Origin of the sequence: Candidatus Synechococcus calcipolaris G9 (genome assembly GCF_029582805.1) — a bacterium.
Lineage (GTDB): Bacteria > Cyanobacteriota > Cyanobacteriia > Thermosynechococcales > Thermosynechococcaceae > Synechococcus_F > Synechococcus_F calcipolaris.
The window spans coordinates 115,344-230,686 of sequence record NZ_JAKKUT010000002.1; the positions used below are offsets into that span (position 1 = coordinate 115,344).

Sequence of the window (115,343 nt, forward strand, 5' to 3'; positions counted from 1 at the left end):
GGGCCATGCCCGAAACCCCTTGGGTCGTCGTTGGATTGGCTTTTGGAGTGATGGCAAAAACTGGATTGGTTTCCACGGCACACCCAATCCTGAATCCGTGGGCCATGCTGTTTCCCATGGTTGTGTGCGGATGCACAATCGCGATATTGAAGATTTGTTTGCAAGGATTACGATGGGAACGCCGGTGATTGTGGTGCGCTAAGTCTTAGTCCTTCCGGGCCCAGTTCGTAGCCCAACTCCCCCAGAAGTCGTCGCAGCAGGGGTAAGCTCAAGCCAATGACGTTACTGGGAGTACCGACAATTTTCTCAACGAATAACCCCCCTTGGCCATCCAGGGCAAAGCAACCGGCACAGTTCAGGGGTTCGCCGCTGGCCACATAGTCCTTAATTTGGCGATCGCTCAGCCAGGCAAAGGTGACATCGGTTTCCTCAACGTCTACTAGGGTGAGATTTTGCCGGGTATCCATCAGGGCATGGCCCGTCAGAAGTTGCCCCGTTTCACCACGCATCTGTTGCCAACGGGAGATCGCCTGGGCTGGACTTTCAGGCTTTCCGTAGATCTGTCCCTTCAAGACCAAAATAGAATCACAACCTAAGACTAGGGCATCCCCGGAGTATTGACTGGCAACGATTTCCGCCTTACAGCGGGCTAAAATTCGTACCATTTCCGCTGGGGTCGCCGCCTGAACCACCGATTCATCAAAATGACTGGGACAGATCTGCGGCTGAAGACCAACTTGTTCCAATAGTTGCCGGCGGGCCGGAGAAGCAGAGGCAAGGATAAACGGTAGCATCGGCAATAACTAAAAACGAAACATCCCCACCCTAGCGGATCTAGGCATCCCAACTCTCCCCATCGGGAAAGGAATTGTCACAGTCCAATTACTGATTAATTGAGCTATATTTAGGGAAATATTTAGGCTCATATATCTCATATATATAGATTATCAAACGTGAAGAATGGGCAGAATTAATCTGCATCAGCCCTACCTAAAAATCCGTGAATTAATCGGTTATTTCTTGGGAAAAACAACCCGCATCGAATATTTTTTGAGAAAATGATCTGTATTTCAGGTGATCTAAATCACTTAAACAGTCAGGAAATTGTAGAGAAACTCAAGAATTGATTATTTTTACTTATTGTTTACGAAGTCTTCACAATTCCCTGAATCATTAATCGGCCAAGGATTTGCCAGAATTAGAGTTTTTTTATATTTTCAGAATGTTTATTATGAACAATAATTCCACCGATGCCCAAGCCCTAGGGTTCGTGATACGTTAAAGCAGTTCAACTTGTTGAGAGCAAACACGGTACTACTACGGCTTAAGTTCAATTTTGCTGAAGTACCGATGCTTACCCCACTTGGATGACCTTTTTGACGGACGACTATGAAGAAACATTTGTACATTGGACTAGCCACAACAGCGTTAACGGTGTTTGGACTCCTCTCCTCTAGTCAAGCCAATGAAGAACTGCGTTCCCGCTCATCTCAATTGGTTGATGGCTCAGACAATCAAAGCCAACTCACAACAGCTAGTAAAGTTGGTGAACGGCAAACTCCGGTAACATCATCTCCTTCCCGGGCGATCGCCAAAATTCACAACCATGATTTATCCGGTCGGGATGCCGCTACGGTTTATCTGCGGGGAATTCCTGTCTTGACCTTTGTGGGCAACCTCACCACCACAACCAATTCGGTCAAAGTCGCCAATCTCACTGGTGTAACTCAGCAATCCACCACATCCAACCTATCCGAGACAGCCCAACAAGCTACGACCTTGGCGGCTCGTCTGAACCAGCTTCACCAAAAGGGCTTTGATGCCAATCTCATCCAGGTACGTTGGCAGCCGGAAGAAAAAGCCTATCTCATCTATGCCGATAAGGAGCATCTGCTCACCCTTGGGGATCACACGATTTTGCCCCAGGCCAATCAAGATAGCCAGGAAAATGCCCTGCGGATTACCAATCTGATTCGGCGACAGTTGGGGAATGCCCCTGCCTTGACTGCCGTTACCGGTGCGGAAAATAACACCACCACGGTGGCGGTGGGGCCGATTCGGATGCAGATGACGGGGGTTGCCTCCTGGTATGGCCCTGGCTTCCATGGGAATCGCACCGCCAATGGTGAGCGATTTGACCAGTACGCCATGACCGCTGCCCACCGAACCTTGCCCTTTGGAACCAGGGTGCGGGTCACTAACCTCAGTAATGGGCGATCTGTGGTGGTACGAATTAACGATCGCGGCCCCTTTAGTCCCGGACGCTCCCTTGATTTATCCAAGGGAGCCGCCTCTGCCATTGGCATGATTGGTGCCGGTGTGGGTACAGTGCGAATGGATATTCTTGAGTAATTTGAATCTAGATTGATGTCTAGGAAAAATCTAACTATAAATCGGGGGGTGTGATGACATCTCCCTTTTTTTCGGAGTCGGATATTTCCCTACCCACCTCGTCCCTACCAATATTTCCCTTACCGGTGTTGGTTGTCGCCAGTCACAATACAGGTAAGTTAGGAGAGTTTCAAACCTACTTGCAGCCCTTGGCCACCGAGGTTTTGGCGATGCCCCAGGACTTAGACATTCCTGAAACCGAATCTACGTTTCTGGGGAATGCAGCCCTTAAGGCGAAAACGGTGGCTCTAGCCACCCAACAGTGGGCGATCGCCGATGATTCCGGTTTAGAAGTCAGGGCATTGGCCGGGGCACCGGGTCTCTATTCAGCCCGTTATGGTTCAACAGATCAAGAACGAATTGAGCGACTACTGCGAGAATTGGCTGGCCAGGGCGATCGCTCAGCAAGGTTTGTTTGTGTTTTAGCCTTGGCAAATCCGGCGGGGGAGATCGTGGCCCACTGTGAAGGGGAGTGCCTGGGCGAAATTTTAGAGGCACCACGGGGAACGGCCGGCTTTGGCTACGATCCAATTTTCTTTGTGCCGAGTATGGGCCTCAGTTTTGCTGAAATGGAGCCAGAGATGAAGCAGCAGGTCAGCCACCGGGGTCAGGCCCTCCAGCATTTTTTAGCTCAGATGAATCCCTAGTTAGGCTTCTTAGCTCTTGGTTAGGGCAGTTCTTCAAAGCTTCTGACTCGTAGTATTTAGCGTGAAGAGCAACAGGCTAAAATAGAGTAGCCTTGCCGCGAGCAGTCGCATGGCAAGAGTATATTTAGATACCTGACCCTGACTGAAAAAAGTGGACAAACTCCAAGAGTCGCCAATGAAGGAGAATGTCCAAATGAGTCAAAAACCAAGACGAACATTTACTGCCGAACAAAAAGCTCAAGCTGTGGCAATTGTGAAACAGTCAGGCAAGCCGATCAGCCAAGTGGCCCAGGAAATGGGTTTGACAGAAAGTGCCCTACGCCAATGGGTCAAACAAGCAACCATTGACCAGGGTGGTGGCAACCAAGGAGCACAAAACTCATTCATCGTCGGTGTCAATTGCTTAAACCCAGCGTGCCCAGATGGGATGGGAAAGTCTGCCCAGCCTAAAGCATCTTTAGCTTGCTTGAGTCAGTATTCAACTCAAGCCCTAAAGCCGTAGTGGTTGCCAATCTCTTGAAGTTTGACCCTTGGAGCCGCGATATCGCGGTGCCCTTGAGGCACTCCATATATTTCATGCCTCGAACTGCTCCAGGTGGACGCTATAGCGTGTACCGTCTTTGAACAATATTGCGTACAGTGGAGGTATGGCAATCAATCCTTAGAATTGATCCACGAGGCCCGACGATGGAAAAACTCGCACCTGCTCACTATCCCATTCAAGACCTAATTCAAAGACGCTGGAGTCCGCTAGCCTTTAGAGATCGCCCAATCCCCATGACTGATTTAGCGCGACTGTTGGAAGCCGCCCGCTGGTCTCCCTCATCCTATAATGAACAACCCTGGGTCTTTTTGGTAGCAGAAAAATATATCAATCCAACGGGATTTAATAAGTTGCTAAGTTGTTTGGTAGAAGCGAATCAGGTTTGGGCCGCCCGTGCCCCCGTTTTGATGATCGGTCTAGCAAAAAATCATTTTGCCCACAACAATACCGTAAACCGCCATGCCTTCTATGACTTGGGCGCGGCAGTGGCCTATTTAACCCTGCAAGCCATGGATTTAGGGATTTACGTTCATCAAATGGCTGGCTTTGATCCCGTAAAAACCCGTGAGGTTGCCCAAGTTCCCAGTAGCCATGAACCGGTTGTGGCGATCGCCCTAGGATATTACGGTGAGTTATCCAGCTTACCCCCCAACTACCAAGAGCGAGAACGTGGCCCCCGAAATCGCAACCCCCTCAAAGACATTGCCTTTAGGGATACCTGGGGCGATTCCTTTCCCCTGCCCTAGAACCCAATCATCGACGCTAAATCAATTAAAAGCAACACATTCATCAATTCATCAATACTTAATTCATTAACACTTAGGAGGTCAACCATGCCCCAAACCCTACCCACAACTCACCTGTATCCTGCCCAGGATCGTGGTCAAGAACAACGGGATTGGCTGAACAGCTATCATACGTTTTCCTTTGGTCGTTTTTATGATCCCCAGCGCATGGGATTTGGCAGCCTACGGGTGATTAACCATGATTTTGTTGCTCCTAAGGGCGGGTTTCCCACCCACAGCCACCAGGATATGGAAATTCTCACCTATGTCCTGCGGGGCCAATTGGAGCACCGCGATAGTTTGGGGAATGGGGCGGTGATTCAACCAGGGGAAGTGCAAATTATGAGTGCGGGTACTGGCATTACCCACAGCGAATTTAATCCCTCGGCCACGGAACCGGTGGAACTCCTGCAAATTTGGGTTCTACCTGAGCGAGATCGCCTCAGCCCCCGCTACGATCAACAACCCGTGATGGTACGCCATCAACCCAATCAGTGGCATTTAATTGCGGCACCGGAGGGAGACAATGGGGCGGTGATTGTGTATCAAAAAATCCGAGTCTTGGCAACAATTTTGACGGCGGGACGTTCCTTAGACTACACCCTAGGGGCCAGCCATCGGGCCTGGTTACAAATTGCCCAGGGAACCGTAGAGATGAATGGTCAAGTCCTCCATCAGGGGGATGGGTTAGCCATCTATGGACCGGGGGATTTAACCTTGACGAATCCCAGTTCTGATCAAGACGCAGAGGTTTTACTTTTTGATCAGTTTGACTCGGCGAGCTAGGTACTCGGCGAAAAGGTAACTTGGATATATTGAAGACCCAAAGTTAGGCTACCCCGATGGCGATCGCCCCTGCCTCTGTTATTCATTACCCCAGCCGAGATGGCAAGCCCGTGGCGGAAACCTACGATCATCTCTATGCCCTGCTCACCACCCTAGAGGCTCTAAAGCAGTACCTCCAACATGAACGGGGAACCGTCCTCGCCAATCAGTTTCTCTACTATGCCCAGGGCTATCCTCGTTTACGGGTGGCTCCAGATGTGATGGTTATTTTTGGCGTTGAGCCGGGGGGGCGGGATAATTACAAAGTGTGGGAAGAAGGGCATGTTCCCCAGGTTATTTTTGAATTTACCTCCCCTAGTACCCGCAATGAAGACACCGGCTTTAAGTACCAACTCTATGAACAATTGGGGGTTCAGGAATACTGGCTCTTTGATCCCAAAGCTGAATGGCTCACGGAACAACTGCAAGGGTATCACCTCATCCATGATCTCTATCGCCCCGTTGAACCCCAGGCCGAATCCGGTCGGTTCTATAGCCCAAGACTCAAGCTCTTCCTCAGGGCTGAGGGGAAACTCCTGGGATTTTATAACAGTGTTACTGGCGAAAAGCTTTTAACCCCTGGGGAATTAGCGACGGAACTGGATGCCGAAGTGACGCGGCGTTTAGAAGCAGAGGCACGGGCAGAGGAATTGGCACGCCTGCTCAAACGCTATCAGGAAAAATTTGGAGACCTACCGGAGAATGGCCATGCTAACGGATGAACAACATCGTCAAAAAATGCAGCAGCGCAAGCAGGTTCAAACCCAACGGTTAGCGGAGCGCACCCTGGAAAAAGGTCTCGTCATTGTGCATATGGGAAATGGCAAGGGCAAAACCACGGCGGCCCTGGGTATGGTGCTGCGGTCCTTGGGTCATGGCTATCGGGTTGCCATTATTCAGTTTATTAAGGGAGCCTGGGAACCTGCGGAGAAAGCGGCCTTGAGTCATTGGCCCGATCAACTGGTGTTCCATGCCATGGGGGAAGGCTTTACCTGGGAAACCCAAGACCGGCAGCGGGATATTGCAAATGCTGAGGCTGCTTGGGAACGGGCCCTCGACTATCTTTCCCAGCCGGACTATCGCTTAATCCTCCTGGATGAAGTGAATGTTGCCCTGAAGTTGGCCTATCTCTCCCCGGAAAAGGTTTTAGCTGGACTCAGGACAAAGCCGGAACAGACCCACGTTATTTTGACGGGCCGGGGAGCACCACCGGAATTAGTTGACGCGGCTGATCTGGTGACGGAAATGACCCTGATCAAACATCCCTTTCGGGAACAGGGCGTTAAGGCCCAGGCAGGGATTGAATTTTAGTTTTGGTTGCTGGGGAGGTTCACGGAATATCAACAAAACCAGATAGACCCAGAAGAATTAATACACAGGCCGCAGAAAATTCAAGTTTATTCCCAACCATGGCTGGGCTGTAACTCATCAGTTGGCGGCCAAACCAAAAGCCACCGCCAATAAAAAGCAGACTGGATAAAAAACTAAAAATGGTTGCACCTAAAATATTTAAGCCTGCTAAACTCGCAGCAACACCAGTGCCCACATTGGTGAGGGTCAACGCAAGGCCAAGGGCGATCGCCTCTGGGATGGTGAGCGGATTCAACCCCTTGGCGGGAAGGGTGGCCTCATCACCCGTTTGCCCATGTTGATTATGCTGAGTATTCTGTTGGCATAAACTAAACAATCCGGTCGTTCCCAGATAGATCAAAAGACCATTCCCTAGGTGATGGGCTAGGGTAAGGGGTAAGACCTGACTGACAACGCCGCCCAAGTGCATTGATAGGTAGGTGCTGATGCCTGAGAGCAGGGCGATCGCCAAATTTGCCGAAAAACGAATGGTGAGTTGGCGAACCCCATAAGCAATTCCAAGGGTTAAATTATCTAGATTGGTTGCCATGGCAAACAGACTACAGGAGATCACCAGTTCCATTACCATGATGGGATCGCGGATCACGGCCCCCAGTCCATCTATAGTCATTCCCCAGTTGTCCTTGGGCGTTCTAGGCCGGAGTCAGGGCTGCCACGGAAACACGCGCTGCCACCTGTTGGGCGATCGCCCGTAGTGCTTTAGCGGAGGCAGAGTCAGGATAGTTCAAGAGAATGGGTAAACCGGAATCTCCCCCCTCGCGCACGGCCGGTTCTAAGGGAACTGACCCCAAGAGGGGAACCCCCAGTTCTTCAGCGAGGGATTCACCGCCGCCAGAGCCGAAAATATCGTAGCGGCGATCAGGTAAATCGGGGGGAATAAAGTAGCTCATGTTCTCAACCAGGCCGAGAACGGACACCCCTAGCTGCTGAAACATTCTCAGGCCCCGCCGCGCATCTAAGAGGGATACGGATTGGGGGGTGGTGACAATGACCACACCCGCCATGGGCACAGCTTGGGCAAGGGTGAGTTGGGCATCGCCCGTTCCGGGGGGAAGATCCACGATCAGATAGTCTAGGTTGCCCCAATCGGTTTGGTAGAGAAATTGGCGAATAATACCATTCAACATTGGCCCCCGCCAAATCACCGGCTGATCTCGATCAATTAAAAAGCCCATGGAAACCATTTTGATGCCGTGGTTTTCCGCTGGCTCTAGAATATCGCCCCCGGCTTCTTTGCGGACTTCGACGATCGCCCCCTCCAGACCCAGCATCGTCGGCACATTGGGGCCATAAATATCGGCATCGATCATGCCCACGGCTGCCCCCGCTTCCGCTAGGGCCACGGCAATATTGACCGCCACCGTACTTTTGCCCACGCCCCCTTTCCCACTGGAAACGGCAATAATATTTTTGACACCTTTTAGGTCGGTGCGATCGGGGACGCTTTTTTGCTGGGGTGTTTCGGCGGTGACATCCACGGAAATATGATTTACGCCGGGGAGGGTCTGGATTGCTTTTTTACAGTCTTCAACAATAAATTCCCGCAGGGGGCAGGCAGGGGTGGTGAGAACAAGGGTAAAGCTCACGTTCCCATCGGCGATCGCCACATTGCGGATCATATTGAGTTCGACGAGGGAGCGGCGCAGTTCCGGATCCTCCACCGGCCGCAAAACCTTTAGAACAGATTCAATACTTAAAACCTCTGCCATAGATTCCCCTTACGTCACCTTGGCGATCGTACCATTTAGCAGAAAACGCGGTGCTGTAGGCAGGGCATTTGTTGGCGAACTTGCTCTAAACGAGTGGGTTCAATGGCGGCAACGGCCACACCAGGGCGATCTCCGGCATCGGCCAGAATTGTCCCCCAGGGATCCACAATCAGGGCATGGCCATGGGTTTGCCGCCGGGCATAATGTTCTCCCGTTTGGGCTGGGGCCAAAACATAGCAGGTATTCTCGATCGCCCGAGCCTGTAATAACACCTGCCAATGATCCTTACCCGTGAAGGCGGTGAAGGCGGCGGGTACAAATAGTACCATTGCTCCGGCCTGGGCTAACCCCCGGTAGAGTTCAGGGAAGCGGACATCGTAACAAACGGAAAGGCCAATCCCGCCGAAGTCCTTAGATAGATAGACCTCAGGGAGTTGGTTGCCCGCAAGAACCGTACCTGATTCGTGGTAGATATTGCCGTCGGGTAAGTCTACGTCAAATAGATGTACCTTTTGGTAGCGGGCTAGATCTTCACCATTGGGGCCCACCAGCAGAGCCGTATTATAGACCTTATTGTCGGTGGCAGGAACCGGATAGCCGCCTCCCAATAGGGTGATTTGAAACCGCTGGGCCATGCGATGGAGAAATTTCTCACTTTTCTCGGCGATCGCCGCCGCCTGAGCCACCTTTACGCCATCATCCCCTAAAAATGGAAAATTTTCCGGCAGGCCAACTAACTCAGCCCCTCGCTGGACCGCTAGTTCAATAAACTCTTCTGCCTGGGCCAGATTTTGATCAACATCCGGCAAACTGGTCATCTGAATAACAGCAGCAAGGTAGGGCTTCATTGGAACGTGAATAATAGTAGCCCTTTATTTTAGTACGGTTGAATGCAAGCCATCAATACAGATCACCATTGATCCAATCGTGGGATGGGTTGATTTTTTACAAACTTGAGGGGCGATTATTTAGATTCTCCATCTGCCGGCGGAGAATAGGATTGCGGTGGCTGGGCAGTTCATTCTCACGAACCTGCCGGAAGGCTAAAAAGGCGACGGTTAATAAGCTAAGATTAATCATCAGGACAATCAATAGCTTGCCTGTACCACAAACGGGCTGACCTTTGGGCAAAATCTGCCTAGGACGGACAAAGGATTTAATTATTTGACTGTCCATGGAACAACTCCTTATATAATGAATAATTATTAATATAGTCATGGCCGCTTTTAGGCTAAAAACGTAACGTTTAGGCCTAAGGTTGCTTTTTCGGTTTAGGGTTACTTTTAGGTTTAGAGTTAAAAGTCTCATCCTATTCCTTATTGGCCGCAGTCTATCATTCACACCTAGGAACCCTAGAGTTCCTAAATATTTCTTAACTCAAATGTCAACAAACCTTGATTTACAGTTCGCCAATTCTTAACTCTGTGGAGAGGGATGTTTGTCTGCCCGCGGAATGGTATCCCCACCGCGCCTGTTGGTTAGCCTTTCCCAGTCACGAAGAACTATGGGGGGTAAGTTTAGGTGAGGCCCAGCGGGAGTTTATTGATCTGTGCCGGGCGATCGCCGATGTGGATCCCCAGACGGGCCATTGTCGGGGTGAGCAGTTAAAAATCTTAGTCCTAGATAATCAGGGTAAGTCCCGGGCCTCTCAGGCTTTGGCAGGCCTCAATGCCGAATTTTACATCTGTTCTTTTGGCGATATTTGGCTGCGGGATACGGCTCCCCTCATGGTCTTCAATCACCAGGGAGATCGGGAAACCCGCTGGTTTCAGTTCAATGGCTGGGGGGGAAAGTATTCGCTGCCTGGGGATGGGGATCTGGCGCAGCGGGTGACAAACATTCTGGGCTGGCCAGGGAAACAACTGACCCTTGTCTTAGAAGGCGGTGCGATCGAAGGGGATGGCCAGGGGACGTGCCTAACGACAGAGCAATGTTTACTCAATCCCAATCGCAACCCCCACCTGAGTCGTGGCGAGATTGAAGCAGAACTGAAAAACGGCTTGGGATTTAAGAAAATTCTTTGGCTTGAATCCGGCCTCCTCAATGATCACACCGATGGCCATATTGACACCCTGGTGCGCTTTGTCGGGCCAGGGAAGGTCGTCTGTATGGCCGCCCAAACCGAAGCAGACCCCAATGCCGCCGTTCTGAAACACATTTACCAAACCCTAAAAAACCTAAGGGATGCCCAGGGGCGATCGCTGGAGGTGGTTCAAATTCCCTCACCAGGCTTAGTCTGTGATGCCCAGGGAAACATTTTGCCCGCCAGCTACGTGAACTTTTATATTGGCAATACCACCGTCGTAGTTCCCACCTATGGCAGCGACTTTGATCAGCCGGCCGTTGCGGCGATCGCCCAGTTATTCCCCCAGCGACGTACCCTGGGATTGAGTGCCCGTACCATCCTGGAGGGGGGCGGTGCGTTCCATTGCATTAGTCAACAGGAGCCATGAGAAACTTAACGGTTGCGGCCATTCAAACTCGTCTGAGCGATGCAGCGGATCTGAATATCCAACGCATGGGGGATTGGATTCGCCAGGCCCATAGCCAAGGTGCCCAGGTGATTTTGCCCTCAGAGCTTTTTATGGGACATTATTTCTGTAAGGAAGAACGGGCGGATTTTTTTGCACGGGCCCATCCGGTAGATAACCATCCGGCGATCGCCCATTTTCAGGTCCTGGCCGATGAACTTCAGGTGGTTTTACCCATTTCCTTTTTTGAGAAAGCCGGCCCCACCTACTACAACAGTGTGGCGGTGATTGATGCTGACGGTGCGATCCTAGGAGTTTATCGTAAAAGTCATATTCCCGACGGCCCCGGCTATGAAGAGAAATTTTACTTTCGCCCTGGCAATACGGGCTTTCGCGCCTGGAAAACTCGCTATGGCTGCATAGGGGTGGGTATTTGTTGGGATCAATGGTTTCCTGAGGCGGCCCGGGCCATGGCTCTCTTGGGGGCAGAAATTTTGATGTATCCCACCGCCATTGGCAGTGAACCCCAGGAACCGGAACTCGACACCAAAGATCCCTGGCAACGGGTGATGATCGGCCATGCCGTCGCCAATAGTCTGCCCGTCGTTGCTGCCAATCGTACCGGAACGGAAGGCTCTCAGTCTTTCTATGGCAGTTCCTTCATTGCAGATCCCCGGGGAGATAAATTGGCCGAATTGGGCCCGGATCAGGAGGGAGTGATCCTCGCCACCTTTAACTTAGATGCCCTAGAATCCCGCCGTGCTAGTTTTGGCTTCTTTCGCGATCGCCGCCCAGATTTATACCAAATTCTCCTGACGGCTGAGGGCGCGGGCCAACAGTCCCCACCATCGTTTTTGTCATGATCGTTAATTGGACATGATCGTTAAATTGACCCTGGACGGCATAGCACAGTTGCGTAACTTTTAGTTAACTTTACCAATATCTACCTGTGACACTTGCTATTCTGGAATTATCGGCCTAGCGACGCGATCGCCAGCCAGGGACATCCATACTCAGGGAGTGAAGCCATGAAAGCCTATTTTCGTCAAGTTCAGACGGTAACATCTTCCCTGGTTTCTGTCCTAGCTATTTTGTCCCTGGGTTCGGCGGCCTTTGCCCGTCCCCTTACCCCGCCCTGGCGATCCGTATCTCGATCTCGCCCCGCCCCAGTTTCCCAGGTGTCCTCTCCTAGTTCTGCCCAGGAAACCCCCAGTGTGGTGGCCCTAGAGCCAAAGGATCCCCTATCCAGTCCCTTCCCCCTGCCGTGGAACTGGGTCGAGGAAGCCCACACAATGGCTTGTCACCATAATCAATCTTTTCAGCATACATTGGATTCCCAGCGATACCTATCACCGGATGGTACGTATGCGGCATCTGCTACCTTTGAACTCATTAGCCATCCAGAAGCCCATCGCCAACAGTTAACCAGTATCCTGGAAATTACCCACTTAGCCAGCGGTGAGCAGGAGCGATTTGAAAGTATTGCTACTGTTCCCCGCGACTATTTCAATGACTTACCCCAGCGTGGTAGTACCGAAGGTCTGATTGCGGTTCTCATGCCCATAGGTTGGTCGGAAGGGGGCGATCGCCTACTCGTGCGCCAGTTCCAAGGAATTTTCTCCTCAGATTTTGCCTCCGATGGTGCTTGGATTTGGGAACGGGACTTCGGCCACATTGCCACGGTCTATCCCACAGTCGATGACTATGATTTTGCGGTGCTGTTGGGCTGGAGTAGTGAACACCGCGATCAGGTACTATTTCACACCCAACTGATGGGAAATCCCCAGGGCCATACTTGGGCCGTGGATATTCACGGTGATACCTTAGCCGCCCAAGATGTACGTCCTCAACTAGAGGGCTATTCGTTCAATCTCGAGTGGTAGTGAACCTAAGCCCTAGCCCTAAATTCAACGTCAACCCTGAATTACTTCACCGCCCACCAAAGGGTAGGGCCAATTGATCCTTGGGATCGCTATTGGCTGCACCACGGTTAGAAAGTGTGCTAGGCTGGGAGCCTTGATTGGCGATCGTTTCCTGTAAGCTCAGGATGGCTTGACGGTAGGATAGATCCCCTGGAGTTGTCCAGAGTTGGGGATTTTTCTGTAGTTCCTGCTGTTGCTCCTTACTGAGGGGAACCAAAATATCTGGGACAATCCCTTTTTGGCTAATGTCCGTTCCCTTGGGTGTGTAGTAGTGGGCAACGGTGACGGCTAAACCAGAGCCATCGGTAAGGCTATGGATGGATTGGACAAAGGCCTTGCCGTAGGTGGTGTTGCCGACAATAATGGCCCGTTTATGATCCTGGAGTGCGCCAGTGAGAATTTCACTACTACTGGCAGATTGACCATCCACTAAAACCACTAGGGGTAAATCCGTTAGGGCTGATTGGGTGGCGGTGGACTGCTCACTATGGCCACCGCGATCGACCATGCGTACAATGACCCCCTGATCTAACCATAGTCGGGCAATATCAATCCCTGATTGCAACAGTCCCCCTGGATTTCCCCGGAGATCCATGACAAATCCATGGACATTTTCGGCTTCAAGGCGGCGAATCGCCATGCGAACTTGCTCCGTGGCATGGGAGGTAAATTCACTCAGGTAAATATAGCCAATTCGTTGCCCTCCCTCTTCTTTGACTTGATAGCGCACCGAGGGAATCTCAATCACGGCCCGAGTTACCACTAAACTAAATTGGCCCCGATTGGGTCGAAATAGTTGCAGTTTAATGGGAGTACCTGCCTGCCCCCGAATGCGGTTGGAGGCCTCTTCTAGGGACATTTTGCTCGTGGGTTGATCGTCAATGGCTAGGAGGCGATCGCCCGCTTGAATACCTGCCTGGATTGCCGGCGAGCCATCAATGGGTTCCACAATGGTCAGTTGCTTGGTGTTTTGATCTAACCCTAGGCGAATGCCAATGCCCGAGAGTTCCCCAGAGGTTTGGGTCGTTAAGGCATTAAATTCCTGGGGTGTCATAAACCGAGTATAGGGATCATTCAAGAGTTTGAGGCTGTGGCGAATGGCCCGGTAGGCCTCTTCCTGGGAGCTATAGTGACGATTAAGGAGTTGTCGGCGGACGACTTGCCAATCTACCTGATTAAAGGAACCATCGACGTAATGGCGATCCACCAGTTGCCAAACCTCGTCCACAATCTCCTTAGGACTACTGTGAAGGGAAGCAACGGCCACATCTCGTGGTGGCAGAATCATACTGGTCGAAGATAAGGCAAGAGTCCCTAAAACAGCCCAAGAGCGGGTCACAAGTGATTTAGAAAGCAGTGGCATGGTAGTCGGTGGGGGAGGGGAATGGGTGGAAAATGGGGCGGAGAAAGGACGGCGTAAACCCTGAAATGATGCAGATGGAATGAACTATAGCTTATTTATTCTGTCTGTGGCTGTGATCTGGGCAGGGCAAGGACAAGACTTAAGAAATATTTACTTTTTGCTACTCTGTAGATAGATCAGACCGATGGAGCAGGCAACATAGATCAGTACCTAGGAATTGCGATCGCCCAGAAAAATAGCTTACCCCAGGGTTTCTTGCCCGCCCGATCCCATGAGTGTGGGGATACACAAGGCGATCCTCAGCACTTTTTGTCGCTGAACTAAGAATCCTTTGACTTTAGTCGGTAGGAATGTCAAGTAACTTAATAGTTAGGTTAGCTCTCTTTCGGCTTTAATAGATACGATCTGTTTAGTAACCTTTTGGGGAGATCTAGCCCATTGCCCCCATGGTGCGTTTGTCATTCAGTTTAGGAGTCAAGGTTGTGGCTGAGTCCCGCCGCCCCCGCAAAAAATTTCGCCTTCCAGCCCAAGGGTGGCCATTAGCCGGGAACTATCAGGTGATTAGTTCAGCCTCCGTAGATTTAATCTGGAAAAAAATCGTGAATTTAGCGGATGTGTCCTGGCATCCTCTGATTGTGCGAACGGATATTCCCTACGGAATCATGCCGAAACCGGGGTTGATTTTCCAAGCGGTCAGTCGCCGCATTCCCTGGCCCATTCAAATCTTTGTTGAGCGGGTGTCCCCTGGGGAATTACTGAGCATTCGCATTTTACTGCTGCCTGGCGTAGAAGAACGAGTCACCTACCGGGTGGAGTCGAGTGTCTGTGGAACCCGCATTTCTTGCTCGGTGATGTTGCGGGGATGGTTAGCTCCCCTGATTTGGTCGTTGATTCAGGATTATGCCGCCGCAGTGGCCGCTCGATTGGCGATCGCCGCTGAAAAGGAACCACCTGGAGCAAAACCTCCTCCCGATACCTGTTTAGGATTTTAGAAAACTAAAATTATCCCTGAAAAATTTTCGGATCAAAGATCTGACGCAGGGCATTGTAGTAGGGAGCTAAAACACGGGTATCCAATTCCGGCGATCGCTCCTGAAACTCCTTACCCATCAGATGCACCATTTGATACACCAATTCCCAGTTGACATTTAGGGAAGGATAGAGCATCAAGCAAAGGGGAAACAGTTCGTCTTGCAGGGCATCCAGCTTTTGCTCCAGCAGACAGACCCATAGGTAGATCTGAAACATTTCCACATCCCGGATACTGGAGGTACGCACTGAAGGTTGGCTCAGCGGGCCACTATAGCAACGATGGCGTGGATATAACTCAATCACCCGCTGACAAATTGACCGAGCGATCTCCGTACTCTGGGGCAAAAGGTGGCGCACTAATTTTAGGGCTGGGGAATCATAATCTTGCTCTGCGGCCGCATCGTAGGCCCGATGGAGGGGCATATAGAGGTGATCGTCAATGACTTTGAAATAGTTGGCGACGATATCCTTCTGACTGGCGGGAGCACTCTGGAGCAGAAACAAGCCCGTGTGGTGAAACTGCATGCTCACAAAGCCAATCACCCGTGGATCCGTTGCCGTATATTTGCGGCGAATGTCACCGATTGCTGGCCCCAACTTCACCGCAAGGCGACGCACATCTTGACCATCTCGATACAAATGTAACGTTTTTTGATAGGTTGCGTGAATATCCTTAGAAATCTCCCAGGGATCCACTAACTCACTGGCAATGCCGTGGCGAATCATTTCCTGACTCAGAAATCCCTCTGTCCGTTGCCAGGCCTGCACGCTGGCATTCCGTAGCTCCGCTAGTAGGTTTTGACTGACGACCGTGGGATCGTCCTCTTTCTTAGTGGCTGAATCTAGATTTTGAATGTAACGTTTCGCCCAAGCCTGGGCCAGACTTCCCATGGAGACGGTATCTGGAGCCATCAGGTCAGGGGTACAAGAGGTATCTAAGAGCATAGTTGGGAATACTGAGTGAATTGTGTACTTATGTTAAGTATTGTATCGCATTAATAAAATCCATGCAAGCCAGCGCAATGTAGTAGCAGGGCAAACGCATACTAATTTTGACTATCCTGGCGATCGCTCTATGGTTTAATGAAGTTCAGTCAGAAGCATGGACTTTTCTTTTCATGAATTTATCCGATGCTCGCATACTCGTTATTGGTGGGGCAGGCTTTATTGGTTCCCATGTCGTGGCGGAACTGTTAAAAACAGATGTGAGGGAAGTCCTCATCTATGATAATTTTGCACGGGGAAAGTATAGTAATCTTTCTCCCTATTTAGATGATCCCCGCTGCAATATCTATGCCAATGGGGGGGATATTCGGGATTTAGACTTGCTCAATGACGCCATGGAGGGCATTGATGGGGTTTGTCATCTGGCGGCAATGTGGCTCCTACACTGTAAAGATTTTCCACGGACGGCGTTCCATGTCAATATTGAAGGCACATTTAATGTTCTGGAAGCCTGTGTCAAACATCAGGTTAAACGCCTAGTCTATTCGTCCTCAGCTTCAGTCTATGGCGACGCGGTGGATGTTCCCATGACTGAAACCCATCCCTTTAATAATCGCAATTTCTATGGAGCCACAAAGATTGCTGGTGAGGCAATGGCTCGCGCCTTTTACGATCGTTATGGCCTTAGCTATGTGGGCTTACGCTACATGAATGTCTATGGCCCCCACCAGGATCAGACGGCAGCCTATACAGGGGTGATTCCCATTATGCTGAATAAGATTGATGCCAATGAGGCTCCCATAATTAATGGAGATGGCAGCCAAGCCTACGATTTCATTGATGTGGAAGATGCAGCCCGCTGCAATGTGTTGGCCCTAGAGGCAGAGGTGAGTGATGAATTTTATAATGTGGGCACAGGGGTTCAGACCAGTATTCGGGAGCTATGTAATTTAATTCTCAAATTAAAGGAATCTCCCCTAGAAGTTACCTATAAGCCCTACAGTGCTGATGATGCACGGCGATTGGTGCAAAATCGGATTGGCTGCCCTAAAAAAGCGGCCCAAGAGTTAGGCTTTACCTATCGCTATTCCTTGGCTGAAGGCCTGCAAAAGTTGATTGACTGGCGTGATGCCCACCACGAGTAAGAGTTATGGAACATCCTCCTATTCCGATTGCCTTACCTAGTACGGGGGAAGAGGAATGGCGATCGCTGCGAGATCCCTTAATGAAGGGTTGGCTCACCCAGGGGCCACAGGTTGCGGCCTTTGAACAGGCTTTTGCTCAGCGGCATCAGACCAAACATGGGATTGCCACGACCAGTTGTACCACCGCTCTCCATCTGATTTTAGTCGCCCTAGGGATTGGCCCTGGCGATGAGGTAATTGTGCCTGCCTTTACCTGGGTCTCTACAGCTAATGTAGTGCGTTACTGTGGGGCTACGCCAGTACTTGTAGATGTAGATCGGCAAACCTTTAACTTAGATATTTCCCAGGTGCAGAACAAACTAACAGTACGAACTAAAGCAATTATGCCGGTGCATTTATTTGGTCGCTGTGTGGATATGGATTCCCTAGAAGCGGTGACACCAGGGATTCCCATAATTGAGGATGCGGCCTGTGGGGCGGGCAGCCTATATCGGGGGAGATCGGCGGGATCCCTTGGTTTAGCTGGGGCATTTTCATTTCACCCTCGCAAGACCATCACCACTGGCGAAGGGGGCATGATCACCACCAACAATGATGAGTTGGCAGAAACCCTCCGTATTTTACGGAATCATGGAGCCAGTATCTCAGAAGAGCAGCGGCATCTAGGCCCAAGACCCTATATTTTGCCTGATTTTAATTTACTCGGCTTTAATTATCGCATGACAGATCTACAGGGAGCGGTCGGGTTGGTGCAATTAGGTAAATTAGATCGATTGATTGCAGAACGGGAGGAATGGGCAGGCTTTTACCAACGGGAATTAGCAGAACTGGACTGGTTGCGTACTCCAGAGATTCCAGCGGCAGATCGATCTGGCTGGCAGGCCTATGTTTGCTATGTGGATGAAGCAAAAGCACCCATGGCCCGTAATCAGATAATGGAGGCTTTACAATCTCAGGGCATTAGTACCCGTCCTGGAACCCATGCCGTGCATTTATTAGGTATTTATAAAGATGAATTTGGCTTCAAACCGGAGGATTATCCTGCGGCTAGGGATTGTGATGCCTATTCAATAGCCCTTCCCCTCCATAATCGGATGGAATCTGCGGACTATCACCATATTGTCAAAACATTAAAAAAACTATGATGCAACTCAATTCCAAAATATCTTCTCATCAAGTAGATATGATGTACGATGAGAGCATTTCGATAGAAACACAACAATATTGGTGACAATATATTTATTTACTTTTTGCAATAAGAAAAAGATAATTTCTCTCTCTACCTACTACCTAAATCTTTATTGTGATTTGTTCATTAAGCATGATTATTGGAAATAAACAGATATTAATTTCTGCTCTTGTCGGTTTTTTCTTAGGATATGGTTCCCTAGCCCTTGGTATTATGTTCGATCGCCACCAGTGGCAGCAGTTAGAGCACGCCTCTAAAGAAATTAATGAACGTTCTAGTCATCTGGCTCTCAATGATCGGGAAATACAGGTGATTCCTGCCTACGAGGCTAATGCAGAAATTCTTCAATATGCTTTTACGGATGAAATCATTGATACAGAGATGCTTTATGCATCAATCATGACCTTTGATGATATTCAATCTTTTAATTCTAGTATTTTTATAAATGTGGATAATTTTGAAAGTGCCTATAAAAACCTAACTATTCTCAATATTAATCACCGCATGTTAGATCAGGGGAAAACCCCACTTTTAGAGATTAAGTTCTCATTAGAAAATCAAACTTATTATGCCTATGCCTATGGTGAAATATCTAAACATTGTGGCGATCGCCCTGTGGCCTCACTTATTATCCCAGGGAGTGGCTTAAATCAGTCCAGTGCTATTTACCACCAAGATCAAGAGAATTATCATTATGGCATTATCGAATCTCTTGACAGTATTGATGGAGATACGTTTGTTTTCATCAAGCCTAATGAAGATGGTTTAGCTTGGCATAATGGCGAATATAAACTGAATAATGATTTCATTATTAATTATCATTTAAATCGCGGTAGTTCCTATTCCGCTAGCTATATTGTTCAAAGTTTAGCAATAATGAAATACTTGAATGAATGTTATGAAACAACGATTGTTGCAGGCTTATCTCAGGGAGGAGGAGCAACGCTTCTGAATGCACTACAATCAAGACCAGATATTGCCATTGTCGCTTCTGGTCATAGTGTTTTAATGAACCAGTTTGAGTGGTCGGGCCATAATCAAATTATTATTCCTACAGGTGTTTATGGACGAGTGACCGATCCCGATCTCATTACTCAAAAATTAAGGGTATTACCAACTCAGTTTCTTTTCACCTACGGTAAAGATGAGATAGGTTTATTTAAGATTGAAGCAGAGGAAGAAGTCACGTGCCAGCTACTATACACCCTGGAGAATGTAACGTGCTTGATCCATGGAGATGGCCATATCTTTCCCCAAATAGAGATTAAAGAGTTTCTAAGTCAATTTTTTTAGGATGGACAAGGGAACAAAATGTGTGGGATCACGGGACTTCTGAATTTCAACCATGAACAGATTTACGCAGACGTATTGAAAAAAATGACCGATGCGATCGCCCGCCGTGGCCCAGGACTATACTTAAGAGGAGCGTAATGTACCCAAGGGGGTAATAATGCAAGCTCCTGCGCCTATCCTCTCACTATATGAGGTTGACTTTCATGCCTGGACAGAGCAACAAGCTGAGGCCCTAAGGTCTGGGCAGCTAAACCAACTGGATATTGAGAACCTGGCGGAGGAGATTGAATCCTTGGGAAAGCAGCAGCGGCAGGAACTTGAAAATCGTTTGGGGGTTTTATTAGGGCATCTCTTGAAATGGTACTATCAACCTGAACGACAATCCGTTAGTTGGTTTTGTACTATTTGCCATCAACGAGAAGAAATTGCATTGCTGATTAAAAGAAATCCTAGTCTCAAACCTTACCTAGAGGAAGCAATCGGCATTGGCTATCGTAAGGGTTTATATCTTTTTGCTAGTGAAACGGGTCTAAATCCGCAAACAGTCTTCCAAGCCTGTCCCTTCTCCATTCAGCAAATTTTTGAGGAGCCGATAGATTTTCCTGAACTCTCACCCACGAAAAATTATGACAAGTAAGAATATAAAAATCTAGAATACTGAACAAGTGGAGAACCATTCATAAATGTGTGGGATCACGGGCCTTTTAAATTTCAACCATGAACAGGTTTCCGCAGACGTATTGAAAAAAATGACCGATGCGATCGCCCACCGTGGCCCCGATAGTGAAGGTGTTTTTATCGATGGGTGTGTTGGTTTAGGCCATCGGCGTTTGGCTATTTTGGATCTTTCGGCGGCCGGCCAGCAGCCCATGGTGAGTGCCGATTATCGGTTTATTTTGAGCTATAACGGTGAGGTTTATAATTACCAAGAGTTGCGATCGCAGTTAGAAGAACGAGGCTACTGGTTTCGATCTCAAACAGATACAGAGGTAGTGTTATATGCCCTTGTGGAATGGGGAGTCACAGCCTTTGATTTCTTTAATGGCATGTTTGCCCTAGCTCTCTGGGATCGAAAGGAAAAAACGTTACTATTGGGGCGCGATCGCTATGGCATCAAACCCCTGTATTACACAACCCTGGGAACAACATTTCTCTTTGGCTCCGAACAAAAAGCAATTCTTGCCCACCCCACCGCTAAGCCTGAACTGGATAAAGAGGCACTCCTAGAATATTTTACATTTCAAAATATTTTTACTAATCGCACCCTGATCAAGGGGATCAAGTTATTACCAGCGGGCCATTATGGTCGTTTACACTTGGCTGAATCACCGGAATTGAAGCTCAGTCGCTATTGGGATTATCGTTTTCGGGAACCCGATGGCCATGTGGATCTGCGGGAGTACCGCGAAGAGTTGGATCGACTCCTTCAGCAAGCGGTGAATCGGCAGCTAGTGGCAGATGTGGAAATGGGAGCCTACTTGTCTGGGGGCATGGACTCAGGAACATTGACGGCCCTAGCTGCGCGGCAATTACCCTATATTAAAACCTTTACCTGTGGTTTTGATTTAAGTTCCGCGTCTGGAATTGAACTGGCCTTTGATGAGCGGGTAAAAGCGGAAGCTATGTCAGCCCGATTCAAAACTGAGCACTACGAAATGGTACTCAAGGCCGGGGACATGGAGCGGTGTCTACCCAAACTTGCCCGACATTTAGAGGAGCCACGGGTGGGACAGAGCTATCCCAATTATTACGTGGCCCAGTTAGCCAGTAAATTTGTTAAGGTAGTCTTATCCGGTAGTGGGGGTGATGAACTCTTTGGCGGCTACCCCTGGCGGTATTATCGGGCGGCTAAAAACCAAGATTTCGAGCATTATATTGATCAGTATTATCTCTATTGGCATCGCCTAGTGAGTAATTCTGATTTAAGACGCATATTTGCCCCAGTGTGGTCAGAGGTCAAAGATGTGTGGACGCGGGATATTTTCCGAGATGTGTTTGCCACCCATGATAATGCCCTGGATTGTCCCGAAGATTATATTAATCACTCCCTGTATTTTGAAGCTAAAACCTTTTTACATGGTTTGTTTGTCGTAGAAGATAAACTAAGTATGGCCCATGGTTTAGAGAGTCGAGTTCCTTTCATGGACAATGATTTGGTAGAGTTTGCCATGGGATGTCCTGTTGAGTTTAAACTCAATAATTTAGTTGAGGTCATCCGGATTAATGAGAATGAACCAGGGAATAAACCACAAAAATATTTTCAGAAAACCAATGATGGTAAACAAATTTTACGAGATGTGATGGAGCGATATATTCCCACTGAGATTACCCAGGCTGTGAAACAGGGGTTCTCATCCCCAGATGCAAGTTGGTTTAAGGGAGAAAGCATTGAATTTGTAAAACGCTGTTTGCTGGATTCCAACGCCCATATTTATCAGATTCTAGATCGTCAAGCGGTGAGTTTACTGATTGAAGAGCATTTAGAGGGAAAACAAAATCGGCGATTGTTAATTTGGTCGTTATTAAATATTGAGCAATGGTTACAGGAGTTTCTAGGAGGAGTTCTCTAAGTAGAGTTAGATATGAGTGATACGCCAATGCCATTATCCCTTTATCAAAAAGATTTTTATGCTTGGACTCAGGAGCAATCCCATGCGCTAGCAGGGCAAAATTCTGAAAATTTAGACTGGAAAAATTTAGCCGAAGAAATTGCAGATTTGGGAAATCGACATTATGATCAGTTAAGCTATCGTTTAAGCATTTTAATTGGTCACTTACTTAAATGGAAATATCAGCCTAATATTCAAAGTAATTCCTGGAAAGCAACTATCCGTGAGCAACGCCGTAAAATCATACGATTACTCCAGCGTAATCCAGGATTAAAGAACCGTTTGGAAGAAGCATTTGCAGAAGCCTGGTTGGATGGTCGGGATTTGGCTATTCGTGAAACTGGATTAGATGATGGAGCGTTTCCTGAAGACTGTCCGTTTTGTTTATCACAAATTCAAGATGACCATTACTGGCCCTAGGAAAATAAATGAATATTGTATTTATTGGAGCAAGTCAGTTTGGCCTTCGTTGCCTTAATAAGATTGTTGAATTAAATTGTTGCAATATTACTGGTGTTGTCACAGCACCTGAGACTTTTTCCATTTCCTATCGCCCTGAAGGTGTTACAAATGTTTTATACGCAAATTTTTACAACTACTGCCAAATTCATAAGACCAATTATATTCAAATTAAGAATGGAATGAACGACTCCACACTCTTTGAAGTTGTTCAATGCTGGAAGCCTCAGATGTTTATCGTTTCAGGCTGGTATCATAAAATTCCTAAGGTATGGCGTAAATTAGCACCTGCCTATGGACTTCATGGATCATTATTGCCTGACTACAGTGGTGGTGCTCCATTGGTATGGGCAATAATTAATGGAGAGAAAAAAACAGGCATTACATTTTTCCAACTAGAAGATGGTATTGATAATGGGCCTATTGTGGGGCAAAAAAGTGTAGAAATTGATGCCGAAGATACAATTAAAACTTTATATCAGCGTGTTGAAATTTTAGGTCTTCAGCTTATTGAAGAGTATATTCCAGAACTCATTCAAGGATCAGCAACTCTCATGCAGCAGGATGAAACAAAACGTAGAATTTTTCCACAACGCTCTCCAGAGGATGGACTTATTAACTGGGAGTGGACGGCAACTCAAATTTATAATTTCATTCGTGCTCAAACCCATCCTTATCCTGGAGCATTTACCATGTTTAATGGAAACAAATTAATTATTTGGAAGAGTCGCTTAGTAAATGATATTTATGAATCAGATGACTTAAAAACCGGTGAGGTTTTACAAGTAAATGGATCATTTTTTGTACAAACAGGAAGAGGAATTATTGAGCTGCTAGAAATTAATTATAATGGGAATGATATTTCTAAGAATGAAATTGACATAAATATTCCTAAAGAAACTATATTCTATAGTTAAAATAATGCTGTAATAATAAAAAACAAATGAAATTCAGTCAAATGAGTAAAATAAAACTAGAAATAGAAGTAACTTGGCAAAATCGTATTTTTCAACACTTCTTTATTAATACATCTCAGATAATTAGAAACTGAATACAATGAAGATAGGTTTTTATGGTGGTTTAGCCAACAACACATATGTGGCAGCAAAGTCATTTCATCGACAAGGTATAGATGTTGTATATATCAGAGATATTGTAGATACTTTTCCTTTTAGTCAGCCTGTTTGGGAAGATGTATCATTCACTCTGTCTTATGAAGATATATCTAATTGCCATTTTACACGACAAAAATGGACTGAAATAGAAGAAAAACTTGGCTGGCAATTACCAGAATATATGCTTGACCCAAGTAAAATAGATGGAAAACTAACAGAGTATTATCAAAATAACCTTATTCTAAATTTCTGGTATTTACGAAAATCTGAATATAGAAAAAAAATAATTTTAGCGATGCAGTCAGTTGACTGTTTAATTGTTTGTGGTATTGAAGCAACAATATTGGCATGGGCATCAGGTAGACCATATATAATATGGCCACATGGGGGAGATATTCGCTTCGCTTCTGATTTTGATCAAAAATGGACATCAACGTTAAATAATATTAAGAAAGAATTACAAAGATATGTTCTAAAAGAAGCATATAAAAAATGCTTGTGGATTGGTTCTCACGATCCAACAGGAATCGGTGGTCATGTTACTCCTATCAACTACTCCATTGAATATTTTCCTCTACCATTGAAAGGAAAGAAAAGATTACCTAAAAAAGAACGCTCAAATAAATTAAAACAGTGTCTAGAAAAACTGCAAATTAACGTGTCAGAAAACAGCTATTGTGTATTTATACCATCCCGTATAGACTACTATTGGAAGGGAACAGATCGTTTACTTGCTGCTATAGAACATATCCAGCCAAATAATATACATTTTCTTTTTAGTGGTTGGGGTAAAGATTATTACAAGGCTAAAAATAGAATGAAAGAATATAGTTGCTGCACATTTATGCCCTGTGCTATTTCCAAGCCCATTCTTTACGAATTATTTTCCTCCGTCGATTTGGTAATAGATCAATTTTGCTTGGGAACCTATGGAACATCTGCATTAGAGGCTATCAGCGTAGGAACACCAGTTATGATGTTTATTAAAAATGAAGCATTTGCTCACAAAGAATGGTTGCCACCACCTGTTTTAAATGTTAAATCCGCAGATGAAATTACTAAGTTCTTAATCAAGATTGATACGGGATGTCTTGATTTTGATTTCTATAGCTCTGAGATTACTCGGTGGTTTAATAAAACGCATAATGAAACTATTGCCGTTTCTAAAGTTTTTTCTAAGATTGAAGATTCCTTAGCTGCTCTATGAAAAGCTACCTTCATAAAATTGAACCTCTCTCTCCACTAATTAGATGCTGGCCCTATCCTTATCTTGCAGGACTATCATTATCTAATGATGCAGAATTTATGAGTTTTGATTTTTTTGATACATTAATGAAATTCTTGAATACTAAAACTTTAACTCCGTTAGGAAAAGGTTTAGGACTAGATATTTCTTCTAGTTTTTTCTTTTATTCTGCTCATCCGTATAATTTTTCTTACTTTGATGGACATAATATAAATGCTCCCTGTAAAGATTACTATTCTAGAATAAATGAATATTTACAATCAGGATGGTTGGATACTATTCACGCCTATGGTGACTTTGATACTGTTGGTGGTTTTTCTAGAGCACATGCTATTCGATGCTTTGACATACTTGCCAATATTGGGGTTTCTATACCCATTTTCACTAACCATGGTGGAGTTGAAAATATTCAAAATATTGGCCGAGATGCACTGTATCATCAAGGAGATATTAAGCACAGTCAAGCATATCATGCAGATTTGTTAGCTCAACATGGCATACGTTATGTTTGGACAGATTCAATGTTGACACAGCAAATAGAGAAACAGAGAATAAATTTACGTTTACGGTTGTCTTTGATAAAAAAAAGCATTTTGAAAAAAAAGATGCAAAAAAATACAGCTTACTTTATTGAGTCCAATGATATTTCCTGTCCTATTAAATTACAAGATGAATCTATTTTTATAGGCTTTCAGCGTTTTCGTTCAACTGGTAAAAACGCTCCCAATCTTTCCTCATTAGCTTATCAACTACATCAAATTCCCTGGTCGGATTTTTATAAATACCATATGGGAATTATATTTTATCAACACTTTGGTGTAATCTATCGCAATGCTGGCAAATGTTTTCCTGCAACAATTGATGCTATCAAGGAACATCCAGAAACCTATTTAACCCCATTTTATTTTTTGAAAAATGAGAAAATATCAGGTAAACTCTGGATAGCCTCACTAGAAAGCTTTCTTAATTACGTAAGCATGATCAGAACAACTACAGTAACTCAAGAAGTTGATGGAGTTTACTGCCTGCATAATGAAAATTTAAAAAATTGCTTTAATGTAATGGAAGCTCAAAAATATTACATGGGGCTAACAATTTATATCGATCCATCAAAGTCTATACAAATTAAATCGGAAAATAAAAAATTAAAAATTGATTATAATGGCCCTGATGAAATGGGACGTTATTCTTGTACAGTTTCCTTTTTAAGGAAAAATAATATATGGTTATAAATAGTCAACATTCTGGTTTTAAATTAATTAAAAGACTATTGATTCTTTCGATTCCTATAATATTTTTTTTTCTTGGGTTATTTATAGGTCATTATAGATTTGCTTCATTTATAGAACTCATAAACCTTCATAGATTGAAAGTAAATACTCCTACAACTAATCAAGTGAAGTATCCACATCGTCCAAACCTTAATGTTATTAATGACTCGGATATATTGCTTTATAGTGATTTACTCTCAAAAAATCAAGAATACAAATTTAAGTACAAGGAAATCTTATTAAATGATTTTGCTTACGATATAGGACTTGATTTCCCAAATTCCTGTTCTTCCATGCAATATAAGTGCTTGATAAATAACGAAAATATTTTAGCGGCTTATATTGATAAATTGCACATGTCTCCCACTGAAGAAGCTGTACTGCTTATTCATGGAAATTCTCTTGTTCCAGATGATTTTTTTAATGACCATGATAAATTTTATTCAAACCATATAGGATTGTTTCTGTTTCAAAAACAATTTGATGTTGTTGCTCCTTATGTAACTCATAATTCACGTTTTCAAAATGCTAGAAGACGATTAGCTTCACGTTTTCAGCAATCATGGATATATCTTGATATACAGAGGCTTAAAATTATTTTGAAGGATTTAGCTACCAAGTATAAAACTATTCATATAATTGGAACATCATACGGTGCATATCTTGCTGGAAATTTAATACTTGATCTTCAAGAGTCTAAATCACTTTTAATAGACCAATTAGGATTAGTTTTATGTATTGAAGGATGGGTTGATGAAAGAAGTTATTATACAGATGAAAACAACTTGTTTGCATGGAACTGGGAAATGGTTTTTCCTGGAATTTCTCGAGAAATGATGATTTCTGCCTTTGATTTTCCTTACTTTATGGTTGCGTATGGAACAAATCAAAAACAATTCTATAATAATGTATACAATGAAGTAGAAAGTTATTTTCCAAATAGAATCATTCAATATGAAGGTGGTCACGAATTTAATGCAGCTGCAATTAATATTGCATTCTCAAAATACAGAACTCACTTAGAAAATAAAAATAAATAGTAAAAAAATGAGTTATCTTCAAAAAATTATAAACCTACATGAAGCTATTACATTGGCTGGATGGAATATTCCTGCAGAAATCTTGAACTGTCTTTCACCTTATGAACAGGAGTTCATGGGAATTGAACTGACTGGTAATCGAAGCCTAACTTATTATGAACAACGTTTAAAAAACTTAGGATTTACTCAACTAGATACAGTTATCGATGCAGGATGTGGAATCGGACAGTGGTCAATAGCTTTGTCCAAAATGAATTGGCAGGTTAAAAGTATTGATATAAATACAGGTAGACTTCTGGTAGGCCAATACTTGGCTCAAGCTATGAAAGTTGACAATATCGAATTTCAATATTCATCATTAGAAAATATGCCTTTTCCTGAGCAATCTGTAGATGGTATTTTTTGCTATGGGGTATTTATGTTTACTCAGATGCCTATTGTCATGAAAAAGTTTTCTCAAGTATTAAAACCTGGAGGTAGGCTTTACCTTAATGCTAATTCTTTGGGCTGGTATTTTCATTTATTATTGGATCGTGGCTTTAAGCAACGTAATTATGGGCTAGTCAAAACTACTCTGAGGATGATATTTAGAACGATCACTGGCAAGAAGCAGAATATTGTTGTTGGTCAAAAATGGTTGAGATTTCTATTAGAACAGCATGATTTTTCTCTTACTGAAATAGGTCCAGAAGGAAGTATTATGATTCATAATGAAGGTTCATTAAAAGTTATACCTGCATATTCAGATAGTTTTTATGGGTATCCTGCAATCATTGAAGTTCTTGCAATTAAAAAGCCACGCATATCATAGCCACTTAATTTTATATTATAATATGTGGATAAAAAATATCAAAAATAAAATGAACTTTATTCGTCAATCTAAATTACGAGAAGAGTTAAAAAGTTATATAAAACCATGTAATAGTCTACTCTATGCATATAAATGTTACAAAGGAGGGGTAAATCGTCTCCATGCGATTAATAACGAAAATATTGTAGTTAACAATTTATCGTCAGATATTATCCAGTCTCCTGGTTATGTAATAATTGAGCGTTCAGTTTATGATCTAACAGAATCTGGGCTTTATCGTTTTTATAAACTGAATACTTTTAATGAGCAACGAATTGTTGTTAAAACCCCCTTTGATATTTTTAATTTTATTGGTTATCTTTGGGAATATGGGTTTTTAGATTTCCTGTCTTCTGAATTACAAATTGAGCGTCAAAAACTAAAACATGGAGTTATTACAGCTGCTTGTAGTGATCTATCCCGATTGGCCGCTATGTTATTAAATCAAGTGGGTATAGAAACGCGACTTGTTGCATCAGCAACCTTGGAGTCTTGGAATGGATTTGATGATGGACACACATTTTTAGAAATTAAGAATGACTTTGGAGAATGGATTGTATATGACCCTAGTTTTTCAGTTTTGTTTTATTTAAAGGAGCAACCTACAAATCTAATTAATATATGTAAATATCTTAAACACAATAATGTGACGTTACATCTCTTACCCGCAAATCGTGGTCATTCCCATTTTATAAATCAAGGCTATGATTATGGCTTTTGGGTTGATGAACGCAACATCAATAAAGAAGCATTACTCGAGTGGTACAAGCATGTTATTCAAGTGCCAATTATTATTGGTTTAAGCAAATATGAATTTCCTGCTACTTTTATCTCAAATAGTGATTTAAAAAGATTTTTATTAAAAAACTATACGCCCTTGTCAGATGATAAATTTTATCAGTTATACTATCCATAATTACTGTAATGAGTTAAAAATATGAAGAGGTTATTGCTGCTATTAATTGAGTTGTTGTATTTACCATGCTTATTTATTTTATGTTTTATCTCTCGTTTTATTAACAAGAAAATTGATATTGGATTAGGGCCAGAACCGTTAATTAATAATATTTATCACAAGAAGGCACTTCAAGCTTACAATTATACTGCTGAAACTTTCGTTACACAAACTTATTTTATTGTAAAGGATTTTGATAGGAAATTCATTTTTAGTAATAAGTTTGCTTCTATCTTTTTTTTAAGAATATTGCATATAGATTTTTTATATTTAATTTTTACGTATAAATGTTTGTACTCTTATTTTAATGGATGTTTACTTAATTCAAGTATACTTTGGACTTTCGAACCTTATTTATTAAAAGTAGCAAACATCAAAATCATATTAATGCCCTATGGTGCTGACATACAAGACTTAATTCGCACTCCAAATCTTGTTTTTAGACATGCTATGTCCAGTGATTATCCACTGCATCGATTGAAAAATAAATTAATTTCTCGAAAAATTGATTTCTGGATAAAAAATGCTTCCCACATTATTTCAGGATGTGATTGGGTAGATTATATGTATCACTGGGATACCCTTATGGTTGCTCATTTTTCCATTGATACTTCTCTATATAAATATCTCTCTCCATTAGAGAAAACTAATAATAGTAAATTTAGAATTCTTCATGCTCCTAATCATCGCAATATTAAAGGTACGCAATTTGTTATTGAGGCAATTGAGTCTCTTCAGAAAGACGGTGAAGACATTGATCTTATTCTTTTAGAAAAAGTCTCTAATCAAGAAGTACTCCATGAAATTCAAAAAGCTGATTTGGTGATTGATCAGTTAATTATTGGTTGGTATGCTATGTTTGCCATTGAGTCCATGGTATTATCTAAGCCTGTCATTTGTTATCTTAGGGATGATTTGCTTTACCTCTATCGGTGTGCTGGACTTATTTCCTCAGATGAGCCACCACTTATTAATTCCAATCCTCTTTCATTAAAAGCCGACTTAAAAAGAGTGATTCATGATCCTAATTATTTATCGCTAATGTCAAAAAAAGGTAAAGCTTATGTTGAAAAAGTTCATTCGATTCACGCAGTTGGTGCAGTATTTGACACAATTAATCGATCTATTGACTTACATCCTTCTACAAAATGAATATCATACTGACTGGCGCAAATGGTCTTTTAGGTAAAGTATTACAAACAAGTCTAGTTAGAGAGCATCAGGTTTTTGCTTTAGTTCGTCAGTCCTTAAAAGTTCCCATCCCAGGCATTCATTATATTATTACTGATTTTAGCCAACAATTTTCATATTCACATTTACCTAAACAAGTTGATGCGATTATTCATTTAGCTCAATCTACTTATTTTCGGGAATTTCCTGATAAGGCGTTAGATATTTTTAATGTTAATATTGCCTCTACAGCTTACCTGTTAAACTATGCCCGTCAAGCTAATATCCGTATATTTATTTATGCTTCCTCTGGTGGTGTGTATGGAAATAGCCATCAACCCTTTCATGAAAATTCACCCATTGTCCCCCCTGGGAAACTTGGTTATTATCTAGGAAGTAAACTATGTAGTGAAGTTTTAGTGCAAAGCTATGCTGCATTTTTTCAAGTGATTGTTCTCCGTTTCTTCTTTATGTATGGCCCTGGGCAAAGACGTTCGATGTTAATTCCACGCTTAATGGATAGTGTTAAATATCATCGTCCAATTACATTGCAAGGGGTTAATGGCATTCGTATTAATCCGATTCATGTTCTAGATGCTGCTGCCGCTGCGATCGCCACACTTAATAGTTCAGAAAGTGCCACCTTTAATATTGCTGGACCAGAAGTTCTCTCACTTCGCCAGATTGCTGAAACCATGGGCAACTATCTTAATATTGAGCCACAGTTTCAAACTATCTCAGGAGAGCCACGAGATTTAATTGGTGATAATACAGCAATGTGTGAAAAACTACAAAAACCTACAAGGCAAATTAAAAATTATTTAAATGATATTATTTGAATCTGATTAATAATGAACTTTGTTTTATGAAAGTCTTGCATTTACCTAGTGCCGTAGGTGGTAATCCTCAAGGTTTAAGTAAACACTTAAATCAGCTTGGTATTCAGAGTGAAACATGGGTGTTTAAGCAAAACTACATTCAATATCCCGTAACCAAAGTTCTTTTTTCGCAAAATGATTTTCTTATATCCCGTGAAATGAAGCGCTTAAAGGCTTTCTTGTATGTTTTTGCAGACTATGATGTTATTCATTATAATTTTGGCTCTACATTGTACAGTTGGGAGTCTATGTATCCTAACGATAACTCCTTTCTTAAAAAAAGATTTCGCTCCTTTTATTCAGCCTATTTAAGTTTTATGCAACTATTTGAGCTTAATATCTTAAAATGGCGCAAAATTTTAGTTTTTGTTCATTATCAAGGAACAGACGCTCGCCAAGGAGATTACTGTATAGAGCATTTTGGCCCTGAGGTTGGTCCCCAGGTTAGTTATCAATTTTATACCCCTGAATCAGATGTTCGGAAACGAAGAGAGATTCAGCGTTTGTCCAAATACTGTAAAAAAATTTATGCCTTAAATCCAGACTTAATGTATGTATTGCCTCCCCAAACTGAGTTTATTCCCTATAGCCATATTTCATTGAATGAATGGACTCCTAACTATACCCAACTTCAGAATCGGCCTCTAAAAATTGGTCATGCACCTAGTAACCGTAAAGCAAAGGGAACTCAATTCCTCCTTGATGCCCTAGATAACTTAAAACAAGAAGGCTATAAATTTGAGTTAATTCTTGTTGAAGGAATGAGTCATGCAGATGCGAAAGCACAATATCAAGATATAGATATTCTAGTTGATCAATTATTATTAGGATGGTACGGCGGATTAGCAGTAGAGGCTATGGCCTTGGGTAAGCCAGTTATCGTCTATATTCGTGAGCAAGATTTAGGATTTGTTCCACCTGAAATGGTCAATGATTTTCCTTTTATTCAATCAAGCTTAGAGACAATTGAAGAAACACTTCGCCTGGTTTTGAAAATGCCAAGGGAAAAGTTATGGGCGATCGCTCAGCAAAGTCGAGCATATGTTGAGAAATGGCATGATCCTCTCAAAATCGCATCAAAGATTCTCAAGGATTATGAAAGTTTTTTGAGTTGATATATTCCTATAGCTACGATTGAATTAAAATTAATGGATTTTACCCTTGACATAAAATTTGTCGCGTTCCCATCGGCTTGCTTCATTTAGCAGTGTCCTACACTGAGCCAACTAATCTGTGACCGTCCCTGAATAACCATTCCTCTATTGATCCGCAGCAATATCCGAAGTGTCCGCTGCTGGGCCGCTTCTTTAGCATACAGAGAACTGCATTCCCAGTCAGATATGATTTGGTTTAGCTATATATTTCTGGAATCATTCAACGTTAAAATCACAGATAAAATAAGATTCACGAATCAGGCTGGGGGTAGTTCGAGTATGGGTAGTATCATCGGTTTTGTAGCGATCATTGCTTACTTTATTGGTTTTTGGCGGTTTTGGCAGGGGTTCGATCGCACCCACTATAGTCAATATCGTCTTCCCCTTGCGGCCCTATGGCCCCTACTCCTCATCGCCAATAAATCCTATCGGGAAAATTTTAGCCGCGCCCTGAAAGGATAGTTTTTCCTTGAGCAATGCCCATCTAGGGTTGGGCCAAGAGCCTTGGGGTGATCGCGGGTATCAGGTCTGGCTCATTGGTGGCACCCAAGAAAGTCGGGAGATTGCCCACCTCCTTTTAGAGTATGGTCTTTCCTGTGTTGTGACGGTAACAACGGCAGCGGCTCGTCATCTCTATCCGGTTCATCCCCAATTGCATATTGTTGTAACAACGCTGCGGCAGGAAGAGGCTAAACCCTTTCTGCAATGTCATCGTATTCAAGTCATAATTGATGCGTCTCACCCCTTTGCGGTGGCCATCTCCCAACTGGCGATCTCCCTGAGTCAGGAGCTATCCTTACCCTACCTGCGTTTTGAACGGCCGTCGGCCCCATCCGCCATTGGCGCATCTATCCAACTGGCCACCATTGATGAGTTGATTCAGGGGGATTATTTGAATCAGCAGCGGGTCTTACTCACGTTGGGATACCGATTTTTAGCCCACTTTACGTCTTGGCACGATCGCTCCACGTTGTTTGCCCGCATTTTACCCTCCATTCCCGCCCTGACGGCTGCATTAGCCGCTGGCTTTTCTCCAAATCGATTAGTTGCCCTGCGGCCGCCCATTAGTGAGGATTTAGAACGGGCATTGTGGCAGCAGTGGCGTATTTCCCTGGTGGTTACTAAGGCATCGGGGGCCCCTGGCGGCGAACAGATCAAACAAAACATTGCCGCCCAATTGGGGGTGCAACTGATTACGATTAACCGGCCAGAGATCGCCTACCCGCTTCAGACGAGAGATCGCCAAGGGGTGATCCAATTTATTAAAACCTTGGGCTGGAAACCCGTCTCCTAGGGTAAAGAGAGTCAGGTTTCCAGGGGAAACTGGCCCCGCTGCTTGCGGGACTCTAGGGCTTGGGCAATGAGATCCAATAGTCCAGGGGCCTCTTCTTGAATCGTCAACAGGAGCCGCTCTCCAATGGCAACTTCCGCACTATCCGCCGAAGATTGGGTGGTGCCAAGGCGAATCAATTCCCGTAAACGGGGTACGGTTGTATCCACAATTTCCACTAATGCCCCCAAACAGCGGAAAAACTGCCGTTCCGTCAAGGTGCCATCCTCTAGGGGAAATTCAATAATGGCCCGAACTTCACCATCCCGGGAATCGTATTCCCATTGCAGCATTTTCGTTTCCCAGGAAATACAAAGGAGGGTCTGTAAAATGGCTTCCTTGTAGCGGTGATGCTTCACCCCAGGCAAGATGTCAGGACTGTAGATCTTGAAAAACTCGCCATCTTCATCGAGTTGGATAATGACAATAAAACGATCCAGGTGATCTCCGGTGACACCCGTAATAATCTGATTATCGCTGAGGACAACTTTGTAGTTGAGCTTGTGGTTATCCAGATAACGGGAGATTTGATTCAGGGTAATAGCCATCGATCAATACCGGAGCAGGTATGTTGATCATCTGGCCACAGCCTCCCCTTCCACAAGCCTCAATTAGGGTATCTTAAACAATTAGACCTGTTAATTTTCTTTACAATTATGATTGCTCCCCTCCCACCCACCCCAGAAACCCTGCCCCTGGAAACAGAATTTGCCCTCGATCAGTCCGCTCGGCGGAGTCGATGGATGCAGCGGGTGTTAACGCCAGCCCTACGCTGGTGGCTATTATCCCAAGTGGAAGGGGCCGCCGAACTGGATATTACCCTAGGAGCCGGCGATCGCCAATTACTTTCAGGTTATTTGCCCCTAGTGCAGGTTAAGGCAAAACAGGTAATTTATCAGGGCCTCCACCTGAGCCATTTAGAGTTACAGGGGCAAAATATCCGCGTCAATTTAGGTCAAGTGGTGCGAGGGAAGCCGCTCCAACTCTTGGAAGAGGTTTACGTCCAGGCCCAGCTATTCCTCAATGCCACAGACTTGCAGGCCTCCCTGGGGTCAGATTTAATGCGGTCAGCCCTGACAGATCTACTGCGGATTTTAGAGGTACAGGATCGGCGGGCATCGGGCATGGGCCTCGAACAGTATGGTGTTCAGGAGGCAGAATTGAGTCTAGGCCATGGGGAGGTCAGCGGTGTATTTGGGTTGCAAACGGCGGAAAATGGCCCCCGTTCCCTGACCTTTCGCAGTGGCTTAACCCTGGAAAATGCCCATACCCTTTGTTTTCAAGACTTTACTTGGTTAGAAATGGATTTACCGCCCCGTAATATTGCCATTGATCTGGGGCCCGGAGTGAACTTAGAAACCCTTTCCATCCAGCCCGATGGATTAGCCTGTCAGGGGGCGATCGCTATTGATCCTGAAGCCCATTTATCCTGAAGTAATGTCCTAGGGATGGAGAGAAACGTAAGGTGAGGAGAAGTAAGATATTGTAAAAACGTGAAACATCTTGAACCAGATACAGTCAAGGCATACAAGTACATACAGGTAAAGTCAAAACATAAAAGAATTTCTAAGCCAATGATTTGCATATTTCTGGGAACCCATGGGTTGTACACTAATGCCCATAGACTTAGAATCTATAGACTAGGAAATAGTAAGAATAGGGGAAACAGTTAAAAATAGGGAAAGGATAGACATCAATCAATTGTAGATCAAGGTAGTTGAACTGTAACAATTAGGCTCTAAATGTCCCTGTGCCGATTGTATTTTAAGAGTTGTTTTAAGAGTATTGTGTTTTAGGAATATGAGGAGTGTCTTGTGCTGCGAATCCTGTGGATTACTCAACTCAACTTTAAGAATTTGAATGTTCGTCCCAAAACGGCATTCTCTAGTTTCGGTGTGGGCTTACTGTTCTGGTTAGCCTTGATTTGGCAATTGCCCGCCCTAGCCGTAGAGTTACGGGTTGCCATTGTGGAAGCGGCGCGGCAGGTGCGGGTTGGTAGTTCCACTTCAGCCCGACTCCGGGATCATTCCGGTCAAGTGGTCTCCACCCTAGGGGCGCGACAGGGGCTAACGGCAACCCTCAGTGGCGGACAAATTCAGGTTGGTGGAGTTCGGAGTCCACGGGTATGGCTACAACCGGATGATGGCGGCTATGTCCAAATTGGCGATCGCTGGTATCGGGGTCGGGTGCAATTGGTGAGTACCAGCCGAGGATTGGCGGCCATTAACTATGTTCACCTCGAAGATTATCTACCCAGTGTCGTTGGCAAAGAAATGTATGTGTCCTGGCCCCAAGAGGCCCTAAAGGCCCAAGCCGTCGCCTCTCGATCCTTTGTCCTATTTCGCCGCGATCGCGAACTACGGCGAGGCAACACCCTCTATGACGTTGGGGCCACAGTCACCCATCAGGTGTATCCCGGTGTCAGTAGCGAGGCCCCCAGCACCCTAGCTGCCGTTGCTGCGACCCGTGGCCAAGTTCTCACCCACCATGGCCAAATCATTGAATCCGTCTTCCATGCCTCCGCAGGGGGCCATACCGAAAATTCCGAGCATGTGTGGAGTGGTGCTGTGCCCTACCTCCGGGCGGTTCCCGATTTTGATCAGGCGGCCCCCAATTATCAGTGGACGGTGCGCTTTACGGCGGCCCAGATGCGTCAACGAATTCCTGGAATTGGCAATATTTTGGCCCTGCGCCCCGCCCAAACCACGCCCAACGGCCGGATCATTTCCATGCAGGTGGTGGGGGATGCCGGTAGCCGCACGATTACGGGGGCAGAATTACGGCGGGTCTTAGGCCTGCGAAGTACCCTGCTGATGGTCAATCCCGAACTGGGTCTGATGGCAGATAGTCAGCAGCGATCGCCGACTCCCGTTGCCTTCCAAATCATTGGCCGCGGCCATGGCCACGGATTAGGCATGAGTCAGTGGGGAGCCTTGGCTCTGGCGAATCAGGGCTACAGCTACGATCAGATATTGCGGCATTATTACCAGGGAGTACAACTTTCATCCCTGGGCTACTAGCTCCCATAACTCTAGCTCGTAGTAAATATTAAATGCTAGATGTCAGCTATAAAACCGCTCGGGCCGGGCGGGAATGCTTGGCCACTGCTGTCGTCATTTGATGGTGGTGACTGACGTTGAGGGGTTCAAGGTTGAGACGATAGCCCACATTCCGCACCGTTTGAACCAGGCGGGGTTGTTGGGGATCTACCTCTATTTTTTTCCTGAGAGCTAAAATATGGGTGTCCACGGTACGGGGATTGTCGATATTATCGGGCCAGGCCCGGTTGAGCAATTCCTGGCGACTCAAGGGATTGCCCCCTGCCTGAGCTAAGACATAGAGCAGACTAAATTCCTGGGGGGTTAGATCCACGGGACTATCCCGTACCAACAGACGGCGTTGCACCAAATCAATTTGCATATCCCCACAGTTCAGGTATGCCGGTAATAGGGGACGACTGCGACGACTCAGGCAATCGATACGGGCTAGAAACTCCTGCATACCAAAGGGTTTCGTTAAATAATCATCGGCCCCGGCCCGCAAACCGGTGACAATATCCACCTCCGTCGCTCGGGCAGATAGCATAAACACCAAAAGTTCCTGCTGCCGCTTCAGCCAACGACAGAGTTCGAGGCCATTCCCATCGGGCAGATCCGAGTCCAAAATCACTAAATCAGGATGACGAAGTTGAAACACTTCCTGGGCCTGTTGACAGCCGCCGGCCAAGTGAACCACATGCCCTGCCTGCTGAAGATGCCAGCCCAGTAGCGATCGCAAATGGGGATTGCCTTCTACGATCTCAATATGTACCGAGGTCTGCAAGGTTCATGCCCCCGTGGTAATCGTCACTACATTTTAGAGATGGAAGCTAATCTAGCAAATTTATCTCGACCATTTAGTAACTGTTAAGACAAAAAGATCAACCCGTTCAGCATAGGTCTCAAAATACTTCTCAAAACCCATACTCAAAACGAGTCGGGAAATGGCCAAGGCGATCGCCGGGTCTGGCTAGGATAAAATAGAGGTTCTGTCTATATTATCCGTGGTTTAATTGCCTATGCGTCTGTCCCAGATGCTTTTTGTCACCCTGCGGGATGATCCTGCCGAAGCAGAAATTCCCAGCCATAAGTTACTGGTGCGGGGGGGGTATATCCGCCGGGTTGCCAGTGGTATTTATGCTTACCTACCCCTGATGTGGCGGGTGTTGCAGAATGCCAGTCAAATTGTCCGGGAAGAAATGAATCGCTCCGGTGCCATGGAATGTTTGTTGCCCCAACTACAACCGGCGGAGCTTTGGCAAGAATCGGGTCGCTGGGATACCTACACCCAGGCGGAAGGGATTATGTTTGCCCTTGGCGATCGCCAGGAGCGGCAACTGGGTTTAGGACCCACCCACGAAGAAGTGATTACGACCATTGCTAAGGAATTAATTCGCTCCTATCGGCAATTACCCCTCCATCTCTACCAAATCCAAACAAAATTCCGGGATGAAATTCGGCCGCGGTTTGGTTTGATGCGGGGACGAGAGTTCATTATGAAGGATGGCTACTCCTTCCATCGGGATCAGGAGAGCCTTAAGGAAACCTACGCCGTCATGTATGAAACCTATTCACGGATTCTAGTCCGCTGTGGGTTGACCTTTCGGGCGGTGGAAGCGGATTCCGGGGCGATCGGTGGCTCCGGTTCCCATGAGTTTATGGTGCTAGCCGATGCGGGGGAAGATGAAGTCCTCTATACCGAGGATGGCCAGTATGCCGCCAATGCGGAAAAAGCTATATCCCAACCCCCTCCAGCCGTTCCTAGTACCACAAAGAAATCCGCCACGGTGGAAACCCCAGACGCAACCACCATTGCCGACTTAGTGGCTTGCTTGAATTGTGATCCCAGCCAAATTATTAAAAATGTGCTCTATCGGGCGATTTACGACAATGGCACGATTGTTTTAGTTTTGGTGAGTATTCGCGGCGATCAGGAGATCAACACCGTCAAACTCCACAATGAACTCAGTCGTTTAGCACCAGACTATGGGGCCGAAAAAGTGTTGGCTCTCACCGTTGCCGATGCCAATGCAACTGACTGGGCCGCCAAGCCCATTCCCCTGGGTTCTATTGGCCCCGATCTCGCCGATGATTACATTGCCCTGAACGCGGCGATCTCCCCGGCATTTTTACGGCTGGCGGATCAAACAGTGGTGGATTTGAAGCATTTTATTACGGGAGCCAATCAGGCGGGCTACCATCGCGTCGGCCTCAGTTGGGGGAAAGCCTGTGCCAAGCCTAAGCGGGTGGTGGATATTCGCCTTGCCCAAGGGGGCGATCGCGCCTGCCATGATCCTGAACAGACCCTCCGGTCGGCCCGGGGGATTGAAATTGGGCATATTTTTCAACTGGGCACCAAGTATTCCCAAGCCTTGGGGGCCACCTATACCAGTGAGGCGGGGGAAGAGCATCCCCTGGTAATGGGCTGTTATGGCATTGGCGTGTCCCGGCTAGCCCAGGCAGCGGTGGAGCAAAACCACGATAAAAACGGTATTATCTGGCCCCTAGGAATTGCCCCCTATAAGGTGATCATTGTCATTCCCAACTTGAATGATGAATCCCAGGTGGCGATCGCCCATCAGCTTTATGAGCAACTGTGGGCGGCGGGCATTGACACCCTCCTCGACGATCGCGACGAACGGGCGGGGGTTAAATTCAAGGATGCAGACCTCATTGGCATTCCCTATCGCATTGTCACCGGCCGCTCCCTAGGGGAAGGAAAGGTGGAAGTGGTGGAGCGATCCACGGGGCGATCTCAGTTGATTCCGGTTGCTGATGTGACTGGGGAGATTAAATCCTGGGTGAGTGCCACCCTAGATATTGCCCATCCAGCTTACCCCCTAGAGCTTCCTAGGTAGGAGAAGAACCACCATGCCCTCCCCTAGTCAGATTAGTGATGCGGTGCGCCAACTCTATAACACCTACCCCTTTCCGCCGGAACCACTGCTGGACGAGCCACCCCCTGGCTACAATTGGCGATGGTCCTGGCCCAGTGCCTATGGCTTTTGCACCGGAGCCTATCCGCCCCGTTTGGATGTGAACATCTTGGATGCGGGGTGTGGTACAGGGGTGGGAACCGAATACCTGGCCCACCTGAATCCAGAGGCCCGGATTACGGCAATCGATCTGAGCGAAGGGGCCCTAGGGGTTGCCCAGGAGCGGTGTCGGCGATCGCGGGCCGAGAATGTCACCTTTCACCATCTCAGCCTCACCGAGGTGGCCCAGTTGGGCCAGTCCTTTGATTTCATTAATTCTGTCGGTGTGCTGCACCATCTCCCCGATCCAGAGGAGGGTATCCGTTCCCTGGCCCAGGTTCTTGCCCCCGGTGGCTTGATTCATATTTTTGTCTATGGGGAATTGGGCCGCTGGGAAATTAAGTTGATGCAGCAGGCGATCGCCCTACTCCAAAATCAGAGAGATCAGCTCCGGGATTATCGCCAGGGTGTGGCCACGGGCCGGGCTCTCTTTGATCTTTTGCCTGCCACGAACCGGATTAAACAGCGGGATCAGGAACGCTGGGGCCTGGAAAATCAACGGGATGAATGTTTTGCCGATATGTATGTCCATCCCCAGGAAATTGATTACACCATTCCCAGTTTATTTCAGTTGATTGCCGCCTCAGGCTTGGAGTTTGTCGGCTTTTCTAACCCCAAGGTGTGGCAACTGGAGCGACTCCTGGCAAAAAATCCCCAGCTTTTAGCCCAGGCCCAAACCCTAAGCCAAGTTGACCAATATCGCCTGATTGAACTCCTGGATCCGGATACGATCACCCACTACGAGTTTTTCCTGGCCCGCCCACCCCGCCCCCAATACCACTGGCAGGAGGATACCGATTTGTTGGCGGCCCGGCCCCTTCGCCACCCCTGTATTGATGGTTGGCCCGCCGCCTGTGTATTTAATGCCCAGTACGAGGTGATCCACTTGGGCGATCGCGATCAGGCGTTTCTAAAAATGGCCACCGGCGAACATACCGTAGCAGACATCCTTGGGCAGTTAAATGAAAAACCTGGCCATCCCCCCAGTTCCCTGGATTTAACCGCTGTGCGATCGCTCTTGAACCAGGAACTCATTCTCCTGAAACCCCATTAATTGAAGCCTCTGGGGTACAATTGTCTGGAAAACTTGGCCCCAGTAGGAGTCGTGGAAAAAGGTACCTTAGTTGAATTCCGGCTGCAAAATCAGCGACGTTTAGGCGTATTCGATCGCCCTGAAGGGAAAAAGCATTGGATTCTCATTGATCAAAATCAGCAATCCCACACCGTCCATCCCCGCCAAGTAACCTACGTGGTTAACGGCAACCCTTACCGGCCCCAAGACATTGCCGCCTTTATCGCAGACGTGACTCCTCTGGTGGAGCCAGACAGCCTAGAAATTGCCTGGGAAATTATTGCAGAGGAACGCCGCCCCATTACCGCCACGGATCTGGCTCTAGTTCTTTTCAGCGAAACCTTACCCAACTATTGCTATGCTGCCCATTGCCTATTAGCGGAAGATAAACTTTATTTCAAACAAAAGGGGGAGGTCTACGAAGCCCGCTCCCCCGCCCAAGTCACCGAACTCAAGCACCAGAGCGAAAAAGAACGCCTGCGTCAAGAGGAAGAAGCGGCCTTTCAGGAGCGAATCACCCAGGCCCTCCAGGGCGAAAACGTAGACTGGGCCCCCAGCGATCGCCGCCGCCTGGATCTTCTAGAACGCTATGCAGCGGCCCTAGAGTTAACCCCCCAACTTTCTGGAGCCAATGACCTTCTTCAACAGTTAGGCCGTCCCTCCGGTCAAGGTTCAGCTTTTCAACTTCTGGTAGATTTGCAACTATGGAGTGAACACGAGAATCTCTTTCTTCGCCGTAGTCAAATTCAAACCAGTTTTCCGCAAAAGGTTGTAGACGTGGCCCAACAATGCCTCCTGAATCCACCCCCCGATTTTGATGCGGCCCATCGCCGTGATCTGACCCATTTGAAGGTCTACACCATTGATGACGAGGGCACCCAAGAAATTGATGATGGCTTGAGTATTGAATCCTTGCCCGAAGGCCGGGAACGCCTGTGGATCCATATTGCCGATCCCAGTCGTTGGCTCGATCCAGGGGATATTCTGGATCAAGAAGCCCGCCGCCGCGCCACCACAGTTTATTTACCCACGGGCATGATTCCCATGTTTCCCTCCGAGTTAGCCACGGGCCCAATGAGTTTGGTGGAAGGGGCCACCTGCTGCGCCCTTAGTTTTGGCGTAATCCTAGAGGCCAACGGCGCAGTAAGCGAGTACACCATTTGCCCAAGTTTGATCCGTCCCACCTATCGCCTCAGCTACGAAGACGTGGACATGATGCTGGAATTAGCCGTACAAGCGGAAGCGGAATTGTTGGCGATCGCCCAATGGGGCCAAATTCGCAACCAATGGCGACACGGCCAGGGAGCGATCCAGATCAATATTCCCGAAGCCAGTATCAAAGTCAATGGTGATCAGGTGCAGATATTGCCCCTCAATGATTCTCCCGCCCGGGAACTGGTAGCGGAAATGATGATTTTAACCGGGGAAGTCGCTGCCCGCTTTGGTACCGATCACGGTGTTCCCCTGCCCTTCCGTTCCCAATCCCAGCCCGAACTGCCCCCGGAGCAGGAGTTAATGCTATTACCGCCGGGACTGGTGAGGGATTCGGCCATTCGTCGCTGTATGCCCCGCAGTGAGATGGGAACCAATCCAACCCCCCACGCCAGCTTAGGATTAGCAGCCTACTGCCAAGTCACCTCCCCCATCCGCCGCTATAGTGATCTATTGGCCCACATGCAGATTAAGGCCCATTTGCGCGGTGAAGCCCCCCCCTTTACCCCCCAAGACCTAGGGGAAATTCTGCTGGGTCTGGTGGCATCAGTGCAGGAGTCCATTTTAGTCGAGCGGCAAACCACTCGGTATTGGTGCCTGGAATTCCTCCGCCGTCACCGTAACGAAGTATGGCGGGGTATTCTTCTTCGCTGGTTGCGCCCCGATGATGCCCTAGGCTTAATCCTGTTAGAAGATCTGGGGGTAGAATTAGCCATGCGATTTCAACGAACCCCGATATTGGGGGAATCCCTGGAGGTGCGTGTCAGCCGTGTGGATCCCCGTACCGATCAAATTTGGCTGGAAGAAGTCCGGGAAACTCCCGCCACCGCCGAAGCGATCTCACCCTGAATGCTTTACTATAAACTTCCACAGAATAATTAATTCATGAGTCCTAAGAATCTCGATAGCATTGACCTGGCAACCTATATTGAGCATACCCTACTGGATCCCCTAGCCACGGAAGTAAGTGGCGATGGTTAGGGATTTATTTCATAATCAAGTTAAGACAGCCTTGATCAAAGATGGCTGGACAATCACCCACGATCCTTACTCCGTCAAAATCAGTGAGGCAATTAAAGTGCAGATAGACTTGGGTGCGGAGAGTACTATTGCAGCCCAGCGGGATCAAGAGAAAATTGCTGTTGAAATTAAAAGCTTTATTTCTGACTCAGATATCAGCGAATTCCATGGTGCCCTAGGGCAATATCTCAACTATCTACAGGCATTAGAACTCAAGGATCCACAACGAATTTTATACTTAGCAATCCCAATAGATACCTACACCGAATTTTTTCAAATTCCATTCATTCAGTCATCGATCAAAAAATATCAAATCAACCTAATTGTTTATAATCCTATCCAAGAGGAGATTCAGCAGTGGATAAAATTCAGCACTACCGAAAATTGATTCGTGACATTTTAACCGAGCAAGCCCATCCCTATAACCATTCTCAGGAAGTTGAGCCAAGTATTATCTGTGATGCAGAAAATGATCATTACCAACTCGCTTACATTGGCTGGGAAGATCAAAGGCGTATTTTTGGTATTATTTTACACTTCGATATTAAAGACGGCAAAATCTGGATTCAATATAATGGCACAGAACTGTCCATCGCTCAGATGTTAATAGAAAAAGGCGTATCTGCTACCGATATTGTCATCGGTTTTCACTCTCCCTTTAAGCGTCAATTTGATGGTTATGCCGTAGCTTAGCTTTGATGGACCTTAGATCAGCATTTAGAGGATATCTGATCGGCTAAATAGCCACAGGGATGATGAATGCCTGTTATTCTCAGGAGAAACCCATGAGTTCATTTCCAGATTTACTGAGTCGGATTACCCAAACTCCTGGACAATGTGGAGACAGACCTTGTATTCGTGGTATGCGGATTTGAGTAAGCGATATTTTAGAAATGTTGGCAGAGAATGTATCTGTGTCTGAGATATTAGAAGACTTCCCTGATCTCAATGCTGCTGACATTCAAGCCTGCCTTTTATTCGCAGCTCGACGGACTGATTTCACTCGGCTTACGGCATGAAACTGTGGATTGATGCTCAATTGCCACCCGCCCTCGCCAATTGGCTTGCGGTCACATTCTCACTAGGACAACGTGCCATGCTCCTCAACCGCTAAAATATTGAGGTGGAATTTAATAGGGCTGAAATGATGTTGTATTGGTTGACCTTTCTCCAGGCCCTACCGGCCCCTGCGTTACCTTCTCAACGGTCTACCTCTACACCTCCATCTACATCACCTAGTTCATCAATATCTACTAGCCTGGGAATCGCCACTCCACCAACAGCCCCCATTGCCTTCACTAATCCCGCTGGCCTGCTCTTCTTTCCCGGATTAATTGCTGGCTTAGTCATTTTGCTCCTTCTAAGTGTCTGGGCCTATACAAGGGTCTATGTCATTACCCCCAACAACGAAGCCTTTGTCCGCACGGGAGGAGTATTTGTCAAAAAGAAAATGGTGATCCTCAATGGTGGCTGTGTAGCCTTACCCGGATTCCATGAACTCACCCGCGTCCCGCTGCGGGAAATTTCCATTGATGTGGAGCGCACCGGTAAGTTAGCTGTACGCACCCAGGATTACCTGCGGGCGGATATGCGGGTGACATTCTATGTCTGTATTAATGCCACGGAAGACGATGTACTGACTGCGGCGGCGCGTCTGTCCCAAAACAATCGGATTACCCCCGATGATATTAAAAATGCCCTGGAAAAACGGGCCGATGATGCTATTCGGGCAGCGGCTAAGCATAAATCCCTGGCGGAAATTGACTCCGATAAGCTGGGATTTGCCCAGGAGGTCTTGAATCTGGTGCAGCAGGATCTGCAAAAAGTCGGCCTGACCCTGAACAATATTGCCATTTCCGAGGTTCAGGAAAGTGATACCTACGATGAAAATAACTTCTTTGATGCCCAGGGGGTACGCCTGCGCACGGAAACCATTCAACGCTCCATTCAACAAAAGCGGGAAGTAGAACTCTCGACCCAGGTGGCGATCGAGCAAAAAGAACTGGATGCCCGCAAGCGATCGCTGCAAATTGAACAGGAAAAAGAATCGGCCCAGTTGGATCAACAGCTACAAATTGAAGCCACAAAGGCCCTCCGGGAACGGGAAATTGAGGAAGCCAAGGCCACGGAGTCTGCCATGACCCAGCGCACCAAGCTCCTCCAGTCCCAATCTGTGGAAGAAGAGGAAATTGGTAAACAACTGGCGATTCAGCAAAAACAAATTGAGGTGGATATTCAACTGGAAACCCGCAGCAAGGAACTGAAGGTCGCCAAAACCCTGCAACAACAGGAGGCGGAAATTGTGGAAATCACCCGTCAACAACAGGTGGAATCCAATCGGCTCCATGCCCAGGTTGCTATTGCCGAATCTGAACGCCTGGCCCGCCTGGCCCAAGAAGATATGGCGATCGCCGTTGCCACCAAGAAAAAAGAGAGTTTAATTGCCGAAGCAGAGCGGGCCCGGGCCGAATCGGCCGTAACCACTGCCATTGAGGTCGAAAAAGCCGATCGCCAGAAAAACCTTGCCGTCATTGCCGCCCAGCAGGAAGCGGAAGAAAAACGGGTACTGGATCAAAACGTGATTGAACTGGATGTTTTCCGCCGCCGTCGCCAAGCGGAAATTGCCCAACAAGCGGCGGAACTAGAAGCAGAAGCCATTCGTACCCTGGCCAATGCGGAGCGAGATAGGGCCCTGGCTGAAGCGGAAGGGATTGAAGCCGTTACCGCCGCAAAAAATGTGATTAGTAATGCTAATCTCATTGCCCATGTGATTATTACCCTGTGGCCCCAACTTTCAGAGCAGTTACCGGAAGTCTTGCAGGCCCTAGCTCCCCAACCCGGCGTGATTGGCGATGCCAAGATCTATTCATTCCCAGGGGCAAATGGCGGTAGCGCAGCCCAGGATATTAATAAATTGCTCTTATCCACCAGTGGCTTAACCCTGATTAATGCCCTCTTTGAGGAGGGAAAACTGGGGGAACTCCTTGGTCAAGTCAAAACCTTGCTCACCAACCATTCCCCCAATCTAGAATCTCCCCATCTACAGTCATCACTGACACCACCGATGGACTCCCTGGAACAGAAAGGAGAAGCCGTTTCTTCAGATTCTCCGGATCACTCTGCTTAATTCCCTAGGCAGGAGTGATGGGGATCAATTCCTTAGATGGACTCAAGGGAGATCACCGTTCTTGGGGAATATCATTTCCCGAAGAGATATTATTCTGGTCAACTTGACTGGCTTGGCGAAAACTCACTGCTGGAATCTCTCCCATGGCATTGAGCATGGGCTTCATCGTCAGGCCTTGCACAAACACCGAGAAAGCGACCACCCCAAACGTCACTGTAATAATCTCCGATCGATGGGGTAGCGTCGGGGGCAACCCTAGGGCCAAAGCCAGGGACAAGGCTCCCCGTAAACCACCCCAAAACAGGGCATGTTGGTGGGTCAGTTTCACCCGCAATGGCGAAAGGAAAAATAGGTTACATAGGGGATAAATGGCAACGGCCCGCCCCAGCAAAACCAAGAGAATGGCAATGGAGATCGGCAGTAGTAATAAACCAAAATTTTCATGGGATTCACGGATGCCAATCAGGATAAAAATCAACGAGTTGGCGACAAAGGCCGCATATTCCCAAAACGACTCAACCGAGAGTCGCCCCTGATCGGAAATTGATCCCAGGGATCCTAGGTTCCCAATCATTAATCCCGCTGTCACCGTTGCCAATACCCCAGAGCAATGAAAATGCTCTGCCAATAGGAATGAACCATAGGCCGCCACGGTGGTAAAGGTGATTTCCACTAGGGGATCTTCGGTTTGCCCAGCTAACAGTAACAGGCTACCGGCGACGGCTACACCACAGAGAATGCCTCCCCCCACAGAAATTGCCAGAAAATTAATGGTGCTAGAGACTGTAATCGCCTGTCCCATGGCCAGGGCGATCGCCACCCCAAAGCCCACTGCCGCCGTGCTGTCATTAAATAGGCTTTCTGCTTCAACTAAAAGTCGCAGTCGCCCTTGTACCCCAGTTTCCTTAAAGGTGGCAATGACGGACACTGGATCCGTTGCCGCAATCAGTACACCAAAGACCAGGGCAATGGGCCATTCCCAACCCACAAAGTAGTGCATTCCCGTGGCGGTTATGGCAGCGGATAAAAGCACCCCCACCGTGGCTAAACTGAAAACCACTAAAAAATCTTTCTTTAACTCTTTCCAGCGAATGTAAAACGCCGCTTCAAAAACAAGAGCCGGTATGAAAATAACAAAAATCAGTTCCTTGGATAACTCCACCTGATTCGAGAAGGGAATAAAGGAGAGGGCAATTCCCGCCAGAACTAACGCTACCGTATAGGGAATATTAATTAACCGTGCCACCATTGCGGCGATCGCCGCCACAAAGAGGAAGAACTCAATTTGCTCAATATTTAGATTCATTATTTAGATGAATTGTGCTTAACATAGGCCTGAATCACATTCAAGACCATGGGCCCGCCCACAGAGCCACCCCCACCCCCAGAATTTTCCGCGAAGGCCACCACCACAATTTCCGGCTTATCCGCTGGTGCGTACCCACCAAACCAGGTGTGATGGGGACGAGGTGGATCTTCCCCCGTTCCACTTTTGCCCGCGATCGCAATATTGGGCACATTTAAGGCGGCTCCAGTTCCCCCCGTTACCACTTGCCGTAGGCCTTGGCGGAGAACAGACACCGTAGACGGCTGCAAATTCAAGGATTGCCGCCACTTGTCTGGATTTTCCGTTGAACGAATTAAGTGGGGCCGCACTCGATAGCCATTATTGGCCGGCACGGCAAACATCACCGCCGCTTGCAAGGGCGACACCTGTAATGCTCCTTGGCCAATGGATGTGATCAACGAATCACCATCATACCACCCTTCCCCAAACACCTCTTCTTTCCACTCCGGGGTGGGGATAAAACCAGCGGCTTCCCCAGGCAGATCAATGCCTGTTTTTTCGCCCATACCATAGCGACGCGACCAATCAATCAAGCTTTCTGGGCCAATGCGCCGGGCCACCTGACCAAAAAATGTATTGCTACTCCAGGCTAGGGCTCCGGCAAAGCCCAAGGAGCCAAACCCGGCTCGATTCCAGTCATGAAAGGCAAAGCCACCGGTATTGAGGGCTGAATAGGTCATGAGGACGGAATCCGGGCCAAAGTACTCTGACTCTAGGCCCGCCGTAGCGGTGACAATTTTATAGGTACTGGCGGGGGGAAACCCTTGGAGAGCGCGATTAACAAAGGGATTCTGCCGTCGCTGAAGTTCCTGCCATTGGCTTTCGCTCATTCGCCGAGCAAACCAATTGGGATCAAAGGCTGGGCGGCTGACCAGGGCTAAAATACTGCCATCTTCAGGATCCATGGCAACAATGGCACCGGTACGATTTCCTAGGGCCGCCTCCGCTGCCCGCTGAACATCCAGATCAATACTGAGGGTAATATCATTCCCAGGGCGAGCAATTTTTTGGCCAAGGATGCGGATGACCTTACCTTCGCCGTCCACTTCCACCTGTTGCCCCCCCCAGGTGCCCCGCAGAGTTTCCTCGTAGCTGGCTTCAACCCCCATCTGGCCAATGACATCACCGAGGCGATACCCCTGATCTCGACGTTCCTCTAATTCTTCCGCATTGAGTTCGCCAATATAACCGAGGATATGGGCAGCAATCTCGCCATGGGGATACAGTCTCATGGCTTCCCGATCGATCTCAATCCCTTCTAGTTCGGCCCGATGCTCTTCTAGGGCAACAATTTGAGCCTGGGAAATCCCCTGGGCAACCCGGATCAGGGATGGAGAGTTGACACCGGCCTGTTGTACCCGATGGTTGATTTCTTCTTCAGGAACCTTTAGGATTTGGGCTAATAGCTCTAGGGTACGCGGCCAGTTAGACTTTTTCGCCGCCATGGGCCAAACAAAGACCGAATAGGAAAAGCTATTGCCCGCAAGAACCCGCCCCTTGCGATCGAGTATCTTACCCCGCTCCGGTGGTTTTGGGATTAACCGGATGCGGTTTTCATCGGCCAACTGGCGATTGCGCTGCCCTTCGACAATTTGTAGATAGGCCAAGCGACTGCCCATCCCTGCCACCAATAGCAGGCTGACAATAACTAGGAGAACAATACCCCGCCCCTCTTTACCAACGGTGCGAAAGTAGGCCTGAAAGCCAGTAGAGCGCGTTTTCAGCATTGTCATAATTTAAGGTACGCCATACGATCCGGTGAGGACAAACTCGTTCTATCGGGGGATTACGATTCTTGGGGAATTGGCCCACCATGGACATCATAGCTCTAGAAAATGAATAACTTTCTGGGATAAATGTAACAAAACATTGCAGATTCTCAGAATTCTAGCTATAGTCTAAATCAATGTGGTAATTAATGGATTATGCAAACACCACGCTGGACACGTCTAATTGAATTTCTGCAACGGGATTTGGCCCTGCCCAATGCCGCCATCACCTTTGGACTGAAGCATTGTGAAGAAAAGGTGAATCTCTTGCCAATTGTCCTGTGGCAGTATGGCTTAGTCAGTCTGGAACAACTAGATCGGATTTTTGACTGGATGGAAGCAAGCCACCTCTAAATAAGACTAGGCAAGATTAATCTTCGGAATGGGATTTTTATAAAACTTAATACTTCTCACTTTCCTAAAAGAGCCAGAATAGAAAGTCGATATTCTAGTAGCTAGAGCCACGGTAGCGCCGGCGGGGTTGACCGTCATCTTCAGGTTTAGGCAAGGCTGTAGGTTGTTCCGTTGATACATCTGTGCCCCGATACTTTCCATGGGTAGGTTGGGGGAGGCTGGGGGGAGGTGGTATAGGGGTGGGAACATCTGCGGGGGCTTCTTGACGATTCACGGTTAGATGACTCAGGGCCGCCATTAGGGCATCTTGTTGCAGGGGAAGGGCATTGAGAAGTTCCATAATCCGCGTCAAGTGGGAGACGACACTGGCAACTAGGGTACTTTGTTGAATGCCGGGCAACAGATCCGCTGCCCCTTGGCGAATGGCCCAGCGTCGTTCTGCACTGGTGATGGCTCGTTCTTCCCCCACCGTAATCACAATCGTTAACCCCGGAAAATCTTGCTGGGCTAATTGGCAAAAACGGTAGGGATTGGTGATCGCCATGCCCATATCAATCAAAATTAAGTCGGGGAGGGTGAGGCCCGCTGCTTGCATCTGGCCTAAAACATGAACTAGATCGGCATCATTCCCTTCCCAAATCACCGTAAACCCTTGGGAGGTGAGGATACTATGCCAAATCTCTCCCTGGCGTTGTACAGATTGGGTCATGAGGACAGTTTTAGCCATGCCGGAAATCTTTCATTCACAAATTACGGTAAGGACAGTACCCTAGAATCTCAGTTTTTACGCTTCGGAGTTGTTCACCACTAACAGTTTGCCTGGGCTAAGATGGGCTAAGGGGGCGATCTCCGGTGCAGAAATATCCCTAACAATCCCTAAAATAGGGAAAAGCATGGAAATAAGGACGACTTGATTTTGAGCCAAGTGGATCGCACAGCCCTAAACAATAAACTCTCTCAACGCTTTATTCACCTGGATCCGGGGGGATACTTTATTATTTATTTGGATCCTGACCAAGAACTGATTTACGTTAAGCATTATACCAACGTTATTAATGAGAAGGGTTTGGCGGCTGATCCGGACACCGGTCGTCCCATTCCCACTCGTGGTAAAGTTGAGCGTCAACCCTCCTTCGTCGTCAGCGGGCGCACGGCCAAGGAACTTTGTATCACCCTATTTGAGTCATCTACCCCTAGCCCTGTAACGATGCTCGACCATGCAGCCTATTTGGGGCGGGAGCTAATGCGGGCCGAACTATGTCTAGATTTGGGTTGGGACTATATTCAGGATTAAATATTCAGGATTAAAGGGGAACTATGGCACGGTTGGGGTTGAAATGGCTAGGGACTAAGGGGCGATCGCTCTGGGGGACGTTCCTAACACTCATACTGCTGTGTAGTGGCGTGGGTTGGGGATTGGCTGGCTTGACCGCCTCCCCTAACTTTTCCGGAACCGTGGATGTCCTGCCCATTAATGCCCAGCTAGGAGCCGAGCTTTATCTGAAACATTGTGGTGGCTGTCATATTGGTGTGCCACCGGAAACGTTACCCACGGAATCTTGGCGAATTTTAATTCAAGATACAAATCACTACGGAGCGCGATTAGAACCCATTCCCCGCATTGAACTCACGCCGGTTTGGAACTACCTACGCACCTACTCCCGGGAATTACGACCGGGTGAACAAACGCCCTTTCGGGTGGGGCGATCGCGCTTTTTTCGGATTCTCCATCCCCGGGTAGACCTTCCCGACCCCATTAACCTAGGGGGCTGTGTTAGTTGCCATCCCCAGGCAGCGGCCTATAATTTTCGTCAACTGACACCGGAATGGCAAGAGTCTCCCTAGTTTCCCTAAATGGTCTCCCTAAATCGTCCATAGGAAAAGGCCCCTAGGAGCGGATGCCGATGGTTCCCTAGGAGTAAATCGGTGATGACGTGGGCAGTGATTGGTGCTAAAAGAATGCCATTGCGATAATGGCCTGTGGCCAGGTAAAGATTCTGCCAAGGACTCTCTCCTAGGATCGGCCCTTCATCCGGGGTAGCTGGTCGGTAGCCCCACCAGGTATCCATCAGTTCAAAATCCGCTAGGCCGGGGTATAGGGTTAATGCTTTAGCTAGGAGAGCATGGATCCCTTCTACGGTATTGCCCGGTTTAAAGCCAACGGTTTCACTGGTTGCGCCAACAATGATCTTCCCCGATCGCCGTGGTACTAGATAAATTTGATCCCCATAGATGACCTGGGAAAAGGGCAGGGGGCGATCGCCCGGGGTCTGTAAGGCTAACATTTGTCCCTTGCGGGGGGTGACGGGGATGGGTAAAAGGTTTTGGCTCCAAGCTCCGGTTGCAAGGACATAGCGATCGCCCGCCCAAGTGCCTTGATTGGTCAGCACAGACTCTACTCGTCCCTGGGTTGTCTGCCATCCCTGCACCTCAATCCCTTCAATTAAAGGAATCCCTAAGGTTGTGACCGCAGTGCGTAACACTTGGGCCAGGGCCCGATTATCCACCTGGCCATCGGCGGGAAACCACCAGGCCCCCTCCACTGTCTCTCCCAAACCTGGCTGCTGATGATCGAGAGCGGCACGATCTAACCAACGACTTCCCGACTCAAGGGCTGGCTCAAGGATAGGGGACTCAAGGGTAGGAGAGACTTGGTGGGATGATTGTTTCAGGACGGGAGCTAAAATCCCACAGGGCCAATAGCCAGCATCTAGACCCGTTAACTGTTCTAATTTGGTGATCCAGGTTGGGTAGCGATCGCGACTTTGGCAACACAGGTCTAAGAGTGGCCCTGGGGGTAAATCTTCTGCCTGGGGTGCTAACATTCCGGCGGCGGCATGGAGGGCAGCCTCTTGAAAATTACGACTGAGTACCGTGGGATGGGCCCCTGCCAAGGCCAGTTCAATGGCAATGGCCAACCCCATGGTTCCACCGCCAATAATTAAAACATCGTGATGATCGTGATGACGTTGACTAGGGGACATAAGCAGACGTAGGGACTGAGATAGGACGCATTAACCAGCAAACTTACGGCAAACTAAATTATCTAAAAATCAAATTATATAAAAATCGTTAACATCCTCCCCCATCTAAAATTTTACTGATATACTTTCTAAGTTTCTAGATTGATCAAGGATTAGGTCAATGGCAGACTGGCAGAAAATCTCCGGTGGTATTACTGCGCCCAAGGGGTATCGGGCCGCCGGGATACGCGCTGGCTTAAAGCCCTCTGGACTACCCGACTTAGCCTTGATTGTCTCCGATGTCCCCGCGATCGCCGCCGGGGTTTTTACCACCAGCCATGTTTGTGCCGCCCCAGTACAGTACTGCCGCGAACGTTTACAGGCCAAGGCCAATGCCCAGGCCATTCTCTGTAATGCCGGCCAGGCCAATGCGGCCACCGGTGCCCAGGGCTGGACAACGGTTCTAGATCAGGCCCAGTTGGTGGGGGATGCTCTCAATCTGCCACCCGAGTCGGTGTTTGTCGCCTCCACCGGAGTCATTGGTAAACCCATTCCCCTCGATAAAATTCGCACGGCCCTACCAACACTCATCGATCAATTAACGGACAGCGGCTCTGACGCAGCAGCCCAAGCCATTATGACCACGGATTTAGTGCCCAAGGCGATCGCCCTCGAAGCAGACTTTGATGGCCATCCGATTCGGATTGGTGGCATTGCCAAAGGGTCAGGGATGATTCACCCCAATATGGCCACCATGCTAGCCTTTGTTACCTGTGATGCCGCCGTCTCCCCCCACCTCTGGCAAGAAATGGTCAGTCGGGCCAGCGATCGCAGCTTTAATCAAATTACGGTGGATGGTGATACCAGCACCAACGATACCCTATTGGCCCTGGCCAATGGACAATCTCGCACTCCAGCCATTATCGACCCGGGGCCCATTGCCGAGCGTTTGGAAGCCATGCTAACGGACGTTTGTATGTACTTAGCCAAATCCATTGCCCGGGATGGAGAAGGAGCCACCTGCCTACTGGAAATCCAAGTGCAGGGAGCCAATGATGATGCCTCTGCTCGGGAAATTGCCCGCACAGTAGCCGGTTCCATGTTATTCAAGTCCGCTGTTTTTGGCCGTGATCCCAACTGGGGAAGGATTGCTGCCGCCGTGGGACGCGCCGGAGTCTATTTTGATCAAAATAACTTAAGCATCCAACTGGGAGATATTCTGATGATGGAGCAGGGGCAACCCCTCAACTTTGATCGTGCCGCCGCCAATGCCTACTTGGTTCAACAGGCCCAACGGGCAAATCAGTCCGAATCAGGCCAGTCCGTTTCCCATCCCGTCGTCATTCAGATTAGTATTGGTCAGGGGGGTGGCCAGGGAATCGCCTGGGGCTGCGATCTAAGTTACGAATATGTCAAAATCAATGCCGAATACACCACCTAAAAATGTGCCAAACTAGGAAAAATGTAAACACTGGCGTGGGTCACAAACGATATGAATGCCCAGGAGTTACTCAAGCGTTATGCCGCCGGTGAACGGGACTTTAATCGGGCTAGCCTAAGTAATGCCGAATTGATCAATGCAGATCTGCGGGGAGTCAACCTAGCGCGGGCCGACTTGGAATGGGTTAACTTGAGTGGGGCTAAACTGACAGGAGCCAATCTCAGCGGAGCCGAAGTCGTCAATGCAACCCTGATCAAAGCAGACCTCGTGGATGCCAATTTAGGGGGAGTCAATCTGGGTCGTACAGATCTGAGTTGGGCCAATCTCACCCGAGCCAACCTGAGCCGTTCAGAATTAGGGGAAACTACCCTGCGGGGAGCCAATCTTCAGGGGGCGGATTTAAGCCGGGTGGATCTGGCGGAAGCGGATCTCCGGGGACTGGGCTTAAATGGGGTCAATTTGCGAGGGGCGAACCTACAGGGAGCTAACCTCCATGGCAGCGAATTGATTCAGGCAATTTTAGCCCGTGTTGATCTGATTGAAGCGGATGTGAGCAATGCCAATCTCACGGGAGCAAACCTGAGTGGGGCCAATCTCACACGGGCCAATCTATCTGGCGCAAACTTTACCGGAGCGGATCTCAGCCGCGTCGATCTCACCGAGGTCACCCTAGCCCAAGCGAATTTAACCAAGGCCAATTTAAGTGGGGCAGAACTGGCCCAAGCGGATCTGTCTTCCCTAGAACTGTGTGAAGTGAATCTGGGGGGGGCAAACCTGAGTGGGGCCAATTTAACGGATACCAATTTGAGTCGGGCCGACCTGAGTGGGGCCAATCTGCGGGGTGCAAACCTGAGTCGGGCGAAACTGGTGGGCACAAACCTGCGGGGCACCAATTTGCAAGGGGCGAATCTCAACGGGGCCCTGCTGGATGGGGCCGATTTAAGCCAAGCGGATCTCCGCAGTGCCAACTTAAGTGGCTTAGTGCTAAGTGGTGTCACCCTGCGAGGAGCAAACTTGAGTGGGGCCAATCTCCGGGAAGTGGAGCTAACGGAGGCTAATTTTAGTCGGGCCGATTTAGTGGAGGCCAACCTGAGTCGGGCCCGATTGATTGGGGTCAATTTAAGTCGAGCTACCTTGAGCGAAGCTAATTTAAGCCGAGCCACCCTGAGCGGTGCCACCTTGAGTCGAGTTACCCTTAGCGGTAGTTTAATGGGAACGGTGGATCTCAGTGGTGTGAATTTAGGGGGAGCAGATTTAGGGGATGCAAATCTATCGGGGTCTAATTTGTCTAGGGCGGATTTAACGCGGGTGAATTTAACCGCAGCAGATATGAGTGGGGCGAATCTGAGTGAGGTAGATCTGCGGGGAACCATTATGCCCGATGGCCGTCGCCGAGGTTAGCCATGGAAGGACTTGTGATCTTTGGCAGTATTTTACTGATTGCGGCGATCGCCCTGTTTTTTGTTCAGCGTCACTACAACCTAAAGTTACGCAGTCTGAAGCTGGCGGATGCCATGACCACGGTTGAGCTTCACCAATTAGCCGATCATATCGCCCACGAAATTGGCTCCGGTAGCCTGCGCCGCTACGTTAAGGTTTCCGGTGTCATTACCTGTGAAAATCCCCTGATCTCCGAGTTGAAGCAAATGCCCTGCGTGTATTACACCATGAGTGTCACCCGTGAGTACGAAGAAGATGTGCGAAAGACCGATAGTGATGGTAAAACCTACTGGTCAACGGAACGCCGTTCCCAAACCATGAGTAGTAATAGCCAATCCACCCCCTTTTTTGTCCGCGATCGCCACGGTGATGTCCAGGTTAATCCCAGTAACGCCGCCATCGACACCGTATCTGTTCTGGATGAATTTCGCTCCGCTGGCTCTAGCAGTTCCTTTTCCGTGGGGGCATTCCAGATGAATCTGAATATGTTCTCCCAATCTGGAAGCCGTACCATCGGCTATCGCTACAAAGAGTCTATTTTGCCCCTCAATCGCCACGTCCTTGTAGTTGGTCTAGCCAGTGATCAAACCAGCGTACTCCAAATTGAACAACCCACGGAGTCCGGCAAAAAGTTTTTTATCTCCCTTAAGTCTGAAGCATCCCTGAGTCAGGAAACCAAAAATACCATGACTTATGCTGGCGTTGGTACGGCTGTTTCAGGAGTATTAGGTGTTATTTTTCTACTGATTGCTTTGTTGTCCTAGTTTACCGTTTTAGCTGAGTCTTAGTGTCTTCGTTTTCTAAACTAATCATTCCCAAGCTAATCATCTGGGGGAGCGGGTTTAATGAGTTCCACCGCATCCCGTTCATCGAGATCGTAGAGCCATACTTTCACAACCTCCTCCCGGGCCGTGGGCAAGAGTTTGCCAATAAAGTCGGGGTGAATGGGGAGTTCCCGATGGCCCCGATCCACCAGAACCAAGAGCCAGATCGCCCCGGGCCGGCCATAATCATGGACTGCATTTAAGGCCGATCGCACCGTTCGTCCGCTGTAGATGACATCATCCACCAAGAGAACAACCTTCCCCGACAGATCCACCGGGATCGATGTCCGCTGGGGAGTCCGGGGGCCAATGCGATCTAAGTCATCCCGATAGAAGGTAATATCTAGCTCCCCCACCGGGATAGTTTCTCCCTCCAGCAGTTCCAGTTGATTCGCTAGGAGGTTGGCCAGGGGAATGCCACGGGTATGAATTCCCAATAACACTAAATCCTCTAAGCGGCCACGGCATTTTTCCACCACCTGGGAGGCTAACCGAGTGACGGTTCGACGCAGATCATCCGCATTCAAAATTTCAATGGTTTCAGAAGACATGGCCCTATATCTCTCCCTTATATTTGCTACTTTAGGGCACAAGTGTCTGGATCGTGGTTACATATTTCCCCGAATATGCCAGTATTAAGCCCATAGCCTATAGGCCAACCTGCTATGATGAGCCTGAGGTTTTATACCTATTGACAAGTGTGAGTGAGTGCGCGTAAAGGAGTCTCCTGTGGCAAGCAAGGTCGTCATGGACTTTAGCGGTCGTCCGTTTCATTTCATTGGTATTGGTGGGATTGGTATGTCGGCCCTGGCCCATATCCTTGCCAAGCAGCAACTTCCCGTTTCTGGGTCAGATCTTCGCTCCAGTAACTTGACCCAACAGCTACAGCAACTAGGAGTAACGGTTTTTTTAGGCCAGGAGGCGGCAAACTTAGAGGCCTACCCCTTGGGAACCCGGGAGTTTGATTTACCCCAGGTGATCTGCTCCACTGCCATTCGTAAAGATAATCCTGAATACAAAGCTGCCCTAGACCTCGGTTGCCCCATCTTCCACCGCTCCGATGTGTTGGCTGCCCTGATGAAGCGATCTCAAAGTATTGCGGTTTCAGGAACCCATGGCAAAACTACCACCAGTAGCATGATTGGCTATATGCTCCTCCATGCCGGTTTAGACCCTACATTGATTATTGGCGGTGAAGTTTCTGCCTGGCAGGGCAATGCACGGGTGGGCAATAGTCGCTATCTGGTGGCGGAGGCGGATGAGTCCGATGGCTCTCTGCGGAAATTTGGGGCGAATCTGGGCATCATTACCAATATTGAACTGGATCACCCCGATCATTATCAATCCTTGGATCAGGTCGTTGATATTTTTCAGCAGTTTGCCAATGATTCAGAAATTATTATTGGTTGCTATGATTGCCAAACGGTGCGCGATCGCATTCACCATCCCCGCCTCCTCTCCTATAGCCTGAATCGCAGTACTGGCGCAGATTATTCCGTGGATCATATTCAGTACGGCTGCCATGGAACCACGGCACGGGTTTGGGAACGGGGTATTTCCCTGGGCTTACTGCAATTAAAAGTTTTAGGGCAACATAACCTCCAAAACGCCCTAGCTGTGATTGCGGTGGGTCGGTATTTAGGAATTGACTTTGCCACCATTGCCGCTGCTTTAGCCACCTTCGAGGGGGCACGTCGCCGTTTTGAGGAACGGGGCCAGGCCAATGGCATCCGCTGTATTGATGACTATGCCCACCATCCCAGTGAAATTTCAGCAACCTTGGCTTCGGCTCGCCTCCAACTGGGCCGGGACTCCCAATGGAAACGGATTATTGCTGTCTTCCAACCCCATCGCTATAGCCGCACCTTCACCTTTCTGGAGGAGTTTAGCCGCTGTTTTGGTGATGCAGATACGGTGATTTTGACCGACATTTACAGTGCCGGAGAGGCCAATTCGGGATTGGTCACTGGCCAAGACTTAGCCGATCGCCTCAGTGAGCATCATGATCAGGTCTTTTATAGTCATAGTTTTAGCCAAGTAGAAACGACCCTAGAAAATATGTTACGGCCCGGGGATCTGGTCTTATTTTTAGGAGCCGGCAACCTCAATCAGATTATTCCCAATGTTCTCGCGGCGCAAAACTGTATGGGTGTGAGTTCACGCACGGAGGCCATTGCCCTATGACCCTTTCATCTAGCCCGATTAATCCGTCCGCTGGTCGTTGCCCCATTCGCCCGCAGGTCTCCTTGGCGGATCTAACGACCCTGAATGTGGGGGGGCGGGCCCAGTGGTTTGTTGCGCCCCAAACCATTCCAGAACTTCAGGCGGCCTATCAGTGGGCCCGGGAACAGGCCCTAGAGATTACGGTACTGGGGGCAGGGTCTAATCTTTTAATTAGCGATCGCGGCCTGTCAGGGTTGGTCATTTGTACCAAATATTTACGCTACATTAAAGCGGACGAGCAAACGGGGCAATTGACAACCGGAGCCGGCCAACCCCTACCCAAACTGGCCCACCATGCGGCTAAACTGGGCTGGCGGGGTCTAGAGTGGATTGTGGGTATCCCCGGAACCGTGGGCGGTGCGGTGGTGATGAATGCGGGGGCCCATGGGGGTTGCACCGCAGAGCATCTTGTTTCCGCCTTGGTACTAGAACCCGATGGTGGACTCTCATTATTAACGGGACGGGAACTGGCCTATGGCTATCGTCATTCCTGTTTGCAAGGAACGCAGCGACTGGTGCTACAGGCCACTTGGCAGTTGGAGCCAGGACACGATCCAGCCCTCGTTAAGGCTGATACCCAGGAGCATCTAAATCATCGCTTGAGTACCCAGCCCTACCATTTACCCAACTGTGGCAGCGTCTTTCGCAATCCCGTGGGCCATGCCGCCGGTAACCTGATTGAACGATCTGGACTGAAGGGCTATCAAATTGGCCAAGCCCAGGTGGCTGAACGTCACGCTAACTTCATTCTGAATCGGGGGGGAGCCAAGGCGTTAGATGTTTATCAGTTGATTCAGCATATCCAGGCCCGTGTCGCCGATCGCTGGGCAATCATCTTACAGCCAGAAGTAAAAATGCTTGGGGACTTTGCCTAAGGGTTCCTATGTCTTTGGGCCTGTGCATGATTGTTCGCAATGAAGCTGAGGAACTGGCGGCATGCTTGGCCAGTGTCCAAGGGGTGGTGGATGAAGCCATTATCCTGGATACCGGGTCAGAGGATAGCACCATTGAGATTGCCCGAAATTGGGGGGCAAGGGTTTATGAAGCACCCTGGCCAAACGACTTCGCCGCTGCCCGTAATCTTGCTCTAAGGTACGTAACAACGGATTGGGTTTTGGTTTTAGATGCCGATGAAACCCTGATACCAGCGGTGGGGGCTGTTCTACCCAACATTTGCCAACGTCCTGATTTGCTGGTTGTCACCCTTGTCCGCCAAGAAGTGGATGCCATTCCCCCCTATTCCCAAGTGTCCCGCCTCTTCCGTCGCCATCCAGAGCTTTACTTTCACCGTCCGTACCATGAATCAATAGACGACAGTGCCCTTGCCCTGATTGAGCGGGAACCCCATTGGCAAATTGCCCACCTGGAAGATATTGCCATTCGCCATACGGGCTACCGCCGCGATCGCCTAGTGGCCCGGAATAAACCAGCCCTAGCCACAAAAATCATGGCCACCTATCTGGCCAAGCACCCGCAGGATGCCTATATCTGTGCTAAGTTGGGCGGCCTCTACCTCGGTCAAGGCGAATTACAGGAGGCGGAGAAAACCCTGAAGCAGGGCCTCAGAGTTGGGGAACGACCCGCCCAGGTGTCCTTTGAACTGTATTATCAATTGGGGAATCTTTACAGCTATCAGCAATTGTGGCCCGAGGCGATCGCCCACTATCAGCACTGTTTAGAAACCGGCATTCCACCCCTCACCCAAGTGGCAGCCTACCTGCGCCTAGGGGAGGCTCAAAAATACGCCAAACAATGGCCCCAGGCGATCTCTTCTTATCAAGCGGCCATCGATCGGGATCCAAACCTGGCGATCGCTTACCAAAATCAGGCGGTATTACTGTTTAGATTGGGGCAAATTCCCACGGCCCTAGAGCAATTTCGCCGGGCGATCGCCCTGTTTGACGATCAAAACCCTGAAGAGGCCCAACGACTACGCCAAGAACTAAGGTCGATAGGGTTTTCCCTGTTGAGTTAAATTCGTTAGATATTAGGCTACTAGCTGCGCAGTCTCACAGATTTATCCGTCTTTTGGGCAAACTTCAAAAGCCAACTCATGGCGGTAAAAACAAACGTTGAACTCTGCAAAGAAGTTCATGTGGCCTAAAATAACAGGCACATCTCTCATCTCAGTCCAAGCAAATCCTAGCAGAACAGGAGGGAATTGAGAGATCTGACCCGCGACAACCAAGCCGCGCGACTCACTCCGCGCTAAATTCCCGCTTAATGGAATAGAGACCCCTTGATTTTCCCATACTGCGCCTAGCTGTAAACCAATCTCGTAGGGCAAAACATTAACACTCGCACCTGTGTCTAACAATCCTGTCACTTCTAGAGAGCGATCGCCCAGTGTGAGCATTAAAGGAATATATGGCATGATGACCGATCTGCCCAGATTATCTATTCGTTCAGTGAATGAATAGATCTGCCCATCACGCATTAGATGCTTCCTTTGCAGCACCTAAAAGATCTGCCAACGCTTGAACAGAGGCACTATCGGTTTGAGGCGACCAGACCACGGCTTCAGTGGATGCAAGCTGTTGGAGTAACTCCTTTGCTGGATCAGTTTCTCCAGATAGTTCTAAGTTACATCCTTCTTCCTTGGCAACCGCCAGTAGGAGGACATGAATCAGTCGAAGCTTGTCTTGAAGAGATAACTCATGAACGGTCGGCAATAGATCGCTGAGGGACATATTACTTGCTCCAGAGAATACGCCTATAGTTAGTAAGCCTCCTGAAGTTCATAAAAATCAGGGGTAATATAATCCTTCCGCATTGGCCAACCCACCCAGTCTTCGGGCATGAGTAACCGCTTCAAGTGGGGGTGCCCCTCATAGACAATGCCATACATATCGTAGGATTCCCGCTCCTGCCAATCCGCCGTCTTCCAAATCCAATAGACCGAAGGAACACGGGCATCATCCCGGGGTAGAAAAACTTTGAGCCGGACTTCCGGCGGGCGATCGCCCTCATCCGTGAGCTTAATCAGATGATACATGCTCACCAAATCCTGACCTGCCCCCAAGTCGTAGGCACATTGGCACTGAAGATAGTTAAATCCATCTGCCACTAGGGCCTGACAAACCGAGAGTAAATCATCCCGATCTATCTTCACCATTTCAATGGCCGAGGCATCCACACCCAGGTACTCACAGGTGAGACCATTTTCCGCCAACTTGCGGGAAACCGGCCCAGCTTCAACAATGGGGGCATCACTTGCAGGGGTATCAGTCACCGGACATCTCCATAGATCGTGGGAACAATTAAGACCATTCTAAAGCCCCTTTTCGCCAGGCAAAGACAAGGGCAATGATCAAAATTGCAATGAAAATCAAGGCTTCAATAAAGGCCAACACCCCTAAGCGGTGAAAGGCAACGGCCCAGGGATAGAGAAAGACCGTTTCCACATCAAAGATGACGAAGACCAAGGCGAACATATAGTAGCGAATATTAAACTGAATCCAAGCCCCGCCAATGGGTTCCATCCCAGACTCGTAGGTGGTCAAACGGGTGAGAACCTCTCCCTTGGGTCGGACTATTTTGGATGCAACCAACGCTAAAACCGGCACTAAGCTGCAAATGAGCAGAAAGCCTAAGAAATATTCGTAGCCAGAGAGGACAAACACTATCACCTAGGGGATAATCGAACGCCCCCCATTATAGAGCCGGTCAGGGTTCAGGGCAAGGGATTAGACTAAGGTTAGATCAGTCCCAGCCCCATAGGATTCCCTTGAAAAAACGAGTCACCCTCACCTTTCCCCGGCGTGCAATCCAGATGCCCATTACCTATCGATTGGCGAAAGATTTTAATGTGGCAGCTAATATTATCCGCGCCCAAGTGGCCCCCAACCAAGTGGGAAAACTGGTCTTGGAACTGGCGGGAGATATTGATCAGCTAGAAGCGGCCATGGAGTGGATGCGAAGTCAAAGTATTGATGTATCCTTGGCTAGCCGTGAAATCATGGTGGATGAGCAGATCTGCGTCCATTGCGGCCTCTGTACAGGGGTTTGTCCAACCCAGGCCCTTTCCCTCCAAACCGAAACCTTTCAGCTTCAGTTTAGTCGCTCTCGCTGTATTGTTTGTGAACAATGTGTCTCTGCCTGCCCCGTAGAAGCCATTTCCACGAACTTCTAGGTATCCTCGGCAAAGATATAGTTCCGCAATTCACTGGGGTCTGGCTCAGGGCTGGCATCGGCAAATTCCACAGCCTCTTCAACGAGGGCCTCAATTTTTTTATCAATGGCCTTGAGTTCATCTGCCGTCGCAAGTTTTTGCTCAATCAAATAGGCCCCTAATTTCTTGATGGGATCCCGCGTCAACCAGAATTCTTTTTCTTGCTTGGAGCGCAACTCATCAGGATCCGCCAGAGAATGGCCGCGGAAGCGATAGGTCAAGGCCTCAATCAATGTGGGCCCCTCCCCTGCCCGGGCCCGGGCAACGGCCGCCTCCGCCACGGTGCGTACTGCTAACACATCCATGCCATCTACTTCTTCGCCAACCATGCCAAAGACTTTAGCTTTTTGGTAAATTTCCGTTTCCGAGCTAGCCCGCTCGTGGGCCATACCGATCGCCCACTTATTGTTTTCCACCACAAATAGAATGGGGAGCTTCCAGAGGGATGCCATATTCAAGCATTCAAAAAACTGTCCATTGTTACTGGCCCCATCCCCAAAAAAGCAGGCGGTCACTTGATCGGCGTTGCTGTCCCCCATCACCTGACGGCGATACATGGTTTGAAAAGCGGCCCCCGTTGCCACCGGAATTCCCTCAGCAACAAAGGCAAAGCCCCCCAATAAATTATGCTCGGCGGAAAAAAGATGCATCGATCCCCCCCGCCCCTTGCTGCATCCCGTTGCCTTGCCAAATAACTCCGCCATCACCTGTCGGGCCGGAACCCCTGCGCTCAGGGCATGGACGTGATCTCGATAGGTACTACAGACGTAATCATCGGGGCGCATGGCCTTAATTACGCCCGTGGAGACGGCTTCCTGGCCGTTATATAAATGGACAAAGCCAAACATCCGCCCCCGGTAATACATCTCGGCACATTTATCTTCAAAGGAACGGCCAAGAACCATATCCTCATAAAGGACAAGCCCTTGCTCCCGATTGATGTGGGTTTGGGGCAGCGATAAAGTTGGCAGGATACGCTCTTGAACCATAGGGCAAAACCGGAAGCTAGGATGGATCGATGGAAATAAACTCAGACCCTAGGGAAGGGCACAAACGTGAGGAAACGTTTTATGTTATGAGCATCACATATTCTACCCTAGAATCTCCGCCGCTTTTGTAGAGGGCCAATACCAAATTTTCGTATTTTGGGCAAAGATGCTTTAATCTTGATCTAAACATCAATATTTGCCACCTAGGGTTTTAGAAATCCGGGAACTTATAGCAGACAAATTGATTGAAGGTGTGATACCCTAAGTTCTTCAGGAATGAGTGCTGTAATGGAGTTTTACTCCTAAACTTGCCCAATGCTACATACACAGTTTCAGCATTTGCAGTTTATTATTTATTGAGGTTAGGGGTAAGGTTTGTGCGAGTGCCACTTGATTGTTATCGTATCTTAGGGGTTCCTATTCAGGCAACGCCGGAACAGATCGAAGCAGCCTACGGCGATCGCCTGCAACAGTCCCCCTCTCCCCAGCATTCCCCCACAACCTTAACCACGCGCCATGAACTGATTGATCAGGCCTATGCCATTCTCAGTGAGCCGGAACAACGGCAGGCCTACGATCGCACCTGTCAGGGGCAACGTCTCAACCCAATCAAGACCGGGAAGACAACCACAGCCGTTACCCAATCCCTTGGTTTAGAGATTCAGGATAAACAATTGCCCGGTGCCTTGCTCTTGCTCTACGAGTTAAGGGAGTTTGAACAGGTGGTGAATTTGGGGCAGGTCTATCTCCGCACTGATATTTCTGACTTGCGGCGGCCCTACACTGGCACTGCAATTTCTGAGGCAGATATTACCCTTACCGTGGCCTTAGCCTACTTAGAGATGGGGCGGGAGCAGTGGCAACAAAAACACTACGAACAGGCCGCCTATTCCCTGGAGTCCGGTCTAGGAGTTTTGCGACCCTCTAGTTTTTTTCCTGAGCTACAACAACAGTTCCAGAGCGAGTTGGATCGGCTTCGCCCCTATCGAATTCTAGAGTTACTGTCCTTGCCCTTAACGGAGGAGGATAGCCGAGAGCGGGGATTAATGCTCCTCAAGGATATGCTCGGCGATCGCGGTGGCATTGATGGTCGCCATGACGATCGCTCGGGACTAGAGGTGGAAGATTTCCTCAAGTTTATCCAGCAGTTACGGGCCTATTTGACCGCCGCAGAGCAACAGGAATTATTTGAACGGGAAAGCCGTCGCCCCTCTGCCGTTGCCAGCTATTTGGCGGTTTACGCTCTGATTGCCCGTGGATTTGCCGAATCTCAACCGGGATTCATTCGCCGAGCCAAGGGGTTGCTCCAGCGGTTGTTACCCCAACAGGATATTTACCTAGAACTGGCCAGTTGTACGCTTCTGCTGGGCCAGCCCCAGGAGGCCCTAGAGGTTCTAGATCAAAGTAAGGATCACCACGCTATTCAATTTATCTATAAATACTCTAGGGATGCCCCGGATGCCTTACCAGGGCTGTACCACTACACGGAACAGTGGCTCCAACAGGATGTCTATCCCTCCTTTCGGGATCTGGGGACAATGCCGGTGTCCTTGGATGCCTACTTTGCCGACCCGAAAATTCAAGCCTATCTGGAAGCCCTTGTGGCGGAAAGTGAGCAGCCCCTGACCTCTTCCCCTGCAGTTTCTACCCTGGCTGCCCCCAGTCACTACCCCCAATCCGTGGCATCCACTGAGGTGGCTGCCGCACCCCAACCCGTGGCGGATCCCTGGGAAAATCGTCCCTCCCCAGGGCAATCCTCCCGCCAATCCTTCGTGAGTCCACCGTTGACGGCCCCCACGACCTCAACAACCGTGAATCCCTGGGAATTTCCGAAGATAGCCCAGCCCTTAGAATCACCCCAGCCCAGTTACCATCAGGTTAATTCTGGGTCAACCCCTGCGCCCATTGAATCCCCAACGGGTTCTGAGTATCCTACATCTCATTCCATCTCTGCGGGCCCCACTGAAGCCCCACCGAGGCGATCGCCCCGGAAAGAATCTCCAGGAAAGTCTCCTCTCCCCAAACCTTCCAGTAGTTCCAACGCCCAAAGGTGGCCGTGGTTGGCTTTCGCCCTAGGTAGCGTCATCGTTGTTTTGGGTTTAGGGATGGGTGCCCATCACGTCATGACCCGTGAGCAACCCAGCGAAGTCCCTGAACCGATACCCCCGGAGACGGAGGTTGAATCCTTCCCCTTACCTGTGGCAACGACGATTCCGCCAGAAGTGTCTCCCTCCCCCACACCGGAGGCAACCCTAACGGAGGCCATTGCCCGCGATCGCCTACGAACCTGGCAAAAAATGAAGTCCCTTGCCCTGGGTTCGGAGTATCAAACCCAAGGATTAGAGAGCATTTTGGCGGAACCGACCCTGAGCCGTTGGCAGGATTCTTCGCGGCAGAATCAATCGGCCAAGACCCATTGGCAATATAAACGCCAGGATGTTGAAATTACGGAGGTGCGATCCCTGGCTCCCGATCGGGTAGAAGTCGTCGCCAAGGTTGAGGAGGAAGCTAACCTGTACCAGAATGGACAACCCCGGAATGACGGTTCCTATATTGATAGTTACCAAGTCCGATATATCTTTGTACGCCAGAATGATCAATGGTTAATTCAAGATATGCGGGTGATTAGCTAGGGGCTATCGCACCTGAAATCAACCCTTAATAAGCTTAAAATTCATCGTCAAGATTCATGATCACAGTGGCACCATCTCCCAGGGGCTTTGAGTCAGTGGTGGGACAGGATCAGGCCCTTACCCTGTTGCGCCAAGGTCTTCGCCGCGATCGCATTGCTCCCGCCTATTTGTTTACTGGCCCGGAGGGTGTGGGCCGATCCCTGACGGCACGATTATTTATTCAAGAAATTTTATGCTCCCATGCACCACAGCAGCAGCCGCACCTAGAAAATCACCCCGATGTGCTGTGGTTGGAGCCGACCTATTTACACCAGGGTAAACTCTATACCAAAACCCAACTCCTTGCCCAAGAACAAACTCTACCGAAAACTCGTCCCCAAATCCGCCTGGATCAAATTCGCCAACTCGGCCAACACCTAGGCCGCCCGCCCCTTTCTGCGCCGCGATCGCTGGTGGTCATTGATCAGGCGGAAACCATGGCGGAAGGAGCGGCTAATGGTCTACTAAAGACCCTGGAGGAGCCAGGGCGGGCCACAATCATTTTAATTGCCCCCAGTGACACCGCCCTCTTACCCACATTGGTGTCCCGATGTCAAAAAGTGCCCTTTTATCGGTTAAGTCACAGGGATTTAGAGCGTGTCCTCAGCCAAGTGGCCCCCCCGGAGTTTATTCAGGCGGATCATCCCTATCTCATGGATTTGGCGGCGGGTAGTCCTGGGGCGGCCCTTCACCACTGGCAGGTATGGCAAGCCATTCCAGGGGAAATTCTTGAGGCGGTCTTGGCCCTCGATCGCCCCCAACCCCTACGGGATCGCCTAGAACTGGCCAAAACCCTGGGTCAAACCCTGGAATTAGACCAGCAAATTTGGCTTCTGGGTTTAATGCAGCAGGTTCTCTGGCAACGGGCCCTGGATCACCACTGCCCCCACCAATGCCAACCCCTATTGACTCTCCTTGAGCAGGCCCGCCAGCATTTAATCCACTATGTGCAGCCGCGTTTGGTGTGGGAAGTCACCCTACTGGGGTTGAATCTGGAGCACCCGTTCTTGGGGGTCTAGGGGGGCGATCGCTTCCCCGGAGCCGTCTTTGTTTTGGATGACGATTTTACTGGGTTGGAGTCGGTAACTGCGCTCCTGATTCGTGACCAAGGTAAGGCTATCCAGGGGCGGGATAAGGGCCACCAGAGCATCTTTTTTGGTTCGTAGGGGCATGGCCATTAAGCCCACATGGCCTAAATCCATCAAAGGGACGAGGGGCAGGGGCAGATTTTTGCCATAGCCGAGGGCGGTGATCAACAGGAGATTATCCATGGACTCAAGGGCGATCGCCCCGACGATCGTCTCTGCCCGACCCAAGCGAAGGGCCACCTGGCCCTGATTGAGCCGACCAGTTTGGGGAATCTTTTCCGGTAAGAGGTGGAGGAGGCGACCACGGGATGTGGCAATGACAAGGTGCTGCTCCGGTAGCAGCGGAATTACCCAACCGAGGCGATCGCCCGGTTTCAGCTTGGTCAGTTGTAGGCCGCGCCCACTAATATCCTCCAGTTCAGCGGCAGGAATTCCTTTGATCCGGCCCTGGTGGGTCAGGAGTACCATTAACACCTCGTCCAGCGATTTCGGGGCAATCGATTCCGGTGGTGGTAAATAGTAATCAATCAATGGGTCTGCCTGGGCCGAATCCGACAGTAGGGTGGGCAGGGGTAAACCGCGATCGCGGCGAGAGCCATAGGGCAAACGATCCAAGGGGAGGGGATAGACCTTACCCCCATCACTAAAGACCCAGAGGCGATCGCTTTGGCTGGCCCCCTGCTGCCACACCACATACTCACTGGCCAAGGGTTGCCATTCCCCTAGGGGAGCCAAGGAGCGGGCGGTGGCGGGGCCCGATACACAACGACCATAGCCTTTGTTATTAATTTCTAGCCAAACAGAGCGGGCCTCCGGGGAACTCAGTTCAATGCCCAGATCTGCGTCCTCATTGTCCATGGGCATTTCTGCCTCGGTTTCTTCCCCGACCCCCAAAATACGAGTCCGGCGGGGATCCCCATGGCGACGCTTGAGTTCCCGCAGTTCTTTTTTCAGAGCCTTTAGACGTTCTTTGCGACTAGATAGCAGGGTTTCCAAGGCTTGAATCCGCTCCCTAAGTTCTTGGTATTCCTGATTGAGTCGCTCTTGCTCCAGGTGGGTCAATTGCCGCAGGGGTAGGGCCAACAGGGCCGCCCCTTGGCGATCGCTGAGATTAAATTCCTGGATCAGGGTATGCTTTGCCGTCGCACCATCGGCGGATTGACGCAAAATTTCAATCAGACGATCCACATTCCCTAGACCCTGAAGGAGTCCTTCCACTACATGGGCCCGCTCCTGGGCCTGGGTCAACTCATGGCGGTAACGGCGGCTGAGGGTCTCTTCCCGAAAGGTTAGAAATTCTTCCAAAACCTGCTTGATGGATAACTGCTGGGGTTGATTGTCCACCAGAGCCAAAACATTCACACCAAAATTCGTCTGTAGGGCCGTCAAGCGGTACAACTGCTCCAGCAAGGGTTGGGGTTGGGCATCCCGCTTTAGTTCAATCACCACCCGCATACCATCGCGATCGCTCTCATCCCGCAGATCCGCAACTCCGTCAATCCGTCCCTGGTTCACCAATGCGGCTATTTTTTCAATCCAGGCCGCCTTATTCACTTGGTAGGGCAGTTCGGTGACAATCAGGGCTTGCCGCCAATGGCGACCCCGGCCAGGTTGGATATCCTCAATGTGAACCACCCCCCGCAGGGTAATGCCACCCCGGCCCGTTGCATAGGCCTGGTGAATATCCTCGGCATTGGTGATGATGCCCCCCGTGGGAAAATCTGGCCCCGGTAAATGGAGTAACAATTCCCCTAGGGTTAAATCCGGGCGATCGATGAGGGCAATCAGTCCATCCACCACTTCCCCTAGATTGTGGGGGGGAATATTGGTGGCCATGCCCACGGCAATGCCGGAGGAGCCATTTAACAACAGGATCGGCAACTGGGCTGGCAACACCAGGGGTTCCTGTTGGGAATTATCAAAGTTGGGAACAAAATCAACGGTGGATTCCCCCACGTCCCCAAGGAGGGTTTGGTGGGCAATGGGGGCCAGGCGGGTTTCCGTATAGCGCATTGCCGCTGGGGGATCGTCATCCACGGAGCCGAAATTACCATGGCCCGCCAAGAGGGGATAGCGACTACTAAAGGTTTGAACGAGGCGGACGAGGGCATCGTAAACCGCTTGATCGCCGTGGGGATGGTATTTACCTAGGACATCCCCAACAACACGGGCACATTTCCGGTAGGGGCGATCGGGGGTTAATCCCAGTTCGTGCATGGCATAGAGAATGCGGCGATGCACAGGCTTGAGGCCATCTCGCACATCCGGTAGGGCCCGTCCCACAATGACGCTCATGGCGTATTCCAAGTAGGATTGCTGCATTTCAAGGTGCAAGGGAGTGGAAATGACCTGTCCTTGGGAGAGAAGATCTAACTGTTTTGCCATAGGGGTTTGACGGGGGCTGTGATCACTGTTCCCCAACATACAGCGATTTTTAGGGGAATGGCCCAGCAAGATTCCTTTTCCCCGGTCTAGTTAAAGGGAATGGTTTACCCTAGGGGTGGTATGAAATCTGTTAGGTTCTGGTTATTGTAGGCCGCTTCTTTTCCCTTGAACAGTCCAATTTTGCCGATCCAACTGCCCCCCATCGCGCCGGATGAGACCTTGGAGGAGGTGATTTGCCAAGCCTTTGTCCAACCGGTTTTGTATGCCCTTGGCTTTGGCGATCGCGACATCATTCGTTCCTTTGAAACGGGGGCAGGAACGGTGGATTTTGCGGCAGCCTATCCCTGTGCTGATGATCCTCCCTTTGGGGACACTCAGAAGCAGCCCTACCTGATTGTGGAAGTGAAGCCACCGGCCAAGCGATCTCGCAATACTCCCAGCCAAACTGTGCCATTAAGCCTAGAGGAAGGAACGGCCCACCAGATGCGGGCGATCGCCCAACTGAAGGAGTATCTTTTTGGCCCAAACTGTCAGTCAACCCAATGGGGTCTGATCACCAATGGTCGCCACCTGCAACTCTTTCGCCGCCATGGGATTGTCATTTATCCCGTTACCCCCAGCCTGGAAATTTTCCCCCAGGGGATGCCAGGGGTGATCAAACAATTGAAGCAATGGCTCCAGGAGCCGCCCCGTGCCCTAACGGTTTCCGTTTACAACAATAAAGGAGGCGTGGGTAAAACCACCACCACCATTAATCTAGGGGCCACCCTGGCGATCTCGAATCAAAAAGTGCTGTTAATTGATTTTGACTCCCAGGGGGATCTGAGCCGTTCCCTAGAATTAACCCCCACCGAAACCTGTTTATCCCAATGCTTAACGGAGGGCGATCGGGATATTTACCAAACCATTCGCCCCTTTAATCTACACATTAAGTCTGGCCAACGGGTCAAAACTGCCCATATCTTTGATGTCATTCCCGCCGATAGTCACTTAGATCACGTCATTCTGCAAACAGCGATCGCCCCTGACCAAGGCATGACCCAACTGCGGGAAAAGATTAAACCACTCCAAAATGATTATGACTATATCCTGATTGATTGCCCCACCCAATGGCTCTTTTTTAGTAAAAGCGGCCTCTATGCCAGTGATGTGGTTTTAATTCCCACCCGCCATACGGATCTGTCCTCCCTCAATAATGCGGCACGGGTCATTCGCCAATTTATTCATGGTGAAATGCGCCAATGTCGCCAGGATGGTGGCCCCCTCGCCCTACCCATTTTCTTTAATGGAGCCCCAAATACGGGCAAGGCCATCGAGGTGGCCCAAACGGAAATTCAGGAAATGATTGCCAAGTCCAGCGAACTTATCCCCTACTTTTGGCCCCAGAAGCGGATGGGTCAGGATAACCGCACGGTCTTTAATCTGCCGGAATACGCCATTATTGCCCGTGCCGCCTTTGCCCGCGTACCAGCGGTGTTCAAAGATAAGCGCGTGCTAGGATTTTATCAAAATTTAGTGACTGAGTATTTTCTGGACATTGCCGATAGCAATGGCGATCGCCCTTAGAAACTGAGTTCCCTAGATAGCCCGATGGAGGTACTGCACGCAGGTCAAATCCACATGGGTCGCTGCCCCCGCCTGGCCCTGTAAGACCTGAAATGGTGCATCTGGTTCCCCTAAACAATCCAGAACCAGCAGGGCCCCATCAAAATTATGGTGGCGGGTGTAGTCCGTAACGGTAACAATGGTCGCCAAACCACTGGCTTGGGCAGACACTAAACCATTGCGAGAATCCTCAAAGGCAAGGCAGGCCTGGGGGGGAAGGGCCATTTTTTCTAAGGTATAGCGATAAATATCTGGGGCCGGTTTTTTGGCAGGAACCATATCTCCGGCGGCGATCACTTCAAACCAGGAGAGACTATCGTCACCCAGGGTGTGCTCTAGGAGGGCGGTCACATTGGCCGGGGTGGTCGTAGTGGCGATCGCCAATCGCAATCCAGCTTGCCGTGCTTCCATTAGGAGTCGTTTCACCCCCGGACGCAGGGGAATAACTCCTTCGGATAATAGTCGAGTATAGTGGTGAGTCTTGGCTCGATGTAGCTCTGCAATCATCTCCTGAAGATGGTTGGGGCGGGGCCAGTCCGGGCGAAATTGATCTAGATAAAACTGCATCCGCTCCTTGCCCCCAGCCACCGCCAAGAGCTTGCCATAGAGATCAATATCCCAGTGCCAATCCAGTCCGGACTCTTCAAAGGCTTGGTTAAAGGCAAGGCGATGGCCATCTCGCTCCGTATCTGCCAGCGTGCCATCGACATCAAATATCAATGCTTCCAAAGTATTTAGTTTGTCAGTATCTAGCTTGTCTAAATCTTGCAAATTCGCCATGGCAGAACCTAAGGGTGACCATTGGGATTTTAATGGAGAGCTTGGATTTTCAGTAAGCGTACCCGACTGGCTAGGGGGTTGGAAATGGCTTCCCGAAACTGCCACGTCTCTTGGGGCTGCATTTGATAAACCTGAACAGCAATCTGGCCAATCCGCTGCCCTTCATCATCATAGAGTTCAAAATCAACCTGCACTAGTTTATAAAGGTTGGGACTGTGATTTTTGACCACACCAATCAGGTAGGGAACTCCAGATTCTAATTGCCATTGATAATCAATCAGGCTAATCGTATCCTGGGGTGGCATTTGCATGGCCCGTTCAACATTAGCCTGGCGATGACTCCATTGACCCATGTGGTAGCTGAACACGACTAAAAAGCTGCAAAGGGCGGCGGCGATCGCCCAGGGCCATCGAGGGGTAGGAGCGACTTCTGTAGGAACTGGCTCCCGACATAGATCAATCACTTCTTCCCAATCTGGCTTAGGACTCGATTGAATCCGGCCAATCACCTTAATGCGGGCAATCCCCTGAAGTTCTACTTGGGTCAGCCGCGATCTCATCACCTCTAGCAGGGCCGAATACTGGGCAACCGTTCCCGGTGGCTTATTGATAATGACATTAAGCTGATTGCGAAATTGATTCACCTGCACAACCACAGCATGATCGGCCAGGGCATCCTGGAGGGTTTGACGAATTTGTTCGACTTGCAGGATGCTCATCGTTGACCAGCCCAGAATTATATAGGACAGTTTATCGTATTTACCTAGTTTTCAGGCAGACTGAGACGAAAGTTGTAAAAGTTTCTTAACCATCTTGACCGGACAACCACAGAGAACAAAATCATACAGTAAAGTAATGAAGGCTTATTTTTGTATTTATTACTGATAAACATAAATGAAAACCGTTGCTCTAAGTCTAGGGTCGCTCCTAGGGGCATCTATTACCCTGGGCATGATTCTCCCAGGAACTAGCCAAGGCACCCCTTACCCGGCGATCGCCATTGAGAATTTTATAGGCATCTGCCTCACCAATGGGAAACGCTCTGCCCCCCTCGTCCCTGCGCCGATCATGACGAATATTTGTCGCTGCTCAATTAATTATATCCAAGAGCGTGTCAGCTTGAGTGACTTTCAGGAGATGGATCCCGCCGCAAATCGTCCCCTGACACCGCGCCAACAACAAACCCAAAAAATCATTGATGAAAGTGTTAATGTCTGTATTGTTCGCCAAATGGGAGGATAACAAGAAGCCTTCGCCGTGGCATAGTTTTTGGGGGATTATTGGAGACCATATGCTATGACTGAGCCAATGGAGCAAACCTTTCGGCAACTCCAAACCCGATTATATGAATGCTGGCAGGGAACGGAAACCTTTATCCCCGAATTGCCAACGGGGCCCGGTGGTCTGGAGCGAGACATTGTCGTCATTCCCTCCCTCAGCTTTGCCCAACCGGAACTGGCAAAAATTCCCGGCTATACCCACTACGAGGAACGGCAACTCTACACCCTGATTCAACTGCGTAATCCCCGTACCCGCATGGTCTATGTCACCTCCCAGCCATTACATCCGAGTATTGTGGACTATTACCTAGATCTGTTGCCAGGGGTTCCCACGTCCCATGCCCGCGATCGCCTGTTATTGTTAGCCACCTACGATCGCTCCGAAAAGCCGCTGACAGCGAAAATACTGGAACGGCCCCGCCTCATTGAACGGATTCGCCAATCCCTGCGACCAGGCAAAGCCTATATGGTTTGCTTTAATTCCACGCCCCTAGAGCGAGATCTGGCCATGGCGTTGGGCATTCCCCTCTATTCTACGGATCCCGATTTATTACACTGGGGAACCAAGGCCGGTAGTCGTGAACTCTTTGCCGCTGCCCATATTCCCCATCCCGATGGCAGTGGCTTGGTTTACACCGTCGAGAACCTAGTGACGGCGATCGCCCAGCTTTGGAGCCGCCATCCTCACCTAGAGCGTATGGTGGTCAAACTGAATGAAGCCTTTTCTGGGGAAGGGAATGCCCTCCTAGATTTGCGTCCCTTACGGGATTTTGCCCCTGGTACTCGGTCTCAGGCAGATCAAGCCCAGGCCATTACAACGGCCCTAGAGGCCTTAGATTTTCAAGCTCCCAACCAAACCTGGGACTCCTATCGTCAACGTTTAGAAGTGATTGGGGCCATCGTTGAGTCTTTTATTGAAGGCAAAGACAAGCGATCGCCCAGTGTGCAGGGCTGCATTACCCCCAATGGCGACGTAGATATTATTTCCACCCATGATCAGATATTGAACAGTCCAGAGGGGCAGATTTTTATTGGCTGTCGGTTTCCAGCGGAGGAAGGCTATCGACTGACCTTGCAGACCCTTGGGCGTAGGGTGGGCCAATACTTAGCCGAGCAAGGGGTCATTGGCTACTACGGTGTGGATTTTATTGCCCAGACTGATGCCGGATCCCCCTTTGGTTGGGATGTCCAGGCCATTGAAATTAATTTGCGCAAAGGTGGCACCACCCATCCTTTTATGACCCTAAAATTCCTGACGGATGGGGCCTATCAGCCGGATTCTGGCTTATTTTTAAGCAAACATGGGCGACCAAAATTTTATATTGCCTCGGATAACTTGTGTCAGGCCCATTACCGGGGCCTGCTGCCCAATGATCTTCTGGATATGATTGCCCGCTATCATTTACACTTTGACTCCAGCACCGAAACCGGCACCGTCTTCCACTTGATGGGGGCCCTTTCGGAATTTGGCAAACTGGGGTTAGTCAGTGTGGGGAACTCCCTTCCTGAGGCCGAACTGATTTATGAACAGGCGATCGCTGTTTTGGATGCGGCAGTCTATTGATATAATCCTGTTAACTCTTGAACTCCTATCAGGTTATTTCCCATGGCAACAAAATCCGCTAAACCCACGTACACATTCCGCACTTTCTGGGCCGTCCTACTCCTAGGTGTTAACTTTTTGGTAGCAGCCTACTACTTTGGTATCTTGAAATAATTTTCATCGATACTTTTTAATATTTCTGTGCCTTTGCAGGACTAACCCGGTACTCAATCCATTGGGTTGAGTGTTAGGAAAAATGAGCGTCAGTCGATGGGGAATTAACACTTATCGACTGACAATGGGCTAATTCTCGGCTTGGTTAGACCTTTGCTGATTTTGCATTTAGCCATCCCTGAAGTGATTTTTGACTTTCTCCGGATGGTTGCCCAATAATCAGATTCTTGATACTAATGTCCTCGTCAAGTCGATTCCAATGGATGCCCTCGCCCCTAGCGATGAAACGCCAATTGTTACGTTCTTCCACTGAAGCGCATTCATCAGGCGGGGACCAAGCCAACGGAACAGGTATAGTACGTCCATCGGGTAGATCAGCAGATAAAGTATCATCTGTGATGGTTATTCCTTACCATTCAACGAGCAATCATCAAGTCTGCATCGCCAATTATGGGTTCTACTATAGCCGAACCACTCTTTTCCATTGGGGCAGGGGCAGTAGAGTCCGCTGGCAAACATAATTGAGTGACGACTCCAAGTTTCCAGCCCCTGATGGAATAGTGCTTTTTTAAAATTGATGCGAGTACGCTCAAAATCCCCGATATAACAAAAGAGGGATAGGGTTCAGATTTTAGATATTAATTTCACTCAACTGACGGCTGATGTGATCAAAGGGCTGATCGATGACACTCGTGTCTTCCACTCCAGCATTTCCTAAACGTTCTTTGATCAGGTCTTTCATGATCTGAATACCCCGCACCGTTGGCCCAATGGGTACCCCTAAGGAATTATAGGTTTCCCGTAGCCCCTCTAGGACTCGCTCATTCAGCACATCTACATCACCCGCAACCAAGGCATAGGTGGCATAGCGCAGGTAGTAATCCATATCCCGTAGACAGGTGGCGTAGCGACGGGTGGTATAGGCATTACCGCCCGGTTGAATTAATTCCGGTTGCTCGGCAAAGAGGGCTGAACCGGCTTCTTTGACAATAGCCGCAGCATCAGCGTTAATTAGTGCCGCAGCTTTCACCCGAACCGTTCCAGTCGTAAAGTACGAGCGCAAGCTATCCACTGCATCCCGATCTAGATAGCGTCCCGTGGAATCGTAGTTTTTAATTAGAGTGGTGACGGCATCACGCATAGTCCCAATGACTCCTAAAAATCGTAATGAATAGCCAGCATTTGCCTCAACATTTGGGCAGGGGCCATGATGAAGAGAGCGAAACTGAATGCATCTAAAATCGTACCTAGCTTACCATGCTGCGATTGCTCAAAGGCGATTCAATTCCCTGGGAACTTGATCTCTGCTACAAAACTTAATATTTTTCTCAGAATGTTCTTCAATGGTCTTCTGGGTCAGCCCTTATAAAATCCTAAGAAAAGCTCAAGAACTGCTGGCATGGGGCGTTTGGTAGTCCATGATACAAAAAAATACCTGGGCAAATTCCTAACATAGATTCTCGCTGCGGTGCGCCGAAATATTCAAGGAGTAACCCTACATGGCAACGCCCCAAGAAATACTTAGTTTGATCAACGAAAAGTATGAATTAATCGACTTGAAGTTTATTGATATGCCGGGAACCTGGCAGCACCTAACGCTTCACAAAAGTCAGATTGACGAGAGTTCTTTCACCGAGGGGGTCGCATTTGATGGCTCCAGTATTCGCGGATGGAAGGCAATTAATGAATCTGACATGGCGATGATTCCGGATCCAAATACCGCTTGGCAGGATCCGTTCATGAAAGAGCCGACCCTGAGTATGATCTGCACGATTGTTGATCCCCGCACTGGGATACTCTACGATCGCTGTCCTCGGGCCATTGCTACCCGGGCGATCGAGTACCTCAAAACCAGCGGCATTGGTGACACGGCATTTTTTGGCCCAGAAGCGGAATTTTTCATCTTTGATGATGTGCGCTATGACCAAAACCAAAAATCTGGCTACTACTTTGTGGATAGTAGTGAAGGGGTTTGGAACACGGGACGGGAAGAAGCCGGTGGAAACCTAGGATATAAAATCCGTGGCAAGGAAGGTTACTTCCCCGTTGCCCCCACCGATACCCTCCAGGATATGCGGACAGAGATGCTGCTAACCATGGCCCAATGCGGTGTGGCAATTGAAAAGCATCACCATGAAGTGGCAACGGGTGGTCAATGTGAGTTAGGGATCAAGTTCAGTACCCTGATTGAAGCAGCGGACTGGTTGATGATCTACAAGTACGCGGTGAAAAATGTTGCCCGCAAGTACGGCAAAGTTGCCACCTTCATGCCCAAGCCAGTGTTTAACGACAATGGTTCGGGGATGCACACCCACCAATCCATTTGGAAGGATGGAAATCCGATGTTTTGGGGGGATGGCTATGCCAATTTGAGTCAGGAGGCTCTTTGGTACATTGGCGGGATTTTGAAGCATGCGCCGGCCCTACTGGCTTTCACTAACCCAACGACTAACTCCTACAAGCGACTGGTTCCTGGTTTTGAAGCTCCGGTGAACCTGGCCTATTCCCAAGGAAATCGCTCGGCTTCGGTGCGGATTCCCCTGACGGGTACCAATCCCAAGGCAAAGCGTTTGGAGTTCCGTTGTCCTGATGCCATGAGTAACCCCTATATGGCCTTTGCAGCTATGCTCTGTGCCGGGATTGATGGGATCAAAAATCAAATTGATCCCGGTAGCCCCTTGGATGTAGATATTTATGATCTCAGCCCTGATGAACTGGCTAAAATTCCATCCACACCGGGTTCCTTGATGGCAGCCCTACAAAACCTGCAAACCGATCATGACTTCCTAACCACTGGCGGTGTATTTAGTGAAGACTTTATCCTCAATTGGATTCAGTACAAGCTAGATACGGAGGTAATCCCCCTATCTCTGCGGCCCCATCCCTACGAGTTCTCTTTGTACTTTGATGCTTAGGGTAATGCTTGTTTCCTTTGATCCCCGGTTCTTGATAAGACTTGGGTGATGATTTGTTAGAAATGGTGTTCTAATGAGGGTGGCTATCTGGTTAGGTAGCTGCCTTTTTTATTTTTATCCTCCTTTTTGTTTTTATCCTAAGTTATTTGAGGCGGTCACGATTGGTTTGATGAAGCACTCTTGGGTTTTGAAGTTGGCGATCGCCAAGAAGATCCTTTTTGCCCTGGGGTTATTGGCCCTGTCTGGGGTATCGGCCTTTAGCTGGCGAAATTACGATACGGTAACGCTTTGGGCAAGCGAACATGTTTTAACTGCAGAATTCTCCCTTGTCCGCTGGGGATTAACCCTTATCGAGCAAGCGTCATTACCTGAATTAAAGCTTGTTGCCCGCGTTGCTGGCCTCTATGGTGCCTTGGTTTTAGTGGCTGCGGCGGGGGTCTGGTATGGTCGGCTTTGGGCGTACATCCTATTGACCCTTTTGGTGGCATCTTTGTTGCCCCTAGAATTCCGCGAGCTATGGCAGGACTTAACCTGGGAAACCAGTCTCCTTGTGATCATTAATCTGGCAATTTTTCTCTACTTTGGCTATGAAACCTGGGAAATCAGTCGCACGTCGAACCATATTTCACATTGAACAATAGTTAATGCAATGCCTGTTCCTTGAGGGCCCTATCCATCAACATCTGGTGGGTTCCTTGACCGGGGGTACCCTCAGCGGGTTGGCGTTGGCGGTAGCTGCCATCTAGCTGTAGTTCCCAGGCCTGACGATGATCCGCCAGGATTAAATCCAAAAGTTCCTTGAGTTGGCCACCGATCGCCGGGTCTTCAATGGGGACAATGGCTTCCACCCGTCGGTCTAAATTCCGCGATCGCCAGTCGGCACTGCCAATAAAATATTCCGGTGAGCCATTGTTTTCAAAGTAGAAGATGCGGGAATGCTCTAAAAAGCGACCAATGACACTGATCACGCGAATGTTTTCACTCACCCCCTTCACCCCCGGCCGCAGGCAACACATCCCGCGAATAATCAGATCAATGCTCACTCCCGCTTGGGAGGCTTGGTAGAGAGCCTGGATCAATTGGGTGTCGGTAATCGCGTTCATTTTGGCAATAATTCGCCCTTGGCCACCAGCTTGGGCATGGGCTATTTCTCGCTGAATCAATTCCATCATGCGATCGCGCATTGTCACTGGAGCCACCAAAAGTTTGCGATAGCTGCGTTGGCGAGAATAGCCCGTTAAAACATTAAACAGTTCACTTAAATCTGCCCCTAGGGCATCCTGGCAGGAAAATAACCCCAGATCCTCATAAAGCCCCGCCGTCTTGGGATTGTAATTACCCGTACCAATATGTACATAGCGGCGAATCCCCCCCGGCTCCTGGCGCACCACCAAAACTGTTTTGGTATGGGTTTTTAAGCCCGGCACGCCATAGACCACATGAACCCCCACTTTTTCTAGCTTCCGGGCCCAGAGAATATTATTTTCTTCATCAAAACGAGCCTTGAGTTCTACTAACACTGCCACCTGCTTGCCATTCTCCGCCGCTTTAATTAAGGCACTGACAATGGGGGAATCCCCAGAGGTGCGATACAGGGTCATTTTAATGGCTAGTACCTGGGGATCATGGGCAGCCAAGGTAATAAATCGCTGCACCGTAGCCGCAAAGGAATGGTAGGGATGATGGACTAAAATATCCCCTTCCCGGATCAGGCTAAATAGTTCTGCTGCCGTTGATTCCCAATAATCCGTGCCCAGGGTCTTCACTTCATTGTCAGAGGCAAAGAAAGATTCCCGTTCCTCCACTCGATGAAAACTACTGGGAACGAGGGGATGCCAATCGGGGTCTTTATGCTCCGGCAGGGGCAGTCCTAAAAAGGAAAACAGACCATTTAGACAGAGCAGTCCCTCTAGCTCATAGACATCCATCTCCTGTAAGTCCATTTCCTCCATGAGGGTTTGTTTCAGCAGGGGGGGAATGCCGTTTTGCACCTCTAGGCGCACCACCGAACCAAAGCGGCGTTTACGGATTTCTTGCTCGATCGCAATCAGGAGATCGTCGGCCTTATCTGTTTCTAACTCCAGATCCGCACTACGGGTAATCCGAAAGGGGTAGTAGGCTAGGACTTCCATTCCCGGAAAGAGAGATACTAAATTGTGGGCAATCACCTCCTCTAGGGGAACCCCTAGCCAATGGGCCCCAGCATACTCATCTTTTTTATCTTTTTTGCCCAGATCGGTCGGTAGATCAATAAAGCGGGGAAAGCCATTGGGAACCTTCACCCGCGCTAACCGTTCTTCCCCGGTGGTTTGATCCCGCACGAGGACAGCTAAATTCAGACTAAGACTGGAAATATAGGGAAAGGGATGGGCTGGATCCACCGCTAGGGGGGTTAAAACCGGAAAAATTTGGGTTTCAAAGTAGTTAGTCAGGTAGGCCTGCTGTTCGGGTTTTAATTCTGGGAAGCGTACCAGAAAAATTCCTGCTTGGGCCAACTTCGATCGCAGGTCTTGATCAAAAAAGCGGTGCTGTTCCTTGACCACGGGCAGCAGATAGTCCCGCACGGCCTCTAGTTGCTCTTGGGGGAGCATTCCATCCGCACCCCCTTGGAGAATATTGCTTTCCACCTGTTGTTTGAGACCGGCCACCCGCACCATGAAAAATTCGTCCAGATTGGCACTGAAAATAGCCATAAACTTGAGCCGTTCCAGCAACGGTGTCCGCGGATCAAAGGCTTCATGGAGTACCCGCTTATTAAACTCAAGCCAGCTTAGGGAACGGTTGAAATAGTATTGGCGGTTTTTGAGATCAATCGTCTTACGCGCAGGCATGGTTGGCGTTTCCGTCACATTTTCATCCACTTTAATCGATCCTCAGGGCAGCAAATCAGTTTCGGCCGGGGAGTTGACCTTGATTGAAGAGCGTACAATTAGAAGGTTAAGGTTTGCTAATCCATTTAATGTGCTGGTGCAATGAGTGATTCTGGCTCTACCCGTGATGAGATTCGGGCGACTCGAGTTGAAAAGGTGGCAACAATCCGCCAATTGGGCTTAAATCCCTATGCCTATCAATGGCAGCGCAGTCATTCTGCCTTGACGCTTCAAGAGACCTATGGAGAACTCCCCCCCGGTGAAACCGTTGATGTCCAGGTTCAGGTGGCGGGCCGGATCATGGCCCGGCGGGTCTTTGGCAAGTTGGCGTTTTTCACGATTCAGGATGAAAGTGGTTCGATTCAACTTTACCTAGATAAAAAAGAAATCCAGGCCCACATGGGCGATCGCCAGGCCCAGGCCTTTAATGATTTGAAGCATTTAACGGATGTGGGGGATTTCATCGGGGCGATCGGCACCATCAAGCGCACGGAAAAGGGAGAGCTTTCGGTGTATGTCCAGGAGTACACCATCCTAACCAAGTCCCTGTTACCCCTACCTGATAAGTGGCATGGCCTGACGGATGTGGAAAAACGGTATCGCCAACGCTACGTGGATCTGATTGTGAATCCAGAGGTGCGGGATACCTTTCGCAAGCGGGCCCTCATCACAGCGGCAATTCGCCGTTATTTAGAGGATCAGGGTTTTATTGAAATTGAAACCCCGGTCTTGCAGTCCGAAGCTGGGGGTGCGGAGGCCCGGCCCTTTACCACCTATCACAACACCCTAGAGATGCCGCTCTATCTGCGGATTGCCACGGAGTTACACCTGAAGCGGTTGATCGTGGGGGGCTTTGAAAAGGTTTTTGAGATGGGCCGGATTTTTCGCAATGAAGGTATTTCCACCCGTCACAACCCTGAATTTACGTCCATTGAACTCTACCAGGCCTATGCCGACTACACCGATATGATGACCCTGACGGAGGCGATCGTCTGTGAGGCAGCAAAAACGGTTTTAGGAACCCTCAATATTCACTACCAAGGCCAGGACATTGACTTAACCCCTCCTTGGCGACGAGTGACCATGCATGATTTGGTCAAAGATGTCACGGGCTTCGATTTTCAAGGATTTTCCAGTCTTGGGGAAGCCCAAGAAGCAGCGGCGGCCATCGGTGTCAAAACCACCTCCAAGGGAAGTACGATGGGCCGGATTCTCAATGAGGTTTTTGAAGAAAAAGTTGAAGCCACTCTTATTCAGCCCACATTTGTCCTGGATTATCCCGTGGAAATTTCGCCCCTCGCTAAGCCCCACCGCGATCGCTCCGGCTTAGTGGAACGATTTGAACTCTTTATTGTGGGCCGGGAGCACGCCAATAGTTTTTCTGAGTTAACGGATCCCCTGGATCAGCGCGATCGCCTAGAGGCCCAAGCCGCCCGCAAAGCCGCTGGAGATTTAGAGGCCCACAACGTTGATGAAGATTTCCTGATGGCCCTAGAGCAGGGAATGCCCCCCACCGGCGGATTAGGGATTGGCATCGATCGCCTAGTCATGTTATTGACCAATGCCGCCAGTATTCGAGATGTAATTGCCTTTCCCTTGCTCCGACCCGATACTCATTAAAGAGATTCCCATCGTGTCCCATACTCAGAACCTAATCTCCCTCTATGAGCAAGATATTTTGTTGTGGTCTGAAGATACAGTTAACAAGCTGAAGGCGCGGGACTTTGATCATCTAGATATTGAGCATTTGATCGAAGAGGTAGAGGGATTGGGAATTTCCCAAAAGAAGGAGTTGATTAGTCGTCTCATTGTTTTATTGGAACATTTATTGAAACGGTTATACGTGAACTTACCCAATGAATACAATGGTTGGGAACGAACGATTCGGACTCAACGAGGTGAGCTAGAAATTTTGTTGGACGCTGCGCCCAGCCTGAGTAGTCGATGGGAAACTAGTTTTAACAAGGCTTGGAAAATTGCCTTAAAGAACGTCTCTAAGGAATACCCTAACGTTATTTTTCCTCAAGAGTGGATGAGCGATCGCTCAATCGAACCAATGCTGAATAATGACGTTTGGCTGGAATCCCATGGAGAGAACGGTAAAACCGCCTGATTAATGGATCTAATTAATGGAGACGAAATTGCTAGAATTGGCAACCCATACCCATATCATTAGTGCCCAATGGCTCCATAACCACTTGGAGGATCCGGATCTCGTTATTTTTGACTGTCGCTTTGATCTGATGGATGGCGATCGCGGTGAACAAGCCTACCGCCAGGAACACATCCCCGGTGCCCATTACCTCCATCTGAATCGGGACTTATCGGGGCCGCTGGGGCAACATGGTGGACGACACCCCCTACCCAACCCCCAAACCTTGGCTGAGACCCTCAATCAGCGGGGGGTAACGCCTACTAGCCAGGTTATTGCCTACGATAATTCCCGTTTTGCCTTTGCCGCTCGGCTTTGGTGGTTACTGCGCTGGCTAGGTCATGATGCCGTGGCCATCCTAGATGGGGGCTACGGTGCCTATAAAGCTGCCGGGTATCCTACCTGTTCACAGATTCCAGAACTAAAAGCACCGAACGCTTTGCCCTTTATTCCCCAGGTTCGCCAGGATTGGGTGGTCGCTCGCTCCGGGGTAGAGGCTGCCCAGAAAAACCCAAAGACAGTGATTCTAGATGCACGGGAACCTCAACGCTATCGTGGCGAAGTCGAACCCATTGATCCCATTGCCGGTCACATTCCAGGGGCCCTCAACTATCCTTGGAAGGCCATTACCAATGACCAAGGCTTCCTGGAATCCCAGGAAATACTAACCCAACATTGGCAAGACATCCAAAACTATGAGCAGGTAATTGTCTATTGCGGCTCTGGAGTCACTGCCTGCGTGGATCTGCTAGGACTTGCCCAAGTTGGCCTTGACCACGGACAACTTTATGCCGGTAGCTGGAGCGATTGGTGTTCCTACTCAACCTAGGGATCAAGCCCATTCTAAGATGCAGAATTGACCTGAGTAGGCAGAATAAAGGGTTTTTGCCGTACCTGGGCAATCAACCAACGCAGGGTGTGGTTACTCAAAATCGAAATGGGCCCCATCAACATCAAGGACTTAACTTCGGCCCGGCTAATTTTCACCGACCCTCCCGGCTGTAGCATGGCCGTAGATTGGGTCAAATCCCGCAGGGTGGCATAGGCAAACAAGAGAGGCAACACACAAAATAAGCGAATCGGAACCGCTGCCTTGGGCACTGAGAGTAAATATTCCTGGGCTTGATCGAGGTCATGCCATGCTAGGGCAATGAGTTCCTTAATGGCTGCATGGTTTTGTGCTAGGTGATCAGGACTTAGGAGCAGTTGGTGACTACTCCCTTGGGCAATCAGTGCATCCTGGGGCACATAAATTGAGTTTTCATGCTCTGCATCCCAGGCAATGTCCTTAAGAATATTGACGGTTTGCAGGGCCTCCCCAAATTCGCCACAACGCTTCAATAGGACTTGATATTCGTTGGCACCAATACTGAGGGAATGCTCTTGCCATAGGTCAGTAAGTAAATAGCCTACGGTTCCAGCAACGTAGTAGCAATATTCCTTGTATTCTGCTAGGGTTTGAATCCGAATCCCCTGGGGATGAACCGTCACAAATTTTTTCATGCCGTGAACCATTTCACTCACCCATCGCCGCACATGCTGCTGGGATGCTATGGGCAAATTCCGATACATGGCAAAGACAAGGTTGGTGTTTTCGACTAAGCGAACGTGGGCTGCCTCCCCTTGGACTCCCCGGGCCGTATGGCCATAGTGATTGGCTAGGGAAGGGCTGTCAAAACATTCTAGTAAATGATCTAAAAGGGCTGTCTTAGCCGTGATGCTGGCAAGGGGATCATCTTCAATGGTGTCGGCAATGCGGCAAATGAGATAGGCCACCAGAACGGCCCGACCTAGGGTACCTGGCAAAAAACGAATACTAATGGCAAAGGTGCGTGACACCTCTGGCAAAATTTCCTGGCAGAATTTTTCTGCGGTTTTTACAGAAACTGGAGTCTCCAGCACCATCTGTACCATACTAATGTTCACTCCTACACGCGCTGATCGTAATGCAGCCTAGGCTTACCACATTGAGTCGGAATTGAGTCAGACTCATTGGTATCATAATTACCCCCGGCAATCTAGGCCTAATGTGACAGTTTCAAGCACTGTTCTACTCAACAAGGATGATTTATGCCCATATACCTGCTATTTGCAAGAACGATACCATACACAAGGGAGGTAGGGGGACTTGTTGGGCAGCGATGGCCTTACACCACTCTACTTAAGGTTTGACTGTGACACTACTTAGATCGGTCAGTTTATGAATCGGCAACTAGTCTTAGTGCCCCAGGGGGCAGAATTTCAAGCGGTACAGCGGGGACTGGGCAAAGCTAGGCAACCCAAGGGGGAAGAGGTGGAACTTAGGGCCTTACCCATGGGCATGGCGGCGGTACAGTCTTGGTTAGGAAAATTTTCGCCACTTCCGTCCCCACCAACGTCAATTCTGGTGCTAGGGGTGTGTGGTGCACTGGTTCCCTGCTACGGAGTGGGGCAAGTTGTTGTCTATGGCAAGTGCGGGAATGGCCAAGGGGAATGGCAAATCTGTGACCCAATTACCACCGTGTTCAAGGGGATAGACCATGAAACATCAGCCCTAGCCCCTACATCCTGGCCGACAGTGACGGCCCTCACTAGCGATCGCCCCCTGTGTACGGTTGCTGAAAAGGCGACTTGGGGGACAAAAACCGGAGCCGAGGTGGTGGATATGGAAGGTTTTCCTTTGGTGGATGCCTTTAGCCGTCAGGGGCTACCCATTACAATTGTGCGCGTGGTCAGTGATGCCAGCGATCGCCCCATTCCCGATTTAACACCAGCGATCGCCCCGGATGGCTCGTTGCGGCCTCTGCCCCTATTGCAAGCATTTTTAAGTCAACCCCTACCGGCCTGGCATTTGATTCAAGGCTCCCTCACAGCCCTAGGCATCCTTGAGAAAACAGTGACTCAACTTTTTGATGGCAAATAGCTTTAACGAAGGGTAGCCTACTAAATCTAGGGAGAACTGGACTATGCCAGGCCTTATGCCCCTAGGGCTACGAGGTATTTCAATAACTTATGCAACCACATTTGCCTATTTTCCGAGCAGGTGGGCTATACTTTGTAAATGCAAATCCTAGGGGACATATAAGTCATGTCCTAATATTCTAGCGTTTGCGGCTTCACGTCTTTGTTGTAATGTGTTTGGATTGGCTATGCTTGCTCCGATGATCTTGGCCCAAGCGGCCCCCCACTTACCACCCCAGCAATTACCGGGTCTTGAGCGACAACAACATCCTGCTCCGCGTCTATCGGCTCCGACAGCTCCGTCTGCTAATACTTTTAATCCGGTTCAGGCACCACGGACACCTTCCCCCAGGATCGCTCCAGCCCAGCCAGCCCCACCCGTAGCGGCCCCGGCTCCACCACCAACGGCGGCGATCGCCAATCCCAACCCTGGCCAAATGGCTTATTTACCCCAGGAAATTCGTTCCTTGCCCGGCAGCCTGGATGACATTCCGGTGTTCAATAGCAATAGCCCGGAAATGGTTCGCACTGAGGGAATTCTACTCTCGACCTTTCCTCCCCAGGGCAAATGGCAGCCGGCGGCTCATCTGAACTATCCGCTCCAGGGTCGCTTTGATGTGTTTTCCCACCACATTACCCAATCCAACCGGGCCGTGAGTACCCCCACCCTATATTTAGGACTATTGGCCCATAATCCCAGCAATCGGGCGGTAACGATTAATTTTTACCAGGCGGCTAGTTTTCTCAGTACACCGGATGCCCCCTTCCGTAGTTTGCCTGCCGTCATGGACAATCCCATTGGTTATGTTTTTTCCGGCCCCGGCAGTCGGGTGACCAATCAGGTGTTGCGGGGCGTGCGGCAAACCTTCTTTCCCTCCCAAATTGTGATTCCCGCTGGCGAAAGTCGGATGTTGAGCAATCTACCCCTGCCCCTACCCACCCGCTTCCCCAATGCCGTCACAAATCGGGCCCGGGCTGAATTCGCCATCAGTGAAAACGGTGAGGTTCTTCCCCATTTACCCGTGATTGCTGATCCCCACCCCTTTGGCGAGGTGTCTTCCTCCAATGGCCGCTCCACCTTGATGCACCTAGAGAGCAATGGCCCGGTCTATTTGGCCAAGATGTCCGCCTATGCTCGGGTGAATCCCGATGGCACAGAATACGCCCCCGGTCTGGAGGATTGGATTGCCATGCTCAACCGAGGTCAACTGGTTACACCCCGGGATATTCCCCCCAGTTCCCCAGATAGTAATCCGGCCCGCTTTTTCTATGGTCGGGTGGCGGGGGTTAGTCGGGGTTCCCAGTGGCGAGCCAATATTACCGATGATGGCAGCAGCGATCGCCTCACCATTCCCAGTACAGGTCGGGCCGTATCCTATGGTTTAAGTACCTTGCACCGGGGAACATTGGGAACAGGTCAGGTTCAAAGCGCGCCCATGCTGGCCCGTTATCCAGATACGGCCTACTTTGCCCATGGCAATTATGGGGTTCATTACAGCTTAACTCTGCCCCTGGTTAACGATAGTCGCTCTTTGCAGTCCGTTGCCTTGACGGTACAAACCCCCCTCAAGCAAGACCATAGCCCCACTAGTTTGCAATTTTTAGATCCACCGGCTCCCCAGGTCTTTTTCCGAGGAACCGTGCGGGTGAGTTATGCCGATGATTTGGGGATGCCTCAACAACGCTATGTCCATTTGGTGCAACGGCGGGGACAGCGGGGAGAACCCTTAGTGACCTTAAACTTGCGGCCCGGAGAACAACGCCCTGTTCAGGTGGACTTCCTCTATCCGCCCGATGCAACCCCACCCCAAGTGCTAACAGTGGCCACGTTGCCCAACCCTAGCTACGGTGGTACGACCCGTATTCCTCCCACCCCTTCCCCTTCTCCCTCCGGTTCTGATGCCCTATCTTTAACGCCATCCAATCCTACCCAGTAACCCAATAGGTTCTATCCATGTCCCAGGCCAAGCCAGGGGGGCGGCAAATTGTGATTGGCGATGTCCATGGTCAGTATGCGGCCTTAAGTCAGTTACTTGAGGCGATCGCCCCCGGTGTAGATGATCGGATTTATTTTTTAGGGGATTTAGTGGATCGGGGCCCCGATAGTGCGGCGGTGGTAGAGCTTGTCCGTCACCATGACTACTATTGCCTGCGGGGAAACCACGAAGAAATGATGATGGCCGCCTTTTCCCAAAAAGGTTTAGATACATCTAAGCTATTATTTTGGGGTGGATGTGGTGGCCAGGAGACCCTTGCCAGCTATACTTCCCAGGATCTACTTTGGGAACATGTCCGTTGGCTGCAAACCTTGCCCCTCTATTTTGACTTAGGGGATCTGTGGCTCGTCCATGCGGGAGTGGATCCCACCCTAACCCTAGGGGAGCAAACCAGCCAGGAATTTTGTTGGATTCGAGACCTGTTTCACCAAAGTGACGAACCCTATTTTGCCGATAAAACCATTGTTACGGGCCATACCATTAGCTTTACATTGCCAGGGGTCAATCCCGGTCAAGTAGCCCAGGGGGTCGGCTGGCTGGATATTGATACGGGGGCCTATCATCGTCGCAGCGGTTGGCTAACGGCCCTTGATTGGACAAACCAGGAAGTGTGGCAGGTAAATACCTTTAGTCGTGACTGTCGCCACAATCCCTTGGAAAACATCACGGCGATGATTCGGCTGTAATTGCTCTGAATCACTCATTATTTTGAATGCTCATCTTGTCGGGCATCAAAGAAGACTAGCTGGGGAATATGCTGGGTGAGAACAACTACACTGGCGATGGTCTGGGGCAGGGGTTGAAACGTATGAATATAGTGAATATAGCTCTCTTCCTGGGTCTTAGTATCATTTTCGGCCGGGTTTTCCCCATGGGTGGGGGGGGCAAAAATACCTCGTCCCCTGGCCTTCATCTCAGCTTCGTAGCGAGTCCATAGGGAAAGAAATCGCTGATCCGCTTGGGCCAATGGGGCCCTTTCTAGGTATGACTGCTCCTCCGGTGAAAAAAAACGCTGGGCGATCGCCCGCCGGTATCGACTGGGCCGCAGGATTTCCAGATCAATTCCCAGAGGTGCTAGGTGAGTCACGGCCAAGAGTGCCAGGTTTCCGGAATGACTCCAATTAAATTCCAGGGGAAACTGGGGTAGATAGGGTTTGCCGTAGTCATTTTGCTCTAGGGTGATGGGTTCTAGGGCAATGTTTTCTAGGGTGGTTCTGGTTTCCGAATCTCCCTGCTCTAGCAGGTATGGATGCAGGTATTGGGTCAGAAGCGATCGCCGATCCTGGGGAGATTGACCAGACCTAAGGGAGAGTAGCCAAATATGAACCTGGCGATCGCCCAGCACTGGATAGATAGGGGGTGGCTTCCATTCAGGTAAATCGTATGTGCCAGCCAAATAAGCGGTGTTAGGGCATTTTCGCCATCTAAAAATTTGCAGTAGAATCAAGGGGTGGGCCAAATGGGGCGTTATTACGTTATCACTATGAAACCAATCTTATCCCTAGGTCGTTTTTCCCATTCCCTCATCTCCACAGGGGGCAAGCTTTTCCTGGGTTTGGGGGTAATATCTTTCTCCTTTCTGGGTCTCACCAGTGTCGCCCAAAATGCTCCGGGGGACATTGTGGTGGTGGGAAATTCTCCGGCTCAGTGGGGAATGAACCAAGCCATGTGGAACCAACTCCTAAATCTATCTGGAGCAGGCCCCATGGCTGCTTCTCCTGATGCCCTAGGATCCGACGAAGAAGATCCAAAGGTGATCGAACAACGGCTTTTGCAAAATATTCGAGTCGGTCGTCCCAGCATCCAACCAGTGATCAAATTACCCGGTTCCTCAGAGGTGGTGGGCTCCGTCACCAATGGTAATCGTGAACCCGTCACAATTCAGTCGATTAATTTTGAGGTATTGGCCCGGGATGGTTCCATTTTGCAAACTGGCTCTGCTGTGCCTGAACCTGCGACTCTGGGGGCGGGACAAACCGCAACCTACCAGCGATTTTTGCCGACGGTTCCCTCAGATGTTGGGGCCACGGTACGCCTAATTAATCCTTCGGTAATTATTCAGGGTGGCGTGTAGGGAAACAATTTGGTTTCTCAGCGCATTATTGGCCTGACGGGGGGTATTGCCTGTGGCAAGAGTCTAGGGGCGGACTATCTACAACGTACCTACGGTCTCCCTATCCTTGATGCCGATCGCCTGGCCCGAGAAGCGGTGGAGCCGGGGACATGGATCCATGGGGCTATTATTGAGCGTTACGGTAGCAATATCATCCTAGGCGATGGATCGTTGGATCGGCGGCAATTGGCGCAAATCATTTTTAGAGATGCTGGGGAGCGATCCTGGCTAGAGCAGTTGATTCATCCCTACGTGGGCGATCGCCTAGTTAAACTCACCCAAGCCATTGCGGAACCGGTTATTGTCTGGGTCGTTCCCCTACTATTTGAGGCGCGGATGACTGGATTAGTCACAGAGATATGGGTTGTGGCCTGTCCTGAATCCCTACAACGGCAACGCCTCATCGCCCGCGATCGCCTGAGTCTAGAGGATGCCAATGCCCGGATTAGGAGCCAGATGCCCCTCACTGAAAAAATTGCCCAGGCAAATCATGTTCTTTGGAATGATGGCGAACCCGATGCCCTATATGCCGCCATTGATCAAGCCTGGCATAGTCATCACTAACCATACTAAACCTTATCAAAGAGGGTAATTTTCGCTAGGAATCCAGTTAGGGCTAAGAGTAATGCAGAAATAAATCCCCAGAGCCGGGCATCGGTCGCTTTTTGGCTCGTGCGAAGATCCTCTACCTTATCGTCTACGGCTTTAATCTCAATGCGTACCGACCCAATCTCGGTCGTCAGTTTTGCCTCTACCCCATTAATTTGAACCGTGAGCCGATCATCTAAAGCTTTGATTTCTGCACTGAGTTTATTATCTAGAGCTTTAATTTCTGCGCTGAGTTTATCATCTAGGGATTTGATTTGGGCACTGAGCCGATCATCTAAAGCTTTGATTTGTGTACTAAGTTTGTCATCTAGGGATTTCATTTGTGCACTGAGCCTATCATCCAAGGCTTTCATTTGTGCACTGAGTCTATTATCTAGGGATTGAATTTCTGTTTGAAGTGTATTAAATCTCTCATCGGTGCGGGCAATATGAATATCTAGCTTTTTATCAATGGCTTGAATATCCGTCTGCATGGAATCCAGCCGCTGATCAATTCGCTCTAAAAGTTTGCCAATGTCTGGGATTGTGGTGGTTTCAGTCATGATTTGGCTCCCTCTGTTTGCATGATATAGCCCCGTGGGGTAATAAACCAGTGATGGTATTGGCAGCTACTAGCATTGCCAATGAGAACCAACGTAAACATATCCACAGATTCGGGATTAAAGTCCCCTAGGGTGGTCAGGTGAATGGTTTCATCGGGACGGTAGGCAGAGCGGACGAGGGCAACGGGCGTATCCCTGGGGCGATGCTGCTGGAAAATTTCTTGGGCATCGACGAGTTGGTGCTGGCGATCGCGGGAGCGCGGATTGTAGAGAGCAACAACAAAATCAGCTTGGGCAGAAGCTTCTAAGCGTTTTCTGATCACGGGCCACGGGGTAAGGCGATCGCTGAGGCTAATGGCACAAAAATCATGCATCAGAGGTGTACCCACCCGAGCCGCCGCCGCTTGCAGGGCACTGACCCCAGGAAAAATTTCGACACTGGGATCCTGTCCATTCCAGCCTTGGGTTTGTAACAATTCCAAGACTAAGCCCGCCATGCCATAGATGCCCGCATCCCCTGAGGAAATCACCGCCACCGTCAACCCCCACTCCGCTAGGGCGATCGCCCGTTGGGCCCGTTCCCGTTCCTGGGTGATGGCATAGGCTTCCATGATTTGTCCCGGCCGCTGGAGGGGAGCCAGCAAATCTAGGTACAGGCCATAGCCAATCAGGACATCGGCCCCAATAATGGCGGTGCGGGCAGCCTGGGTGAGTTGACTTAAGGCCCCGGGGCCCATGCCCACTAACCAGAGTTTGCCCTGACGGCCCGTATATTCTTCCTCACTCTGGGCGATCGCCAGGGTAGCAGCCCCCGGCTCCCCCGACAGACGATGGATCTGTTTCGGCAGGATCAACATTCCCGAATCAGCGGCAAGAATAGCGGCCGCTTCGGCGACACTAGCCGTCCCCACTTCCGCAGCCACAACGGGAGAGGGGTTGGGAACCCTAATTTCATCCAATTGCTCTGATCTAAAGAGGCGGAGGGGCCAGTTATTTTCCTGACAAAGGGCAAGAATGGCGGCTTCATCCCCTTTAATATCTAGGCTGGCCACACCGGAGATCGCCGCCTCACTCAAACCGGCCGTTGCCAGATTTTTTTGGATTGCCTGCTGGAGTACCCTTAAGCTCGTGCCCCGCTCACAACCAATGCCTAACCAGAGGGTGCGGGGATGCCAAACCGCTATCGGCGAATGGGAGGACGATGGCTGAATATTTCGGTGAGTAATCCATATACTCGGCCCGGCTAACTCCTCAGGAAAGGGAAGGGGGCAAATATCTAAGGGTTGATCCGGTGGATAGGTGGATTGCCATAGGGTTGAACCACTTTCTTGGTAAATGGCAATGTTTTCACCCCTGGCCAGGGCCGCACTTAAGGCTGTCCAGGCTCCCATCCCTTTTCGCCAACCAAAGGGACGACCCAGACAATCTAGGGCCAGATAATCCCGACCATTGGCGGCTCCAGTCAAAACAGGCTCGGCTCCCCCATGGGCAGCAATCATTCTTGCTAGGCGATCTCCCCCACGGTAATGGCCGCCCGTCAGACTAATGACCCAGTCCCCATTTTCTGCCATGGCAATAATGGCTGGATCAGTATGTTTATTCGATAGCAGGGGGGCAATTAAGCGAATGATCGCCCCGGTGGCCATGGCAAAAATAATTCCCCGCTGCTGCGGCCAAATCCGCTGGAGATGGTCTGCCAGTGAACCCTCAAAGACACGGATATGATCAACCGTGGCTATGAGTGCCACCTTCTCCCCTAAGTGGGTGGGTATCCAGAGGGTGACTTCCTTTTCCGTTGCCAGGGATGAAAGACAGCGATACCCCTGGGGGGTGGTGGCGATCGCCGCCAGGGGATAAAAATCTGCCAAAAGTCCAGTCATAGATTGACATCACGGGGGGGCCGTACCTTCTCTCTTGCCCCTAGACTGTCTACTGCATGAGCCATCCGTATCCCTATTGTGCGCTTTAAGGCTAAAATTTATACCGAGGGCAGGTTAATCGGCTAGCCCGTCATCGGTGTAGTGTGGCGGATATAAATTATAGCCCATGAATGAAACCCATCCATCCAAGAAAACGATCATCTATTCAGCGGCGGCTCCGGCCCCGGTGGGCCCTTACAGCCAAGCGGTGCAGGCCGGTGGCTGGCTGTTTGTGGCCGGGCAAATTCCCTTGGATCCAGACACTGGGGTAATTGTCGGAGCGGATGATATTGGTATGCAAACGGAACAGGTCATGGCCAACCTTGGCGCAATTTTGACGGCGGCGGGTACGGATTGGAGCCAAGTGGTGAAAACAACGGTGTTTTTGGCAAATTTAGATGATTTTGCCGCCATGAATCAGGTCTATGCCCGTTATTTTTCGGAAGCAACGGCTCCAGCCCGGGCCTGTGTGGAAGTCTCCCGGCTGCCGAAAGGGGTTAAAGTCGAAATTGACTGTATTGCCCTCACGGGGCCATCCCTGTAAGTTTCTGACCATCCTAAGGATTCATCCATGGCATCTTCTACTTCGTTGAATCAATCGACTCTTCACTATTCAGTCTTGGGGTCTCGTCGGTTCAGTAATTATTTTTGGGCCGTCATTGTCTCCATTGGTGGGATCGGCTTTTTTTTAGCTGGGCTATCGAGTTATTTACACGTTAACCTTTTACCCATTGGTAATCCCATCGACCTAGTATTTATTCCCCAAGGGGTGGCAATCGGGTTTTATGGTGTGGCGGCCCTGCTGCTGGCAACCTACCTTTGGCTGGCGATCGCCTGGGATATTGGCGGTGGATTTAATGAGTTCAATAAAGAAACGGGAATGATCCAGATTTTTCGTTGGGGGTTTCCCGGCAAAAATCGTCGCATTGAAGTCAGTTGCCGCATGGGTGACGTGCAAGCGATACGGGTCATTATCCAGGATGGTCTCAATCCAAAGCGGGCACTCTATCTACGCCTAAAGGGTCGGGGTGAAATTCCCCTGACTCGCATTGGTAGCCCTGTGGCCCTAGCAGAACTGGAAAACCAAGGGGCAGAAATTGCTAGTTTTCTGGGGGTTCCCATTGAAGGTCTCTAGGGTCTCTAGGGTTAAGATATAGATGATTACCGTTAGAGAGACTGGATTCGTTTTTGTAACGCCCCTAGATGCTCTCGATTTTTGACGGGAGATCGCGGCAGAGGCAAGTCTAAATTGGGCCAGTTGTCTAGATTTGCACAGGGGCAGCTTACCGGAGGTAATCCATGATTAGGCAAGGGAACCGGCATTTGACAGCGGGCACATTGGGTGATTTCCCAGCGATCGCTCAGTAGTTGTTGTAGGGTTTCCTGAGTCTCTTCTAGGTAGCAATCCCCCGCCTCACCGGACATGATGTATTCCCAGCAGGCTTCAAAGGACGAACTGTAATGATCGCCGACAATAACGGGCTGGGGTAAGAGGGCTTGACGGCCCCCTAAAATGTAAAGCTTCTTTCCTAATTGAAACCAGTGGGCGAGATAGGCTTTAACTTCCGCTTGGGCCGCCAGATACAAGCATTCTTGGGATTCATTCATGGCTTTTTCCCTGTGCGTCTAGTTTCTAGCCTAACAAAATGAATTGGGCAACCACCCTGAATCCCCCATTTAATTTAATATTTCATATTTCCAAATTCTCAAAATTTGCCCCCACTTCCCTAAGAGTTAAATCGCGATCGCTAGTTTGCCCTTCAGAGTGCTTAATCTTGTTTCAACCAGTTGATTAATCTCCTGTTGGTGCTGCCAATCCGTTGCTGTCATTAAGTTAGGGGTCAAACCGGGAGGAGATTGGAATTTCTCCAACTGACGATCAAAGTAGCTGCCTGGATAACGGCGATATTCGACGGTTTTGCGCTCTAAACGGGCCGTATGACAAAATTGATGCAACCATTGGGCATAGGCCACATCTTCGCCTCCAAAGCGAAATTCACTAAATACGCCATCTTCGGGAAAGCCGCCAATGAAATCATGGACGTCCCGCCGTACCCCTAAATTTAATACTAGGGTTTGCTCTAGGGCATTATGCCAATGATCATGGAGGCGATCGCGGCAATAGATACCAGTGCGAACGGCCCCAAAATACTCCTCCCCCTGACTGGTCTGATACTGGGGCGGTAGGGGTTGATTCAACACCGAAAACGCCAAGAATAAATGTTCAGGCATATAGCAGTCATCGCCATCGCAGAAAAACAAGACCTCGCCATGGGAAAACTTAACCCCCGTATTTCGCGCCGCTGCAATTCCAGCATTACTAGGGTAGTGAATGATCTGATGATCACCGCGATCGCGCCAAAAGCCCTCGGCTACCTCCGCCGTCCCATCCGTAGAGCCATCATCGACAATAATGATCTCCGTTTCAATGCGATCGCCCTGGGGATAATGCCCTCGAAAATAATCCAAGCTGGCCGCAATGCTACGAAAGGTTTCTTCTAAAACCGCTTGCCCCCGTTGCTGAACCACATTGTAGAGGGGCATCACAATCGAGAAGGAGTGAGCGATGGGGGAAGATGGGGACATAGGGCCTTCGGTCTAAATCGACGGTAAACCACAATATGGCTTATATGGGCAAGAAAAAAACTATGCAAGTTTAGGAGCAATCCTGATGAAAGCCCGTCGAGAAAATGGGGTAAAAGCATTGACCATCAAGGATTCATGATAGTTGTGAATTGATCCTTCCCTCCCATTCGATCTACGATCAGGAGAATTATAGGTTGACACTGTCCCCCTCCCTTAGATAGCATAGTTAATGCTGAATCTTGCCCCCATCGTCTAGAGGCCTAGGACACCTCCCTTTCACGGAGGCGACGGGGATTCGAATTCCCCTGGGGGTATCCCATTAGGCAAGAAAAATACAGCCCTAAAATAACTAAAATGGTTAACCATCCAATCTAGGCATGGGGTTCAAGAGTTTTTAATAATTATTAAATATACCTAGATGTACCTCAAATTTAGGCAAACTGTAGGCAAGCGATGGAAATCGCAGCCTTAATAAATTGGGGTCGGGCATCAACGATCGCAACAATTCTCATTGAAGTGTATTTATTTGCCTCGCATATTGGGGGACTTTTTCCAGGATAGATCTTAACGACTTTCCGCTAGGGGATGGAGCCGCAGTACTGATTGAATCAAGGCCCAGGCAGTTTTGTGTTCCGGGACTTTCATATCCCCCCACTGTCCAGGTTGGCAGTAAAGGTAGGTAATTAAGCGGCGTTGTTTCCGTAAGGATAGGTGAATAAAACTAATGCCCAGTTCTACGCTGTAGTTGGCAGATGACTGAGAATTCTTTGCCAAGACTTTATTCTCAGGGTTTGAAGTCCTGCGCTTGTGCCAACGCAATTCAGCATCAATGGGTAAATCAGCCAGGGGATTGGGGTCTAAAAGCCAAAATACTCTTTTATTATTATTTTCCCGATAATTATCATGCTGGATCGCAGAAGCCGAGGCGGAGATCGCCGGACCCACCTGATCCGGTAGACATTTGAAGTTTGGCTGAGAATCACACATCTTGTGGGTTAAAAGAATGCGAGCTCCTGCTTCAGAAATATCTAGGGTATGCCCCCGAAAATGATTTTGGCCCACCTGAAATTCACAGAGTTCTTGGCGAAAAAATCGCGTATGTTGCCGTTGGGGTACATCAATTGCCACAAGGATACAAATTAAAAGCAGGGATAGATTATAGGCTGACCAAATTAAGTTGATGTTTAAACTATCGGGATTGACCACGGTATCTTGGAGGCCCACGGTACGACTAACAATCCCAGTAATAACGAGACCAGCAAGGAGCAGCAGAGGTAGCAACAGGAACCAGTTAATTGAAATATTTTGAGAATTCACGTCTCCCTTGGGAGTCACCTTAAAGGGCTTGGCACTACGGGAAAAGAAGGTATGGAAGATGGTGAGGGTCATGGGCACGCAAAGAATCGTTTCGTAAACATCGGACCAAAAGGCCGATCTCCGCCCCTCCGTTAGCCAGGAAAAGGCCATAATATTAGCCAGATAGTAGGGTAAGTAAAAATAGAGAACTTCATTAACGGTTGCCCGCAGGGGAGCGAGGCCAAAAAGTAAGAAAGCCAAGGGAATCAGCAGGAAAATGACCCGAGGAATGGCTAAAAACCAATAGATCAGACTCAGGGTATGGGAAAGTCGTTGGAGAAAACCCAGACCTGGAATGGTAAAAAAGTTCGTCTTAGAAAAAAGCAGATGTAGGGTTCCCTGGCCCCAGCGTAACCGTTGATTGATATAGGCACTAATGCTTTCTGGAGCGAGACCGGCAGATAGAGCCTCATTCAGATACTTAATCCGGTAGCCATGGGCCTGGAGTTGAATCGAGGTGAAATAATCCTCCGTAATACTGTCGGTGGGAATGCCGCCAATTTCATCTAGGGCCGATCTCCGGATCAAAAAACAACTTCCGCAGCAGATTACGGAATTAAAGAAATCCCGACTGGGTTGAATATAGCGGAAAAATAAATTTTGCTCGTTATTCAGAATTCCTTCGAGTCCGAGATTGACGGAAATGGGATCTTCATTAAAAAAGTGCTGGGGGGTTTGCAGCAGGGCTGTATTTTCCTCCTGAAAAAAACCAAGGGTACGGGTTAAAAAATTACGGGTAGGCACAAAATCCGCATCAAAGACAACCATTATTTCCCCATGGATAGAGGGCAGGGCATGGTTAATGTTACCGGCCTTGGCATGACGGTTATCCGGGCGATCGCGGTATTCACAGCCCAATTCTGCCGCTAGGGCCCGCACCGCCGGCCGCCGAGTATCATCCAAAAGGTAAATGGTTTTATGGGGGTACTCCATGGCTTGGCAACCAATCACAGTACGCCGCAGAATTTCGACTCCTTCGTTATAGGTGGGAATGACCACATCCACCGTTGGTTGATAGGTTCCATCGATCACGGCTGCACTGAGGCGATCTGCCTCTTTAGTTCGGTCAATGGAAAAGATCGTATGGGTAAAAAAGGAAACCGTATTCACAACGGTAAGCAGTTCCGCCAAAAATAAGATGACCGACAATGTTCCATTGAGGGGATCATCTAAATTGAGGCTGCTAAAAAATCGCCAAAATTCATAACGAATACCTAGAAAAGCAATTCCCCCACTGACAAGCATACGGGTTAAAAATGTGGGACGGGGAAATAGCTCCTTCAACAAAAAGGTAAAAGTAACGGCAATAAAGGATGGCAAAAGTAGGGAGGTAAGATTATTGCCCCCAGGATGGAAAAGTATTTGGCCACGATGCCACAACCCTAATAGATTTGGGAGACTATTCCGCCAGTCCACTTGGAGAAGTAAGGCAATTCCAAAAGCAGCAATTCCCAACAGGAAAAGATAGTAATCTGACTGTTGTAATAATTTTTTCAATTTCATTATGCTAGATGACAATGTGTCGCGTGTTATTATTTGTTCTAAATGCAGTCAAAGCAAAGCAGGGCTTAGTATTTGCCCTATTCAGATATTAAATTTAGACCCATTACATCACTAGACCCATTACATAATCTGTAAACGGGAATCTGCAATAATGGGCCTAGATTGAATTCAGCGCGAGGCCCGAATGATTTTGATGGGCGATCGCTAAAACTTTGTCGCTTTGCTTAAGTCGACTTTGTTTCTTGGCTTGAAATAGAAATGCTTTTTGCTGCGTTGGATTAGGTGAAAATAATTGCTGGCAGCGTGGGATAGTGACAGATAAAACAGTAATACATGAGCAGATTGTGCAAGGGTGCAACAACAGGAAATCAAACGATGTCGAAAACATAAGAAGTACACAAGACAGGGTACGTTCATACTATGACGACTCAGGGTTTTTGTCAAGCTTAGGGCAAAGCATTCTATCAGCTTCTCGCCTGTCAAGCATCCATCACTGCTGGCATACATCTTGATAGCGTCTCGATTGTCCCATCAATTTATCGTTGAATGATTATTATTTTGATACTCTAATAATTTGATTCAAAAACCACCAGCCATTGCGCATCAAGTTTTTAATACTACGGCGTGAAAGTACTCTCGCACAGTTTCGCCATTCATCTTCCTCCTGAAGCGCTTTGTGTACTGAAAATACAACACTCTAGGATCGTCAGCTTTGAAACCTACAAAACTGAGATAATTAAGCTAAACTTGTTCTGTTTTAGCCTTGTCAGAAGGCTGCTGGTGGCTATTTTTTTGCAAGATCGGTTACTCGCACAGACTGATGGCAGACCCTAAGCGTTGAAAACTCGATTAATCGAGGTGCCCTTAAGTATAATTTATTACGCATAGTTACCTATTGCCTAACTGAGACCCATTTGATCTCCATAGTTTTGGGCAATCTCGCGAATATTTACGACCGTTCCAATCACAATCAGGGTAGGGGTTTCGATGGGGGTTGTTTCCAGGATCGCCGCCGCATTGGCCAACTGGGTGGTAACGATTTGCTGATGGATCGTGGTACCAGAGGTAATAAAGGCGAGGGGGGTTTGGGGATCTCGGCCGCCGGCTATAAGTTCTTGGCAAATATCCTTGATATTGTGCAGCCCCATATAAATGACAATGGTGTCTACAGCCTGGGCGATCGCCCGCCAATTCACGCGGGGTTGATAGCGGCCAATAGCTTCATGGCCCGTCACAAATAAAACCGAGGAACTGTAGTCTCGGTGGGTCAGGGGAATGTGAGCGTAGGCCGGGGCAGCAATACCACTAGTCACCCCAGGCACAATTTCCACGGGAATGCCTACCTGAACCAAGGCTAGAAATTCTTCACCGCCACGACCAAAGATAAAGGGATCTCCCCCCTTGAGACGGACAATCACCGCTTCCCCTTGGGCATAGTGCATGAGTAGCTGGGTAATTTCCGGTTGGTTTAGGGTATGATTCCCACGACGTTTGCCAACATGAACTTGCTTCGCCTGGGGATTAATTAAACCTAAAATTGCTGGACTAATGAGGGCATCGTAAAGAACCACATCAGCACATTCTAATAGGGTTTTTGCCCGCACCGTTAACAGACCCGGATCCCCGGGACCAGAACCAACTAAATAGACCTTTCCTAGATAAGTTGCGCGATCGCCCATGAATTTATGAGTACACAGTGTAAAGAGAATAATGAGAGAAGTAAAAGAATGATAGCATTGCTTTCCTTTGGGGATGCCTCTGAAGAACAATTCCCTATGCTTCGTCCCAATTTGGTGACTGAGTTGTTCCCCTAGGGCGATCGCATAGAATTATTTTAGGTTGCCCGATTTTGTACTATGATCGTCAGTCCTTCCGTCCACCTGCCGAAGACCTTGCGTGTCACCGACGAAGAGTTCCTGGAATTCGTCAAATCTAACCCTGACATCAGGTTCGAGCGCGCCGCTGTCGGCGAATTAATTGCTATGTCTCCTACTGGAAGCCAAAGTGGACATTATAATTCGGAGTTAAATGGCGATGTTGTCCTTTGGAATCGGCAGCAGCGACTGGGCAAAGTATTTGATTCCTCCACGGGTTTTCACTTACCGAATGGTGCGATTCGCTCCCCTGATGTGGCCTGGGTTGCTCAAGATCGCTGGGATGCCCTTGCCGTAGAGCAACAAAAAGGGTTTGCGCCCCTTTGTCCTGATTTTGTGATTGAGCTAGTCTCGGAAACCGATGATTTAGCAACGATTCAAGCCAAAATGCAGGAATACATCGAAAATGGCTGTCGGCTGGGTTGGTTAATTAACCCCAAAACTAGAACTGTTGAGATTTATCGATGTGGGGGTGGGGTTGAAATGGTTTCTTTTGATACTGCGATTTCTGGAGAAGACGTTTTACTGGGATTTCAACTGAATTTGCGGGTTTTGTTTTCTAAAGGGCACATCGAATAATCCTCAAAAGCATTGTGAATATGCGATCATGCTGGAGAATATTCCATGATTTCAAGCAGGCTATGGGACAAAAACGATCTTGGGACGTAGACGATCGCCCTGAAAAATGATCAGCAAAGTAGCTTAGAGTAGTTAATCACTAGCAAGAAAAAAGGGGAACGCGCCCGGATGGATTTGAACCATCGACCGATCGCTTAGAAGGCGAGTGCTCTATCCCCTGAGCTACGGGCGCACCGAGGGTTATTTAAGCATAGCCATGTTCCTGGAACCAATCAATGGCATCCTGGAGGGCTTGGTCAATGGGGCTTTGGGGTAAACCTAGTTCTTTTACGGCTTTACTGGCATCATAAAACATTTTTTGCCGTGCCATTTGTACCCCAGCAATGGGAACAGACGGCGGTTTACCCAGCTTGGTTAAGAGCATTTCGTCTATCCAGGCAACGGCAAGGGGAAGTTGGATCGGAATCGCTCCCCAAGGTCGGGGTAGGCCCGTTAGGGTGGCTAAACGATTTAGAATCTCCCCCAGGGTAAGGTTTTGATGGCCCAAAATATAGCGATCGCCCCTTTTGCCCTTTTCTAGGGCTAGGAGGTGGCCCATCACCACATCCCGCACATGGATCAGGTTCAATCCGGTTTCCACATAGACGGGCATTTGACCCCGCAAAAATTTCAAAATCATCTCACCCGTGGGGGTGGGTTTAGCATCCCAGGGGCCAATGGGGGTACTGGGATTGACAATGACAATATCCTGGCCCTGCTGCACGGCGTTGACCGCTTCCTGCTCGGCCCAATACTTAGATTTTTTGTAATCACCGATGAGTTTTTCGGGGGGACTTTGATAGGCCTCTGTCCCCGGCTGACCCGATGGATCCACGCCGATCGCCGCCACGGAACTGGTATAGACGGTGCGCTCTATTCCGGCTTGACGGGCCGCTGCCAGGATATTGCGTGTGCCTAAGACATTACTTTGGTGGAGAATATCCCGATCCCGTTGCCAAAGGCTGTAATGGGCCGCCACATGGAAGAGAACGGAACAGCCCTGCATCTGCTGTGCTAAATCGGCTGGGTTTACGTTTAAGTCCCCCGGAATCAGATCAATGCCGAGGGTGTGGAGATGGGGAACCCGATCTGGATTTCTTACCAGGGCCCTGATTTGATACCCTTTTTCCACCAGGAGATGGACTAAATTCGTGCCAACAAAGCCACTGGCTCCAGTGACAAAAGCAGAGACGGCCATGGATTAACTCAATGGGGCATTTCAATGGGACTATCGGTAATCATCCCATCTTCCAGATAGGTAATGCGATCGGCAATGTCGGCAATGCGGCGATCGTGGGTCACCATCAGCACCGTGCATCCTTTTTCCTTGGCTAAAAACTTCAAAATCTCAATGACTTGCCGACCACTATGGGAGTCTAGGGCCGCCGTAGGTTCATCGGCAAGAATCAGCTGGGGATCCCCCGCCAAGGCCCGGGCGATCGCCACCCGTTGTTTTTGGCCGCCGGAGAGGTCTTGGGGTAAGTAATCTAATCGATGGATCAGTCCCACCTGCTCCAAGAGTTGCCCCGCTTTTTGTTTGGCCTCATGGCCGCGAATTCCCTTGAGATTAAAGGTGGTTTCTACGTTTTCTAAGGCTGTTAGGGCCGGAAATAGGTTAAACCCTTGAAAAATAAAACCGATATGCTCTAAACGAAAACGAGCAAGGGCCCGCTTCGAGAGGGCAGTAATATTTTTACCAAGAAGATGAACTTGGCCACTGGTGGGGGTGAGAATCCCCGACAGGATGGATAATAGGGTGGTTTTCCCCGACCCCGATGGCCCCATCAATAGCTCGATGCTTCCCGCAGGGACAGATAGGTTGATATTTTGCAAAACGGGAACCATCTGTTGTCCTGCTCGAAAGTTCATGCCGACATCGGATGCGGCAATGACAATATTTTGATCGGGAGAAATAAACAAGGACGATGCAGATAAAAATTGCATGATCAGGGAGAGCTAGGGTGCTGGCTGGCGATCGCTGAGGTCATAATACCCTCCAATTTACGGTGGCAACAACCCCAAACCCATTTAATTTAGCAGGCCATACCTCAAATGTTCTAGGGGAGCCAATTTTCTTCTTCCCGTTCCCGGAGGTCTTCAAGGGGGCGGCTGAGTTGGGCAGGAATAACTTTACCAAGGCTTTCCGGTAGTTTGGCGATCGCTTCCTGGACAAAGGCTTTAATAAATTCATCCCGGCGATTCAGTTGAAACTGCTGTTGCACCACTTCCGTCATGCCCCCATCCCCCCAATCCTGGTTATGGCGAAAATATTCAATAAAACTTTTTCCGGCAATGCGGGTGAGGTAGGCTGCACTAATACTTTGGACAGCTTTGCCAATGACGATGCCCCCCAAACTGAGTTGCAGAGCCGCTGCGATCAAATCCACGGCTCCCTTGACAATACCGAGACTGGCGAGGGTTTTGCCCAGGGATAGGGCCAGATCCCGGCCGCGATCGCGGTTAAGTTCACAGCCATAGACCTTGCCAATTTCCACCACCATTTGGGCATTCACCGCAGCGGTGGCCAATAGATCTACTACCGGAATCGGCGTAACACAAATGACCCCGGCCCCAATCCACTGATACCGCTCTACGACCTTTTCCGCCTGCCGTCGCCGCTGTTGATCAATAATTTGCCTGGCTTCATCCCCTAGGCGTTGGGATTGGAGCAAAATATTATCGGCAATTAAATCATCTCCCTCATCCCGTAAAACCGCTGCCATCCGCCGAATCAGGGGCAAAATATGGGGTTGGGGATCAAGCCATTCCCCCGTTTCTAGGCGCAGGGGTTGGGGATGGGCGGCAATACCGATAACATCCGCCGCCGCAATAAGTCCCTTCACCCGCCAACGCAATTGTTTGAGGAGGGCCAGCTGATCCTCCTCCGGCAAGAGATCAATTTTGTTCAGCACCAAGAGCGATCGCTTCCCCATATCGACCAAGTTAACGAGGGGGGTATATTCAGACTGGCGCAGATCATTATCTAAAACAAATAGGAGGAGATCCGCCTCGGCGGCCAATTGGCGTGCCATTTGCTCCCGATAGGTTCCGGCAATGCCTGCCTCTAGGATGCCAGGGGTATCGGTCACTAGAATTTCCTGATCCATGTCCCCCAGCCAGAAGCTATAGGTTTCCCCCACATCCGTGGTTCCCATGGGGGCCCCCACCTCCCCCACCATCTCCCCTAGGAGGGCATTCACTAGGGAGGTTTTACCGGCGGAACCGGTCCCAAAAACAACCACCCGAAATTCTTGGCGGACAAAACTATCTTCTAATTCCCTAGCCCGAATCAATAGGGCTTGGCGAGCTACTTCATCTTCAATTTGACTCAGTTGCCGCCGCACCGCCCGCAGGGTTTCTTCCGCCGCCTCGGTTTTTTCCACGGGAACCCGCAGATGGGGCGATCGCCGCTTTTTTTTGCCCCCTTTACCAAAGAGAAAGAGGTAATAGAAAAAGGCATAGACCAGGCCCGCCAGCAGGGCAATCAACAGCAGCAGTAAAATATTGGCGAGCAGGGGCGTTGTAAAGGAGACCTGAATATAAAGCCAATGAAGGGAGTTCACTAGCCAGAGCATCAGGCCCAAGATAACGCCTAGACCAACTAGGAGTACAAACCAACGGCGGGGGGACATAGGTCACAACTAAGGGGGCAATGGCTCACTAAAGGGGCAAACTAAGGCAAGTATTTAGAAAGGCGACTAAGGCCAGGAATACGGAGCGATCGCCGTTGCCACACCCGTACCATGAGCCAAAGACTGACGACAAAATAACTGGAACTCCAGAGACTATTAATAACCAGAAAACCAGATTGGGTGATACCGAAGCCTTCACTAAACCCCGCCCCCCAATTCAGTAGCCCATACCCCAGAACCCAGGTCAATGCCAACGTAATGGCCAGACGACTCACAGCCCGTTGCCGGCGATCGCTGCTGCGTTGACTTAGATTCCAGAGGGATGGAATTAAACCAAAAATGGGCATCAAGTAAATAAATAACCAGAGCCGTTGTAATGTGGGATTTTCAAAGGCTTCCCGATCAATGGGATCAAAGGCCTCAGGGATGGGAGGTTCCATGGCGAATGGGGTGGGGTGGTACTATTCTACTCAACTTTTTCCATCCCCATTCTCCAAAGGTCACTACACTTCCGCAAGCAAAGAACCAAGTGCTCTTTCGAGGGACGTCTGGCGATCGCCCAGTTGATGACTTTCCGGAATGGTCTTGAGAATATCAAACCGGGCCAGGCGAGTTTGCACCGCAGCGGAGCCTCGAACTAAAAAGACCTCTACATGACGCTTGCGGGCTTCTTGGAGTAAGCTCTCAATGGCTAGGGTGGCGGTTACTCCCAATAAGGGCAGATCACTCAGATCAAGGATCAGGACTCGGTAATTTTGCATAATTACTTGCTGCTGGGAAATGGCCTTGGCAGCACCAAAACTCATCGGCCCTCCTAAATGGAGGAGCAACACTTGCCCCGATGCTTGCCGCAGGAGGGCCTTTTCCTCTGTTGATAGGGGTGTTTCATCGTCAGCGGCGGTAATGGCTTTGACTTTATCCGATTGAATATCCGCCAATCGTTTAATGGTGAGAATATTGGCAACAAATACCCCAACCCCGACGGCGACAATTAAATCCACAAATACCGTCAGCAGCATGACCCCATACATAATGGCGGCCGTCCGCAGGGATAGACGATGGGCCCGCTTCAAAAATTTCCAGTCAATAATATCTAAACCCACTTTCACTAAAATACCCGCCAATACCGCATGGGGAATGGGTTGGGTCAGAGGGGCTGCCCCCAATACAATCACAAGTAGAATTCCGGAATGAATCATCCCCGATAGCACCGTGCGGCCGCCCGCTTGAATATTGACCACCGTCCCCATGGTTGCCCCTGCCCCAGGTAATCCCCCAAAAACACCACAGATAATATTGCCAATTCCCTGGCCAATGAGTTCCTTATCGGAATCGTGCTGGGTTTGGGTAATACTATCGGCAATCACGGAGGTTAAGAGGGAATCAATACAGCCCAACATTCCCAACATCACCGCATCTAAAAGCATCACTTCGAGGCGATCGGCACTGAAGGTGGGAAACTGCAATTTGGGTAAACTGATGGGAATTTCGCCAATCCGCGCCAAGTCACTATCTCCAAAAACCACCAAGGAAATAATCGTCCCCAGGATTAGAGCAATCAATTGGGGTGGCAAAAAACGGCGCACCTTGCCAGGAACTAAAAAAATAACTGCCAGGGTCATGGAGGCGAGAATAATCGCTGCGGAATTGGCATTGGAAATATATTCAGGAAGATTAATAATTGCTCCCTTAATGCCTCCCCGATTAACCTGACCGAGAAAGGGGGCAATTTGCAGCAGTACCATAATTAGGCCAATCCCCGACATAAATCCAGAGATGACGGTGTAGGGCATGAGGGTAATAAATTTGCCCAGTTTACAGGCCCCAAAAATAATCTGAAACACCCCCGCCAACATCACCACCGTAAAGGCCATCGCCATTCCCTGTTCTGGGTCACTGGCCGTCATTCGTGCCAAGACAGCGGTCATCACCACCGTCATCGGCCCGGTGGGATTGGAAATCAGGGTGGGGGTTCCCCCAAATAAGGCCGCAAAAAAGCCCAGTAAAATTGCACAATACAGACCGGCGATCGCCCCCGCTCCCGATGCAACTCCAAAGGCAAGGGCCATGGGTAGAGCCACAATGGCTGCCGTTAGGCCGCCAAAGGCATCTCCAGTCAAATTACGAAAATGGATCGAATTGATTAATTTCATAAAACCACCTTGAGGCGGAACGTTTATTTTAATTGAAAAATTTCTATCCTGAGGAGCCAGATAATAGAACCAGATCAATGAGTCAACTTTAGCCAAAAAATGTATCATTTGAATCATTAGATATATCAAATGTCTTAATTGAAAATAAAAATTTTACTTATGTTTGAAAGGGTTTAGACCTGTAGCCATCGCATTGGGATTGCTATGATTTTTACGGTTTTTGTATAACCAGGGTATGCATAGATCGTAAATTAACAGTAAATATCACTATGAAAACTGCAATTTTGTTTCCAGACTCAATTTTTGAAAAAGCAGAAACCTTGGCTCAGGAGTTAGGATTGTCGCGCAGTGAGCTTTATACAAAAGCGTTACAAGCCTATTTGAAAAGATACGACCGTAATCAAGTTCTGTATAAGCTAAAACAAGTTTACTCAAAAGAGTCATCTGATTTAGATCTAGTAATGGCAAGGATACAGTTGTAGGTCTCTGCCCCATGAGGACTGTTAATGCATCGGTTCATTGCAAAATTATTTGCAGACAGAAGTAGATGAGGGTTTACGAATGATCTTGTATCTCTAATGGTGAAGTTGTGCGGCGACAGACAACCCTGAACTCTAACCGATAACCTCTGGTTTGTCCGCACCAAAGCAGTATTAAGTGTCTATCGATCTTGATAGCGCGATGCTTGCTCTGCTAATCCCAACTCTAGCTGTCCGCTAGGGTTAACTCGCACAACTTCAGCTAATTCCATGTACTTCTCCAAGAAACCTATTTCTTTAGCAATAGCTTTTAGGGAGAGCCTTCTTAGAATAGCTATAGTTATTGGTCTTTTTTCATCCCAAAAATCATAGATTCAAGAAATTCGAGGGATGGCTTGGAATTAAGAAGACTCAATATAAAATTGGCTTCATTCTCCGTGTCAAAGGACAAAAAATTAACAGTATCATCTAGCATGACTGGTTTATTATCAATGGGCTTGACAAGCCAGAAATTCAACCTCTTATAAAATCCAGATATAGCAATCTTCCACTTCTTAAATGAATATTCTCCTACGCCAAATATAGAATAGGGAGGCTTGTCTTTGTATATCGAACTTTTTCTACGACTTAATAGAACATCATGTTCAAGTAGATACTGCCAAGTATTAAGTGCTTTATCTTTGATAATACTTGTATCGCTGCCTATTGTTTTTTGCGTAACTAAGACAAATTTTCGACAGGTATTAATCCTACCATTTCCAATATCCGAACTTTTCAAAAGAGGATATAGATAATCTGTTTCAAGTGAATATTTTTGATGCATTCCATTTTGAAATAGCCCATTTTCAACTTGCTCTAGTTCCATTACTTTAGAACAATCATGTTTAATTCCAGAACGCCAAGTATATCTCATATCTTGGCCTAATAAATGCTTCCATTTTTCGTATTTTGCTGTGTCTTTGAGGATAAAACCATCTCTTTCACCAATAAGATACAGTATCTGATCTGATATTAGGTCTTTATAAACAACGCAGTCAGAATTGGTATGAGAATTAGTAGATAAGATAAAGAAGCAAGCCTCTACTGAAGCTCCAAAGAAAGCTTTTGCATCAATTAGGTAAATGGAAGCAGAGAATCTATTACCTGATCTTTTTCTTATTTGCCTAAAGACTTTACGTGCTACTGAATACTTGCACAGGAGAGCTATAGTTCCTTCTCTTTTTGTGAGCCATTCAGCATGTTTCAGTAGCATCCATTCTGAAATATCAAAATTACCTGAACCTGTTATAGCATCAATGCCTCGACGATTCTGAAAATTTGACTTTGAAGGCAAGTTTTTGCTGTTGAGAATGCTTAGTTCGCTGCTTGTAACCCAAGGAGGATTCCCAATGACTAAGATATAACCTGAAAAATTAGCAAGAAAGAAATCCCAATCAATGCCGAAAAAATCTTCTGTTAGAACAGTTACATTTTCTGAATTTGGATATTTTGACAAGGTTTCTTTTGCTTTCTCAACATATTTCTCATTAATATCAAAACCTATAATCTTAGAGCACTCAAACTCACTTAGAGATGCTCTAAGAAAAGCTCCTTTTCCACAAGTTGGCTCTATTACTAGATCGGGAGAGATGCCGTGTTTTTTTCTAAGCAGTCTAGTCGCACATTTTGCAAGTTCATTAGGTGTCTGGAAATCACCGAACTGCCATTTATCTAATGACTTCACCATTTTCGATTATTGAACTCTAACTATTCCTGAAACATTACCTGCCTGTTGAATAACACGTCCGTATTGCAACCTCCACTGAAGAGCATTAGATATCGTTAGATAGCCTTGATTCGGAGGTGATTCTAGTATTCTATCAGCCAATTGGTTTGCTCCTATCTCATCAACTGGTAAGTTTCTGTCTTCCAAAAAGGCAAGGATGTCATCTTTATTCCCATCACGATTTAAAATATCTAAGATGCCTCTGGTTGTTTGAAAATCTGCTGTTCTACTCTTGTCTATAAATATAGTGTGCTGCATATCCAATCTTCCAGTTCTGTTATCAGGGTCATCGTATTTGTCGTAGACAAAAACCAGAAGATGATATCCAAGTCCAAAGACTTTTTGGGTGGCAGACTTGAAAGGGCATGAAGATTGAGGCTGCTTTACACTAGTCACCTTTATATCAACTTCAAGATCAGGGAGATCAATACCTGAAGCTGAATTTCCGGGCTGGTAATTATAGTTTTCAGCCAAGTATGCTGTGAACTTTTGTTCAAGATAGGTTCCAACAGCCTTTCCGTCAGTTACTCCGTAAAGCTTGGGTTCATCGTATATGGACTCTATCTCAGCAAACTGCTCTGCTTCAGCACACAGTTGTTTGATGCTTAGTGTTGGTTTCATCCTTTCTGTCAAGCGGAGATATCATCAATAGTACATCGGCTTAGCAAAAATAGGAGAAAGAGTGCCTTACAGAAATGACCCCCTTCAGAGAGAGTGTGCGTTGAATGTGGACACCTAACTTTGTTTCTCTGATGTTACAAACTCTTACGGTTTACGAACGATCCAATACTTACTCATAAAATGGTATTCTACGCCTAAAAGTTCAAATCCGTCATCCGTCAGGCGTTGGCTAATATCATCTTCGATGTAATTTCGATAAAACGGCTCATGGTAGAGGTTAGCAAAGTTATCCATCATCACCCGCTGTCCCGGAAAATCTGCTACCTGAATGGAGTCACAAAGAATGAACATACCGCCAGGCTGAAGAACTCGATAGGCTTCGGCAATAACCTGTTGGCGCACGGGCGCAGGAAGTTCATGGAATAGAAATATACAGGTCAAAATATCAAAATGATTTTCCACATAGGGAAGGTCTTCGGCCCGGCCCTGCACTAATTGGGGAAGCACACCGGCTTCTTGGATCAGGAGTGTATTAGCCTTGCGAAGATAGCTCTCTGATAAATCTAAGCCAAACAGGGATGCGGTGGGAAAGGCGGCCTGCAATTGCTTTAATGTCCGTCCCGTGCCACAGGCAATATCCAGGATTCGCGGGGATGGGGAATTCCTTTGAACATGATCCACTAGGGGAGCTAATATCCGCCGCCGCATGGCATCCGCTGTACCACCAAAGAGAATTTCCACCTGCATATCGTACAGATTGGCGGAGGTCTCACTCAAATAGCCATCGGTCTGGTAGTGAAAATTTTGCCGATAGTATTGGGGATAGTTCTCCAAGTTAATGGCGGCATCAAATTCCTGAAACATATTGGCATTGGCCCGTTGCCACATCTTGGAAGAGTCCAGCCAGAGGCTGGGATAAAATTGCAAAAACTCTGTCCAAGGAGCATCAAACAGTAAATCTATGGGGTAAATTCCCCGTTCGGCACCCTGCCAATCCGTTTCCAGCAGGGCATTGTAGCGTTCTTGTACCCAGGCTAAAACCTCTGGGGATAGGGGTTGGGTTCGTTTTTGGGTGGGTGGAAATAGGCCCAGAAAAATGTGGGTACTCAGGGCCTTATGGGCGATCGCAAAAAAATGTTTACCGCGTTGAACTGTTTCGTAGGCGTGGTGGGTTATATCCGTTAGGTTGACGTTTAAGGACTCTAAGCTAGGTGTAAGCTGCATAACTCTTCATGAAACTTTACATTTGTTCTTAATCTTTACTATACATCCATCGACCCGGCGATCGCCCTCATTCTTAGCCCTAGGGAATTTTGCTTACCTTCCTCTAGCCGATAATGGAAGGAGATGCTGTTTTTTCCAGAGATTGTCCCCCACCCATGGCTGATTCGTCTAATTCTGTGTTGAATTCCGTCGTGTCGAAACCTTCGTTACCCCATTTTCAAGATGAGTTTGAAGTGGTGGTGGTGGGAGCGGGTCATGCCGGTTGTGAAGCGGCCCTGGCCTCGGCCCGGTTAGGCTGCCGTACCCTTTTGCTCACCCTGAATCTGGATAAAATTGCCTGGCAACCCTGTAATCCGGCGGTGGGTGGCCCTGCCAAATCCCAATTAGTCCATGAAGTGGATGCCCTAGGGGGAGAAATCGGCCGCATTAGCGATCGCACCTATCTGCAAAAACGCCTGTTGAATAACTCACGGGGGCCTGCCGTCTGGGCATTACGGGCCCAAACCGATAAACGGGAATATGCCGCCGTCACTAAACACATCATTGAAAACCAAGCCAACCTTTGGGTACGGGAAGCAATGGTGACAGACCTGATTTTAGATCACCATAGTGGGGTGATTGGGGTTGAAACCTACTTCGGGGTTGCCTTTGGCTGTCGGGCGGTGGTTCTGACTACGGGCACGTTTTTGGGGGGGCGAATTTGGGTGGGCAATAAATCCATGGCAGCGGGGCGGGCGGGTGAATTTGCTGCCGAGGGTTTAACCCAAACCTTACAGCATTTAGGCTTTGAAACCGGCCGCTTAAAAACAGGCACACCGGCCCGGGTGGATCGGAGATCGGTAGACTACGGCAAAATGGAGCCTCAACCACCGGATCCAACTATTCGCTGGTTTAGCTTTGATCCCCAGGCCTGGATTGAGCGGGAGCAGATGAACTGCTATCTTACCCGGACTACGGCCGCAACCCATGCCCTCATTCGTGAAAATCTACACCTAACCCCGGTGTATGGGGGATGGGTGGATGCCAAGGGGCCCCGCTACTGTCCCAGTATTGAAGATAAAATTGTCCGCTTTGCCGATAAAGAAAGCCATCAGATCTTCATTGAACCGGAAGGGCGAGACATTCCCGAACTCTATATTCAAGGATTTTCGACGGGATTGCCGGAAAATTTGCAACTCGCGGTGTTGCGAACTTTACCTGGATTAGAGCAATGTATTATGCTGCGCCCCGCCTACGCGGTGGAGTACGACTATTTACCGGCAACCCAGTGCTATCCAACACTGATGACCAAGAAGATCGCAGGGTTATTTTGTGCCGGACAAATTAATGGCACCACGGGCTATGAAGAGGCCGCCGCCCAGGGCATTGTCGCTGGCATTAATGGGGCCCACTTTGCCCAGGGCAAGGAGATGATCACATTTGCGCGGGAGCAGAGTTACATCGGCACCCTGATTGATGATCTTTGCACAAAGGAATTGCGAGAACCCTATCGGATGCTGACCAGTCGCTCGGAATATCGACTTGTGTTGCGATCGGATAATGCGGATCAACGCCTTACCCCTTTGGGACGAGAGATTGGCCTAATTTGCGATCGCCGCTGGCAGATTTTTCAAAGAAAACAGGCTCAAATTGCCGCCGAAGCCCAACGACTCGACACCACCCGGGTTAAGGAACAAGAAACCCTTGGCCGCGCCATTGCCCAAGATACCCAGCAAGCCATTAAGGGTGCAATCACGTTAGCTGATTTATTGCGGCGATCGGGGTTTCACTATCGCGATCTTGAACGTTATCACCTGGGCAATTCAACCCTAGGAACCCTGGAAAAGGAAGCGGTGGAAATTGCCATCAAATATGCCGGTTATATCGATCGCCAACAACGCCAAATTGATCAAGTGTCTCGTCAAAGCCAGCGATCGCTACCGATGGATTTAGACTATAACCAAATTGAAACCCTCTCCATGGAAGCGCGGGAAAAACTCAGTCAGGTGCGCCCCTTAACCTTGGGACAGGCGGGTCGCATTGGGGGGGTAAACCCAGCAGATATTAATGCCCTTTTAGTATATTTAGAGGTTAATCAAAACCATGGTGGCAACCACCGCCCATTTTTTGGGAGGGAATGATGCGCGAATCGGTCATTTATCAAGACATTCTCCAAGAAGGGGAACGCAAAAGACTTGATCAAGGATTTCAACGTGGACGACAAGAAGAAACCCTTGGGGATGCTCTGCCAGATTTCAGTGAACTGAACAATTTAGGGCAGTGGTTTCAGGCGTTAAATGATTAAGATATAAATATAAATTTAAAGAGAAATAACGAATTTTTAGAGGACTCAGGGGCGATCTCTAAAAGTTAGCTACATTATTAGATATTCCCGTTGCTTAGCCTAAGAAAATGCTCGAAATAATCCGTCAATTGTCCCCTTCTATTGCCTTGTTGGGTTACCTTCTTCCCTCCCCTGCTCTCGCCCAGATTACGCCAGCAGTGGGGGGCACAGGTACAACTGTTACCGTAAATGGTCAGCAGTTTGACATTGGCGGTGGTGCGTTTTCCAGGGATGGCAAAAATTTATTTCACCTTTTTAAGCAATTTGGTCTAAGTGATGGGCAGATTGCCAACTTTTTATCCAATTCCAAGGTTCAAAATATCCTGGCGGGCGTGAATGGTGGCGATGTCAGCTATATCAATGGCTTAATCCAGGTAACGGGAGGCAATAGCAACCTCTATTTGCTCAATCCTGCGGGAATTGTTTTCGGGCCCAATGCCCAGTTAAACGTACCAGCAGCGTTCCATGCCTCCACCGCCCAACGGGTGCATTTTGACGGCGGTATTTTTGACATTAATGGGTTTAATGACTACGCCAACCTAGTGGGAAACCCCACCGGATTTGAGTTTTTAAGTACAGGAATTATTATTAATGAAGGGAATTTAGCCGTTGGCCCAGGGCAGAATTTAACGTTGATGGGTCATCAGGTGTTCAATACAGGAACCCTATCGGCTCCAGGGGGAACCATTACAATTCAGGCGATTCCCGAGACAGGCATGGTGCGGATTTCCCAGGAGGGGATGATCCTTAGCTTAGAGATTCCAGCGGATCGGATCCCCGAAGATGGGGTGATTGAAGCGGTAGATTTACCCCGATTGATTACGGGGGGAGAAGATCGTCCACGGGTGAATAGCGTGGTACATAATCCCGATGGCTCGATTAGCTTGGTGCATGACCCCAGTAAGGTGAATGTGTCCGTTGAAGGAGCAACGGCGGTTGCCAGTGGCACGATAGATGTGTCGAATCCTGAGGGGATGGGCGGACAGATCAATGTCCTCGGTCAAAATGTGGCGATGCTTAATGCCCAACTCAATGCCTCTGGAGGTGTAGGGGGCGGCACGATCTTGGGAGGTGGTGACTATCTGGGAGGAACAGCAGGTACAGGTCGCCTGGATAGTAGTTTCAATGCCCAGCACCTGTTTGTGGACAATAACACTGTGATGACAGCGGATGCGGTAACTCAAGGCAATGGCGGCACAGTGATTAATTGGGCAGATAACAGCACCGTCTTTAATGGCACGATTATGGCCCGGGGTGGGGCATTAGGGGGTAATGGCGGCTTTGTCGAAACCTCTGGGAAAAATCTGCTGCAAGTTGGAGAAACCGCCCAAGTGAATGCAGGTGCAATATCTGGGGAAAATGGCACTTGGCTCCTAGACCCACTCAATATCAATATTGCGCCTACGGGTGGCACAGTTACACCAGGATCGATTGAAACCAGCTTAAATAATGGTACTAGTGTTGTTTTGACAACGAATCAGCCGGGGTCAGAGGCAGGTGATATTACCCTCACCACTAGTATTAATCAAACCGGAGGGGGAACGGCATCTTTAACGCTAACTGGGCGACAGTTTCTCCGGTCTGGAGTAGCAACTATTTCCATGACGAGTACAGGTGGGTTGACCTTTAACCTGAATTTTGTCAATCCAGAGTCTTCTCCTGAAACATCGAATATTCAGAATGCCCATGATGCCATTGGTACAGTCGCTGGAACCCGGACAATTAATTTAGGAGCCGGAACCTATCAAGGGGCAACGCTAACGATTGATCGAAATGTAACGATTAACGGGCAAGAAGCAGCAAGTACCATTCTTAGTGGGCAAAATACTCGTCGGGTGGTCAATATTACAGGGGGTATGGTTAATCTGAGCAATCTGGCTATTACAGGAG

111 protein-coding genes, 2 tRNA genes and 1 pseudogene (2 of these 114 cut by a window edge) are annotated in these 115,343 nt (G+C 48.7%); 72 read left to right on the forward strand and 42 right to left on the reverse strand.

The window, feature by feature from the left end:
• Positions 1-202, forward strand: the final stretch of a protein-coding gene (locus L3556_RS03245) for a L,D-transpeptidase (protein ID WP_277865878.1). The gene continues 326 nt to the left of window position 1, outside the view; 202 of the gene's 528 nt are visible here — the last part of the coding sequence; its start codon lies beyond the left edge, outside the window; its stop codon occupies positions 200-202.
• On the opposite strand, the gene L3556_RS03250 is transcribed toward L3556_RS03245, so the two are convergent.
• Positions 168-794, reverse strand: coding sequence for a nucleoside triphosphate pyrophosphatase (locus L3556_RS03250; protein ID WP_277865879.1), 627 nt, complete (start codon positions 792-794; stop codon positions 168-170). The genes L3556_RS03245 and L3556_RS03250 overlap by 35 nt on opposite strands.
• A 595-nt stretch (positions 795-1,389) precedes the next feature.
• Between L3556_RS03250 and L3556_RS03255 the strand changes: the two genes are divergently transcribed.
• From L3556_RS03255 to cobO, 7 genes are all read left to right on the forward strand, one after another.
• Complete coding sequence (locus L3556_RS03255; RefSeq protein ID WP_277865880.1) at positions 1,390-2,352, forward strand: septal ring lytic transglycosylase RlpA family protein; 963 nt, start codon at positions 1,390-1,392, stop codon at positions 2,350-2,352.
• A gap of 53 nt (positions 2,353-2,405) precedes the next feature.
• Positions 2,406-3,038 (forward strand): RdgB/HAM1 family non-canonical purine NTP pyrophosphatase, encoded by a 633-nt coding sequence (rdgB, locus tag L3556_RS03260; protein WP_277865881.1) that lies wholly within the window; start codon positions 2,406-2,408, stop codon positions 3,036-3,038.
• A gap of 175 nt (positions 3,039-3,213) precedes the next feature.
• On the forward strand, positions 3,214-3,540 hold the full coding sequence (locus L3556_RS03265; RefSeq protein WP_277865882.1) for a transposase: 327 nt from the start codon (positions 3,214-3,216) through the stop codon (positions 3,538-3,540).
• Positions 3,541-3,725: 185 nt separating this feature from the next.
• Entirely contained in the window at positions 3,726-4,328 is a 603-nt protein-coding gene (locus tag L3556_RS03270) for a nitroreductase family protein (protein WP_277865883.1), read from the forward strand.
• An 87-nt stretch (positions 4,329-4,415) separates the two neighbouring features.
• Positions 4,416-5,153 carry a pirin family protein gene (locus L3556_RS03275; RefSeq protein ID WP_277865884.1) on the forward strand — a complete coding sequence of 246 codons (738 nt, stop codon included), beginning with the start codon at positions 4,416-4,418 and terminating at the stop codon, positions 5,151-5,153.
• A 56-nt stretch (positions 5,154-5,209) separates the two neighbouring features.
• Positions 5,210-5,914, forward strand: coding sequence for a Uma2 family endonuclease (locus L3556_RS03280; protein WP_277865885.1), 705 nt, complete (start codon positions 5,210-5,212; stop codon positions 5,912-5,914).
• Complete coding sequence (gene cobO, locus L3556_RS03285; protein ID WP_277867587.1) at positions 5,901-6,503, forward strand: cob(I)yrinic acid a,c-diamide adenosyltransferase; 603 nt, start codon at positions 5,901-5,903, stop codon at positions 6,501-6,503. Before L3556_RS03280 ends, cobO begins: the two co-directional genes overlap by 14 nt.
• Before the next feature lie 19 nt (positions 6,504-6,522).
• Here the strand turns inward: cobO and L3556_RS03290 are convergent, their stop codons facing one another.
• The 4 genes from L3556_RS03290 to L3556_RS03305 all read right to left on the reverse strand — a co-directional run bounded on the left by L3556_RS03290 (position 6,523) and on the right by L3556_RS03305 (position 9,448).
• Positions 6,523-7,173 carry an MntP/YtaF family protein gene (locus L3556_RS03290; RefSeq protein ID WP_277865886.1) on the reverse strand — a complete coding sequence of 217 codons (651 nt, stop codon included), beginning with the start codon at positions 7,171-7,173 and terminating at the stop codon, positions 6,523-6,525.
• Between the two features lie 22 nt (positions 7,174-7,195).
• Positions 7,196-8,272, reverse strand: a complete 1,077-nt coding sequence (locus L3556_RS03295) for an Mrp/NBP35 family ATP-binding protein (protein ID WP_277865887.1) — start codon at positions 8,270-8,272, stop codon at positions 7,196-7,198.
• 35 nt (positions 8,273-8,307) lie between these two features.
• Positions 8,308-9,120, reverse strand: coding sequence for a carbon-nitrogen hydrolase family protein (locus L3556_RS03300; RefSeq protein ID WP_277865888.1), 813 nt, complete (start codon positions 9,118-9,120; stop codon positions 8,308-8,310).
• 97 nt (positions 9,121-9,217) lie between these two features.
• Positions 9,218-9,448 carry a hypothetical protein gene (locus L3556_RS03305; RefSeq protein WP_277865889.1) on the reverse strand — a complete coding sequence of 77 codons (231 nt, stop codon included), beginning with the start codon at positions 9,446-9,448 and terminating at the stop codon, positions 9,218-9,220.
• Positions 9,449-9,666: 218 nt separating this feature from the next.
• Between L3556_RS03305 and L3556_RS03310 the strand changes: the two genes are divergently transcribed.
• The 3 genes from L3556_RS03310 (at position 9,667) to L3556_RS03320 (ending at position 12,626) form a co-directional block, all read left to right on the forward strand.
• Complete coding sequence (locus L3556_RS03310) at positions 9,667-10,725, forward strand: agmatine deiminase family protein (RefSeq protein WP_277865890.1); 1,059 nt, start codon at positions 9,667-9,669, stop codon at positions 10,723-10,725.
• Positions 10,722-11,606, forward strand: a complete 885-nt coding sequence (gene aguB, locus L3556_RS03315; protein ID WP_277865891.1) for an N-carbamoylputrescine amidase — start codon at positions 10,722-10,724, stop codon at positions 11,604-11,606. The genes L3556_RS03310 and aguB overlap by 4 nt, the downstream gene beginning before the upstream one ends.
• 165 nt (positions 11,607-11,771) lie before the next feature.
• Positions 11,772-12,626 carry a hypothetical protein gene (locus tag L3556_RS03320; RefSeq protein WP_277865892.1) on the forward strand — a complete coding sequence of 285 codons (855 nt, stop codon included), beginning with the start codon at positions 11,772-11,774 and terminating at the stop codon, positions 12,624-12,626.
• A 46-nt stretch (positions 12,627-12,672) separates the two neighbouring features.
• Here the strand turns inward: L3556_RS03320 and L3556_RS03325 are convergent, their stop codons facing one another.
• On the reverse strand, positions 12,673-13,953 hold the full coding sequence (locus tag L3556_RS03325) for a S41 family peptidase (protein ID WP_277865893.1): 1,281 nt from the start codon (positions 13,951-13,953) through the stop codon (positions 12,673-12,675).
• A gap of 557 nt (positions 13,954-14,510) precedes the next feature.
• Here L3556_RS03325 and L3556_RS03330 point away from each other — a divergent pair.
• The gene (locus tag L3556_RS03330; RefSeq protein ID WP_277865894.1) at positions 14,511-15,020 is read left to right on the forward strand and encodes an SRPBCC family protein; all 510 of its coding nucleotides are present in this window, start codon (positions 14,511-14,513) and stop codon (positions 15,018-15,020) included.
• A 10-nt stretch (positions 15,021-15,030) separates the two neighbouring features.
• On the opposite strand, the gene L3556_RS03335 is transcribed toward L3556_RS03330, so the two are convergent.
• Positions 15,031-16,005, reverse strand: a complete 975-nt coding sequence (locus tag L3556_RS03335; protein WP_277865895.1) for a hypothetical protein — start codon at positions 16,003-16,005, stop codon at positions 15,031-15,033.
• A gap of 173 nt (positions 16,006-16,178) precedes the next feature.
• Between L3556_RS03335 and L3556_RS03340 the strand changes: the two genes are divergently transcribed.
• The 17 genes from L3556_RS03340 to L3556_RS03420 all read left to right on the forward strand — a co-directional run bounded on the left by L3556_RS03340 (position 16,179) and on the right by L3556_RS03420 (position 33,673).
• The gene (locus tag L3556_RS03340; RefSeq protein WP_277865896.1) at positions 16,179-17,150 is read left to right on the forward strand and encodes an NAD-dependent epimerase/dehydratase family protein; all 972 of its coding nucleotides are present in this window, start codon (positions 16,179-16,181) and stop codon (positions 17,148-17,150) included.
• A 5-nt stretch (positions 17,151-17,155) separates the two neighbouring features.
• Entirely contained in the window at positions 17,156-18,295 is a 1,140-nt protein-coding gene (locus L3556_RS03345) for a DegT/DnrJ/EryC1/StrS family aminotransferase (protein WP_277865897.1), read from the forward strand.
• 176 nt (positions 18,296-18,471) lie between these two features.
• Entirely contained in the window at positions 18,472-19,632 is a 1,161-nt protein-coding gene (locus L3556_RS03350) for a hypothetical protein (RefSeq protein ID WP_277865898.1), read from the forward strand.
• A gap of 157 nt (positions 19,633-19,789) precedes the next feature.
• Positions 19,790-20,269, forward strand: coding sequence for a DUF29 domain-containing protein (locus tag L3556_RS03355; protein WP_277865899.1), 480 nt, complete (start codon positions 19,790-19,792; stop codon positions 20,267-20,269).
• Between the two features lie 46 nt (positions 20,270-20,315).
• Positions 20,316-22,202, forward strand: a complete 1,887-nt coding sequence (gene asnB / locus L3556_RS03360) for an asparagine synthase (glutamine-hydrolyzing) (RefSeq protein WP_277865900.1) — start codon at positions 20,316-20,318, stop codon at positions 22,200-22,202.
• Between the two features lie 12 nt (positions 22,203-22,214).
• Positions 22,215-22,661: a DUF29 domain-containing protein gene (locus L3556_RS03365; protein ID WP_277865901.1), complete on the forward strand. Its 447-nt coding sequence runs from the start codon at positions 22,215-22,217 to the stop codon at positions 22,659-22,661.
• Between the two features lie 8 nt (positions 22,662-22,669).
• Positions 22,670-23,617, forward strand: a complete 948-nt coding sequence (locus L3556_RS03370) for a methionyl-tRNA formyltransferase (RefSeq protein WP_277865902.1) — start codon at positions 22,670-22,672, stop codon at positions 23,615-23,617.
• A gap of 139 nt (positions 23,618-23,756) precedes the next feature.
• Complete coding sequence (locus tag L3556_RS03375; RefSeq protein ID WP_277865903.1) at positions 23,757-25,022, forward strand: glycosyltransferase; 1,266 nt, start codon at positions 23,757-23,759, stop codon at positions 25,020-25,022.
• Entirely contained in the window at positions 25,019-26,293 is a 1,275-nt protein-coding gene (locus tag L3556_RS03380; RefSeq protein ID WP_277865904.1) for a hypothetical protein, read from the forward strand. The genes L3556_RS03375 and L3556_RS03380 overlap by 4 nt, the downstream gene beginning before the upstream one ends.
• Positions 26,284-27,372 carry a hypothetical protein gene (locus tag L3556_RS03385; RefSeq protein ID WP_277865905.1) on the forward strand — a complete coding sequence of 363 codons (1,089 nt, stop codon included), beginning with the start codon at positions 26,284-26,286 and terminating at the stop codon, positions 27,370-27,372. Before L3556_RS03380 ends, L3556_RS03385 begins: the two co-directional genes overlap by 10 nt.
• A 7-nt stretch (positions 27,373-27,379) precedes the next feature.
• Positions 27,380-28,183, forward strand: coding sequence for a class I SAM-dependent methyltransferase (locus L3556_RS03390; protein ID WP_277865906.1), 804 nt, complete (start codon positions 27,380-27,382; stop codon positions 28,181-28,183).
• Positions 28,128-29,138, forward strand: coding sequence for a transglutaminase-like domain-containing protein (locus L3556_RS03395; protein WP_277865907.1), 1,011 nt, complete (start codon positions 28,128-28,130; stop codon positions 29,136-29,138). Before L3556_RS03390 ends, L3556_RS03395 begins: the two co-directional genes overlap by 56 nt.
• A 21-nt stretch (positions 29,139-29,159) precedes the next feature.
• Complete coding sequence (locus L3556_RS03400) at positions 29,160-30,329, forward strand: glycosyltransferase family protein (protein ID WP_277865908.1); 1,170 nt, start codon at positions 29,160-29,162, stop codon at positions 30,327-30,329.
• Positions 30,326-31,186, forward strand: coding sequence for an NAD-dependent epimerase/dehydratase family protein (locus L3556_RS03405; protein ID WP_277865909.1), 861 nt, complete (start codon positions 30,326-30,328; stop codon positions 31,184-31,186). The genes L3556_RS03400 and L3556_RS03405 overlap by 4 nt, the downstream gene beginning before the upstream one ends.
• 26 nt (positions 31,187-31,212) lie before the next feature.
• Positions 31,213-32,340: a glycosyltransferase family protein gene (locus L3556_RS03410; protein WP_277865910.1), complete on the forward strand. Its 1,128-nt coding sequence runs from the start codon at positions 31,213-31,215 to the stop codon at positions 32,338-32,340.
• 318 nt (positions 32,341-32,658) lie between these two features.
• Positions 32,659-32,841: a hypothetical protein gene (locus tag L3556_RS03415; RefSeq protein WP_277865911.1), complete on the forward strand. Its 183-nt coding sequence runs from the start codon at positions 32,659-32,661 to the stop codon at positions 32,839-32,841.
• Between the two features lie 7 nt (positions 32,842-32,848).
• Positions 32,849-33,673: a cobalt-precorrin-6A reductase gene (locus L3556_RS03420; RefSeq protein WP_277865912.1), complete on the forward strand. Its 825-nt coding sequence runs from the start codon at positions 32,849-32,851 to the stop codon at positions 33,671-33,673.
• 11 nt (positions 33,674-33,684) lie between these two features.
• On the opposite strand, the gene L3556_RS03425 is transcribed toward L3556_RS03420, so the two are convergent.
• Positions 33,685-34,257, reverse strand: coding sequence for a hypothetical protein (locus L3556_RS03425; RefSeq protein WP_277865913.1), 573 nt, complete (start codon positions 34,255-34,257; stop codon positions 33,685-33,687).
• 108 nt (positions 34,258-34,365) lie between these two features.
• Here L3556_RS03425 and L3556_RS03430 point away from each other — a divergent pair, with 108 nt between their 5' ends.
• Positions 34,366-35,142: an LmeA family phospholipid-binding protein gene (locus tag L3556_RS03430; protein ID WP_277865914.1), complete on the forward strand. Its 777-nt coding sequence runs from the start codon at positions 34,366-34,368 to the stop codon at positions 35,140-35,142.
• Between the two features lie 381 nt (positions 35,143-35,523).
• Positions 35,524-36,729, forward strand: a complete 1,206-nt coding sequence (locus L3556_RS03435) for a SpoIID/LytB domain-containing protein (RefSeq protein WP_277865915.1) — start codon at positions 35,524-35,526, stop codon at positions 36,727-36,729.
• 46 nt (positions 36,730-36,775) lie between these two features.
• Here the strand turns inward: L3556_RS03435 and L3556_RS03440 are convergent, their stop codons facing one another.
• The gene (locus tag L3556_RS03440; RefSeq protein WP_277865916.1) at positions 36,776-37,531 is read right to left on the reverse strand and encodes a response regulator transcription factor; all 756 of its coding nucleotides are present in this window, start codon (positions 37,529-37,531) and stop codon (positions 36,776-36,778) included.
• 235 nt (positions 37,532-37,766) lie between these two features.
• On the opposite strand from L3556_RS03440, the gene L3556_RS03445 reads away from it, so the two are divergent.
• From L3556_RS03445 to L3556_RS03475, 7 genes and pseudogenes are all read left to right on the forward strand, one after another.
• A complete protein-coding gene (locus L3556_RS03445; RefSeq protein WP_277865917.1) occupies positions 37,767-39,605 on the forward strand; it encodes a proline--tRNA ligase in 1,839 nt (612 codons plus the stop codon).
• A gap of 13 nt (positions 39,606-39,618) precedes the next feature.
• Positions 39,619-40,836 (forward strand): class I SAM-dependent methyltransferase, encoded by a 1,218-nt coding sequence (locus L3556_RS03450; RefSeq protein WP_277865918.1) that lies wholly within the window; start codon positions 39,619-39,621, stop codon positions 40,834-40,836.
• A gap of 51 nt (positions 40,837-40,887) precedes the next feature.
• Positions 40,888-42,915, forward strand: a complete 2,028-nt coding sequence (locus tag L3556_RS03455; RefSeq protein WP_277865919.1) for a ribonuclease catalytic domain-containing protein — start codon at positions 40,888-40,890, stop codon at positions 42,913-42,915.
• A 124-nt stretch (positions 42,916-43,039) separates the two neighbouring features.
• Positions 43,040-43,474, forward strand: coding sequence for an element excision factor XisH family protein (locus L3556_RS03460; RefSeq protein WP_277867588.1), 435 nt, complete (start codon positions 43,040-43,042; stop codon positions 43,472-43,474).
• Positions 43,444-43,779, forward strand: coding sequence for a XisI protein (locus tag L3556_RS03465; protein WP_277865920.1), 336 nt, complete (start codon positions 43,444-43,446; stop codon positions 43,777-43,779). Before L3556_RS03460 ends, L3556_RS03465 begins: the two co-directional genes overlap by 31 nt.
• A 92-nt stretch (positions 43,780-43,871) precedes the next feature.
• Positions 43,872-44,105: pseudogene (locus tag L3556_RS03470) on the forward strand (DUF433 domain-containing protein).
• 125 nt (positions 44,106-44,230) lie between these two features.
• Entirely contained in the window at positions 44,231-46,213 is a 1,983-nt protein-coding gene (locus L3556_RS03475; RefSeq protein WP_277865921.1) for a flotillin family protein, read from the forward strand.
• A gap of 52 nt (positions 46,214-46,265) precedes the next feature.
• Here the strand turns inward: L3556_RS03475 and L3556_RS03480 are convergent, their stop codons facing one another.
• Positions 46,266-47,519 carry a cation:proton antiporter gene (locus L3556_RS03480; protein WP_277865922.1) on the reverse strand — a complete coding sequence of 418 codons (1,254 nt, stop codon included), beginning with the start codon at positions 47,517-47,519 and terminating at the stop codon, positions 46,266-46,268.
• Positions 47,519-49,294, reverse strand: a complete 1,776-nt coding sequence (gene mrdA / locus L3556_RS03485; RefSeq protein ID WP_277865923.1) for a penicillin-binding protein 2 — start codon at positions 49,292-49,294, stop codon at positions 47,519-47,521. Before mrdA ends, L3556_RS03480 begins: the two co-directional genes overlap by 1 nt.
• A 192-nt stretch (positions 49,295-49,486) precedes the next feature.
• On the opposite strand from mrdA, the gene L3556_RS03490 reads away from it, so the two are divergent.
• Positions 49,487-49,684 (forward strand): DUF2949 domain-containing protein, encoded by a 198-nt coding sequence (locus tag L3556_RS03490; RefSeq protein ID WP_277865924.1) that lies wholly within the window; start codon positions 49,487-49,489, stop codon positions 49,682-49,684.
• Between the two features lie 94 nt (positions 49,685-49,778).
• Here the strand turns inward: L3556_RS03490 and L3556_RS03495 are convergent, their stop codons facing one another.
• Positions 49,779-50,411 carry a response regulator gene (locus L3556_RS03495; RefSeq protein WP_277865925.1) on the reverse strand — a complete coding sequence of 211 codons (633 nt, stop codon included), beginning with the start codon at positions 50,409-50,411 and terminating at the stop codon, positions 49,779-49,781.
• 186 nt (positions 50,412-50,597) lie between these two features.
• Here L3556_RS03495 and L3556_RS03500 point away from each other — a divergent pair, with 186 nt between their 5' ends.
• Positions 50,598-50,978: a DUF4346 domain-containing protein gene (locus L3556_RS03500; RefSeq protein WP_277867589.1), complete on the forward strand. Its 381-nt coding sequence runs from the start codon at positions 50,598-50,600 to the stop codon at positions 50,976-50,978.
• 23 nt (positions 50,979-51,001) lie between these two features.
• A complete protein-coding gene (locus L3556_RS03505) occupies positions 51,002-51,529 on the forward strand; it encodes a cytochrome C (RefSeq protein ID WP_277865926.1) in 528 nt (175 codons plus the stop codon).
• A 5-nt stretch (positions 51,530-51,534) separates the two neighbouring features.
• On the opposite strand, the gene thiO is transcribed toward L3556_RS03505, so the two are convergent.
• The gene (thiO, locus tag L3556_RS03510; RefSeq protein ID WP_277865927.1) at positions 51,535-52,668 is read right to left on the reverse strand and encodes a glycine oxidase ThiO; all 1,134 of its coding nucleotides are present in this window, start codon (positions 52,666-52,668) and stop codon (positions 51,535-51,537) included.
• A 160-nt stretch (positions 52,669-52,828) separates the two neighbouring features.
• Between thiO and argJ the strand changes: the two genes are divergently transcribed.
• The 3 genes from argJ to L3556_RS03525 are packed head-to-tail and all read left to right on the forward strand — an operon-like array spanning position 52,829 to position 56,292.
• Positions 52,829-54,088 (forward strand): bifunctional glutamate N-acetyltransferase/amino-acid acetyltransferase ArgJ, encoded by a 1,260-nt coding sequence (gene argJ, locus L3556_RS03515; RefSeq protein ID WP_277865928.1) that lies wholly within the window; start codon positions 52,829-52,831, stop codon positions 54,086-54,088.
• 51 nt (positions 54,089-54,139) lie between these two features.
• A complete protein-coding gene (locus tag L3556_RS03520) occupies positions 54,140-55,489 on the forward strand; it encodes a pentapeptide repeat-containing protein (protein WP_277865929.1) in 1,350 nt (449 codons plus the stop codon).
• Positions 55,490-55,491: 2 nt separating this feature from the next.
• Positions 55,492-56,292: an E3 ubiquitin ligase family protein gene (locus tag L3556_RS03525; RefSeq protein ID WP_277865930.1), complete on the forward strand. Its 801-nt coding sequence runs from the start codon at positions 55,492-55,494 to the stop codon at positions 56,290-56,292.
• A 56-nt stretch (positions 56,293-56,348) separates the two neighbouring features.
• Here the strand turns inward: L3556_RS03525 and pyrR are convergent, their stop codons facing one another.
• Positions 56,349-56,903: a bifunctional pyr operon transcriptional regulator/uracil phosphoribosyltransferase PyrR gene (pyrR, locus tag L3556_RS03530; protein ID WP_277865931.1), complete on the reverse strand. Its 555-nt coding sequence runs from the start codon at positions 56,901-56,903 to the stop codon at positions 56,349-56,351.
• A gap of 196 nt (positions 56,904-57,099) precedes the next feature.
• On the opposite strand from pyrR, the gene murC reads away from it, so the two are divergent.
• From murC to L3556_RS03545, 3 genes are read left to right on the forward strand one after another with little or no spacing between them, the layout of a single operon-like run.
• Positions 57,100-58,536, forward strand: a complete 1,437-nt coding sequence (murC, locus tag L3556_RS03535; RefSeq protein WP_277867590.1) for a UDP-N-acetylmuramate--L-alanine ligase — start codon at positions 57,100-57,102, stop codon at positions 58,534-58,536.
• The gene (gene murB, locus L3556_RS03540) at positions 58,533-59,450 is read left to right on the forward strand and encodes a UDP-N-acetylmuramate dehydrogenase (protein WP_277865932.1); all 918 of its coding nucleotides are present in this window, start codon (positions 58,533-58,535) and stop codon (positions 59,448-59,450) included. The genes murC and murB overlap by 4 nt, the downstream gene beginning before the upstream one ends.
• A gap of 26 nt (positions 59,451-59,476) precedes the next feature.
• Positions 59,477-60,550, forward strand: coding sequence for a glycosyltransferase (locus L3556_RS03545; protein ID WP_277865933.1), 1,074 nt, complete (start codon positions 59,477-59,479; stop codon positions 60,548-60,550).
• Between the two features lie 42 nt (positions 60,551-60,592).
• On the opposite strand, the gene L3556_RS03550 is transcribed toward L3556_RS03545, so the two are convergent.
• From L3556_RS03550 to ndhC, 4 genes are read right to left on the reverse strand one after another with little or no spacing between them, the layout of a single operon-like run.
• On the reverse strand, positions 60,593-61,012 hold the full coding sequence (locus L3556_RS03550) for a retroviral-like aspartic protease (protein ID WP_277865934.1): 420 nt from the start codon (positions 61,010-61,012) through the stop codon (positions 60,593-60,595).
• On the reverse strand, positions 61,005-61,265 hold the full coding sequence (locus L3556_RS03555; RefSeq protein ID WP_277865935.1) for a hypothetical protein: 261 nt from the start codon (positions 61,263-61,265) through the stop codon (positions 61,005-61,007). Before L3556_RS03555 ends, L3556_RS03550 begins: the two co-directional genes overlap by 8 nt.
• Before the next feature lie 29 nt (positions 61,266-61,294).
• Positions 61,295-61,807, reverse strand: coding sequence for an NAD(P)H-quinone oxidoreductase subunit J (locus tag L3556_RS03560; protein WP_277865936.1), 513 nt, complete (start codon positions 61,805-61,807; stop codon positions 61,295-61,297).
• A gap of 28 nt (positions 61,808-61,835) precedes the next feature.
• Positions 61,836-62,198 (reverse strand): photosynthetic/respiratory NAD(P)H-quinone oxidoreductase subunit C, encoded by a 363-nt coding sequence (gene ndhC, locus L3556_RS03565; protein WP_277865937.1) that lies wholly within the window; start codon positions 62,196-62,198, stop codon positions 61,836-61,838.
• A 104-nt stretch (positions 62,199-62,302) separates the two neighbouring features.
• On the opposite strand from ndhC, the gene L3556_RS03570 reads away from it, so the two are divergent.
• Positions 62,303-62,707: an NIL domain-containing protein gene (locus L3556_RS03570; RefSeq protein ID WP_277865938.1), complete on the forward strand. Its 405-nt coding sequence runs from the start codon at positions 62,303-62,305 to the stop codon at positions 62,705-62,707.
• On the opposite strand, the gene pdhA is transcribed toward L3556_RS03570, so the two are convergent.
• Positions 62,704-63,735: a pyruvate dehydrogenase (acetyl-transferring) E1 component subunit alpha gene (pdhA, locus tag L3556_RS03575; protein ID WP_277865939.1), complete on the reverse strand. Its 1,032-nt coding sequence runs from the start codon at positions 63,733-63,735 to the stop codon at positions 62,704-62,706. The two genes, L3556_RS03570 and pdhA, sit on opposite strands and share 4 nt — an antisense overlap.
• A gap of 377 nt (positions 63,736-64,112) precedes the next feature.
• Here pdhA and L3556_RS03580 point away from each other — a divergent pair, with 377 nt between their 5' ends.
• Together L3556_RS03580 and L3556_RS03585 are read left to right on the forward strand one after the other, a co-directional pair.
• A complete protein-coding gene (locus L3556_RS03580) occupies positions 64,113-66,368 on the forward strand; it encodes an IMS domain-containing protein (RefSeq protein ID WP_277865940.1) in 2,256 nt (751 codons plus the stop codon).
• A 65-nt stretch (positions 66,369-66,433) separates the two neighbouring features.
• A complete protein-coding gene (locus L3556_RS03585) occupies positions 66,434-67,426 on the forward strand; it encodes a DNA polymerase III subunit delta' (protein WP_277865941.1) in 993 nt (330 codons plus the stop codon).
• On the opposite strand, the gene L3556_RS03590 is transcribed toward L3556_RS03585, so the two are convergent.
• On the reverse strand, positions 67,385-69,880 hold the full coding sequence (locus L3556_RS03590; protein ID WP_277867591.1) for a DNA gyrase/topoisomerase IV subunit A: 2,496 nt from the start codon (positions 69,878-69,880) through the stop codon (positions 67,385-67,387). The two genes, L3556_RS03585 and L3556_RS03590, sit on opposite strands and share 42 nt — an antisense overlap.
• Before the next feature lie 180 nt (positions 69,881-70,060).
• Between L3556_RS03590 and L3556_RS03595 the strand changes: the two genes are divergently transcribed.
• Positions 70,061-71,446, forward strand: coding sequence for a ParA family protein (locus L3556_RS03595; RefSeq protein WP_277865942.1), 1,386 nt, complete (start codon positions 70,061-70,063; stop codon positions 71,444-71,446).
• A gap of 12 nt (positions 71,447-71,458) precedes the next feature.
• On the opposite strand, the gene L3556_RS03600 is transcribed toward L3556_RS03595, so the two are convergent.
• Together L3556_RS03600 and L3556_RS03605 are read right to left on the reverse strand one after the other, a co-directional pair.
• Entirely contained in the window at positions 71,459-72,265 is an 807-nt protein-coding gene (locus L3556_RS03600) for an HAD family hydrolase (protein ID WP_277865943.1), read from the reverse strand.
• A 29-nt stretch (positions 72,266-72,294) separates the two neighbouring features.
• The gene (locus tag L3556_RS03605; RefSeq protein ID WP_277865944.1) at positions 72,295-72,984 is read right to left on the reverse strand and encodes an FxLYD domain-containing protein; all 690 of its coding nucleotides are present in this window, start codon (positions 72,982-72,984) and stop codon (positions 72,295-72,297) included.
• Positions 72,985-73,159: 175 nt separating this feature from the next.
• Between L3556_RS03605 and L3556_RS03610 the strand changes: the two genes are divergently transcribed.
• From L3556_RS03610 to psaX, 3 genes are read left to right on the forward strand one after another with little or no spacing between them, the layout of a single operon-like run.
• The gene (locus tag L3556_RS03610) at positions 73,160-73,507 is read left to right on the forward strand and encodes a hypothetical protein (protein ID WP_277865945.1); all 348 of its coding nucleotides are present in this window, start codon (positions 73,160-73,162) and stop codon (positions 73,505-73,507) included.
• A gap of 54 nt (positions 73,508-73,561) precedes the next feature.
• On the forward strand, positions 73,562-75,109 hold the full coding sequence (locus L3556_RS03615) for a peptide ligase PGM1-related protein (protein WP_277865946.1): 1,548 nt from the start codon (positions 73,562-73,564) through the stop codon (positions 75,107-75,109).
• Between the two features lie 42 nt (positions 75,110-75,151).
• Positions 75,152-75,262: a photosystem I protein PsaX gene (gene psaX, locus L3556_RS03620; protein WP_277865947.1), complete on the forward strand. Its 111-nt coding sequence runs from the start codon at positions 75,152-75,154 to the stop codon at positions 75,260-75,262.
• Positions 75,263-75,407: 145 nt separating this feature from the next.
• Here the strand turns inward: psaX and L3556_RS03625 are convergent, their stop codons facing one another.
• A complete protein-coding gene (locus tag L3556_RS03625) occupies positions 75,408-75,668 on the reverse strand; it encodes a DUF2442 domain-containing protein (protein WP_338405726.1) in 261 nt (86 codons plus the stop codon).
• Between the two features lie 225 nt (positions 75,669-75,893).
• Entirely contained in the window at positions 75,894-76,403 is a 510-nt protein-coding gene (gene apcB, locus L3556_RS03630; RefSeq protein ID WP_277865948.1) for an allophycocyanin subunit beta, read from the reverse strand.
• 358 nt (positions 76,404-76,761) lie between these two features.
• Here apcB and glnA point away from each other — a divergent pair, with 358 nt between their 5' ends.
• Positions 76,762-78,177 carry a type I glutamate--ammonia ligase gene (glnA, locus tag L3556_RS03635; protein WP_277865949.1) on the forward strand — a complete coding sequence of 472 codons (1,416 nt, stop codon included), beginning with the start codon at positions 76,762-76,764 and terminating at the stop codon, positions 78,175-78,177.
• 169 nt (positions 78,178-78,346) lie between these two features.
• The gene (locus tag L3556_RS03640; protein ID WP_277865950.1) at positions 78,347-78,811 is read left to right on the forward strand and encodes a DUF2127 domain-containing protein; all 465 of its coding nucleotides are present in this window, start codon (positions 78,347-78,349) and stop codon (positions 78,809-78,811) included.
• Positions 78,812-78,818: 7 nt separating this feature from the next.
• Here L3556_RS03640 and ppk1 read toward each other — a convergent pair whose 3' ends face one another.
• Positions 78,819-81,008 (reverse strand): polyphosphate kinase 1, encoded by a 2,190-nt coding sequence (gene ppk1, locus L3556_RS03645; protein ID WP_277867593.1) that lies wholly within the window; start codon positions 81,006-81,008, stop codon positions 78,819-78,821.
• Between the two features lie 141 nt (positions 81,009-81,149).
• Here ppk1 and lysS point away from each other — a divergent pair, with 141 nt between their 5' ends.
• Genes lysS through L3556_RS03660 form a run of 3 tightly spaced genes read left to right on the forward strand, consistent with a single transcriptional unit; the run spans position 81,150 to position 84,028 of the window.
• Positions 81,150-82,667 carry a lysine--tRNA ligase gene (gene lysS / locus L3556_RS03650; RefSeq protein ID WP_277865951.1) on the forward strand — a complete coding sequence of 506 codons (1,518 nt, stop codon included), beginning with the start codon at positions 81,150-81,152 and terminating at the stop codon, positions 82,665-82,667.
• 13 nt (positions 82,668-82,680) lie between these two features.
• Positions 82,681-83,160, forward strand: coding sequence for a DUF29 domain-containing protein (locus L3556_RS03655; protein ID WP_277865952.1), 480 nt, complete (start codon positions 82,681-82,683; stop codon positions 83,158-83,160).
• 16 nt (positions 83,161-83,176) lie between these two features.
• Positions 83,177-84,028 carry a sulfurtransferase gene (locus L3556_RS03660; protein WP_277865953.1) on the forward strand — a complete coding sequence of 284 codons (852 nt, stop codon included), beginning with the start codon at positions 83,177-83,179 and terminating at the stop codon, positions 84,026-84,028.
• 14 nt (positions 84,029-84,042) lie between these two features.
• Here L3556_RS03660 and L3556_RS03665 read toward each other — a convergent pair whose 3' ends face one another.
• Complete coding sequence (locus tag L3556_RS03665) at positions 84,043-85,113, reverse strand: phytoene/squalene synthase family protein (RefSeq protein WP_277865954.1); 1,071 nt, start codon at positions 85,111-85,113, stop codon at positions 84,043-84,045.
• A 286-nt stretch (positions 85,114-85,399) separates the two neighbouring features.
• Here L3556_RS03665 and L3556_RS03670 point away from each other — a divergent pair, with 286 nt between their 5' ends.
• The 3 genes from L3556_RS03670 to L3556_RS03680 all read left to right on the forward strand — a co-directional run bounded on the left by L3556_RS03670 (position 85,400) and on the right by L3556_RS03680 (position 88,822).
• A complete protein-coding gene (locus tag L3556_RS03670) occupies positions 85,400-86,101 on the forward strand; it encodes a phosphorylase family protein (protein ID WP_277865955.1) in 702 nt (233 codons plus the stop codon).
• 226 nt (positions 86,102-86,327) lie between these two features.
• On the forward strand, positions 86,328-88,076 hold the full coding sequence (locus L3556_RS03675) for a DUF3370 domain-containing protein (protein ID WP_277865956.1): 1,749 nt from the start codon (positions 86,328-86,330) through the stop codon (positions 88,074-88,076).
• 17 nt (positions 88,077-88,093) lie between these two features.
• Positions 88,094-88,822, forward strand: coding sequence for a metallophosphoesterase family protein (locus L3556_RS03680; RefSeq protein ID WP_277865957.1), 729 nt, complete (start codon positions 88,094-88,096; stop codon positions 88,820-88,822).
• A 17-nt stretch (positions 88,823-88,839) separates the two neighbouring features.
• Here the strand turns inward: L3556_RS03680 and L3556_RS03685 are convergent, their stop codons facing one another.
• Positions 88,840-89,532: a 4'-phosphopantetheinyl transferase family protein gene (locus tag L3556_RS03685; RefSeq protein ID WP_277865958.1), complete on the reverse strand. Its 693-nt coding sequence runs from the start codon at positions 89,530-89,532 to the stop codon at positions 88,840-88,842.
• Between the two features lie 87 nt (positions 89,533-89,619).
• Here L3556_RS03685 and L3556_RS03690 point away from each other — a divergent pair, with 87 nt between their 5' ends.
• Complete coding sequence (locus tag L3556_RS03690; RefSeq protein ID WP_277865959.1) at positions 89,620-90,210, forward strand: FxLYD domain-containing protein; 591 nt, start codon at positions 89,620-89,622, stop codon at positions 90,208-90,210.
• 9 nt (positions 90,211-90,219) lie between these two features.
• Positions 90,220-90,813 carry a dephospho-CoA kinase gene (gene coaE / locus L3556_RS03695; RefSeq protein WP_277865960.1) on the forward strand — a complete coding sequence of 198 codons (594 nt, stop codon included), beginning with the start codon at positions 90,220-90,222 and terminating at the stop codon, positions 90,811-90,813.
• A 5-nt stretch (positions 90,814-90,818) separates the two neighbouring features.
• Here coaE and L3556_RS03700 read toward each other — a convergent pair whose 3' ends face one another.
• Positions 90,819-91,400, reverse strand: a complete 582-nt coding sequence (locus L3556_RS03700) for a hypothetical protein (protein ID WP_277865961.1) — start codon at positions 91,398-91,400, stop codon at positions 90,819-90,821.
• Positions 91,397-93,280 (reverse strand): precorrin-3B C(17)-methyltransferase, encoded by a 1,884-nt coding sequence (gene cobJ / locus L3556_RS03705; protein ID WP_277865962.1) that lies wholly within the window; start codon positions 93,278-93,280, stop codon positions 91,397-91,399. The genes L3556_RS03700 and cobJ overlap by 4 nt, the downstream gene beginning before the upstream one ends.
• Before the next feature lie 166 nt (positions 93,281-93,446).
• Here cobJ and L3556_RS03710 point away from each other — a divergent pair, with 166 nt between their 5' ends.
• Both L3556_RS03710 and L3556_RS03715 read left to right on the forward strand, forming a co-directional pair.
• Entirely contained in the window at positions 93,447-93,863 is a 417-nt protein-coding gene (locus L3556_RS03710) for a RidA family protein (RefSeq protein ID WP_277865963.1), read from the forward strand.
• Positions 93,864-93,890: 27 nt separating this feature from the next.
• On the forward strand, positions 93,891-94,454 hold the full coding sequence (locus L3556_RS03715) for a photosystem I assembly protein Ycf4 (RefSeq protein ID WP_277865964.1): 564 nt from the start codon (positions 93,891-93,893) through the stop codon (positions 94,452-94,454).
• Positions 94,455-94,486: 32 nt separating this feature from the next.
• Here the strand turns inward: L3556_RS03715 and L3556_RS03720 are convergent, their stop codons facing one another.
• Both L3556_RS03720 and L3556_RS03725 read right to left on the reverse strand, forming a co-directional pair.
• The gene (locus L3556_RS03720; RefSeq protein WP_277865965.1) at positions 94,487-94,927 is read right to left on the reverse strand and encodes a hypothetical protein; all 441 of its coding nucleotides are present in this window, start codon (positions 94,925-94,927) and stop codon (positions 94,487-94,489) included.
• Between the two features lie 126 nt (positions 94,928-95,053).
• A complete protein-coding gene (locus tag L3556_RS03725) occupies positions 95,054-95,905 on the reverse strand; it encodes a glycosyltransferase family 2 protein (protein WP_277865966.1) in 852 nt (283 codons plus the stop codon).
• 241 nt (positions 95,906-96,146) lie between these two features.
• Between L3556_RS03725 and L3556_RS03730 the strand changes: the two genes are divergently transcribed.
• A tRNA-Glu gene (locus L3556_RS03730) sits at positions 96,147-96,219 on the forward strand.
• Between the two features lie 250 nt (positions 96,220-96,469).
• On the opposite strand, the gene L3556_RS03735 is transcribed toward L3556_RS03730, so the two are convergent.
• Both L3556_RS03735 and cobA read right to left on the reverse strand, forming a co-directional pair.
• Positions 96,470-98,764, reverse strand: a complete 2,295-nt coding sequence (locus L3556_RS03735) for a glycosyltransferase (RefSeq protein WP_277865967.1) — start codon at positions 98,762-98,764, stop codon at positions 96,470-96,472.
• 899 nt (positions 98,765-99,663) lie between these two features.
• Complete coding sequence (gene cobA, locus L3556_RS03740; RefSeq protein ID WP_277865968.1) at positions 99,664-100,443, reverse strand: uroporphyrinogen-III C-methyltransferase; 780 nt, start codon at positions 100,441-100,443, stop codon at positions 99,664-99,666.
• A gap of 177 nt (positions 100,444-100,620) precedes the next feature.
• On the opposite strand from cobA, the gene L3556_RS03745 reads away from it, so the two are divergent.
• Entirely contained in the window at positions 100,621-101,217 is a 597-nt protein-coding gene (locus L3556_RS03745; protein WP_277865969.1) for a Uma2 family endonuclease, read from the forward strand.
• A 159-nt stretch (positions 101,218-101,376) separates the two neighbouring features.
• Here the strand turns inward: L3556_RS03745 and L3556_RS03750 are convergent.
• From L3556_RS03750 to L3556_RS03775, 6 genes are all read right to left on the reverse strand, one after another.
• A tRNA-Arg gene (locus L3556_RS03750) sits at positions 101,377-101,449 on the reverse strand.
• Positions 101,450-101,461: 12 nt separating this feature from the next.
• Complete coding sequence (gene hpnA, locus L3556_RS03755; protein ID WP_277865970.1) at positions 101,462-102,454, reverse strand: hopanoid-associated sugar epimerase; 993 nt, start codon at positions 102,452-102,454, stop codon at positions 101,462-101,464.
• 8 nt (positions 102,455-102,462) lie between these two features.
• Positions 102,463-103,176 carry an ABC transporter ATP-binding protein gene (locus L3556_RS03760; protein ID WP_277865971.1) on the reverse strand — a complete coding sequence of 238 codons (714 nt, stop codon included), beginning with the start codon at positions 103,174-103,176 and terminating at the stop codon, positions 102,463-102,465.
• 137 nt (positions 103,177-103,313) lie between these two features.
• Positions 103,314-104,888: a YcjF family protein gene (locus tag L3556_RS03765; RefSeq protein ID WP_277865972.1), complete on the reverse strand. Its 1,575-nt coding sequence runs from the start codon at positions 104,886-104,888 to the stop codon at positions 103,314-103,316.
• 41 nt (positions 104,889-104,929) lie between these two features.
• Positions 104,930-105,328, reverse strand: coding sequence for a hypothetical protein (locus L3556_RS03770; protein ID WP_277865973.1), 399 nt, complete (start codon positions 105,326-105,328; stop codon positions 104,930-104,932).
• 63 nt (positions 105,329-105,391) lie between these two features.
• On the reverse strand, positions 105,392-107,041 hold the full coding sequence (locus L3556_RS03775) for a SulP family inorganic anion transporter (protein ID WP_277865974.1): 1,650 nt from the start codon (positions 107,039-107,041) through the stop codon (positions 105,392-105,394).
• 269 nt (positions 107,042-107,310) lie between these two features.
• Between L3556_RS03775 and L3556_RS03780 the strand changes: the two genes are divergently transcribed.
• Complete coding sequence (locus tag L3556_RS03780; protein ID WP_277865975.1) at positions 107,311-107,523, forward strand: hypothetical protein; 213 nt, start codon at positions 107,311-107,313, stop codon at positions 107,521-107,523.
• 337 nt (positions 107,524-107,860) lie between these two features.
• Here L3556_RS03780 and L3556_RS03785 read toward each other — a convergent pair whose 3' ends face one another.
• The 3 genes from L3556_RS03785 to L3556_RS03795 all read right to left on the reverse strand — a co-directional run bounded on the left by L3556_RS03785 (position 107,861) and on the right by L3556_RS03795 (position 111,130).
• Complete coding sequence (locus tag L3556_RS03785; protein WP_277865976.1) at positions 107,861-109,246, reverse strand: N-6 DNA methylase; 1,386 nt, start codon at positions 109,244-109,246, stop codon at positions 107,861-107,863.
• Between the two features lie 6 nt (positions 109,247-109,252).
• Positions 109,253-109,906 carry a type II restriction-modification system restriction endonuclease gene (locus L3556_RS03790; protein ID WP_277865977.1) on the reverse strand — a complete coding sequence of 218 codons (654 nt, stop codon included), beginning with the start codon at positions 109,904-109,906 and terminating at the stop codon, positions 109,253-109,255.
• Positions 109,907-110,050: 144 nt separating this feature from the next.
• Positions 110,051-111,130, reverse strand: a complete 1,080-nt coding sequence (locus L3556_RS03795; protein WP_277865978.1) for a class I SAM-dependent methyltransferase — start codon at positions 111,128-111,130, stop codon at positions 110,051-110,053.
• 191 nt (positions 111,131-111,321) lie between these two features.
• Between L3556_RS03795 and mnmG the strand changes: the two genes are divergently transcribed.
• The 3 genes from mnmG to L3556_RS03810 all read left to right on the forward strand — a co-directional run.
• The gene (mnmG, locus tag L3556_RS03800; protein WP_277865979.1) at positions 111,322-113,250 is read left to right on the forward strand and encodes a tRNA uridine-5-carboxymethylaminomethyl(34) synthesis enzyme MnmG; all 1,929 of its coding nucleotides are present in this window, start codon (positions 111,322-111,324) and stop codon (positions 113,248-113,250) included.
• On the forward strand, positions 113,247-113,414 hold the full coding sequence (locus L3556_RS03805; RefSeq protein WP_277865980.1) for a hypothetical protein: 168 nt from the start codon (positions 113,247-113,249) through the stop codon (positions 113,412-113,414). The genes mnmG and L3556_RS03805 overlap by 4 nt, the downstream gene beginning before the upstream one ends.
• Before the next feature lie 107 nt (positions 113,415-113,521).
• A protein-coding gene (locus L3556_RS03810) for a two-partner secretion domain-containing protein (RefSeq protein WP_277865981.1) crosses the window boundary here: on the forward strand, positions 113,522-115,343 show its 5' portion. 1,022 nt of this gene lie beyond the right edge of the window; 1,822 of the gene's 2,844 nt are visible here — the first part of the coding sequence; it begins with the start codon at positions 113,522-113,524; its stop codon lies beyond the right edge, outside the window.

Bases quoted from the DNA above. Each gene is read 5' to 3' on its own strand.
- L3556_RS03250 (WP_277865879.1), bottom strand. From the start codon at position 794: ATGCTACCGTTTATCCTTGCCTCTGCTTCTCCGGCCCGCCGGCAACTA.
- L3556_RS03255 (WP_277865880.1), top strand. From the start codon at position 1,390: ATGAAGAAACATTTGTACATTGGACTAGCCACAACAGCGTTAACGGTG.
- rdgB (WP_277865881.1), top strand. From the start codon at position 2,406: ATGACATCTCCCTTTTTTTCGGAGTCGGATATTTCCCTACCCACCTCG.
- L3556_RS03265 (WP_277865882.1), top strand. From the start codon at position 3,214: ATGAAGGAGAATGTCCAAATGAGTCAAAAACCAAGACGAACATTTACT.
- L3556_RS03270 (WP_277865883.1), top strand. From the start codon at position 3,726: ATGGAAAAACTCGCACCTGCTCACTATCCCATTCAAGACCTAATTCAA.
- L3556_RS03275 (WP_277865884.1), top strand. From the start codon at position 4,416: ATGCCCCAAACCCTACCCACAACTCACCTGTATCCTGCCCAGGATCGT.
- L3556_RS03280 (WP_277865885.1), top strand. From the start codon at position 5,210: ATGGCGATCGCCCCTGCCTCTGTTATTCATTACCCCAGCCGAGATGGC.
- cobO (WP_277867587.1), top strand. From the start codon at position 5,901: ATGCTAACGGATGAACAACATCGTCAAAAAATGCAGCAGCGCAAGCAG.
- L3556_RS03290 (WP_277865886.1), bottom strand. From the start codon at position 7,173: ATGACTATAGATGGACTGGGGGCCGTGATCCGCGATCCCATCATGGTA.
- L3556_RS03295 (WP_277865887.1), bottom strand. From the start codon at position 8,272: ATGGCAGAGGTTTTAAGTATTGAATCTGTTCTAAAGGTTTTGCGGCCG.
- L3556_RS03300 (WP_277865888.1), bottom strand. From the start codon at position 9,120: ATGAAGCCCTACCTTGCTGCTGTTATTCAGATGACCAGTTTGCCGGAT.
- L3556_RS03305 (WP_277865889.1), bottom strand. From the start codon at position 9,448: ATGGACAGTCAAATAATTAAATCCTTTGTCCGTCCTAGGCAGATTTTG.
- aguB (WP_277865891.1), top strand. From the start codon at position 10,722: ATGAGAAACTTAACGGTTGCGGCCATTCAAACTCGTCTGAGCGATGCA.
- L3556_RS03320 (WP_277865892.1), top strand. From the start codon at position 11,772: ATGAAAGCCTATTTTCGTCAAGTTCAGACGGTAACATCTTCCCTGGTT.
- L3556_RS03325 (WP_277865893.1), bottom strand. From the start codon at position 13,953: ATGATTCTGCCACCACGAGATGTGGCCGTTGCTTCCCTTCACAGTAGT.
- L3556_RS03335 (WP_277865895.1), bottom strand. From the start codon at position 16,005: ATGCTCTTAGATACCTCTTGTACCCCTGACCTGATGGCTCCAGATACC.
- L3556_RS03340 (WP_277865896.1), top strand. From the start codon at position 16,179: ATGAATTTATCCGATGCTCGCATACTCGTTATTGGTGGGGCAGGCTTT.
- L3556_RS03345 (WP_277865897.1), top strand. From the start codon at position 17,156: ATGGAACATCCTCCTATTCCGATTGCCTTACCTAGTACGGGGGAAGAG.
- L3556_RS03350 (WP_277865898.1), top strand. From the start codon at position 18,472: ATGATTATTGGAAATAAACAGATATTAATTTCTGCTCTTGTCGGTTTT.
- L3556_RS03355 (WP_277865899.1), top strand. From the start codon at position 19,790: ATGCAAGCTCCTGCGCCTATCCTCTCACTATATGAGGTTGACTTTCAT.
- asnB (WP_277865900.1), top strand. From the start codon at position 20,316: ATGTGTGGGATCACGGGCCTTTTAAATTTCAACCATGAACAGGTTTCC.
- L3556_RS03365 (WP_277865901.1), top strand. From the start codon at position 22,215: ATGAGTGATACGCCAATGCCATTATCCCTTTATCAAAAAGATTTTTAT.
- L3556_RS03370 (WP_277865902.1), top strand. From the start codon at position 22,670: ATGAATATTGTATTTATTGGAGCAAGTCAGTTTGGCCTTCGTTGCCTT.
- L3556_RS03375 (WP_277865903.1), top strand. From the start codon at position 23,757: ATGAAGATAGGTTTTTATGGTGGTTTAGCCAACAACACATATGTGGCA.
- L3556_RS03380 (WP_277865904.1), top strand. From the start codon at position 25,019: ATGAAAAGCTACCTTCATAAAATTGAACCTCTCTCTCCACTAATTAGA.
- L3556_RS03385 (WP_277865905.1), top strand. From the start codon at position 26,284: ATGGTTATAAATAGTCAACATTCTGGTTTTAAATTAATTAAAAGACTA.
- L3556_RS03390 (WP_277865906.1), top strand. From the start codon at position 27,380: ATGAGTTATCTTCAAAAAATTATAAACCTACATGAAGCTATTACATTG.
- L3556_RS03395 (WP_277865907.1), top strand. From the start codon at position 28,128: ATGGGTATCCTGCAATCATTGAAGTTCTTGCAATTAAAAAGCCACGCA.
- L3556_RS03400 (WP_277865908.1), top strand. From the start codon at position 29,160: ATGAAGAGGTTATTGCTGCTATTAATTGAGTTGTTGTATTTACCATGC.
- L3556_RS03405 (WP_277865909.1), top strand. From the start codon at position 30,326: ATGAATATCATACTGACTGGCGCAAATGGTCTTTTAGGTAAAGTATTA.
- L3556_RS03410 (WP_277865910.1), top strand. From the start codon at position 31,213: ATGAAAGTCTTGCATTTACCTAGTGCCGTAGGTGGTAATCCTCAAGGT.
- L3556_RS03415 (WP_277865911.1), top strand. From the start codon at position 32,659: ATGGGTAGTATCATCGGTTTTGTAGCGATCATTGCTTACTTTATTGGT.
- L3556_RS03425 (WP_277865913.1), bottom strand. From the start codon at position 34,257: ATGGCTATTACCCTGAATCAAATCTCCCGTTATCTGGATAACCACAAG.
- L3556_RS03430 (WP_277865914.1), top strand. From the start codon at position 34,366: ATGATTGCTCCCCTCCCACCCACCCCAGAAACCCTGCCCCTGGAAACA.
- L3556_RS03445 (WP_277865917.1), top strand. From the start codon at position 37,767: ATGCGTCTGTCCCAGATGCTTTTTGTCACCCTGCGGGATGATCCTGCC.
- L3556_RS03450 (WP_277865918.1), top strand. From the start codon at position 39,619: ATGCCCTCCCCTAGTCAGATTAGTGATGCGGTGCGCCAACTCTATAAC.
- L3556_RS03460 (WP_277867588.1), top strand. From the start codon at position 43,040: ATGGTTAGGGATTTATTTCATAATCAAGTTAAGACAGCCTTGATCAAA.
- L3556_RS03475 (WP_277865921.1), top strand. From the start codon at position 44,231: ATGATGTTGTATTGGTTGACCTTTCTCCAGGCCCTACCGGCCCCTGCG.
- L3556_RS03480 (WP_277865922.1), bottom strand. From the start codon at position 47,519: ATGAATCTAAATATTGAGCAAATTGAGTTCTTCCTCTTTGTGGCGGCG.
- mrdA (WP_277865923.1), bottom strand. From the start codon at position 49,294: ATGACAATGCTGAAAACGCGCTCTACTGGCTTTCAGGCCTACTTTCGC.
- L3556_RS03490 (WP_277865924.1), top strand. From the start codon at position 49,487: ATGCAAACACCACGCTGGACACGTCTAATTGAATTTCTGCAACGGGAT.
- L3556_RS03495 (WP_277865925.1), bottom strand. From the start codon at position 50,411: ATGGCTAAAACTGTCCTCATGACCCAATCTGTACAACGCCAGGGAGAG.
- L3556_RS03505 (WP_277865926.1), top strand. From the start codon at position 51,002: ATGGCACGGTTGGGGTTGAAATGGCTAGGGACTAAGGGGCGATCGCTC.
- thiO (WP_277865927.1), bottom strand. From the start codon at position 52,668: ATGTCCCCTAGTCAACGTCATCACGATCATCACGATGTTTTAATTATT.
- argJ (WP_277865928.1), top strand. From the start codon at position 52,829: ATGGCAGACTGGCAGAAAATCTCCGGTGGTATTACTGCGCCCAAGGGG.
- L3556_RS03520 (WP_277865929.1), top strand. From the start codon at position 54,140: ATGAATGCCCAGGAGTTACTCAAGCGTTATGCCGCCGGTGAACGGGAC.
- L3556_RS03525 (WP_277865930.1), top strand. From the start codon at position 55,492: ATGGAAGGACTTGTGATCTTTGGCAGTATTTTACTGATTGCGGCGATC.
- pyrR (WP_277865931.1), bottom strand. From the start codon at position 56,903: ATGTCTTCTGAAACCATTGAAATTTTGAATGCGGATGATCTGCGTCGA.
- murC (WP_277867590.1), top strand. From the start codon at position 57,100: ATGGACTTTAGCGGTCGTCCGTTTCATTTCATTGGTATTGGTGGGATT.
- murB (WP_277865932.1), top strand. From the start codon at position 58,533: ATGACCCTTTCATCTAGCCCGATTAATCCGTCCGCTGGTCGTTGCCCC.
- L3556_RS03545 (WP_277865933.1), top strand. From the start codon at position 59,477: ATGATTGTTCGCAATGAAGCTGAGGAACTGGCGGCATGCTTGGCCAGT.
- L3556_RS03550 (WP_277865934.1), bottom strand. From the start codon at position 61,012: ATGCGTGATGGGCAGATCTATTCATTCACTGAACGAATAGATAATCTG.
- L3556_RS03555 (WP_277865935.1), bottom strand. From the start codon at position 61,265: ATGTCCCTCAGCGATCTATTGCCGACCGTTCATGAGTTATCTCTTCAA.
- pdhA (WP_277865939.1), bottom strand. From the start codon at position 63,735: ATGGTTCAAGAGCGTATCCTGCCAACTTTATCGCTGCCCCAAACCCAC.
- L3556_RS03590 (WP_277867591.1), bottom strand. From the start codon at position 69,880: ATGGCAAAACAGTTAGATCTTCTCTCCCAAGGACAGGTCATTTCCACT.
- L3556_RS03600 (WP_277865943.1), bottom strand. From the start codon at position 72,265: ATGGCGAATTTGCAAGATTTAGACAAGCTAGATACTGACAAACTAAAT.
- L3556_RS03605 (WP_277865944.1), bottom strand. From the start codon at position 72,984: ATGAGCATCCTGCAAGTCGAACAAATTCGTCAAACCCTCCAGGATGCC.
- L3556_RS03610 (WP_277865945.1), top strand. From the start codon at position 73,160: ATGAAAACCGTTGCTCTAAGTCTAGGGTCGCTCCTAGGGGCATCTATT.
- L3556_RS03615 (WP_277865946.1), top strand. From the start codon at position 73,562: ATGACTGAGCCAATGGAGCAAACCTTTCGGCAACTCCAAACCCGATTA.
- psaX (WP_277865947.1), top strand. From the start codon at position 75,152: ATGGCAACAAAATCCGCTAAACCCACGTACACATTCCGCACTTTCTGG.
- apcB (WP_277865948.1), bottom strand. From the start codon at position 76,403: ATGCGTGATGCCGTCACCACTCTAATTAAAAACTACGATTCCACGGGA.
- glnA (WP_277865949.1), top strand. From the start codon at position 76,762: ATGGCAACGCCCCAAGAAATACTTAGTTTGATCAACGAAAAGTATGAA.
- L3556_RS03640 (WP_277865950.1), top strand. From the start codon at position 78,347: ATGAAGCACTCTTGGGTTTTGAAGTTGGCGATCGCCAAGAAGATCCTT.
- ppk1 (WP_277867593.1), bottom strand. From the start codon at position 81,008: ATGCCTGCGCGTAAGACGATTGATCTCAAAAACCGCCAATACTATTTC.
- lysS (WP_277865951.1), top strand. From the start codon at position 81,150: ATGAGTGATTCTGGCTCTACCCGTGATGAGATTCGGGCGACTCGAGTT.
- L3556_RS03660 (WP_277865953.1), top strand. From the start codon at position 83,177: ATGGAGACGAAATTGCTAGAATTGGCAACCCATACCCATATCATTAGT.
- L3556_RS03665 (WP_277865954.1), bottom strand. From the start codon at position 85,113: ATGGTACAGATGGTGCTGGAGACTCCAGTTTCTGTAAAAACCGCAGAA.
- L3556_RS03670 (WP_277865955.1), top strand. From the start codon at position 85,400: ATGAATCGGCAACTAGTCTTAGTGCCCCAGGGGGCAGAATTTCAAGCG.
- L3556_RS03675 (WP_277865956.1), top strand. From the start codon at position 86,328: ATGCTTGCTCCGATGATCTTGGCCCAAGCGGCCCCCCACTTACCACCC.
- L3556_RS03680 (WP_277865957.1), top strand. From the start codon at position 88,094: ATGTCCCAGGCCAAGCCAGGGGGGCGGCAAATTGTGATTGGCGATGTC.
- L3556_RS03690 (WP_277865959.1), top strand. From the start codon at position 89,620: ATGAAACCAATCTTATCCCTAGGTCGTTTTTCCCATTCCCTCATCTCC.
- L3556_RS03700 (WP_277865961.1), bottom strand. From the start codon at position 91,400: ATGACTGAAACCACCACAATCCCAGACATTGGCAAACTTTTAGAGCGA.
- cobJ (WP_277865962.1), bottom strand. From the start codon at position 93,280: ATGACTGGACTTTTGGCAGATTTTTATCCCCTGGCGGCGATCGCCACC.
- L3556_RS03710 (WP_277865963.1), top strand. From the start codon at position 93,447: ATGAATGAAACCCATCCATCCAAGAAAACGATCATCTATTCAGCGGCG.
- L3556_RS03715 (WP_277865964.1), top strand. From the start codon at position 93,891: ATGGCATCTTCTACTTCGTTGAATCAATCGACTCTTCACTATTCAGTC.
- L3556_RS03720 (WP_277865965.1), bottom strand. From the start codon at position 94,927: ATGAATGAATCCCAAGAATGCTTGTATCTGGCGGCCCAAGCGGAAGTT.
- L3556_RS03725 (WP_277865966.1), bottom strand. From the start codon at position 95,905: ATGTCCCCATCTTCCCCCATCGCTCACTCCTTCTCGATTGTGATGCCC.
- L3556_RS03735 (WP_277865967.1), bottom strand. From the start codon at position 98,764: ATGAAATTGAAAAAATTATTACAACAGTCAGATTACTATCTTTTCCTG.
- cobA (WP_277865968.1), bottom strand. From the start codon at position 100,443: ATGGGCGATCGCGCAACTTATCTAGGAAAGGTCTATTTAGTTGGTTCT.
- L3556_RS03745 (WP_277865969.1), top strand. From the start codon at position 100,621: ATGATCGTCAGTCCTTCCGTCCACCTGCCGAAGACCTTGCGTGTCACC.
- hpnA (WP_277865970.1), bottom strand. From the start codon at position 102,454: ATGGCCGTCTCTGCTTTTGTCACTGGAGCCAGTGGCTTTGTTGGCACG.
- L3556_RS03765 (WP_277865972.1), bottom strand. From the start codon at position 104,888: ATGTCCCCCCGCCGTTGGTTTGTACTCCTAGTTGGTCTAGGCGTTATC.
- L3556_RS03770 (WP_277865973.1), bottom strand. From the start codon at position 105,328: ATGGAACCTCCCATCCCTGAGGCCTTTGATCCCATTGATCGGGAAGCC.
- L3556_RS03775 (WP_277865974.1), bottom strand. From the start codon at position 107,041: ATGAAATTAATCAATTCGATCCATTTTCGTAATTTGACTGGAGATGCC.
- L3556_RS03780 (WP_277865975.1), top strand. From the start codon at position 107,311: ATGAAAACTGCAATTTTGTTTCCAGACTCAATTTTTGAAAAAGCAGAA.
- L3556_RS03785 (WP_277865976.1), bottom strand. From the start codon at position 109,246: ATGGTGAAGTCATTAGATAAATGGCAGTTCGGTGATTTCCAGACACCT.
- L3556_RS03790 (WP_277865977.1), bottom strand. From the start codon at position 109,906: ATGAAACCAACACTAAGCATCAAACAACTGTGTGCTGAAGCAGAGCAG.
- L3556_RS03795 (WP_277865978.1), bottom strand. From the start codon at position 111,130: ATGCAGCTTACACCTAGCTTAGAGTCCTTAAACGTCAACCTAACGGAT.
- L3556_RS03805 (WP_277865980.1), top strand. From the start codon at position 113,247: ATGATGCGCGAATCGGTCATTTATCAAGACATTCTCCAAGAAGGGGAA.